This window comes from Exiguobacterium abrahamii, assembly GCF_015645365.1.
Taxonomy (GTDB): Bacteria; Bacillota; Bacilli; order Exiguobacteriales; family Exiguobacteriaceae; genus Exiguobacterium_A; species Exiguobacterium_A abrahamii.
In genome coordinates, this window is sequence record NZ_JADOYC010000001.1 from 1,149,648 (window position 1) to 1,255,601 (window position 105,954).

Sequence of the window (105,954 nt, forward strand, 5' to 3'; positions counted from 1 at the left end):
AGCGCTGTTCTTCGAAAAATTTGCGGAAGTCTGTTTCACGCGTTACAAAGACAAGGTCAAGTACTGGATGACGTTCAATGAGATTAACAACAAGATGGATGTCAGCAATCCATTATTCCTCTGGACGAATTCCGGTGTCCTCCTTGACCCGGAAGAGAACGCGATGGAAGTCATGTATCAAACGGGTCACCACGAGTTGCTCGCGAGTGCCCTTGCCGTCGCGAAAGGGAAAGCGATCAACCCGGACTTCGAGATTGGAGCGATGGTCTCACACGTACCGATCTATCCGTACTCGTCACATCCGGAAGATATTCTGCTCGCTGAAACATCGATGCGTCAGCGCTACTTCTTCCCGGACGTCCAAGTCCGCGGCTACTACCCGTCTTATGCGTTAAATGAGTTCAAACGGGAAGGGTATGATATTCCGATCCTAGACGGTGACGAAGAGATCTTGCGAAACGGAACAGTCGACTATCTCGGATTCAGTTACTACATGTCGACGACCGTCAAACATGATGCCGTCGTCAATAACACAGGTAACATCGTCAACGGTGGTCTCGCGAATGGTGTCGAGAACCCATACATCCAGTCGAGCGACTGGGGCTGGGCGATTGATCCGGTTGGTCTGCGCTATGCGATGAATCGTCTGTACGACCGCTATCAGATTCCGTTGTTCATCGTCGAGAACGGTTTCGGTGCAATTGATACGATCGAGGATGGTCAGATTCATGATACAGCGCGGATCGATTACTTGCGTGCGCATATCGAAGCGTTCAAAGCAGCTGTACTCGAAGATGGCGTCGAGTTGATTGGCTACACGCCGTGGGGCGTCATCGACATCGTCTCCTTTACGACAGGTGAGATGAAAAAACGCTACGGCATGATCTATGTCGACCGGGATAACGAAGGCAACGGATCGATGGAACGGATGAAAAAAGACTCGTTCGATTGGTACCGTCACGTTATCGAGACGAATGGTGCTGCGTTATACGGTTCAGAGACGGCAAAATGATGAAGTAAGGGGCAACGGAAAAAATCCGTTGCCTCTTTTTTTAAAGAATTAGAATAAGAAAGAAGTGGGGTATGGCACACTAAGGAAAAAAACGGGGGACCGGTAAATGATCAAAAAACGCTATGCCGATCGACATGACTGGCGTCGCATCACACAACGACACTATGTTCATGAACAGGTAGACAACGAAGTGTTCAAAGGACATGTGACACTTCTTCAACTGATTGAAGTCGCTTCACCGTTAGATGTCCGTTATGGTGACGAAATAGTTCGAATCGCTGACGCAGGTTACGTTTGGGTACAACAATTCCCAAGCGATGCCCACCATGCCGTGACCTCGATGTTTGACGCCACAGGTCAGTTAGTACAAACCTATATCGATATCTGTCTTTGTACCGGAGTGGAGGACGGACGAGTCTACTGGGAGGATCTGTTTCTCGATCTGATTGTTTTGCCATCGGGACAAGTTTTGTTAATCGACACGGACGAACTAGAAGCAGCACTGGAGCAAGGGATTATCTCAGAAGCGGAATATGCGCTCGCTTGGGTGGAAGCCAAACAACTGCAGAAACAATTACAAGATGGATCTTTTCAGCTCGTCGCACACGCAGAAGTAATAAAAGAACGGTTAGAATTGCAACTTAAACAGGGAACACCGCGTTGACGGGGTTCCCTGTTTTTTAGGCATGTCGTTCTTCGTTAATCTCGTTCGTTGCGAAATACTGTTGCTTGCGCGGGAGGAGAACCAATCCGAGAAAACAGCTCGTCACGATCACGAGGAGACCGGCAAATAGAATCGTACTGAAACGAATCGACCAGATATCACCGAGCAGACCGATGCCGACGATTGCTAGAATCTGTAGCAGACTGACACCGACTCCGTAAAGACTCGTAAAGCGTCCCATTAAGTGGAGTGGGATATTCGTCTGTTGGAACGTTAGGAAACCGGTCCCTGCAAATGCGTGGAAACAACCGAGTAATAAGAAACCGATACAGACGATTGAAAACGAATTCGCACTCGCATACAGCATGTAACCGACAGCGACGAACACATAGCCAATCGTCAGCATCATCCGAACGGAGAGTGTTTTAGCGTAGCGGGCGACGACCCAGCTGCCGGCGACGGAACCGATCCCAGTCAGACTCATCAGTAAACCATAATCGGTTTCCGATAAGCCGATGCTCCGCTGTAAAAAGACGACTTCTTGCGTATCAAGTGCAAGTGTCGCGATCATCATCAGCATCGCGAGGATGTATAATCCGGTCACGTAGCGTGCGCTTTTGCTGAACTGATAGACAAGCCGCCAATCGGATATAATGTCTTGCAGCCGCATCCCTCGTTCGACCGAAGCGGTAAAACGCGGCAAGCGCATCAGCAGGACAGCTGATCCGAGAAACGAGACAGCGTTGAGCCAAATGGCAACGTCGGCAGAAGCAACATAGAGCAATCCTCCAGCGAGAGCCGGACCGATCAAAAAGGCACCAGACGTGATCAGACTACGATAGGCATTAAACGACGTCCGATCGTTTTGCGGAACAAGCGTCGTGATGTAGGTCAACGTTGCCGGTTCAACGACCGCTTTGATGATGGCTAAGGCGATCAAGTCGATGTAAAGCAATGATAATGGTAGAAAAGGCATGATCCCGATTAAGAAAGCACGCAACAAATCAGTCTGAATCAACAGTCGACGTAAGTCGGATCGGTCGACCCAACTTCCTGCGAACGACTTGATGACGAGAGAGACGACCGGACTGATGATCCACAGCGCAGCAACGGCTGACGCTGAGCCGGTCAAGCGATAGATATATACGTTGATCGCAACAAGATAAATGAAGTCACCAAACTGTGAAATACCGAGCGCACTTAAGAGCGTTCGTTCCCGAGAAGACATGATAACACCCTTTCTTACATCATTTTCCAATAGTATACCAGAAAATTCTGATAACGTTTTCGTATATCTCTATACTTTTTGTAGAAGAGTGGGTATACTTGGAAAAAATCAAAGAAAGAAGGGTTCGATCATGTTAACGACCATCGATTTATATCAAGCTTTGCCTGTACTTGAAACGGAACGACTCCGTTTGCGACCGGTTCGCACGGAAGATGCAGCAGATATCTATGCCTATACGAAAGATGAAGAGACAGCAAGATATGTCAGCTGGCATGCGCATAAAAGCCTCACGGATTCTGAACAATTCGTCGAACACATCCTTCGACAATACGAACTAGGGAATCCGGCACCATGGGCAATCGAAGACAAAACGAGCGGTCGGGTCATCGGGACGATTGATTTCATCAAAGTCTCGTTTGAGCAACAGCAAGCAGAACTCGGTTATGCACTGTCGCGCGAGTATTGGGGAAAGGGTTTGATGCCGGAAGCAGCAGCGCGTCTTGTGCAGTACGGCTTTGAGACACTCGGACTCGAGCGCATTCAAGCCCGTTGTTTTGTTGCGAATGATGGGTCCGCTCGTGTCATGGAAAAGGTCGGTATGACGTTTGAAGGAATTTCGCGGAGTGCTTTATACGTTAAAGAGCGTTTCTGGGACTTAAAAATTTATGCGATCACGCGTAGCGATTACGAAGGGAAGTAAGCGATGGGTTCACGACTGATGCATGCCTACATCGGACAACGGTTGATTACGTTACTTCCGAAACTAGAACCTGCTCGATTTCTTCTTGGTGCGGTCGCTCCTGATGCGCGCTATGACGAGAAGGAGCAAGCCCACTATTATACGGGTGAATTAGCGAACGGGACACGAACAATTGACTACGAAGCGTTTTGGAGAGACTCGGCGTCTTGGGATTCATCTTTTCGAAGTGGCTACTACGTCCATCTGATAGCGGACGATATTTGGTTACGCGGTTTTTACATGAGTTGGTTACGGCAAGCGATCATGGCTGACGCCTCGATTGGTTCAAGGTATCATGATGACTTCAGGCGGTACAATACACGTATTGCTCCGTTCGTGAACTGGAATGAACAAGCGATCAATGGGGCGCTTCATGAAGTGAGTGTGCAGTCGAGGTGGAAAGCACTTCCGAAATTTGTTAGCGAGGTAGAAGAGGACCGACGAACCGTTCTGCCACAAGAATATGATATCTTGTTGCCGCATCAATTGGACGGATACATCGAAACAGCGATTGAACGGTCCATCCATCACCTAGGTGAAAAAGGGCTAAAGATTAATCCAGCCAAAGAATCATCTCCGAATCATTGAAATGATCCATTTGACGGTTCCGAATAATATGTAGCAGCATCCGTTCAGCAGACCAATCCACATCAGGTTAATCAGACTTTCTAAACCTTCAAACCAATCCATGACTGGTGTGACGAATAAAGCGAATACAAAAAGTACCGTGACGGTCCAACTGACGGTTGGAATCAGGAAGAGAATTGTTAAGCCAGCGACTATAGCTGGTACGATTCGTTTATAGATAAGATAGATCGCTGCCATGTTCAACGATAAAATATAGATTACAAACGCAATTAAAAATAATTGCGACATAAAATCACCTCCGAATAACAATAAGACGAAGAACGCATCCATTTAGATTAGGATGCGTTTTTCTATGTTTATTGTAAGATGTCTTGAAAATAATCGTATGCATACGGTTGAACAAAAAGAAAATCGTTTTTTTTAATTTTAATTCAAAGCAAAATACTCGGAATAAGTTTAAATGTATGCTATATTGGTAATAAGAAAAGTAAGGAAGTAAGGAATACAAGAAAAACACAGAAAGAAGGAAGTTCGTGATGGAGCTATCAAAGTTAACGTCAAAAGGACAAATCACCATCCCTAAAAAAATTCGGCAAGCTTTGCAAGTGGAGGAAGGAGATCGCGTGGCATTCATTGAGGAGGACGGGTTTGTCATCATGGCGAAAGCGGATTTGAAACAGCTGCATGACCTTCAAGATATATTGAGTGATGAGGCATTCAAGACACTCATCCACAAAGCGAATCATCATTTGTAAAATCAAAAAAGGAGGAAATAACAGATGGATATGCGCGAAGTAGATTTACCAGGAATCGGACGGAAGTTCGAAGGCATCACGACACGAGGAGATAAGGTGGTCGTCATCGTCCATGACGACGGACGACGCGAGATGCATCACTATGATGACGACGATTTTGATGAGAGCATCTCGAGCGTGACGTTTAATGATGCAGAAGCCCGTCAGATGGCAGGAATTCTCGGAGGATTATCCTATAAGCCGAAGGATCTTGAGAAAATCGAACTCGCGTTTGATGATCTCGTCATCGAGTGGTTCAAAGTCGGTCAGGATTCAAAGGTCAACAATCGAACGATCGGTGAACTCGATGTCCGTAACCATTACGATATTTCAATCATTGCGGTGCTCAAGCATGACCGTTCAAAATCGCTCAATCCAGGACCGGATACACGCCTTGAAGCCGGTGATACGATCGTCTTATCTGGAGAACGTCAAAACATCCGTCACATCACGAAAGCATTATTCTCAATCGAAGGAGGCGGATAATATATGGATCATCTCATATTTGAAGTCGGTACCGCGCTTATCTTAGTGGCGATCGCGGCAGTGCTCGCGAACAGACTCAATTTCTCGATCATCCCGTTTCTAATCATTCTCGGGATGATTGTTGGACCGCACGCTCCGACAATCGGGATACTAGACTTCAAGTTCATTGAAAGTGCTGAGTTCATCAGCTTCCTCGGACGAATCGGCGTCCTGTTCCTCTTATTCTATCTCGGACTCGAGTTCTCGGTCGGTAAGTTGATCCGGTCCGGAAAATCAATTGTCACGAGTGGAACGATTTATTTATCGATTAACTTCACCGGTGGTCTCTTATACGGATTCATCGCCGGATTCCCACTCTATGAAGTACTCGTCATCGCCGGGATCATCACGATTTCCTCGAGTGCGATCGTGGCAAAAGTCCTCGTTGATCTCCGCCGGACCGGTAATACGGAGACGGAATTGATTCTTGGAATCATCATGTTCGAGGACATTTTCCTCGCCGTCTACTTGTCTGTCTTATCGGGATTGCTTCTCGGCGGTGGAACGACGTTACTCGCGTCTCTTACCTCGATCTTGATCGCCCTCGGCTATATGTTGTTATTCTTCATCGTTGCCCGGAAGGCAACACCGCTTTTGAATAAGATGCTGAAGATCGCCTCGGACGAAGTCTTCATCATCGTTGTCTTTGCTGCCTTGTTCTTCATCGCCGGATTCTCGGAAACGATTCATGTTGCAGAAGCGATCGGGGCGTTGTTACTCGGTCTCGTCTTCTCGGAAACCGATCAAGGAGAGCGGATCGAACATCTCGTCGTCCCATTTCGTGATTTCTTCGGTGCGATCTTCTTCTTCAGTTTCGGATTAAGCATCGATCCGACAATGTTACTTGACGCCGTCTGGCTCGCACTCGGTGCCGTCGTCATCACGATTATCGGGAACTACGTGGCCGGTATGATTGCGGGGCGTAAAGCAGGCTTGTCACACAAAGCATCCTCGAACATCGGCTTGACGATCGTCTCACGCGGGGAGTTCTCGATCATCGTCGCGAATCTCGGAATCGCCGGTGGATTGATGGATATCTTGTCACCATTCTCTGCCTTGTATGTCTTGATTCTCGCCATTCTTGGACCGTTGATGACGAAGGAATCGAAACGAATTTACAACGTCATGAATAAAATCTTTAAGTGGACGGAACCAAAAGCGAAAAAGACGAAGAAAAATGCCTAATCTGATGTAAACGAACAACCGGTTCGCTTTCCCGAACCGGTTGTTGTTATTTAAGTCAAGACTTCATACGTTGCCATCAGGAATTGTCCCGAATGGCGACTTGCTGTCAAACGAAGATTGGTCTCATTCGTCCCTTCTGGAAACAGCGGGATGCCTGTTCCGAGGATGACAGGGGCGATTGCCAGTTCAATCGAGCGGATGCGTTTTAAGCGCAACGCTTCTTGAATCAATTCGCCACCACCGATCAGCCAAACGTTACCTTCAATCGTTGGCGAAATTCGGTCGAGCAGTTGATCGAGCGGCTCATCCGTATAAGTGACTGTCTCAGACGTTTGTTGCGTCCGGCTATAGACATAACTCGGAATATCTGCGTAAGGGTACGTCTCGCTGAGTTGCAGGACTTCATCATATGTTTTTCGTCCCATGATGACGGCACCGACTTGATCATAGAACGCTTGGTAACCATTATCCCCGTCTCCGGTAACGGCAAATAACCAGTCAAGTGAACCATCGAGTCTAGCGATTTTTCCATCAAGACTGCAAGCGATATAAAGAACGGTCGTAGGTTGTGACATCCATATCTCCTCCTTTTGCATCGTGTGACTTCATCTTAGCGTATAATGACGACAAAAGATGTCGTCATTTAAGGAGGAATTATATGAATACGAGACAATGGCGTTTAATACGCTTGTTAAACCGGGGCGGACACTTCTCTGCACGGATGCTTGCGGAAGAATGTCAGGTGTCGATCCGGACGATTCAACGAGACATGACGGTACTTGAAGCAAATGGCTATCCAATCTATAGCGAACCTGGCGTAGCAGGGGGGTACCGGATGTTGCCACATCGGAACATGCCGCCACTCGTTTTGACGGATGAAGAGACGATTGTCTTCTTCATCCTTTTGGAATGGATTAGTCAGATTCCTGATTTTCCATTCGGAACGATTCGTCAAGAAGTCGCTGAACGCTATGCGCACGAGTTACCGAAAATGACGGAGCAACAGATTGTAAAATGGAAAGACCGCTTTCGCTTTCAAGCGGTCGATACACCACCGTCGCCGCAAAATCCTGCGCTACTCGACTTGTTAGAGAGCGGACGGATGGGGAATATCCTCTATGAGACGACAAAAGGACGACGCATGATCGTCGTAGATCCGATTGGTTTATCGTTCGAACAGAATCGCTGGTACTTCTATGGACAGACGAATCGAGGGTATCGCCAGTTCCGTGTTGATCGGATTAAAGACGTAACGCTTCGTGAGTTGCCAGCAACCGAGTTAACCTTTTCAGATTTGGAACAAGACATGACACGTGTACCGATGACGACGGTGAAATTGGAAGTATCAGCATTAGGCGAACGGTTGCTAGAGGGAATTTTACCAATTCAGTCGGAACGCACATGGTTGGTTCCGGAAACCGAATTGCCGTATCTCGGACGCCAATTGATGCGACTGGGTCCAGAGGAGAGGTGCGAGTGCTTGAACCACTCGAACTTAGGGAGCAGTTGATTCGGCAAGCAACAGAAATGATTGCTGTGCTACGATCCGATAAGGCGCTCGGACAGGATTGATTAAAAAACTATGTTAGGATATAGGTAGAAAGAAACAATAGAGGAAGGGGTCTTCCATGGAAACACTATCATTGATTTTATTGATGCTTGCGCTCATCTTATTGACGCAAGTCATCGGACATTACATCCGTTTCATCCCAACGGCTTTGATTCAAATCATTGCCGGAACCGTCGCTGCTCTCCTGATGAGTGGCTTGACGATTGAGGTCGAATCCGAATGGTTCCTCCTCTTGTTCATCGCACCGTTACTTTATAACGATAGTTCTCATTTTCCACGAGAAGATTTATGGCGGATGCGGACAGCAATCTTTGGGAACGCAATCATCCTCGTCTTGTTGACGACGATTGTCGGAGGATACTTCATCAACTGGTTGATTCCAGTCATTCCAGTCGCTGCTGCGTTTGCTTTGGCTGCGATTTTATCGCCGACGGATCCGATTGCCGTCAACGGGATCGCGAAACGTGTCCAGATCCCAGAACAGATTCTGACACTCGTTCGCGGAGAATCGTTGATTAATGACGCATCGGGACTCGTTGCCTTCAGTTATGCGGTCGCTGCTGTCGTCACAGGATATTTCTCGCTTCAAAGTGCGACGACTGAGTTTTTCTATATGTTCATCGTCGGAGCATTGATCGGATTGACGATCTCACTCGCGATGAACTTTCTCAAGGTTCGTTTGCGTCGCGCCGGTATTGAAGACGTCGTCTTTTATGCCTTGCTGCAAATTTTGACGCCGTTCATCATCTTCTTCATCGCCGAAGAAGGGTTTCACGCGTCAGGCGTCATCGCCGTCGTCACGGGTGGTATCTTGCATGCCTTGATCAAAGAACGAACAGAAACGTTCTTTGCGCAAGAGCAGACGTTGACAGATAACATCTGGACGATGATTGCGTATACGCTAAACGGGATCATTTTCTTATTGCTTGGTTTGACGTTGCCAGAAGCGACACGCGAGATTTTCGCAGATGACGCGATCAACAACTGGCGTCTTATGTTATATGTCATCGAGATCGGTTCATTCATTCTCGCGATCCGTCTCGTCTGGACGATGTTCTTCAACTGGTTTGATCATCGGTTTTTCAAAAAAGAAGACCGGGAACACCGTCGACCGTCCTTTAAGCAAGATTTGATTACGACACTGGTCGGTGTTCGCGGAACGATCACGATGGTCGGTGTCTTGTCATTACCATTTCTGACGGAGTCCGGTGAAGCCTTCCCGGAACGCTCGTTGATCATCTTCCTTGCAGCGGGTGTCATCATCTATACGCTCGTTCTTGCGACGATTCTCTTACCGGTCTTGAACCGGGGCGAAGCGGCGACACCGATTGCACTCGACTTGAACGCTCAAAAACAACGAATGATTCGCCGGGCGATCTCAGAAATCAAACAAGTGACGGACGAAGACAATGCAGTTGTTGCTTTTGATCTTCTTAATGAGTATCATGTCATGCTTCGGTTATTGCGAGCACAGGAGAAAAGTCAGGAAGAACTAAACCAGTTCAATGACCAATTAAAAGCCTTACGTCTTGAAGCCGTTCAGTGGGAGAAGGAAGAATCAAAACGCTTCGTTGCTGAACATAAGGTGCCGGATCTGCTGAAGAAGGACGTTTTCCGCTCAATCGAAAACCGTCGTAAGGCGATCGGGAAGGATTCGCGCTTCCAGATCGTCCAACCGATTCGTAAACTTTGGTGGAAACGGAAACGATCGAATATGTCATCTGACGCGTTGATTCAAATGACGCAAGTCGAGCATGAACTATATGAAAAGGTGATGGGCACAGTCATCGAACGTCTCGAGAATTGCCGCACGTCTTATCCGCCAGACGTCGTTCAAAGCGTGCTGGAGTTCTATAAACGACTTCGCTTCAAACATACGCGGTGGTCGTCACCAATCGGTGGCAAGGACGTCGATCAACAAAAAGAAGAACTTTGCTTGAAAGCAATCGAAGTTCAGCGTCTTGAAATCGCCAATATGTCGAAAGAAGGCGATCTCTCGAACGAAGAGGAGAAGGAATTACGCCGCTTCATTCACTACATCGAGAGTGTCGTTCTCTACGAATACGTCGAATAACAACGAGACTGTTCGTTTGTCACATATTTAAAAGGAGCACGTTTTCTCTGAACAAGAGAATCGCGCTCCTTTTGTGCTTCTTGATTTAAATCATGTATAGCGTCTTTTGGACTGCGTAGCGTTGATGGGCGTGAAATAGATGTTTGATTGCATCAGCCGGGTCGATCCATCGTAAGGCATGATCATCCTCAATCGGATCTTGTACTTTCTGCTTAGCATCGCAACGATAGAACTGCCCTTCATTCAAATAATATGTCGTTTCATTTTGTGAATAGAAATGTTGATTGGCTCGTCCGATGAAATCACCGATTTCGATGTCCATCCCCGTTTCTTCTAGAACCTCTCTTGTAAGACAGTCTTCATGCGTCTCATAGGTCTCGATACCGCCACCTGGAAGAAACAACTTACCGTCCCTTTTTTGAATGACGGCGATTTTACCTGTTTGAGAGTCGCGCATGATCGCATAAACAGCAGGTCTCGTGATGTAGTGTTGGTTCTGTTCTCTCTGCCCGAATGTGATGACATCCATTGTTTAATCACTCCTTTTCGTATAATCATTTGAATTCAATCATACCTTACAAAATAGTTGTAAGCATCAGCCGTACAAAAACCCCTCATTTCGATTTAGAAATGAGGGGTGACCTATGAGGAAAGATCGTTTGTTCCAAACGAAATGTTTAATCGATTAACCGAGCGACAAGTATTTGACTTCGAGATAATCTTCGATGCCGTAGACGCCACCTTCACGGCCAAGACCACTCTCTTTATAGCCACCAAATGGAGCTTGTGCAGCAGATGGTGCGCCATCGTTCAGACCGACAATCCCGTATTCGAGTCGTTTCCCGAGCATCAATGCTTCATCGATGCGTTCAGAGAACGCGTAAGCTGCCAGTCCGTAAGGTGTATTGTTCGCCCGTTCGATGACTTCATCAAGCGTCTCAAAGACAGAGATCGGTGCGAGCGGACCGAACGTCTCTTCCTGCATGCAGAGCATATCTTCAGTGACATTCGCAAGCACGGTTGGAGTGACGAAGTAGCCGACAGATTCGTCAATCGTACCACCAGTCAAGATCGTTGCTCCTTTTGCGACAGCGTCATCGATGTGTGCTTTGACTTTTGCGACGGCTTTTGCATTGATCAATGGACCAACTGTCGAGTCAGCGTCCATCCCGTTACCGACTTGCAGTTGTTTGACGGCAGCTGTGAATTTTTCCGTGAATGCGTCAAGAACAGATGCTTGCACGTAGAAGCGGTTCGTCGCGACACACGCTTGTCCACCGTTCCGGAATTTCGAGCGCATCGCGCCTTCAACGGCTTTATCGAGGTCTGCGTTTTCCGTGACGATGAAGGGTGCGTGACCACCGAGTTCAAGTGACAATTTTTTCATCGTATCGGCTGCTTGACGCATGATCAGTTTCCCGACGGCTGTTGAACCTGTGAACGTGATCTTCCGGACACGGGAATCGGCTTGCCAGACGCCACTGATTGTTGCTGCGTCACCTGTTAGGACGTTGATGACTCCTTTAGGGATACCAGCTTCTTCTGCGAGTTCAACGAGGCGAAGTGCCGTAAACGGTGTTTCTTCCGATGGTTTAAGGACAATCGTACAACCCGCTGCAAGAGCGGGAGCAAGTTTGCGTGTAATCATCGCTGCCGGGAAGTTCCATGGTGTGATCGCTGCGACGACACCGACTGGTTCTTTTTCGACGAAGAGTCGTTTTCCTGGAACAGAAGCCGGAATCGTTTCACCGTAAATCCGGCGTGCTTCTTCAGCGTACCAACGGACGTATTGATTGCCGTAATCGACTTCACCGAGTGCTTCGACGTACGGTTTCCCTTGTTCTGTTGTCATGATCCGGGCGAGTTCCTCACGGTGTTCATTGATCAAGCGATACCAGGCGTCGACTAAATTCGCACGTGTGTCTGCAGTTTCGTTTGACCACTTGACGAATGCTTCGCTCGCTGCGTCAACGGAACGTTGTGCGTCTTCCGCTGAACTTGCCGGAACATGTCCGAGCAATGCTTTCGTTGCTGGGTCGTAGACCGGAATCGTTTCTGTTGTGTCATACCATTCACCATTAATTAAGTTCTTTTCAATCATCTTGTTGCACCTCCGTGAATTTCATTACGTCCTTCATTAAACACCTTAAGACGAATAAGCGGAAGTTCCGCTTTGGATGGACCGTCATAACGAAACGGAATGACTCAGAAAAGTAGTTAATCGACTGAACAATCGGGAATAGTTAAAATAAATGGGAATGAAAACGTCGAAATTGATAAAGGGGTCGAAAGTCATGAAACGGAACTGGATCATTGGCGGTGTGACGCTGAGCGTACTGCTAAGTGGATGTGGGGAAAAAGAAGTCGTTGATAAAAAGTCGGACAAACCACGCGAGACACAGCAAAAAAGACAAGCTTCGCAACAAGCATACATAGAAAAGACAATCCAGCGTGCGAATCGTTACGCTGCCCAGTACGATTATGACCGGGCGATCAAGGTGTTAAAACCCGTGCGCACAAAAGAGACGAAACAGAAAACGGAAGAATATGAACAGAAAAAGCAGGCGCTCCTGCCTGTGAAAAAACCTGTGCCGCATCTCTTCTTCCATTCATTGATTGCTGATCCAAAACAAGCATTTGACGGCGACCGGAAGGAAGCGGGGTACGATGATTACATGGTGACGCAACAGGAATTCGAACGGATTTTAGATGCGTTGTATAAAAACGATTACGTACTCGTCCGACCAACAGACTTAGCAAAAGAGATGAACGGGAAGATCGTTGAAACACCTGTCCGTTTACCAAAAGGAAAACATCCGCTCGTGCTCTCGCAAGATGATGTCAATTATTACGAATACATGAAAGGCGATGGATTTGCGAAGAATTTAAAAGTGAAGGACGGCAAAATCGTCAACGCGATGGTTGGAAAGCCGGATGGTGCCTATGATCTCGTACCAATCGTCGATGCATTCGTCCAGTCGCATCCTGACTTTTCCTATAAAGGAGCAAAAGGGTTGCTCGGTATCACAGGTTATAACGGGGTGCTCGGGTATCGTTCCTCCTACAATCAATATGGACACAATAAACAGGTCGAAACGGCACGAAAACAAGCGAAACAGACCGCCATCGCATTAAAAGAAGACGGCTGGCAGTTCGCGAGTCATACGTACGGACATATTTGGGTCGGAAAAGAATCAGTCGCGACGATCCGCGCGGATCTTAAACGCTACAAACAGGACGTTGCCCCGCTGATCGGAAAAACGACGCAACTGATTTATCCATATGGCAGTGATGTCGGGGATTGGCATGAGTATTCGGGTGAGAAATATCGTTTGCTCATCGATAGCGGTTTCCGTTATTTCTTCAATGTTGATGCGAGTCAACATGCGTGGAAACAAGTTGGACCCGACTACTTCCGCCAAGCTCGAATTAACGTTGATGGGATTCGTTTACGTCAAGCCGTTGCTGGAAAGACTAGTGTCCTCGATCCATTCTTTGATGCGAAAGAAGTCTTTGATCCAGCGCGACCCGAACGGAAGTGAGTGATTGAAAACTAGTTAATTCATTGATTAAAGCAATTAAAAAGGTAGTGGCTGCGTCCCGTCCTGATCCGTAAAGTGATAGATCTTCGCGAGATCGGCGACGAAGACGGCTTGTCCAGAATAACGACTAACATCGTCATCCGCTATCAGCGCTGTAACGGCGCGTCCGATATAGGTCGTCGATTCAGTCGCAGCACTCGCGAATCCAGCATCAACGACCCGTTCTGTCCGCATGAAACCGGGGCAGAGCGCGATGACAGAAATGGTCGTCTGAGCTAACTCCTGCGCCATGACGTGTGTCATTCGATTAATCGTTTGCATCGCCAAATCATAATAAAGATTTCCAGCCACCTGATCTGGAGTGAATGACGTCAAATTGATGACGAGCGCAGCTGGACTCTGTTGCAACAAGGGCATCGCAGCCCGAATCGTCCACAAATACGCTTTTGGTCCGGCAGACATCATCGCGTCCCAATGTTCCGGTGGTCGCTCCCAAAACCGTCGTCCAGTTCCAGACGGCAAGTGGCTTTCCGAACCACCGAACACACAATTGACGAGGAGATCGATTCGACCATGTTGGTGCTGAATCTGCTGAATCAGACGGTCGATGTCCATTTGATTCGTATGGTCACAAACGACGGGAATGCCAAGTCCGCCGCGTGCTGTGACACCAGCAGCTGTCTCTTCGATCGTCTCTCTACGGTTGTCCGTTGTCTGTTCATTCGTACTCCGTCCCGTGACGTAGACGATCGTTCCAGCGTCACCCAAGGCATAAGCGATGCCACGTCCGGCACCACGCGAGGCGCCAGCGACGAGTGCAATCCGTTTTGACATGATGAAACTCCTTTCAGATACGAGAAGACGGATGGGCAGATGCGCATCCGTCTTCTTCTGTCTTTAAAAACCTTTAATCGTCATCCCACCATCGACATAAAGCGTTTGCCCGGTCACGTAACGGGCTGCAGCAGACGATAAGAAGACAGCTGGTCCAACCAGTTCTTCTAATTCACCGACCCGACCGAGCGGTGTCACATCAACGATCTCTTGCAGGTATGTAGGATCTTTCAGTAATGGTTCCGTTAATGGTGTCTTAAAATACCACGGTCCGATCGCATTGACACGAATGTTTCGTGGTCCCCATTCAAGCGCCAGTACTTTCGTCATCTGAATCATTGCCGCTTTCGTCGTCGCATACACGACGCCGGTCCGTAAGGCGACGTGACCAGCAACCGAGGCGATGTTCAGAATGCTTCCACCTGTCTCCTGCATCCGTTTCCCAATTTCTTGAGCGAAGAAGAAGGCGGATTTCAAATTCGTCTGTTGAATCGTTTCCCACTCGTCTTCTGTTACATCAAGTGCCTTCGAGCGAATGTTCATTCCAGCGTTGTTGACGAGCCCATCAATCTGCGGTACTTGTTCGTAGGCACGAGCTACCGTCTCGACGACTTGTTTTCGGTCAGTGATGTCGCACGGGAAGATGTAAGCCGTTCGACCGAGTCGTTCGATTTCTTGTGCCGTCTCCTTCAAATCCCGTTCCGTCCGGGCGACGAGAATGATGTTAGCACCGGCTTCAGCCATCCCGATGGCGAGCGCGCGTCCGATGCCTCGTCCAGCTCCAGTGATAAGAAACGTCTGATCGGTTAACGAAAAACTTGGAAGATACATAATGTCACGTCCTTTTATTGAGAGTCACCACTTACTCTAATGAAAAATTGACTGAAAAGAAAGAAAAATCACTCCGAGGTAGAATGGAGATGGTAAAATATTGAAAAGGAGGGATAGGATGAAGCGTGGGTTAATTGTGACATTATGTATAGCACTCGTAAGCCTTGCTGCGATTCAATTGGTCGGTACGGAAGTTTACCGTTATTTCTTTTATGAACCGGCAACCTATCAAGCACGATTTATAACTGATGGAGAAGGAGAAGAGAAAGGAAAACCGACTAAACAAAAGATCGAGATGCGAAGCGGAGGATTTGCAGATAAGGATGCATTAGGTGTTGCTACCTTTTACGGTGTCGTCAGTCTTGTCATACTACTGATTGTCATCTTCAGTGTACGTTACTTCTTGAAGCGTTTACGAAAACGACGCAGACGAGAGGCTGTAATCGACGATTTAATGGACCCGCCGCCGGTGTTTTCCCCAAATCGTTCGATCCGACAAACACTTGTTGGTGAAGAATCAGAGTCAGAGATTCGCCGTCTGTTACAAACGTTCGATCGGCAACTGACACGACAAAAACGCCGCCGCTCCGAAGAGACGGTCGGCGAATGGTTACAGCGGATTGATGTCACGCTCGATCCATCAATCTATCTTCTCGTCCGGTACGGTGAGACACCGGACTCGGCGATTTCACAAAATCAGGTCGATGATCTAAGACATGAACTACAAGTGCACCTTCAGCGCGACTGACCGAGTAAATCAAGCAGGATCGCATGATGGGAGGCGTCTCGTGAGACGAGTGACAATTCGCGGACGACATCAAACCCGTCGACCGGTAACGTCTTGATTTCAGGTGACAGTCCATCTTGGAAAATCTCCGGCAATAGAGCGATACCAAGTCCTGCACGGATGAAACCGAGGACGCTCGATCCGAATTCCATCTCGTTTTCTGCTTGATAGACGGCACCTCGCTCGATGAACGCGTCCTTTAGGATGTTCGTCGAATCGCAATCGATCGGAAGCGATAAGAAAGAGGCGTCACGAATTTGCTCAAACGCCACAGACGTACAGCCTATAAATCGTTCGTCGTCTTGATGCACATAAAGCAAAAAGTTCTCCGTATACAAATGCGCCGTATGATACGGATGGACATGGTGACGATCGTCGAGTAAGACAGCATCGTATCGCCGTTCTTCAAGACCTTGCATCAAATCAATCGTCGTATGCGCCGTCTTTAATTTGAGATCCGGAGCCGTCGCTTGACGCGAGACGTGACGCGGGAGATACGTCATCGCGACGCTTGGCCATGATCCGAGCGTCAACGTCGTCCGTTCGTCGATCGTACCGATCCGCCGTTTCATCTGATCGATCCGGTCAAGCAGTTCGCGACTCTCTTCAAAGACGATTTCGCCAGCTGTCGTCAACGTGACACCATGTGCCGAACGGTGTAACAGCGAGACGTCGAGTGCACTCTCAAGACTTTTGATTTGTTTACTTAACGCCGGTTGCGTCATATGCAGTACTTCGCTTGCTTTCGTCAGGCTGCCGGTCTCAGCGGTGACGAGGAATGCTTCCATCCATTCGGTCTTCATTGGTTCACGCTCTTTTCATACAGGTTGTTTAGAACGTACGCCATTTGAACGCATCTGACAATCATTTTGCATTTTTATATTCTTAGTTTGGAATATTCTAAATTGGGAATATATAAAATAAAGAGGTGAACGGATATGAACGAACGGATACCAGTACGATTCTCAGCTCTCGGGGACGCGACACGGATTCAACTCATCGAAGCGTTACGGAATGGTCCTCGCTCCGTCAATGAGTTAGCTGAACAACTACAATTACGCCAACCGCAAACCTCGAAGCATTTAAAGCTGTTGCTTGACGCGGAACTAATCACTGTCGAACGGCAGGCGAATCGTCGCTTGTATAGCCTTCGCCCAGAAGCGTTTCGAGAGCTCGTCATGTGGAGCAACTCGCTTGCACAAATGGAAGCCCGCATGCATCGTCTAGACGCACATTTGAAGCAGATTCAGTCGAACGTGAAGGGAGACGGGACGAATGAAAAAGGAATTGAAGACTTCGATTGAGGGAAAGACGCTACGAATGGAATGGACGTGCGAGGCGCCACGAGATAGCGTCTTTGCCGCATTCACGGAAAAAGAGCAGCTTGAAGCGTGGTGGGGACCGGAAGGCTGGGAGACGACGATCAAGACGTTTGAGTTTCAACCGGGTGGTGTATGGCATTATTGTATGCGCTGTGTTGATCCGGCGCAAGGTGACTTTTACGGCATGGAGTCGTGGGGAAAAGCGATTTTCAGACACATCGATGCTCCGAACACGTATAGTCATGCCGATTATTTCTCGGACGCGTCAGGGGCGATCTCAGAACATTTACCAGGAAGCGAGAATGTCACGACATTCCTCGACCACTGGGAGACGACGTTAATTGTCTTCGAGTCGACCTATGAGACAGAAGCAGCCGTGCAAGAAGTACTCGGTATGGGGATGAAAGAAGGTTTCACGTCACAATTGTATCGCCTAGATCACCTATTGACGAAACAGTAAGAAGGAGTCGATGTTTTGGTGCGGAAGATCGGTTTAGCTTTATGTCTCCTATTCTTAGTAGGTTGCGGAAAGTATACGATGGAAGATGCGAAGAATAACGGTGACATCATCGTCCAGAATGGTGTTACGAACAGCGACCGATTCGAGTCTTTTTTGAAGAAGTCGAAGCAAGGAAAATCAGATCAGATTCGCATCACAGCGTTTACGACTGAAGGTGACCCGGTGTTGTATGATGTCAAGTATGATGGCAAGACGTATCAGTATTCGTCTGATTCATCACGTGATCAGTTCGGTTCAACAGACGACGATCGTAAAAACGAAGTCTGTCAGCAACTCGACAAAACGATCGTGAAGCAAGAGATAATCTATACGTTACGTAAATGCGCTGAAGGGGCGGATCATGAGCTCTTACGATTGCCAAAACAATAATCAAAAAGGATCGTGTCCCGTCGAATCAATCAGCGGGCACGATCCTTTTCATTCGCTGTCGAGCCGACGTAAGGCTTCGCGCCAACTGGAGAAGCGTTCAATCAACAATGTCAGTGAAGGTGCTTGGTGCGCGCGCGCCCACTTGGCATATTGCTGACTCGTCAGTAGCAGTCCATGTGTGGCTGCAGCTTGTTGAAGAGCGTCTAAGCAGTCTTGGTCAGTGAAGAAACCGTTCGAGGTGAGGTCGAAGTGTGCCAAGGCATTTTTCCAGGTGCCGAACCGGCGAATGATCGTATTCGCACTCAGCATTTCTGGGTGTAGATCCCGCAATTCTGTGTAGGAGCGAATCGTCATGTTCGTTCCTTTTTGTGCGACATAAAAAGCAACGCTTTCTTCGATCGACCACCGCTTCGTTCGCTTGACTGCAGCGGGACGGTTCAACGTCATGCGTTCTTTCGTCGATAAATGGGAAGCCTTGACGATTCCAGCTCGTTCTAACAGGTGTGCCCACGAACCGAATCGGGCGTTGATTTCTTCAAGCGAAGGGTAAGGAAGTTGAGCTGCTAACTTTTGATAATGGGTAGCTTTCATAGGTGAATGGTGCATTTGATGAAGACCTTGAATCAAGCGGATGATCTTCTCATCCGTTGCTAAGGTAGAAGTGGAAGTCGGATGTTGACGCATGCAAGATATCTCCCTTTTGAATGGTTGGTTCAATTAAAAGCAAGTGTAGCATGGGCGTTTGCGAGAATATACTAACAATATCGTAAGGTAAGAAAATAGCGCATTTCTATCCGAGAAATACAGGAGAATTAGAGACGAAACACGAATACAATATTATAGAAGAAAAGAGGGGGAACTGATCAATGACAGAAACACAGACGATTGATACGATGGAGGATATTTTAAAGATGCTCGACGCGCGATTGCGTGAACCAGAACCGTTTTGGGACAAGTTTTATGAAGATCGGTCGAAACCGGTTCCGTTTTTTAAGAACATTCCGGACGAGAACTTAGTTCGTTACGTCGAAGAGGGCTGGCTCTCGCCTGGTGACGCGTTAGATCTCGGAACAGGACCGGGTCGAAATGCGATTTATCTCGCAACACACGGTTTCTCGGTGACGGGACTGGATTTTTCAGCAACCGCGTTAGACTGGGCAACGGAACAAGCTCAACAGAGTGGGGCACATGTTGCGTTTCGAAAGCAAGATTTTCTAGAGACGACCGAACAGAATACATATGATTTCATTTACGATTCCGGCTGTTTTCATCATATGGCGCCACATCGACGTGTGACTTATGTGACGCGACTGAAGGAGATGTTGCGCCCAGGAGGATATTTCGGATTGACGTGTTTTGTTGCGGGCGGTCCGCTTGGCGGGGCGACGTTGACGGACTGGGAGGTCTATCAAGAAAATAGTCTCCAAGGTGGACTCGGATACACGAAAGAGCGATTACTCTCCATCTTCGATGCATTCGACGTCATCGAACTAACGGAAATGAAACCCGTCGACAATCCGGAGGAATTATTTGGTCATGCTGGACTGTGGACTGGTCTGTTTCGATTAAAGGATTGATTCGTCCGACATCCGAGACGCGAACCAGCCTACAAAGTAGTGGACATCTTCTAGCGAAACGATTTGGTCTGTATCGTAAGCGGCGAACAACGTTAAAAAGCGCGGTTCGTCAGGGAAATAATGAAACAGGATCGAGCGGAGTGTCTCTAGGTCATGCACGAAGCTTTGATCGTCTTCTAAGAGGAAATGATAGGCACTCCGAACGATCCGCTTCACGATTGAATCCGAATCAAGCAAGGTGACTTGCCCTTTCTCTAGACGTGATAGATCAGACCTCAACTGCTCGGATAGCCCACTGTTTAACGCGAAGCCAAGAGCGCGTGTCGGACGAAGGGATGGAAATCGACTTTGGAGATTTTCGCCTGCCAAAAACAAGTTGACGGATTTCAACCAGACGCCCCAACGAAGTGCTTCGTCATCCCGTATGACGTCGCCAAGCAGACCGATGTCATAATCGATTTTGGTGACGAATGGATAGTCCTTCAACCAGTCTTCCGTGCGTTCATCTAACCGCATGTGTTCTTCTTCCGTCAACGGTTCTGTCAAAATCAGTGTAAAATCGAGATCGGATTCAAAGGGACGCGCCGTTCCTTTGGCGACGCTACCATACAAGTACACGCCATGAAACGCAGATAAGGTTTGTACATAGGCGACGACGTCCTGAATCACGGCACGATAACGGACAGGAATCGCTTCAGCGGAAGTTGGATTATGGATGTAGCCATTTTTCGTGCCCAATGTCGTTGGATACTGCATCTGTTTTCCTCCTCATCCTTCAGGGATGGATTGATAGCGATACCACTTCTTGTTTCGCTGCACATATATAAACATCGTATCATCTTTTTCTTGATAGATGACCGTACCGCTCTTAAGATGAGTTGCCATGCCGTCCTTGAGCGTCTTTTCGGATGCTATTTTTTGAACACGTGGACCAGGAGTCAAGGAAAGATCGGAGTCGGTTACGACCTGATCTAGTCGATACACGCGATCGTTCAAGCGGATGACGTCTTGAGCTTGTTTAATGGCTTCCGCCGCGATGAGGTCCGTCGTTGTCATCGTCGTCTCCTCTAAGCATCCACTGAGACAAAGAATGACCAATACGGTAGTAGTTAACACTTTTTTCATGAAAACACCTCTTTCTCTGGTTATATATCGTAATTTACGATATATTCGGATTATACGATATAAGGGGGAGTAATATGATTTCAGCTGATTTTGCAAAAATTTATTATCAACTACATCCACGGTTCGAAGAAAACCTGTCTCACCAAAGCGTGCGTATTTTGCAATACATTCAATTTGCGGTGAATCCGACGATCAAGCAGATTGCCGAGGCATTTCGCCTCTCACATAATACGACGTCCGAGCACGTCAAAAAGTTGGAGAGATTAGGCTATATCGAAAAAAAACGGAATCCAGAAGACCAACGCCAAGTGACGATTGGTTTGACAGACTTAGGAGATACAATCGTTCGTCGTCATACGGAACTCGATCCCAAGCGGTTAAATCAAGTCCTTGCTACGATGTCAAAAACAGACCAACAGGCGATTGAACAGGCGTTTCGATTGTTGCGGGAGGCGGCAGATGACTGCTTTTCTCGTTAAGGTGCTATCGAGCGCACTGGTCATCGGTCTCGTCACGGAAGTCGCCCGGCGTTCACCGTCACTGGGGGGCGTGTTGTCTGCATTGCCCGTCGTCAGTCTGATCAGCTTTGCCTGGCTCGTTAAACAGGGAAGCGAACGGGCAGAACTGAGTACATTCTTAAAGAGTGTGTTACTCGGATTACCAGCGACGTTCTTATTGCTTGCCGTCTTATATGGATTGATCCGCTTAGGTATTCCTATTTTTTACAGTATACTCGGTGCAACAAGTCTTTTCATCGTTTGTTGGTATATCCAACGTTACCTACAACAGTGGTGGCAAACCTAAAAAAGGAGACAAAGTAATGATAATCCTTCAAACAAAGCGATTGACGATTCATCCATGTACAGCGAAGGATCTACCGCGTTTACAACAACAGCACTACGATAACGGACCGGAAGTTCAGCATCATTTGATGTCAGTAGCGTCAGATCCTTCGCTGCTATACTGGGGCAGCTGGCTTGTCATGACAAAGGATGGTCAAGTAATCGGGGATATCGGATTCAAGGAGAAGCCGGACATACGACAAGCGGTCGAAATCGGTTATGGTCTGTTACCAGCGTATCTCAATCAAGGGTTTGCGACGGAAGCAGTTCAAGCATTGATTGAATGGGCGTTTGAACAAACGGAAGTGACAGGGGTACTTGCGAAGACGGAGTCGACGAATCAAGCATCAATCCGAGTACTCGAAAAAGCGGGATTGATTCAGGTCGGGAGAGTCGATCGGTATATCATGTGGGAGCGTATGAAGAAGGTGTAAAGTAAACTTGACAGTTAGTGTGTTATTTACATATAGTGGGACTACGAGGTGAAATCATGAAAAATAAGGTCAAAGAGATGCGCGAAGAACGAGGTTGGTCGCAAGGCGAACTGGCAAAACGATTGAACGTGTCGCGTCAGACGGTCATTTCCATCGAAAAAGAGCGGTATAATCCGTCACTCGACCTCGCGTTTTCACTAGCTGATCTGTTTGAACGGCGAATTGAAGAGATCTTTATACCGAATCGAGTGAATGAGGAGGGAACAGAATGAAGCGAGTCAATGTGTTACTAGACATTATTTTAATTGGAGTAGGTCTGTACTTAACGATGACAGATCCGGCGGCTAAAACACTCGGAATCATCCTCGTTTTAGCTGGCGTCACGTCACGTATCACAGGAGCGGTTTTCTCGCCAACGGAACCGTATGATGAGCGTCAAGGAACGGTTAAAATCCGTAGTGGACATATCGCTTATCTCGTAAGTATCGGATATCTTTTCTTGATCTTGCTACTCGTCAATCTGTCGATCATTCAAGATATTCAATTTGCTCTGTTACTAGCATTAGGAGGACAAATCCTGTTCTTTCCAATCGTATTAATATTTATCAATCGACGGATTTGATGAATACAAAAAAGGAATGTGTCTGACACATCCCTTTACTCCATTCGTCATCATGAATTCTGACGAATGGTTTCATTCAATTTATGACGGTACGATGTTTGCCAAGACTGCTCGTCCTTCACTAACTCATCACAAAACGCAGCAACATCCTCTCCAGTGAAATCTGTCACTGGTTTTTGCTCGAAGGCGGCTTGTTCCATCAACTCGAGGACGACGGTCAGTACACGATGACTACTTTGCCAACTCGTTAGTCCACCCGTGACATTTAAATAGCGTTGAATCGCTTGATAAGCCTCATAGTAGCGAGGAGGAAGAGATTTAGCCCGCTTCTCCATCGACCGCCATTCTCGTTTAGCTTCCATACTACCGGTGATCCGCTCGAATATTCTCATCATCTCGTACTCCCTTCTTGTTTTAACTGCTGCAGTTCTTGCATTTTGTCAGATACGAACGCCCATTTTTCCCAAAAGATACGTAAACGATCGTGTCCTGCTTCGTTTAGCGTATAAAATTTTCGAGGAGGTCCCATTGTTGATGCTTTTTTTTCGATATGAACGAGTTGCTGCTTTTCTAAGCGCATCGTGATTGTATAGACTGTACCTTCCACGACATCTGAGAATCCGAGTTGACGTAACTGTTGAGTGATTTCATAACCATAAGTTTCACCGCGGCTAATGATCTCAAGTACACATCCTTCAAGTATACCTTTGAGCAATTCTGTGATATTTTCCAAATTATTCACCTCGATACTTAATAAATCAGCTACTTAGTATTAATGACTACCACTATATAGTAACACAAAGTACTGATTTGGACAATATAAAAACCGCCTTATTATGGGCGGTTGAATCGAAATTAAGAAATCGCAAACGTATCCCGTAATTCGATGATTGTTCCTTCGGGTGCTTTTAATTTGCTGAGATGACCATCGACGACGAAGTAGATGTTTCCGCCGTGTTTCGGTAGGAAAGACATCCCGAGTCGTTCGAGGCGTGCTACTTCTTCTTGCAAGTCGTCAACGTAGAGAGCGAAATGGACAGGACCCGCTGCTTGTTTCGTATAATCGGTGAACGATTGACCTGATTTCGGTGTTTGCAACTCGATATAGAAGTCACCAAGACGCAACCAGCTGTTAAAGGCGCGGTCGTGAAAACTAGGTGACTCTTGAACGAGTGAGAATCCAAGTTGTTCATAAAAATGTTTAGAAGCAGCATAGTCCGTCGTCTGAATGCAGATGTGATGAATTTGTTTCATAATAAACCTCTTCTCTTTCATTCTTCAAAATAGAAATCGACCCTTATCAGTATAAAGGAGCAGGTCTGAAATTGAAAAATGATTAATTCAGGACCGGTAAGGGAAACTGTATCTAACTTACTGAAGTATCAAGAGGAGGAACGATAGTGGCAGAGTATAAAAAAGACAGTATTAGTTTAAAAGGAGCCATTGGTCTTGGAACTGGTGTCATGATCAGTGCCGGGATATTTGCCTTGCTCGGACAGGTCGCAGAACTCTCAGGATCTTGGTTACCGTATATTTTCATTATTGGCGGTATCGTGACTGGATTTAGTTCTTATTCTTATATCAAATTGAGCAATGCTTTTCCATCAGCTGGAGGAATCGGCATGTTTCTTGTCAAAGCATACGGTAAGGGAACGATTGCTGCCGCTGCAGCCCTGCTGATGGCAATCTCAATGATCATCAATCAGAGTCTCGTGGCGCGCACGTTCGGTACCTACTTGTTACAACTCGTACCAGGAGAACAGGCTAGTTACTGGATTCCAACACTCGGTGTCGTCTTATTGATTGGTGCATTCATCGTCAACATCTCTGGGAATTCGTTTATCCAAACATTTTCGTTAATCACTTCAGCGCTTAAGATCGGAGCTCTCGTTCTGTTCGGCATTTTGATTTTATCGATTGGTGGATTTGAGCTGGATAGTCCGAACACTACGTCGGATGGGTCGATTACGAATTATGTCGCGGCTGTCGCACTAACGATTCTCTCGTTTAAAGGGTTTACGACCATCACGAACAGCGGCTCGGAAATTAAACACCCGAAACGAAACGTCGGCGTAGCCATCATGTTGTCCATCCTGATTAGTTTGATCGTCTATCTCTTGTTAGCCTTTTCCGTCTTATCGACATTATCGCTTGATCAAATCATTCAAGCGAAAGACTATGTGTTAGCTGAAGCAGCCCGCCCGTTACTTGGAAATAAAGGCGTCTGGTTCACGGTATCCATCGCGCTCCTTGCGACGATTTCTGGCATCATTGCGAGCGTCTTTGCCGTCTCAAGGATGCTTGCGATGTTGACGGACATGCATATGATTCCGCATCGTCATTTCGGGATGCCGGGATCCGTGCAAAAACATACGTTAGTCTATACAATCGTCCTAGCGATGTTGCTAACTGTCTTTTTCGATCTATCTCGGATTGCGTCGATGGGAGCAATTCTGTACTTGGTCATGGATATCATCATTCATGTCGGCGTCTTAAAACATCTTCGTAAGCAGTTGCATGTTCGCGTTTGGGTGGTCACATTGGCGATTTTGTTTGACGCCATCGTGTTGCTGGCATTTCTGTATCTCAAGGGAAAGACGGATCCGCTCGTACTGATCGTCTCCCTCGTCAGTATCATCTTGATTTTCATTGGTGAATATTATTTTATTCGTCATACGAAACAAACGGATCAATCCGCGTAAGCGTTAAGTAAAAGGAGTTTTCAATGAATGACGAACAAATGAAAAAATTATGCCTAGACTTTCGAATTGGTATGTATCGGCAGGATCTTTCACCACTCTCAGGAGGACTGATGCACGAGATGTTCCGTTTTTCGACGGATACAGGACACTTCGTCGTAAAACGTCTAAATCAACAAATCATGAAGCGGAAGACGGCTCGAGCTAACTTCATTCAATCCGAAAATGTGGCGTCTGCCGCTGCAAAGTTGCTACCTGCGTTGCCGGCACTTCGTCTAGATGGACCATTGTATGCAGTGGGAGAATCATGCTGTCTCTTGTTCCCGTGGATCGACGGACAAACTTTAAAAACGCAGGACTTATGTCCGATGCATGCAGAAGCCATTGGTAACGTACTAGGTACGTTACATCGAGCGGCGATCGAAACGACGCCGTCGATTCCTTCCGCTTCATCTGAGTATGTTCCGATTGATTGGAATTGTTTTCTTCAACAAGGACAAATGCAGAATAAGCGTTGGGCGAGACAGTTGGGGGAACTGGTGCAGCAACTACGAGCAATCGAAGAGGATGTATGCCGCTCGATGAAGACGTTAGGGAATGACTGTGTCATCAGTCATCGTGACCTCGATCCGAAGAATGTCATTTGGACAACAACCGGACCGGTCGTTATCGACTGGGAGTCTGCCGGACCGATTCATCCGATGCTCGATCTTTTTGAGACCGCCTGTTATTGGTCAAGCCGGGTGGACGGCACGTACGATGCAGAACGTTTTTCTTCGTTCTTAAACGGATATGCAACGACGAATCAAGTACTCGATGTCGATTGGTACAGTGTCATCGACCGCAGTGTCCATAGCAAGCTTGATTGGTTAGTCTTCAATCTCGATCGTTCACTGGACAAGACGGATTCGTCCGAAGCAGAACAGAGACTTGGAACAGAGCAAGCCATTCAGACGCTTGCGGAGTTAAGACGGCATGATCGGGAAAAATGGTACGACTGGCTTCAAACGATAGTATGAAAAAGAGGCTGACTCAAAAAAAGAATGACGCGTCTTTTCACGCCCTTTCCTCAGGCGAGACACAAGTCCGTTTTCCTGCTTTATTTAAGCAGGAAAACGGACTTGTTTGTCTCTGACAGCGCATAAATGCGCTTATTCCTGTAGGAGTGGCGTGTGACGCGTCATTCTTTTTTTACGAGATAAGGGTGGCAGATCATGAATCTGCCACCCTTATCTTTGGAGAGACTGACTTTTGAGTCAGCCCCTTTTTCTTGGAGCACATCACGCTTGTTGGGGTGAATTACCAGGCTCGATTTGTCCGCCAGGAAAATTCCAAACGTTTTCTCCTCGCGCTACATACTGTCGTACCAGCAATACGTGTCCGTTTACTAATATAATTGCTTGTGAAATCATGATTTTACTGTAAAGGATTGAATCAACTGTTCAATCGTCTCTTGCGGTGTTCGGAGTGGAACGTATCCGAGTTGTTTGATTCGTTCGTTTGCGAAAGTAGCGCGTTCCGCCGAACGATTCGGTGTTCGGTATGGCGTGCCGCTCGCATGGATCAACTTCAACCGAAAATCCGTCTCAGGTAGATTCGCATCGATCGCATTGAAGATGTCCCCATTATGCGCATTTTTTGCGGCGATGACGATCATCTCGACTAGATTATCCGTATGGACCCACGGAACGACATCGTCCGGATGCACCCAGGTAATCACATCCGCCTCTTTCATCCGCTCGACTTGACGATCCCCCCAGTAGGACTGCTTCTCGGCACAAATTGATCCTGGACGTAAGATGATTAAATCGGAATCGGGTGTATTTTCCTGTAACAGGCGTTCGGATTCCTGCTTTGTATGGATGTAGACGTGCTCGGACGATAGGAGCGGTGACGTTTCCGTAAAATGTCCACTCACGACTTCTCCGTACACGGAAGTCGTCGAGATGTGAACGATGCGCTTGACACGAGCTTTTGTCGCAGCATCCGCGAGATGTTGTACACCAGTGACATTTGCTTCCTGTGCTAAATCGGGATCATCTCCGAGATAGGCAGCACAGTGAATCAACAGATCGACGCCTTGAAGTGCTGTAAGAAGCGAATCCGGATCACCGAGCTCACCGATGACTGCGTGGACATCTTTGAAAGCGTATTGATCCGCTTGTTCCTTAGAGCGATACAAACCGCGCACTTCACGCGCTTCTTCAAGAAAACGTCGCGCAACACGAGAGCCAAGCGTTCCGGTCATTCCTGTAACTAAAATCGTACTCTCTTTCAGATTCATGGATGCTTACCCCTTTGACTCTGTCTTTTCAGCGAAACATTTGTCACAAATGAAACGTCCTTCGCTTTTTAGGTATGCTTTGACTTCCGTCATCCCGCGATGTTTCGGATAGCGCATCTGGATGTAGACTTTTTCATTTCCTTCAATCGTTTTGCCGCAATGCATACATGTCGGTTCTTTACCGAACATCCTAACGCCCCCTATAAATTAATATCTTCTATCTTATCGTAAAGGAAAAACCAGGGTGTTGGAAGAATAAAGTAAAAAAGGAATCTAAAGGAGGGTGTCTATGATCTTCATTGCTATTTTTCTCGCCGTTGGTGGAGTCGTCTGGTTCATTTCAGCGCAGAGTCAGTCGAAACATCGCTCGCTCGACGATCAGGAGTATACACTGAACCAACATGATGTCCATCAGCAACAAAATCATCGTGATTTTTGAAGGCATGTAAAGGAGCATCCAGTCCATTGACTGAATGCTCCTTTTTAGCGATTGCGTACATGAAGAAAATATTTTGCGTTGCTCCAGATCAAGGCGAAAATCAATAAGCTGATCGCGAAGATCTGAGACTGACCGGTCTCATACGAATACACGACCAATACGACGATAATCCCCATCAATAGGAGTTGCAAAGAAGACTGTGAACGGATGAGTCCCTCTAACATGACGTGTCGCTCGCCGTCATCTGAGGCAGCGAACAGCTTTTTGATATAGTTTGTTTCCGAGTACTTCGGGAACTGACGGTCCGGATATATATGATGCATGAGATTAAGATAAAAAACAGAGGCAAGACTACTGATGATAAAAAAGAGTCCGCTCAGTATCAAATGAAGTCCGAACTGGTTTTCAATGATGCTAAACGATGCGAGCCCGATGCTGAGAAGAGTAGAAACCTGAACCATCATCATGCCGTCTGCATAGGATCGATTCACTTGATCATCGATTGCGTCCTCTTCGTCGGAAGAAACAGAGTGTTGAGTCAATTGACGAATTTGTATATAGCGTACGATGTAACTGAGAGTCAAGATCGTCAAGATAACCAAAAGACCAGTGAATATGTAATCAAGATAGAGCGATCGTTCAAACTGTGACAAATTGGTATTTTTGAGGACAAACATGACGAAATAACTGCTAATGAAACCGAGTAAAGCTGCGATAATGACCTTGCCTGCTTCCTTGTTCATGTTAATTCCTCCTCATCGAAATAAAAGATGTCTTCTAGCGGTGTATCAAACACACGAGAAATTTTGACGGCGATCAGTAGCGACGGCATGAATTCTTCGCGTTCGATTAAGCTGATCGTCTGGCGCGAAATGTTCGCGCGCCGTGCCAGTTCAGACTGATTCCATCCGTGACGGGCACGTAATTCTTTTAAACGGGATTTCATATAGGGATTCACCTCCTATATAATGTAACTTATCATGGTCTTTTTGACAACGATATTAGTCAAATAAGACAATATAATAGTCATTTATTCGTAAAATAATCATATCGTTGGCATAAACTGTATACTGGAATAAGTTGAAAGGAGATGTGAAATTCGTCGATGAAATCTCAGTCACCTGTAAATAACGTTATTTATCACGATGAGAATATTACGCACCAGATTGCTTCGATTCTCCAAATGGAAGAGACATTGCTCAAACAAAAAATTGCGTATCTCCAGGATGTCACAGACCCCGGTACCACTTCTGAATACGAACAAGGGCGTCAGCAGCTATCAGGTAAGCTCGATACGTTGAGACGTTCCGTAAAAATGGATCTCGTCTCGCGCGATGTCGTCACACTTCGAACGAGAGCACGTTTTGAACAATCACTCAGAGCAACAAGTGTGACAGAAGAGGAAGCTAGTCTTATTCAAGACTATCTCCGAATTGAGGCGACGATGCTGACAAAGTCGGGAGAGCCGGTTTCGGATCTCTATGCTGTTTTATTTGACGCGGATGAATCCACTCGAAAACAAGCGCTCTTATCGATTGAGGAAGCGTTCCGCATGAAGGAATTCGTCATTCAACCGTTGTTTTCACGACTCGTTGAGTTACGACAAGCGCGTGCCACTGCAAGTGGTAAGATCGGATTCGAGGAACTAGCTTTTGTAGAACTCGGACGCGTCGATTATACGAGTCAAGATGTCGATCATTACGCCACCATCATTCAATCCGACTTTCTACCGGTCAAACGGCATTTTCAGCGCGAGCAACAAGCGTTTCTCGGAAAAGCAACCTTGCATCCGTGGGACGTCCGGCAATCGGCGTATACGAACATTGCTCATCACATAAACGGTTCGGATAAGTTATTCCTAGACAAGATACAAGCGATCCTTGAGAATGTTCATCCACATTTTGCAGACGTATTACTAAAGATGCGCCAAGCGGACCATATCGATATCGGTGTCCGTGCAAACAAAGCAGGCGGCGGGTTTTGTGAATATTTACCGGTCGAACAACAATCGTTTTTGTTCATGAATCGTATGCAGACATTTGATGATCTCGTCATCTTCATGCACGAGATCGGGCATGCCATCCATCATGATGCGATGAAAGAAACGTACGACGGACTACAACCAATTCCGCTTGAAGTAGGGGAGTTCGCTGCCATGTCGCTCGAGTTGTTGACGATGAACGAATGGCATCAGGTGATTCCGAATAAAAAAGACGTTGCCCGGGCGAAACTCGAACAGATTCGTTCCATTGTCGAGTTCTTACCCGAGACGATCATCGTCGATCGTTTTCAATCATGGCTCTATGCTCACCCGGGTCATGATCCGACAGAACGACATGCCTATTATGCCGATCTCCGAGAATCATACGATACGGACGTCATCGATTGGTCGGAAACACCCGATTGGAAAGGTCACGCATGGATGAGTGTCATCCATCTCTTTGAGACACCTTTTTATTACATCGAGTACGCGATTGCTCAAATCGCCGCTCTCCAGGTTTATCACCGTTTCACGAAAGACCCTGACCAAACGCTGAAAGATTTCATCGCAGCTTTAGCGCTTAGTCAAACCCATTCGATCCAAGCCGTCTATGCGAGAGCGGGTGTATCCTTCTTACCAAGTGATGCGGAAATGAAAGAGTTGATGGCGTTCCTAGAAGGTCAAATTGAAATTTGGACAAATCAGTTAGAAAAGACATATTAAAAACAACACGCTTTGATCAGAAATAGCAGATGTACAAAACGATAGGAGGACTGACATGAATATCCGTAAAAACATCGTCTATGCGACATTATTTAATGAAACAGGCGATCAATTATTGATGGTTGAAAATCGTGGCGATCACGGAGACTACTATACATTGCCAGGTGGAACGGTCGAGCGCGACGAAACGTTACATACGGCAATCACGCGTGAAGTTCTGGAAGAGACAGGATTTACAATCATACCAAGTGACATCGTCCATCTGGCAGAAGCATTCTTCCCGCAAGCGGGGGAACATTGTCTCTTTTTCTTCTTTGCGGGAGAAATCACTTCCGGTCAATTAAAGACGAATGTTCCAGAAGAGATTTCCGGACTCGTCTGGATGGATCGTGAAGAAGCGTTCAAACACCTCAATTTACCGGAAGCATCAAAAGAATCGCTCTTTGCTGGTCGAACGGTACCGTATGATTTTGCAGGAGAGATCATCCACGCGTAAGGAAGTGTCGCTTGACGTACTAACGTGACGGATTTTCGGGTACAACACTACAGGAGCATTACCCGAAACTTGTAGAAAGTCAGGTGAACACACGGTATGTCGATTCTTACGTTTCACGAAGTCAGCTATCAACACATCTTACACGAAATAACAGGTGAGTTCCGCGAAGGTGTCATTACAACGCTCGTCGGACCAAGTGGTGCCGGGAAATCGACGACATTGAAACACATCAATGGACTGATTTCTCCCGATCGCGGCGAAATTTGTTTTCGAGGCGAACCACTTGAGCAGATGAATCTGCTCGATGTCCGCAAACGGATCGGGATGGCGTTCCAAAGCGCGCCGATGATTCCAGGTACCGTCTACGATAATATCAATTTACCGAAATCGATCTTCGGTGAATCGTTATCGCGCGAAGAAGCGGAACGTTTGCTACAACAAGTTGACCTATCGGTCGAACTTGAGCGACCGGTCAAAGATTTGTCGGGTGGTGAACGGAGCCGACTCGGAATCGCGCGGACACTCGTCAATCGACCGGACGTCCTGTTGCTCGACGAAATCACGGCAAGTCTCGATTACCGGATGGTACAGGAGATTGAGAAGCTGATTCTTGATTTACAGCAGGAGTTACAGACGACAATCATTTGGATTACGCATGACTTAGAGCAAGCCAAGCGGGTCAGTGACGACGTCTGGTTTTTAAAAGACGGTCGATTGATCGAGTCTGGTGCATTCAAGGAACTCGTTTCAAGTGGTCAAGCAGAGACGCAAGCATTTTTGAAGGGGGAATCGGTATGAGTTACCTCCAACTGGCGACTTCGCTCATCTTCATTTTGATCCCCCTCGTCTTAGCGCGGACGTTACGGCTTGGTCTAGAGAAGGACATCCTCATCGCAACCGTTCGATCGATTGTCCAACTCTTAATCATCGGTTACATTTTGACGTTCGTCTTTGAAAGCGGCAGTCCAATTTTCATGTTACTGATGATTCTGTTGATGATCGGTGCAGCGACACTGAACGTCATCCGTAAAGGGGACGGGATTCCCGGAATCCAGTGGATCATCTTGTTCACACTGATTGCGGTCGAAGCATTGACGATGGGCATTTTGCTCGGGTTACGAATCATTCCGTTCGAAGCCCAGCAAGTCATTCCAATCAGCGGGATGGTCATCGGAAACTGTATGATCTTGTCCTTATTGTTCCTCAATAAGTTCAAGGACGAGGTCGAACGAAGCGACGAGGTCATCGAACTGATTCTTTCACTCGGTGGAGATGCGAAGACAGCGATTGATACGAGCTTAAAAGGCGCAATCCGGACAAGTATGATTCCAACGATCGAAGCGCAAAAAACGATGGGGCTCGTCCAACTGCCAGGGATGATGAGTGGGTTGATCATCGGTGGCGCGGATCCAATGGAAGCGGTTCTTTATCAACTATTGATTCTATTCCTGATCTTGACGACGGCGGCGATGGCATCGGTCCTCGTTGGTTTTCTATCCTACCGTCGACTATTCAATGAAAAAGCACAATTCATCGGTTTGACCTATAAGAAAAAAGACACGTAAGGAGCACATTATGCAGACTTATCCGATTACAGAAGCTGACCTGCAACTGGTCGAACTAGCAACTGAAACGATTCAAAGCCGTTACGTTGACGATAAACATCACGTCGCAGCTGCGTTGCGGACAAAAGATGGCGCAATAAAAACGGGTGTCCATGTCGAAGCCTATGTCGGACGGGTGACGGTGTGCGCGGAAGCCATCACGATCGGTTCCGCCATCACGGATGGATTGACGAATTTTGAGACGATCGTCGCCGTCCGACATCCCTATTCGGATGAGGCGAATCGAACGATCCGCGTCGTCAGTCCGTGCGGCATGTGTCGCGAATTGATTTCCGACTATGCACCGGACGCATTTGTCCTCTTAACGATCGACGATCAGTTGACGAAAGTCCGGATTGCGGATTTGATTCCATTAAAATATGTTCGACAATAACCAGTAACTCCTCGTCGTTTAGATGAGGAGTTTTTGCATTTACTTCTAAATCATCCTTATTATGGTTATGATAAAGACGGAATAACTAAGGAGGGATATGCGTGTCAGCTTTATTAGAAGTCGAACGGTTATCAAAAACCTACATACGTGGAACGGAGACAATCCATGCATTGAAGCAAGTCAGCTTTACGTTAGAGGAAGGAGGATTCATCGCCATCATGGGCACGAGTGGCTCCGGGAAAAGTACACTGTTGAATATCCTGGGAGCGCTTGACGCACCAACCGGCGGAACGTTGACCTTAAAGGAAAAACGGCAACGCGACATCTTCACTGAGCCTGCTGCGACGTTATACCGACAACAGCACATCGGGTTCATCTTTCAATCGTTTCATCTGCTCGATGATTTGACAGTTCAGGAGAACATCGCTTTACCATTGATGCTGAAGGGGATGGATGATAAAACGATCAACCAAGAGGTAGACACTTGGCTCAAACGAGTCGGACTGACGAAGTGGAACAATCATCGACCGCAAGAGCTGTCGGGTGGACAACAACAACGTGTCGCGATCGCACGTGCCTTGATCAGTCGACCACCGATCATCTTAGCGGATGAGCCGACGGGGAACCTCGATTTCAAGACATCTGCTGAAATCATGCAGTTGCTTCAAGAACTCAATCGCGAACAACAAACGAGTATCCTGCTCGTGACCCATGATGCGACCGTAGCTGCTCATGCGAAACGTGTACTGTATTTCCATGACGGACAGATCGTTGCCGATCAGCTGTCGACCGGAGACGTGGCGCCGATCTTAGAGACATACGAGCAGTTCGTGGGGGCTGTATGAAACGACAACATCTCTTCCGTCTTTCCCACCGACTGTACCGTAAAAGTCCGATGATTTTAGTGACCTCAATCGGAAGCGTCATGATTTCGATTGGTCTTGTCTTAACGATGGTCATTTTTTTTACTACATAATCAAGCCGCTATCGAGACAGATCGTGTACAAAGATATGGTCAAGTCGATCTGACGGTCAAATTTACACCTGAAGACGAGCGGACGGATCAGTCCATGTTGGAGCAACTTAAAAAGGATCACGATGTCTTGGGCGCAGAGTCGATCTTACAGACGACAGCGCGCGTCGCTGGTCAAGCGATGGCCGACGTCGAGACGATAGGAGTTCATTCGGACGCCCTGACGAAAAGTCGGTATCATTTCACGAACGAATTGAAACAGGGAGAAGCGATCGTGTCAGCTCGACTCGCGACGTCGCTTGATCGTAGTGTCGGGCAAACGCTTCGCGTCGGAGAAGCGACGTATCGAATCCGTGAGATTTTACCAAATTCAAAAACACCGGGAGTCTCGCACGATCAAGTCTTGCTTTCGTATGCTGATCTGAAAAAGTATCATCCGATTGAAACGAAAGCCGTCTTGCTCAATCTAAAAAAAGAGGCGGATCTCGTCCACTATGCCGATACACTCGTCAAAGCGAATCCGAAGCTCCGGATTGAACTTTCGGAAGGGCAAGCGCTCTCACCGGCGCTGAACGGCTACATCGGAATCTTGTCAGTATTGATCCTTGTCGTGTCCGGCTTCATCTTGATGGCGAATTTCGACTTGTATTTACGTAAACATGCCGTCCAATTTGCCATCATGCGGACGCTTGGGGCGACGACACGGCAACTGTTTCAGCTGTTCTTCGTTCAATCTGGATTGATTGTCTTAGCGGGCACGATGCTTACGATTCTAGGCAGTATTTGCTTCCCGTTACTCGGTCAACTCGTATGGCCGACAGAGGGTAAAATGATTGTCTCCCTCATGATTGAACAGGGAGCGTTCTTGATGCTCGTCACGTTCGGTAGTGCCTTGTTAATTCTGCTGTTGCTCGCGAGTACGGCTTACCGAAAACGAGATGTGTTACCACTCCACGTCTTACGAGATAATCTAAAAACGGCAGCACGACCGACCCGACGAAAACGTCTCGTCCTGTTCAGTAGTGGATTGACTGTCAGTTTGGTTTTATTCGCTGAAGTGATTGCCAGTACGGGTGGGTCACGGGCGATCGCCTGGCTCGGTGCGACCGTCGCCTTTTTACTGACGATGTATCTTGCGACGCCACTCATCTTGAAGGGAGTGCTCCATCGAGCGGAACCGATTGTTCGTCGGTTAGCGGGACCGACGAGTTTCGTCGCCTTCCGGGGCGTGTTGCCGCAACTTCGGAAAAATGCCTGGTTGATGCTGATCGTTCAAGTCTTAATGATCATCGTCGTCATCGGATCGACGTTCCTTGAGACGGTGCAACAAAACGAGCGGAAGTACATCATCAGCCAATATAAGACAGAAGTCGTCTTAAAGAGTCGTTTAGATGAAGGATCGCAAGGAGACCCGCTGCAATTGATTCGACAAATTGAAACGGACCTACCTGGCGCAAGAGCGACCTTCCTGTCGTCTCGCAATTCCTTCGAATACCAGTCACCTCAAGAAGATATCTCGATCGAATACGAAGTGACGGATTATCGTCGTCTTGACGTTTTAAAGGGAGAACAGACGAGTGACAAAGAAGGAATCATCGTCTCACGTACCTTCGCTAAAAAACACAGTCTTCAAAAAGGCGATATGTTGCCGCTCGGGCGATGGGACGGGGAACAAGAACGAAGCGTTTCGATCGGTCAATTCCGAATCGTTGGAATCGAAAAGAAGATATCACCAGATGTCCTCGTGGATTGGCGGAACGAGCAGTTGCGGCAACCAAACGATCAAATCTTAAATGTCTTTATCGACGTCCCGTCCGAGTTAAAGAAAGCTCAAGTGACCACAACATTATCAGAGATCACGCAAAGTTATCCGACCTTGCAAGTGAATCGACTATCTGACGCGCTTCGCGATGCGGAGCAACAAACGACGGAACGCTGGTTCGTCTTCTTAATTGCGCTCGTCGTCATGAGTGGATCCGTCTGGTTCGGACTGGCGAACGCCTTACTCAGTTTCGTGAGTGGAAAACGAGGCGAGTATGCCTTGCTGCGAACGATTGCGTTGACACGAAACAAGCTCCGTCAGCTGACACTCATTCAAATGCTCTTATTCATTGCGAGTGGCATCACCTTTGGACTGATCAGTGGTCTTGGTGCGACATTCTTTGTGACACGGATTGATGATGCGGGATCATTTTACTTCAACGTACCGACGATTGCCGGAACCAGTGCCGGTTTGATAGTGCTTGTCATAGGCATCGCTTGGTTCGTCACCCGACGAAAGCAGGAAAACCTCGTTCACGAATTGAAACAGTAAGTAAGGGCAAGTGAACCGGGGGGGTCGAAATGCGAAAAACGATCGGGGCGATTCTATTACTCGTAGTAATTAGCGGTGTCGGTTGGTGGATGATCGCAGGTGAACGGGATGCGACCTATGAGCAGATTGTTGAAGTGCAAGTCGTTCGACACGTGACGAAGCAGTTCGGACGTGATGATATCGCATCGGTCAAACCGTACTTCGTAGCGTCGGAATCATCGAAATCACGACGTCATCAGATTGCCGTTCAGCTGAAGTCGGCACCGACGGGAGAATACCGGATGTATCGTGTACTTCAAAATAAAGTCGAGTACATCGGTCGATCACGGACGGTTCGATCAGATTAAAAAGATACGTCACATCAGTTGGGGGATTTAAATGAAAACGAAAGCCGAACGCATCGCGTTCATTCAAGAAGAAAAGCGTCAACTCGTCAAACCACGTTTGTACAGCTCGTTGCTGTACGGCGTCAGTATCTTATTAGTCGTCGCCAATCGCGACGTGTACTGGCCATTGTTCTTTTTACTTGTAGCACTAGTGTGGATTGCGCGGATTCACTCGCAAGAAGTCGAACGTGATATGGCATTAACGGTAGAACCACAGATGAAGAAAATCATTCAATGGCAGTATGTGACTGATTTTTTGTTCGTGATCTTAATGGGATTATTTTTCCCACTGATCATTGTATTCGACTTGCCATTCTTCCTCAGTTTTGCCGTCTATGTCGTCCTTGCGATTGTTTTGCTCGTATCCGATATGCTACTTGAACGAAACGGAAAACGTCTCGATGCTGAGCATCCAACGAAGAAAGAACTGCGGACGTATCCGAAGTCGTGGAAAAAGATCTAATCCGTGGAGCCGGTCGATGAACCGGCTCCTTTTTGAGCATTCCGGTCGCTTCCGCGTGCGAGACTGCCGTATGATGAAGGGGCACATGAACAAGGAGGTCCTCGTATGCTTGCAATCATCATTGGATTCATCATCGGTCTGCTCGTACCGGTTCAAACGAGTGTCAATACACGATTACGGGGTGTCGTCGGTTCACCGTTCCTCGCTTCGCTGATTTCCTTTTCGATCGGCTCACTCTTCCTACTGCTTCTCGTCTTGCTCGTCGATGGGGATTTTACAGGTCTCTCAGCTACCGCCGATGAACCGTTCTGGATTTGGGGTGGGGGACTGCTCGGCGTCATCTATTTGACCGGAAACATCTTGCTGTTTCCGCGACTCGGAGGCGTCCAAACGGTCATCATGCCGATTTTCGGTCAGGTCATCATGGGACTGTTGATCGATCATTTCGGATTGTTTGAGTCAACGGTCACCTCACTCTCACTGACACGAGTCATCGGCGCAGTGCTTGTGTTACTCGGTGTCGTTGGAACGGTCGCCCTCGGTGATTATTTCGCACGCCGTCGTAAACATCAGGTGGCATCAACAGAAAACTCGTTGTTTGTCTGGCGTCTGCTCGGAATTCTAACGGGTATGATGAGTGCTGCCCAGACAGCGATCAATGGTCATCTCGGTAGTGTTCTCGGGTCAGCCGTCAAAGGCGCCTTGATTTCATTCGTCATCGGGACGCTCACCTTGTTATTGCTGAATCTGATCCTCCGAACGAAGTGGCAGATCGATCGTTCGCAATCCTTACCTGCCTGGATCTGGATCGGGGGATTGATCGGTGCACTGTTCGTTGCCGGTAATGCCTTCATCGTTCCGCTCGTCGGTACAGGACTCGCTGTCGTGATCGTGACGATCGGTCTTCTGACCGGCAGTCTATTGATTGACCGTTTCGGCTGGTTCGGTGCAAAAAAACAACCCGTGACAGGTGTGCAAATCGTCAGCTTGCTCATCATGCTTGGTGGTATCGTATTGATTCGGCTGTAAATCAAAGACATCTGCAATCCGTCGGTTGCAGATGTCTATTTTTATGCTGTTAAATGGAAATATGAGGTAAAATGAAAGGATGATAAGGAGGAATAAGATGAGACGTATCATACAACATACATACGGAGAGGCTAACGTGCTTCAACAAGATGAATGTTTGGATCCAGTACTTAACCCTGGAGAGGTCTTGATTCGAGTTGCTTGGGCGGGTGTGAATTTTGCTGATATAAAACAACGCCGAGGAGGAAAAGCAACGGGTACGTTTCCGTTCGTACTTGGTTTAGACGTAACCGGCATTGTAATAGCTTCTAACCCAAATTCGGCATTTCAAGTAGGCGATCGTGTCATGGCATTTGCAAAAACCGGATCATATGCCGAAATCGTTCGAGCGGACGAGCGACTCATATATCGAGTCCCACTATCGATCTCGTTGCGGGAAGCAATCTTATTTACTACAGTAGGAATTCTGAGCGAGATGTTACTGACTGAAATTGGTCAAGTGAAGCCGACCGACACAATCATTATTCATAGTGCAGCAGGTGGAGTAGGCACTGCATTGATTCAGCTTGCGTTACATAGGGGTGTGAAGCAACTCATCGCAACAGTAGGAAATCGTGAGAAAATAAAATACGTACAATCGTTTGGTGTGGAACATGTATTCACATATGATGATTTTGCCGAAAACGTTCTTTTGTTGACGAATGGGAAGGGAGCGGATGTCATTTTTGATTCTGTCGCAGATCACGTAACGCGAAAAAGTCTTGATTGTCTCGCTAATTACGGGACACTCGTACAATTTGGTAACAGTAGCGGATCAGCAGGTGAACTCTCGACGACTGATGTCCATGCCAGTTGCCGGACGATTCGTGGATTTAGCCTTGGAACGACGCGTCAATTGGATCCAAATCGGATTAAACGGGCTGCATCCCATATCCTGCTTCTACTCGAAAATAAGAAATTGAAGATGCCGATGATTCACGAGTTTCAACTATCAGATGTGCAAGAGGCACATCAGTTGATGGAATCCCGACAGTATCAAGGGAAAATAGTTCTACGAATCGGAGGAGATGAGTGTGGATCATAAAGAAATTGAACAGCGATTACGAAACGATCATGAGTTACAAGAGATGCTAGCGTTGGTAGCGACACTCCACTTGCCTGATTGGTGGATCTGTGCCGGTGTCTTACGTTCGAAAATTTGGAACGTCGAACGACAGGCGACATCGGACATCGATATCGTCTATTTCGATCCTACTGATCTTTCGGAAGCCACGGAAAAACGTCATGAAGAACAGTTACGCAAAGTATTGGATTTGCCGTGGTCTGTTAAAAATCAAACACGAATGCATCTCGTCAATGGATTACCACCTTATCAGTCCGCAACGGATGCGATTTCACAGTTTCCTGAGACCGTCACAGCAATCGGCGTGACGAGACGACCAGATTTTGAACTTTACCTTCCATACGGGGCAAGTGACTTTACGGATCGGATCATTCGACCGACGCCACCGTTTCAAGTCGGCACCGCTCGTCATTCGATTTTTCAGCGACGAGTAATTGAAAAAGGATGGCAAGACGACCCGGGTCTACAAGTATGTACATGAAACAAGAAGGAGCGTATGTGATGAAACGAATCAGTTATAAAAAAACGATACCGCTTCTACTAGTAGGACTCCTCTGTATCAGCGGGTGCGCACCGGAAAAGAATGTCGAGGTGAAAGAAAAGATTCACGTTGATGGTACGAGTTTGTTCGACAGTGGCTCTTATCCGACTGCTGTAGAGACGGCCGAGCATCAGTTTAAATATGACTTGAGTGACAAGTCCACCTATACGTTAAAGCAAGACGATTTCCGAGTGGACGCTAAATTCGGTGACTATAATTTACTGCTAGCAAGCGTCATCGAGGGACGATACGATTCGCTGATGATTTATGAAAAGAAGTCGAACTGGATGTTGAGCAGTTCGATGGATCTCATTCGGGATCAATCCACGAAAGGCGAGTCGATCGAAGGGAGCCTAGCGTGGGAAGGAAACAAGAAAAAAATGACGACGAAACTTGTCACGAATCGTCATTACACGGTGATTGAGACACGACTGAAAAGTGAGCAGATTCCGGTACGATTTGGAAAACGGGTACGTACCATCAACGGATTGAAGGTACACGTTCAAAAGCAAGGGAAACAGCTCAATCTTGCCTACCAAAACGGAACAGACGTGATGTGGATCGTCAGTGATCGACCGGAAGAGACAACCATGCGGTTGATTCAGAAATCACCAGACAGTCCGATTGACTTGCTTCTAACCGAGTAGACAATTGACCAGACCGAATAGACAAAGAGGCTGATTTAAAAAAAGAATGACGTGTCTTTTCACGCCCTTTCCTCAGGCGAGACACAAGCCAGCCTACCTGCCTTATTCAAGCAGGTAAGCGGGTCTTATTTGTCTCTGACAGCGCAACAATGCACTTTTTCCTGTAGGAGTGGCGTGAAACGCGTCATTCTTTATTTACGCGATAAGGGGGCAGATCATCATTCTGCCCCCTTATCTTTATGGAAACCGACTTTTGAGTCAACTCCCCCTATACTTACGAACGATAAACGGACTTGAGGTAATCCGCAATGCGTTGCCAAGCCTGAAGTGCCGCGTCTATATCACCGTGGTGTGTGAAGGCATGAGCTTGACCAGCGAATTCCTGGTGCTCAACAGCAACACCTGCCGCCTGAAGGCGTTTCGCATACTGCCGCGCCTCCTGCGCCAGCGAGTCGTGCTCCGCCGTCAGGACGAGCGTCTGTGGTAACGCATCAAGTTGAGCTGCATAGAGTGGCGAAGCGAGGTGATGATACGCGTCTTCCGCACGAGCGATGTACATCGCATTGAACTGCCGTGCCTGTTCAGCGGGAATCGCTTCCTCGAAGAATGGTTTATCCGCGGGATCTGTTGCGAGATCAAGCGGAGGATAATCAAGGATTTGAGCGATGAGCGGAACAGGATTTGTCTGCTCAGCGTTCCATAACGATACGGCAGTCGCAAGATTGCCACCGGCACTATGCCCTCCGATTGCGATGCGTGAAGCATCGAGGCGTAACGTATCAGCGTGTTGGAAAATCCACTGAACGACCTCATAGGCGACGTGGACCGGAACAGGAAATGGATGTTCCGGCGCTAACGGATACTCAATATTCAGAACATGACAGTTGGCGGTCTCAGCGAGAAACAGATTCCATGGTTCATCCATCTCTGGCGTTCCGGTGATGAAGCCACCACCATGGAAACTGATGAATCCAGGTAGCGGTTCTACTGCATCAAGCGGTGAGTGGCACAACACTCGGATATCTCCGACTGAAGTCGGCACGTGTAGCGTAGTCGTGGTCGCTTGCGGTGGATGAGGAGGTGTGACTTGAGGACGTTCCTCATCCGAGCGGATTTGTTTGGCAAGGTCAATCATCTCTTGGCGATTCATCGAATTCCTCCTTTAGGTCTATCTTCATCATACCGAACGGATTGGTGAATTTCTCTTCTGGATTTGTTTTCTCTAGTTGCAGGAAAAAGCAGCCAGAGTTTGATACACTTTTGAAAGAAACTAGAAATCGAAAGGATGGAATAGATGCCAACACTTTACATTACGCGTCATGGCGAGACGGAATGGAACCTCGAAAAACGAATGCAAGGCTGGGAAGACTCTCCCTTGACAGCAAAGGGCAGACAGAATGCGCGGGACCTTGGTCACCGCTTACGTGAAGTTCATCTGGATCATCTCTACATCAGTCCGATTGGTCGCGTCCGAGAAACAGTTCGAATGATGGAACTCGATCCAGCGATTCCGGTCACCATCGACGATCGATTGCGTGAAATGCACATGGGAGCCTGGGAAGGGCGGACGGCGGCGGAAATTGAAGTCGCACACCCGCTTGCTCATGCTGCGTTTTGGCAAACGCCGCATACGTACATACCAGAGAGTGGAGAATCCTTTGACGCGGTCCGGGAGCGCATTCTATCGTTTTTGGAACGACTGGCAGATCATGAAGAAGACGAAAACATCTTAATCGTCACCCACGGCATCTTCCTTAACATCTTGCTGACATATCTTCAACGAAAGCCGTTCGCGACATTATGGGATCCGCCGTTCATTCATGGAACGAGTTTGACGATCGTTGAATACAGGGATGGGGAAGCCGTGATTCGATTAGAAGCTGACATGTCGCATGTCATAGCGGACTAAAAAACGGCGGACTTTTTCTCGGTCCGCCGTTCTCCTTATCGTGATTTCGTCAAATAAATCAAAATTGCGCCTTCTTGTTTTCTGACCTTTAGGTGAGGAGAGGATAACGTGTCAATCGAGCGACCGATGATCGATTCTCCTGTCGTATAGCGTTTGAGGAGTAAGGGGTAGAACGAAACATTCGTCTGTTTTTGATCATTGAATTGACCGCTATCAGTCTGGACATTTTGAGGTAAGGTATAGACCGTTTTCGTCTCAGGAATACCATTCTTCGCATCAAGCGAATAGGTGAAGGCATGCGAATCCTTGAGCAGGTTCAAATCATACGTCAACTGGAACGGTGTGCGATCATATGTACCGGCAGGAATCGATTTGTCGATCAGCACCTCTGGTGGTTCTGTATCGTCAAATTGGACCGCTTTGAGTTGGAGCGGGCGATCGAGTGTACCAGTTAAGAAAAATGTCCGCTGTTGCTGCGACTCGTCCTTCTCGGTAGAGGGTGTAATCGAAAAGGAAGACTTCTTAATCTTGACGGTTTCTTTTGGAAGGACGGTTGCTTCCGTTGCACAACCAGCAAGCAAGAAGGGAAGGGTGAATAAAAGCGCGTATTTCATGACGTGATCCTCTTTTCCATAGTCATAATGAATCGAGATGAAATTGAAATATTCAAAAAATTAGAAATGTTACCTAGATTATACCAACAATGTTCTTGCTAAATAAAGGAGGAAATCATGAAAGGCAAATGGTTATTAGCAACCGTCCTGCTCGTCGGTTGTGCCTCGACAAGTGAAGAGGCCGAATCGACGGCAAAATCGTTATACGTCGCACCGAACGGCAGTGATAAAAATACCGGCACGTTGAAGCATCCGTTTAAAACGATTCGACAGGCGACACAAAAAGCGACTGCCGGTACGACGGTCTACTTGCGAAAAGGAACGTATCACGAGAAGCTGAACGTTAGACAGAACGGAACGAAAGAACGCCCGATCACCTTTCGAAACTATCAAGACGAGCAGGTCACGTTAAGCGGAAAAAACATCAAAGATCGGGACGCAACCTTACCGATCATACAGATTAAGGATCGAAAATATGTGACAATCGAAGGACTGACGATCGAAGCCGTTCAGTCGAAACGAACGGACGCGACACCGATTGGCATTTTGGTCACGGGATCAGGATCCTACATCACGTTGAAGAACAATACGGTTCGCGACATCAAGACGCTCGCGAAAGATGGGAATGCACACGGCATCGCCGTTTACGGAACGGGAGCGATTCGTCACCTGACGATTTCCGGCAACCGAGTCGAGCAAAATCGTCTCGGTTTCAGCGAAGCCCTCGTCTTAAACGGAAACGTCAAACATTTCCGGGTGACGAAGAACGTCGTACGGGATAACGACAACATCGGCATTGATTTGATCGGACACGAAGGGATTGCTCAGTCTAAAAAGGACGACTACGTCCGTGAGGGCGTCGTGTCGGAAAATCGTGTCTACCGGACGTCGAGCTACGGCAATCCTGCTTACGGGAAGGAATACAGCGCAGCCGGTATCTATGTCGATGGTGGGAAGAATTTGACGATTGAGAAGAATCTCGTCGAAGCGAGTGATATCGGGATTGAAGTGACGAGTGAACATGCCGGACGGTACGCAGAAGATATCATCGTCCGCCAGAATGAGGTACGGCAAAATGTCTACACCGGAATTGCGATTGGTGGGTATGACACGAAGCGGGGCGGTACAAAACGTGTCCGGATCGAGCAAAATCAGCTGATCGGCAATGATACGAAAGGACTCGAGGGTGGTCAATTGCTCGTCCAGCATGATGTCCATGACAACAAAATCATCGGGAACACATTCGATGGTTCGTTAAGTGTCGCCCATTACTTCAAGACGAGTTCTGGTAATCAGTTTGAAAAAAATACGTTCAAGCATACAAAACGTTTCATGTGGCGCGACGCCTCCTATAAAACGGAACGAAGCTTTCTGAAAGCGGTCCGGAAGGTGGAAGGAAGATGAAGTTATCGGAACGACTCCTCGCTTACTGGATTCGGATTCCGAGACGCTGGCGGCTTGCAGCGTTGACCGCCTTAATGTTAACGATTTGGACAGTGGAAGGCGTTCGGTTTTTAACCAGTCCGGCGTTACGACTGCCGACCGTTACCGATGCAATCATCTGCCTCGTTCCGGCGATTCTATTGTTTGTGTTATGGAAAACAAAGCGTTCAAAATAACACCTGAATTAATCGATAATAACAAGGAATTCATTTAATCGTCCTCGAAATAGGGAGGGAACTTCAATTAGTAAGGAGGAAGAAAGATGACGAAACTAACGATTCAAGCTGTGATTGACCGTCCGGTCGAGACCGTGTGGGAGATCTGGAATGCACCGGAAGACATCAAACGCTGGAACGCAGCGTCTGACGATTGGCATACGACGGCGTCAACGAATGATTTGACGGTCGGTGGTCAATTCACGAATCGAATGGAAGCAAAAGACGGTAGCATGGGATTTGATTTCACGGGTACATATGAAGCAATCGTTCCTTACGAACGCATTGCGTATGTCCTCGAAGATGGTCGCCAGGTGACGATCGACTTCTCTCGGAACGGGCAACAGACCGAAGTCGTCGAATCGTTTGATGCCGAAACAATCAACCCGCCTGAGATGCAACAAGCGGGTTGGCAGGCGATCCTTGATCGGTTCAAGGCGTATGCTGAGTCGAAGTAAGAACATGTGCCGTTTCACCGATGCATTAGTAGTCCTGTGTGATTACTAAGCGACGTGGAACGGCATTAATTAATTGTTATTCAAAAAACCTTAGGATGAACGATTCCTTTTCGTGTAGTTTGAATGAACTACACCTAATTTGTAAGAAAAAGTAAAAGTAGGGACAAAAGTGAGTTATGGAGCAGATGAAAATTCGTCACCAATTTTACTGACCTTACGTGCCATTACATCGTGTTCTTCTTCTCCAAGTACTTCCGAGAATTTTTCATGTAGAGAATCCCATGCTTTTTGAATTTGAAGTACGAGTTGTTCTCCGGATTCTGTTAAATAAGCGAATGAATTTCTTCCGGACTGTTCAATACGGAGTAGCCCCTTCTGCTCAAGTTTAGGAACGAAGCGCGCAATGGTTGAAGGCGCAGTATGAAGTAGCTCGGCAATCTCTTTTTGAGACATACCTGGCGTTTCAGCAAGTGCTAAAAGGATGAAGCCATAGGTAGGCGCAACTCCTGTCTCGCGAAACGCCTCTTCCGCAATTTTATCTAAGATGCGATCTAGTTTTTTTACCGAGAAAAATAAACAGCTATTTAATGATTGGCTTAAAGATTTTGACATGTAAATCCACCGCTTTCATATTTATAACAAACTATATGCATCAACATAACACGAAATACGAAAAAATAAAAAAACAAAACAGTTGCATGTACACGCAATTGAATGTAATATAATTTTCGAACGTACTAATCTTACGATTCATTAAAAAAAGGAGACGATATAAATGAATGAAATCTTATGGCCGGCAGGGTATCTTCCAGGAAAAACGGATAACTTTGCTTCGAACGAAACAATTGTGTCAAACCTTACAGCGGAGCAAGTATGGGCTAACTTACAGGATACAAGCGTGTGGGAATCGTATTATGAGAATGTAGCGGATATTCGCTTTTTAGATGCTAGTCCCGGATCACACTTAGAGTTAGGAAGTCGCTTCCGCTTCACGACGTTTGGCTTTCCGATTGAAGCAGAAGTAGTGGAATGTGTTCTTCCTACAGAGACGACTCCAGGTCGCTTGGCTTGGCACGGATGGGAAGAAGGGTCTGAAGCAGAAGATATGCTACATGTGCATCATGCGTGGCTCATCGAAAATCTTTCGGAAGGTCGTGTGCGTGTGTTGACACAAGAAACGCAAAATGGTGCGGCTGCAAAAGCGATGGCAATCGAAAAACCAAATCCAATGATCAATGGACATCAAGAATGGATTGATGGTCTGATTCGTACAAGCCAGGAGCAACATCAAGTAGGAGAAGCGAAATGACGATTGGTTGGATCGGATTAGGACATATGGGAGCGCCGATGGCACAGCGTCTATTAAATCGTGGACATGATGTGATCGTCTATAATCGAACAAAAAGCAAAGCGGATAATTTCACCAATCAAGGTGCGACAGTTGTAGATAATCCGGCTGATCTCGTCCAAAAAAGTGACATCATATTTGTGATGGTGTCAGATGAAAAGGCGATTCAATCTATTTTATACGGTGAGCATGGGATTTTTTCTACTGATATTCAAGATAAAACGTTTATTAACTTGAGTACGATTTCGCCAACAGAAACTATCGATATAGCAAACAAGATGATAGAGAAAGGGGCAACATATTTAGAATCTCCTGTCTCTGGATCGGTAGGCGCCGCTGTGAACGGACAATTGGTTTTACTACTAGGTGGAGATGCTCAAGTCATTGACGCTTCAGTAGATTACTTGAACATTCTCGGGAAAGAGCTCATCCATTTTGGTGATCTGGGAACGGGAAGTGCTGCGAAATTAACAATCAACTTGTTGCTAGGGATCATGGGGTCTGCCTTAGCAGAAACCATTTTGCTAGGAGAATCGTTTGGATTACCTCAAGATAAAGTATTATCTATGATCTCTGCTTCAGGCATGAACTCACCACTTTATCAGGGGAAAAAAGAAATGTATCGATCTGAAGAGTTTCCTAGTGCATTTCCACTTTATTTAATGGAGAAAGATTTGGGGTTAATTCGGGACGAAATGTTGAGTCGATTCGGAAGTGTGAGTCCACTTGCTGAAGAAGTGCACAAACAGTATGCACAGGCTAAACAATCGGGTTATGCCGATATGGACATGGCTGCTATTTATAAGTATTTAAAAAACAAATAAAGCAAACCTTTATCAAAAGAAGGCTTAATTTTAAAAATCCTCATTTCGATTTCGAAATGAGGATTTTTGATTACCCTGCTAGTTCTAGCATTTGGACGAACGCGACGTCCGGATCCGTCGTCTCGAATCGGTTCAACCAATCCTTGAAGTCACCTTCGTACAAAATACGACCTTGATGAAGGAAGATGACATGGGCATCGGTATGCAATAGATCGTGTAATTGATGCGTCGAGAAGAGGCACGTTTGACCGTTTGCTGTCATCTGCTCAAAGCGTCGCATGATATGAAGCCGTGTAGCCGGGTCGACCCCGCTCGTCGGCTCGTCAAAGATGTAGAGCGAACGTGGTACTGTCGTCAACAGGGTGACGAACAACCATTTCTTTTCGCCAGCGGACATCTTACCGATTTTCATTTCCCACAGATGAGCGAATAAATCGAGCTCTCGTGGCTGTTTCAGATGACGCGTATACGTCTCTTGCTTGCGATATGCTTTCAAACGAGCGAGCCGACCGACGAAGACGGCGACATCCTTGCCCTTTAGTTCATCCGAGTAATAGATGAATTGCGTCAAATAGAGTATGTCCGAGATATCAGGTAAGTCCAGTTTTCCGGACGTGATCGGTAAGGCACCAGTCATGCAATCAAACAGTGTCGTTTTCCCGGCACCGTTCATCCCGATCAAGACGTTCAGTTTCCCGGGAATGAGCGAAAAGGAGACATCGTGTAACAGATCAGGTGATTTCGGATAGTTGAAGCGTACGTGTTGAACGTGCATCTGAATCCTCCTATCGGGTCAGTAATGACATGAGATTAAAGCGTTTGACAGAGAATAGACCAAGTAAAAGATAAACGACGAGTACGACGGTCAAGATAAGTAACGATGCTCCCGTAACGTGCTCAGAGACGGCGAGACCAAGTGTTTTCATGACATAAAAAGGATTCAAGTAACTGTACCAGCGATCCGGTTGGCTATTCGCGAACAAGAACAGGGGATACATGACGATGTTGATTAATGTCGACATACTCGAAATCTTTGCTGGAAGCATTGTCAAGGCAATGCTTGCAAAAGCAAGCGGGATGCTGAGCAACAAGACGAGATAAGCGAGTAACAACGTCAAAGGTGAGAAGAAGCCGAATACGAGCATCAGGATCGTCGTAAAGACCGTCAAACTAACGGCTGCAAACACGAGCTGAACGAGTACGAGTGCGAGAATACAACCAATCTTACTACCGGAAATCATGATATACGTCTTCATCAAACCATGCTCCCGCATCCGGGCAAGTTGGAGTCCGATACTGTTCACGTAAATCGAGAGCAAGATATAGCCCCAAAAGAGCGCGAGGAACGAGAGGAAACTGTTCTCGGTGAAGTCGAGGCGTGATCCGAAGACAAAGGCGAGAATCAACGGGAAAATCAACGACCAAAAGACCGGAATCTTATCCGTCAGCATGATTTTTAAGTAGAGTATGAAGTAGCTAGGAATCGAATACATATGTGCCTCCCGTTCACAAAAATTGGTCAAAATATGAGCCTGTATGTTTTGATACGAAAGAAAATGGAGAAAAGTTCCTGATGAAGTAAGTTGTTAATAAAAGTAAGAATACCAGAAACGTACAAATATTGTAAACTGAAGCAAAGAACAGGAGGTGTCACGATGGACTATCTATTAACTTCAGGTGGGGTACAAAATCCATCGATTCACAACGCGTTACGCGAGATGCTCAGAAAACCGATTGAGGAATGCAATGCCATCGCGATCACAACAGCTTCCTACGCATTAGGCAGAGGAACGGATCTCGCTGTCAACTTCATTCAAGGAAAAGATGAGGCACCGATGGTTGATTTAGGATGGAAGTCAGTCGGTCTGTTGGAATTATCAGCGGTCTCGGTAATTGATCCAGCAATTTGGCAACCAGCGGTCGAACAAGCGGATGTCATTCTCGTTAATGGTGGTGATCCACTCTTTCTATATCACTGGTTCGTCGAATCGGGTTTTGATCGCATGTTACCAAATTTGACAGGGGTCTATGTCGGGATGAGCGCCGGTAGCATGGTGCTGACGCCACGAATCGGAACGGATTTCGTTGGGTGGAAAAAGACGCCGGAGCAATCGGACGCAACATTAGGTCTCGTTGATTTTTCAATCTTCCCGCATCTCGATCATCCGCAGTTACCAGATAATCACTTACAAGCTGCCGAATCATGGGCTGAGACATTGACGAATCCAGCTTACGCGATCGACGACGCGACAGCGATCCGTGTCATCGGTTCGAACGTAGACGTGATTTCTGAAGGAACGTGGGTCCAGTTGCGATGAGGACACTCTATTTCATTCGCCATTGCGAATCGATCAAAACAGGCAGTGATCGAGGGCGGGGATTAACGGATGCAGGTCAAGAACAAGCACAGGAACTAGTGGCGTTCTTTAAAGAGATACCGATTGACGCCATCTACTCGAGTCCGATGCGACGGGCGATAGACTCCGTTCGCCCACTTGCTGAGCAACGAGGTTTGCCGATCTACGAGGCAGCGTTTCAGGAACGGTGTTTTCAGGAAACAGACGAACGTTTATCACCTAAACGGCTAGAAGAACTGTTGAAGCGATCATTCCAAAATGACGATTACGCGCAAAAAGGTGGAGAGTCGAATCAAATAGCACGCAATCGTGCTCTAGTAGCCATCGATCAGCTACGTAAAACCCACCCGCACCACCGATTGGTCGTCGCGACGCATGGTCTCGTGTTGGCATTAGTGCTCGAACACTACACTGGACGATCGGCAAATGAGTGGCTGGGCGCGATGGGGAGTCCAGCAATCCATCAACTGACGTTCGATGCAGGCGGGAAAACGTCTCATGAACAACTCTTGTAAAATGATTAAATCTGCCCGCTGAAGATGAAACCGAGAAAGAGCAGTAGTAACACACCAAGCGGAACGGCACAGGCGAGACTAACGTATTTGAGAATTCCCGGTTCGCGTCGTTTGATCGCGACGATCCCGAGTCCGATTCCAAAAAGATAAATGACAAGTCCGATTGGGATCGTAAGCATCGAGTTCGGTCCGAACGCCCAGTTGAGCGGTGGGAAAATCATATAGGCGATGAGCAGACCGAGCAAACTAAAGAAGATAGAAGCTTTAGCGTATGTCATATGAGAACTCCTTTTAATTAAGTATGTAAACAAGAATTCGGATTTAAAATGATAACTCCTGCTTCATCCAGTAAATTTCCTGTTTGGCATTTGTATGAACGGGAACTATATCTAAAAGATAGTATCTTTTAGATATAGGAGGGACCGATGCCAAAAGAAAACATGACCCGTTATGCGATTCTCGGACTTCTTGCAAGCGGATGTACGTCTGGTTATGAGATGAAACACACGATCGATACGAGCTTGAATCACTTTTGGAAAATCAGCTTCGGACAAGTCTATCCGACGCTGAAACGGTTAGAAGCGGAAGGATTGATTGTTGAAGAGGTCACGGATGGGGAACGGAAACAATTCGCCCTGACGGAAAACGGGCATGCGGAGCTTGCGCGATGGGTCGCTGAACCGTCCGTCGAACTGCCGGTGCAACGGAACGACCTGTTGTTGAAGTTGTACTTCGCTCGACATGCTTCAAAAGAGGTCACCTTGCAGAAAATTCAGGAGCACGCGCGATTGCTCGAAGAACGGTTTGAGACGTATCAAGCAATCGATGCGATGATTCGTTCTTATCCGGACTCGAATGATGCCGTCTATTGGTTATTGACGCTTGATTATGGTATTCGGAAGACACGGGCGTTACTCGATTGGTGTGACGCTTCCCTTGAGACCCTTGAAGGAGGAAATTGACATGAAACGGATCATTGCGACTCCGAACAAAGACGTCGTCGTGTTCATCATCGGTTTACGAATCAATCGCTTACGTTCCGTCCGGCAATGGTTGCCGACGGTCCAGGCGATGGGACCGATGCTACAAGAGTGTTATGCAAACGATGTCGGTCTGATTTCGCATGAGTCACTTGTCGGTTGGCGTTCCGTGACGTTGATTCAATATTGGCGTTCGACGGAAGAATTGATGGCATATGCCCACGGTTCCCGTCATTTGACGGCGTGGAAACGATTCAATCAGAAGGCACGGACATCAGAAGCGGTCGGGATCTTCCATGAGACGTTCGAAGTCAGCAACTATGAGTCGATGTATGTCAATCTTCCAACACGAGGTCTAGCGAAAGCACTCGGGGAGTCGGCGATCAAGCCGCATCAAGAACAAGCAAAAGGGCGCTTAGCCGAGCGGCAATCACAAGAGACGATCTAAATAGACAAAAGACGGGTGCCGAGGCATCCGTCTTTTTATGTCGCGACGGGTTCGAGCATCTCCCCGCAGTTTTGGCAAATATGATCGAGCGTTTTCGTACACGGTTCGCAAAACGTACAAGCATGCGAGCACTGATAGACCGTCGTTTCAATCGTTTCTTGACACCGGACACAGGTTGATTCCATATGTATCACCTCCTGTAATTAGTATAAGAAAAGCATTTTGATGAGCACAGTAGGAGAACATAGTGAAAGGCTATATTTCCCTTTGATTCCATGTTAATTTGAAGAAAGTGGATTTAATTCGAAGGGGAGATGAAAAATGGACCAAATTGATCAACAGATTGTCCGGATTCTGCAAGACGATGCCCGTATCCCGTGGTCGGAACTCGGACGACAGATCGGGTTATCGGCACCTGCCGTCATCGAACGGGTCCGAAAAATGGAGGACTCAGGAATCATCGAAGGATTCCGCGCTGTCATAAATCCGGAAGCACTCGCGCAAGGGTTACTCGCCGTCGTCATGTTCGAAGAGACACGCTGCGCAGGCTTAATTGAATTTTGCAAAGGACATCCAGAAGTCGTCGAGTGTCACCGGCTGACCGGTAGCTATAACTTCATGGTCAAGTTGCAAACGGCGTCCGTTGCAACACTAGAACATTTTCTTGATGACGCATCGGTCTACGGGAAACCGTCGACCTGGATTCGACTCTCGACACCGGTGCCGTTCACGGGATATACGATATGACGGAAGCGACACGTGTACGGATCGAACAACTGACGGGGGATATCGAGCACGTCGAAAAGCTTGGTGAGCAAGGAGGAACTTCGATTGTGTACCGGATTGAAGCAAAGAAAGGGAGTTACTTACTAAAGACTGCTACGGAAGCGAGATACCAAGAATGGCTCGCAGAAGAAGCAATTGTCTTAGAAGAATGGATGCAACGAGAACCAGGGTTCCTACCTGAGTACGTTGGTTTTTTTAAGACGGAACAGCAAAGCCATCTCTTGATGCAGTGGCGAGACGGGATGACGTTGACGACAGCCTTAAGACAGGCGGCAAGCGAGCAACGGATTCAGCTGTGGCAAGCGTTCGGAACGTATCTTTTCCAGTTTCATCAACGCACGACAGGGGGAACGTCACAGGAGTGGTTAACGGAACGACTTATGACAGCAGAACGTTATGTCGCATCTGCTTGGACGTCCGGTACGTTGGATTTACTGAAACGATTAAAGTCCTCCTGTCCGGATCCGATAACTGCCAGTTGGATTCATGGAGACTGTACGACGGACAATCTGTTGGTCGCGACGGACGGAACACTTTCGTTCATTGATGTCGGGGCGATGAGACCGGGTGATCGGCGGTATGACATCGCTCTTGCGATCAGACCAATCATCGATGATCCGCGAGCCCTTGATGCCTTTTACGAAGGCTACCGTTTCGAGCGACTGACTAAACGAGAATTTGATTATTATGAACACGGACTGTATTCCTTTTTCTAAAAAGTCGTTGCAAAGGAGAAAAAAGATGAACCTTATGCTAATCGGAGGCGGTCAACTGGTTGCTCCGTCTCATCAATTCATCAATCGACATGTTTTTCAACTGACGAAACACGCGCCACATATCGTCTTCCTGCCGACAGCAAGTCGGGATGAATCGTTATACCAACACCAATTTCGAGATACATATGAAGCACTTGGCGCGATCGTCTCGGTCGTCACGCTGTTTGACGACAAACAATCCATGGCAACGCAACGACGATTAATAGAACGTGCCGATATTCTTTATGTCGGGGGTGGCAATTATCCGTTACTCGTTCAGACGCTTGCTCTAAAAGGCATGGATCTATTGCTTGAACAAGCCGTTAAGCGTGGAACATGGTACGTCGGTGTCAGTGCTGGAGCGATCTATGCGATGGAATACGGGATCCGTGCGAGTGAGGACGGAACGGACTATTGCCTGGATACGGGGCGAGGCTGGCTGAGCGGTTGTCTTTGTCCGCACTTGAACCAGGAAAAACGGGCAACCCGTTTTCAGGAACATCTGCCTCAAATGGATCACGCGATCGGATTACCTGATGATACGGCGTATATTCTTTCTGGGACAAATCACTATCGATTAGGAGAAGGACACGCGTTGTATGGACATTAGATTAAGTGAACGTTAGCGTCTCGAACTCTAGGAGTGTCATCTTCTTCGATAGTCGTTTCGGATTCGGTAAGTGACAGATGAATTCAAGACTATTGCCATCCGGATCATTGAAATGCAATTTGGCATGGGCGTATTCCGTATGTGTCATCACGAAGGGCTCATCTGGTCCAAATCCAAATGCAGCGCGTGGTTCGATTTGACGCTCGCGCAGCCAACCCGGAGCATTCCGTAAAAAGTCGATATCGACAGTTAAAGCGATGTGTCGGATGGAAGGATGATACGGTGTGTTCGCGTGCTCGCTAAGCCAAAGTCCAATCCAGCTTTTTCCGGGTTCAATCCATAAGAATGCGATTCGATCGTCAACGGTATGATCAAAGGTCAATCCGAGTGATTCGTAAAATACAATCGATCGATGTAAATCAGTTACCGGTAGATGCGCTTCATATAGTGAGAACGTCATCGAACGAGTTCTCCTGTAGCACGATGTTCGAGCACGCTAGACATGTGTTCGGTCGCCCATTGTTTCATCATCAGGACGAGTGGACGAAGGGTCTCACCGAGTGAGGTAAGCGAATATTCGACCCGAGGTGGCACTTCTGCGTATGTCACACGTTGGATCAGCCCATCGTACTCGAGTTCTCGTAATTGTAAGGTCAAGATACGCGGACTAATGGATTCGGAGGTCTTCAATAGTTCTGAAAAGCGAAGCGGACCGTCAAGCAATTGATAGATCAGGATGGCTTTCCATTTTCCACCGATCACTTCAACCGTCGCTGCCGTCGCGCAAGAATAGGTATTCAGAAAGACACAACTGTCTTCGATTTGCATGTGGATCGTCTCCTTTAGTTACATGATTGATAGTATGTCACTTCAAAGTGCGTACTTGTCGCTTGTTAGGAAGCGACATACACTTCAGATGTCACTATCATACGAAATGAGGCTAGAACATGTTAACTAAAACGACTACCGATTTACGAAAACAACAGATTCTCGAGGCATTCGCCTTCCGTCACGCGACAAAACGATTTGCGGACAAACAGATTCCGGAAGATGATTTTGCCTTCATTCTCGAAACGGGGCGTCTTTCACCGTCATCGTTTGGCTACGAACCGTGGCGCTTTCTCGTCATTCAAGATGAGTCACTTCGTGCGCGTCTTGCACCGTTTGCGTGGGGCGCTGCCGGACAACTTGAGACAGCGAGCCACTTCGTCATCCTCTTGGCTCGAAATGAACAGGACATGCATTTTGATGCGCCTTACATCAACCATATGATGCAGGACGTGATCGGATTAACGCCTGAAGCACAGAAAGGTCGGCATTCATTTTATCGTCAATTCCAAGAATCCGACTTCAATCTGTTGGCATCAGAGCGGACCATGCGGGATTGGTCGGCAAAACAAACGTACATTGCGCTCGGCAACATGATGACGAGTGCGGCACAAATCGGGATTGATTCGTGTCCAATCGAAGGATTCGACCAACAAGCCATCGAACAGCTGTTACGTGAAGAAGGACATTTGACAGACAATCTGAATGTCGCGGTCATGGCAGCATTCGGTTATCGAAATGCAGCACCGGCGCACCCGCAAACGCGTCAAGCCATCACTGATCTCGTTGATTGGGTCTAATATTCAAGCTATTTTAAAAACTATGTGATTCATCCCATCTGAGCCGAAATTTTTCTTCGGCTCAGTTTTTTATTTACTAGGCATCATGGTCATATAAATAATCATCAAAATAGTTGACGAACAAAAATCGGGATGGTATATTTATCTCGAATTAAAGATATATGAATTGAAGATACAAAAGAGGTGAACGAAATGACACGACCGAATCCGAACTTGAAAGCATTAACGGTCATGGTGCGCGCAGTCGATGCGTTACATGAAGTCATCAAGAAGGATGTTGCGCAATGGGGGTTGAACCCAACGGATTTTTCGGTTCTTGAGTTGCTGTTTCACAGAGGCAGGCAACCGATTCAATTGATCGGGAAAAAAGTTTTGATTACGAGCAGTAGCATCACCTATGTCATCGATAAGCTCGAAAAGAAGAATTACGTTGTCCGCAAAGCGTGTCCAGAGGATCGGCGTGTGACATTTGCGGAACTGACACCTGAAGGGCAACAATTGATGGAAACGATTTTTCCGAAGCACGAGCAAGCGATCAATCAAGTATTTCAAGGAATAGCCCCGTCAGACCTCGAAGCATTCATCGAGACAGCTAAAACGATCGGCTATCAAGCAAAAAAACAATAAAAAATTTTTAGACTGATATCTCGAATTCGAGATAATAACTATTAAAGGAGCGATTTTTCATGAATGAACTAAAAGGAATCCACCACGTGACAGCGATTACGAGCAGTGCCGAGAAAAACTATGACTTCTTTACGAACGTCTTAGGAATGCGATTGGTCAAGAAGACCGTCAATCAAGATGACATTCAAACGTACCATTTATTCTTCGCCGATGATAAAGGATCTGCCGGCACGGATATGACGTTCTTTGATTTCCCTGGTATTCAAAAAGGGTCACACGGAACGAATGAAATCTTTAAGACAGCGTTCCGTGTTCCGACGGATGCCGCACTCGAATACTGGATTAAACGCTTTGACAAATACGACGTCAAGCACCGTGGTATCAAAGAACAATTCGGCAAGCAGACGCTCTCGTTCGTCGATTTCGATGAGCAACAATACATGTTGATCTCTGACGAGCATAATCAAGGTGTCGCTTCCGGCACACCGTGGCAAAACGGTCCGGTACCCCTCGAGTTCGCGATCACGGGACTCGGTCCAATTCACATCCGGATCGCGGAATTCGACAATTTAAAAGCGGTACTCGAACAAGCGATGTTGATGCGCGAAGTCGATCAAGCGGGTTCCCTACACTTGTTCGAGATGGGTGAAGGCGGAAACGGTGCCCAAGTCATCGTTGAACATAACATCGTTCTACCAAGCGGACGTCAAGGATTCGGAACGGTGCACCACGTCGCCTTCCGCGTTGAAGATACGGCTGCCTTACAGGAATGGATCGAGCGGATGCAACAGCTACGCTTCAACACGTCCGGTTACGTCGATCGCTTCTTCTTCGAGTCCCTTTATGCCCGTGTCGCGCGTGGTGTCTTGTTCGAATGGGCAACGGATGGTCCTGGTTTCATGGGGGACGAGCCATACGAAACGGTCGGAGAGAAATTGTCATTACCACCATTCCTCGAGCCACAACGAGCACAAATCGAACAAATGGTCCGTCCGATCGATACGGTCCGAAGTACGCGCAAGATCGAAAAAGAATACCTTTAAGAGAACATTACGATAATGTAACTAACCGCATCTAAACAAGAGGAGGAAATGAAAATGGAGAAATTAAACATTGGTATCGTCTTAGGATCCACACGTGAAGGACGTCTCAGCCCACAAGTCGGGAACTGGGTCAAACAACTCGCCGATCAACGAGGGGATGCGAACTATACGATTCTTGATATCGCCGACTACAAATTACCGCTCCTAGGTGAAAAGGACGGGGATGCGTCAGGTGCTGCTGATTGGTCGAAGGATGTCGCGGCGCAAGACGGATTCGTCTTCATCGTCCAGGAATACAACCACTCGATTGCAGCGTCACTCAAGAACGCGCTCGATTATCTACGAGTCGAATGGAACAATAAAGCGGCAGGGATCGTCTCTTATGGTTCTGTCGGTGGGGCGCGGGCAGCAGAACACTTGCGCGGCATCCTCGGTGAATTATTGATTGCCGATGTCCGTGTGCATCCGGCGTTATCCTTGTTCACGGATTTCGAGAACGGATCGGTCTTAAAGGCGGCAGCCGTTCAAGAAACATCGGTCAACCAAATGCTCGATCAAGTCATTCCGTGGGCAACGGCGTTAAAAACGATTCGCTAATTCGTGATTGATCAGAAAACCCCCTCATTTGAGCGAAATGAGGGGGTTTTCTATCGTTGTCATGTACAACACGACGTGACGCGGCGCAGATCCTTTTCTTGAATGTAAAGCGTGTGTTGGCGGACTTTATAAGGAATGTCAGCCGCTTGAAGACGTTCTAGATAGTGCCCCGTTGGAGCGACCGTCCATTTAACATACGACGTCGCAGCATCCGGTGAGGCGAGACAGATGAGTAGCAAAAGCGGAAGTATCCATTTTCGAAGTTGCAAGCGTATACCTTCTCCATTATTTCAAATACTGTATTAATGATTTTATTGTTTATTTCAAAAACTGAAAATCACGACTCACGTCAACAAAAAATAACTGACCATCAAGCCGACTAACAGACCACTATAGATAAATCGATAGACGGGTGAACGATGGGTTTCTTTGTTTCGTTTAACTTGATAGACGATGAAATAGGTCACACTGGTCACCATGACGAGGATCGCGAGTGTACTGAGTAAAGTAGACATCAGCATTCCTCCTTATCGTAAGATTTTAGTTAATGCTTTTCCTTTTGCCAGTTCATCGACGAGTTTATCGAGAATGCGAATGTTACGAATGTGCGGATCCGTTAGGTTTTCCACACGAATCCCGCAGATGACACCAGTAACTAAAAAGCGACGTTCGTTCAGGGCGGGTGCGTTCTCGAAAAAGGCTGCGACGTTTTGGGTTTGTATGGCTTGTTCAAGAGTGGATTGCGTGTGTCCGGTCAACCAGAACAGCACGTCATCGAGCTCCTCTTGTGTCCGTTGCTTGCGCTCGACTTTTTGACGGTACACCTGATACAGCTGCTGCATTGGCATTTGAAATACTTTTTCGTAACTCATCTGAATCGCCTCCTTTCATGGTAACATATGGGAAAAGGTCTTGTGTCACGGATTTCAATTCGGTTTGGAGGTGCAGGATGAAATGAGATATCGAATCATTGGAATGACTTTTTTGACGTGCCTAGTCCTATTTTTAGGCGTCATGGGTGTAAAACTATAGTATCAAGCTTTGATCGATCCACCGATTGATCAATCGACAGGAAACTGGGTACATATTCCGGGCAAGATCTTACCGACTAAAAAAGTCATCTATGTGAAAGAAGAGCACATCATCAATCAACCGAATTCTTCCAAAAGCGGGCACGAAGGATATCGGAAGGAACCTAAAAAGAAAAAACCGATTGAGCTTGGGAAAGGTTTCTTGACAGATGCGATCAATCAAATCGCACGTGTGACTCCTTGGATTGTCGCTTTAGTGATCATCTTCTATCTGTATCGTCGACAACGATTCAACCGCATGAAGTGGTCATTCCGATCTCGTTATCCAACAAAACGATCTCCTGCATCGCTTCCGCCAACGCCTGAAGCCGAGTCCTCGTCAGAAGACAGTATGCTTGATTCAAAAATTCGTGAAGCGGTGCGCGCGTTCAATCAATCACTTGCTCCAGTGCAACAACGGCGGACATATGAGACGCTGACGGAGTGGTTTACACGCTTAGAGGTCACGGTCCCGCATGAGATCTATCAACTCGTTCGGTATGCCGACGTGGCAGAGCAGACACTCGATCCCTCTCGAAGGACTGTTTTTCTTGAACAGCTTGAGCAAAATCAGACACGGCTTGTGTAATCAGCCGTGTCTTTTTTGGTGTCCGCGATACTTATTAAGAGCAAGCATGTTCAACAAGAACAAGGCTGCTCCATAAAGGAATAGTCCGAGCCAGTACGGCCAGATGCTTGACCACCCGTTGCCGTAGACGAGAACCTCTTTGATCGCACTCGCTCCGTAGAAAATCGGGGTGATATATCCGATGTTACCAAGTCCGTACGGAATCAGATCGAGCGGAATCAAACCCGAGAAAAAGATCTGCGGAATGATCGTAAAGGGAATCAACTGGACGACCTGGAGCTCAGACTGCGCAAAAATCGAAATCGTTGCCCCGAACAAGACCGCGACGACGGCAAGTCCAAGCATCGTCAGGAAGACCCAGATGATCGAACCTTCAGACGGTAAGTCAAGAACGGTCGTCGCGTACAGGACGACAAGAATCGCCTGGATGGAGGCGAAGACGCTATAACCGAGCGTATAGCCGAAGATGACGTCGGTTTGGCGAATCGGTGTCATCATCAACCGCTCGAGCGTGCCGCCACTGCGTTCTTTGACGAGTGCCATTGCTGATAAGATAAAGACGAAGAAGAATGAGAACAGCGATAAAAAGACGAAGCCAAGCGCATCAAAGGTTGATTGATCAACATCTCCGTACAGATAGTTCGTCTCGAGTTGCATCGTCGGTTGCAGTGACGCAAGTCCAGCTTGAATCTCGCGTAGTGCTTTGGAACTTTTCGTCGATGGTTCTCGGAGACTTAAGGACAGCTGATTGTCGCTCATCTCTAAGACAACGTCGACCGTTTCATAGTCCTTGAGATAGGCGTCCGCATCGCTGCCGTTATACGTTTTAAGCGACAGGTCCTGCTTTTCGATCGCTTGTGAGACCGGAGCCGGTACATCCTGGTCAATGGCGACGACAGGCGTGTAGTCATCGTTTCCAAGTAGGAAATAGATCAAGGTGAAGATTAATAACGGAGCAAGCAAAATCAGTCCGACGCTTCGTTTATCGTTCAACGTTTGACGGATGACCCGTCGTGCGAGTTGCCACATCACGTCACGTCCTTTCCAGCGAGCAGGAATAGTTCCTCGACCTGACCGTTTTCAGTCTGTGCGAGCAAACGGTCGAGCGGATCGTAGGCGATAATCCGACCGTTATAGATCAATGCTGCCCGGTCACATTCATTGATTTCATCCATGACGTGGGTCGAGACGACGATCGTCGTACCTTGCGCACGAATCGCTTGGAATTGATTCCAAATCTGGCGGCGTAACACGGGATCAATCCCGACGGTCGGCTCATCCAGGAATAAGACGGTCGGACGATGTAAGATTGAGATGGCGAGGGACAATCGTTTCTTCATCCCCCCGGAATAATGGCGAACGAGCTTTTTTTGATCATTCGTTAAATCGACGAGTGTCAAGACCTCCTCGATGCGTTTTGCTAAATCCTGATGGGACATGTTGTATAAGGAACCGAAAAATTGTAGGTTCGCAAGCCCCGATAAATCCTCATATAAAGCATCGTTTTGTGGCATGAAACCGATCTGCGATAACATCTTGAAGCTTGGCATCGAAGTGTCACCAATCTGAATTGTCCCCGTGTCTGCCTGAATCGCACCAATCATCAAACGAATCAGTGTCGTCTTACCAGAACCTGACGGACCGAGCAAGCCACAAATCTCGCCGGACGGAATTAAAAGATCAATTTGTTGGAGGACGGTCTGCTGATGAAACGATTTCGATACACCGTGTAGTCGTAAATCCATCCTATTTCCCTCCTTTTATAAAATAATTATTGAACAACGTGTTGATTAATTTCATTATAAAAGGGATAGAAATTGGGAGCAATGACCAGTTGACGTCCATCTGTCGCTTAAGCGACACATTCCGACAAACTGTTGAAGAAAGAGGCGATTTCAATGAAAAAACAGGATTTACGCGTTATCCGGACTGACCGGAGGATACGCGAGACGTTCCTTCAGCTGATCGACGAAGTTGGTTTTGATGCTGTGACAATCAAGTTGTTGACGGATCGGGCGGAAGTCAACCGCGGGACGTTCTACCATCATTACGCGGATAAATACGAACTACTCGAGCGGATGACGAATGAGATTTTTGAAAAGATTGAAGCGACGTTTGAACGTGAGATCCCCTTTGTCCTGATCAACCAAAAGGAGGACTCACCGTACCGACGCATCATTCCGTTTCTAACGTTTCTTTATGAACACCGGACGCTGATGCGGATCCTACTCAGTCCGACGAGTGACGGGATGTTTCGGAACCGGGTCCGTGATTACATGCAACAGATCCTGTTCTCGGGACTACCGGAACAAGGAGAACGGCTCGTTCCAGAAAATTATCTCATCGCCTATCTCTCAGCCGCTCATCTCGGTGTCATCGAATCCTGGTTGCGCCATCCAAACGAGACATCACCGGAAGAAATTGCCCGGATCATCTTTACGATTTCGATGGAAGGTCCGTTTCGAGCAGCGGGGTTCCGACGATGAGTATTGAGCAAGTCTTAGAAAAAGTCGTCGCGTGTTTGCAGCATGAACAGATTCAGTTTGGGATCGGTGGTTCATTATTGTTACACCATCATGGACTGCCTGTCACTGCTCGCGACATTGATCTCGTCGTCGCGTCAGCGGACGCTGAACGAGCAGTCCTATTGTTATCTGAGATGGGAACTGTCCTTGAACAAGACGAGACGTCACTTTACGCGACGGAAGTGTTTCAGGAATTCATCATCGAAGGAATCGATCTCGATCTAATGAGCGGACTTCAGGTTCGTCATGACGAGGGCGTGTTCGTCTATCCGTTTGATGAACAATCAATCGATTCAGCTGGACGTCCGTTCATGGCACTCGTCGATTGGTACGTCATCTATCAACTGATTCCAGGGCGGGAACAAAAGGTCACGATGATTGAAGACGTATTTACAAAACAGGAAGTGGACTGTAAGCGTCTCGAACAGCTGAGAATCCTCGTTCTTCCGCAAGTCGTAAGAAATCGGATAGATCAATGGCTGAATTGACCTATAAGTCGCGTAATAAGACGACTTCGTTCGTTGCTGATAAGTAAGCGTGGTTCGAGTCAAGCAAACCACAAAGAACGTAGTGGTCAAGCACCCGGTCGAAGACATAATACGGTTTCAATGTCAGGTAAGGCATGAGTGCGTGACGTATGACTTCTTCCGAAACGCTATCAGGCAATCCTTGTGTCGAATCATGATAGAGGTCAATAAATGCTTTGTTATCAACGATTAGGCTGACTTCAAAAGTATCTTCCATCAGAAGAATCGTCAAACGACGTTTGTAAGCGAGATTTATGTCGTCACGAGTCCGGCGTACTACTACGTTAATGAATGGAAAATCCCGATGGATTTCTTGAATCGTCCACGCTCCGGACTCCTCAGGATATTCCGCAGCGATGAGATCTACAGCAATCGACTGACAGGTTTCCAACATCTCTTCAGTCAACGGTCGGTAATCCGGATGTGGCGTTTGAGCTTCGGCATCGAGTGCCGTGACGGTGTCTCGCCGCTTAATCAATTTGCGCGTATAGGAGAACGTGGACGGTTTGTCCCATGTCACGACTTCGTTTACTGTGACAGCTGAAGTGTCTGGATCATCCAAAGGATACGTTTGCAAACCGTTCTCAGAAACAAAGATTTCTTCAATCGCATATGCTAGTTTGCGTTGGTGTTCGTTAGGAACTGAAAAACTCCGGAACTGTTGCGAGATGATGGGAGCCATTTGTTCAAGGGATAATGTGAACGATTCAGTCGAATACTTGTTACTCAGCGCGGGGGTTCCATAGACACTGAAAGAATCGAGCGCTCCTTCATTCGTTAGTTCAAGCGATATGAACAGACCAGGGGAGAGGCGAATTCCGTGATGACAGCTGACATACTGATACAGGGAATCTTGATGCGTAAGGAACATGAACTGCTTCTCGAACGTCATTCCTAATTCTTGCTCAAGCCAAGCAATCCGTATGTCTGGATCACGTAAATCCTCTGGAAGAGAATGAATCGTGACAGCGCCATTTTTGTGGATCGCAGTCGTTCGTTTTGTAGCCGTATCGACTTGGATCTCTATCGTACCGTCTGGATAACTCTCATCTTCAGACCAAGGGCCGTGATTGATGGGGAACCAACACGTCTCAAGCGAATATTGCGTTTCACCATGAATTTTTTCACGGCGATAGAAGGTTTCATGTAAGACATAATCGTTCAGTTGATATTTGTCTTGGATATGGGAGATTAAATCTTTCGTTAATGGATGCAACTCGTTCACTCCTTTTCTTGTACGTCTTCCGTATCGTCATCTAAAGTCGGAATGACGAGGTGTGGTAAGGTTTGGAATAGGCAATCGGATGTCTCGAAAAACGGTTGATTTGAAACAACATTCACGACATCTGCATCGTAGCTGAACGCAAAGACAGACATGTTTTCCTGCATGGAGACGATGACCGTTTTTTCTGGTCGTTCGGAGTAGTAGTGCGTTCGGTATTCAATCCGGAAGACATTTGGTTTGGTCGACCAGATGACAAGATCATTCCAACTCGCGTGGGAATGTAAGTAAGAATACAGGTGTTGAAAATCGGTAACATGCTTCAGTTCAGCGACGATGAAACCACTGCTCAAGAAATGAACTTTCAAATGATGAAGATTCATCGTCTGGATTCGTAAAGATGCTAAAAGCTGACGTGTAGTCTTGTTCGATGACGAAGCGCAAATTATCAGGGTCTGAAAAATCATTTGGAATCAATTGAAGATCATCATCGTAATAATAAGGCATGTACTCAAATGTTAATTGCAACATATTCACCTCTGTTTCGTACGTTCAGTGTAACGTGAATCTCTTCATAATGAAGGGGAATTGAAAATTATTACATAATTGTAAGGGTTCAAAATATAGTGAATGCATTATTATAGTAGAATAAATATAAGAGAACCATTGAAATATAGGAGGAAAAAAAGTGTCAGATTTTAATCTAGCTATGAACGTGTTATTCGGAAGTGTCCATATCATCCTCATGGCGATGGCTGTTCCATCGATCATCTACGCGCTTTATCTATTACGAAAAATCGCTAATAAATGATTGCAGGGATTTATTGGTAAGAACAAGAAGATAGTTAAAGTACCTACGCATTATTTAAAGGAGGCGATGACATGTCATTTTGGACATGGTTTGCAATCTTATTTGTGTTAGCGGTCAGTGTCTACGCATCTTCTCAACCGAAACGTTCGAAGCAATAACAAAGGCGTAACTCCCATTGTGATATGCTCTCTCAAAAATAGACAGTTGAAACAATCAATACTATCTACTTTTTGAAGAGAGTTTTTTTAGAGTTACGTCTAGATTTTAGATGGAGCAAAAACTACGTATTAATTTGAAGTTACAATAACATCAAAATACATTCGAGTTGATCGTCATCTACCAGTTTGCGAACGTTCTTCTATCTACTCTCGACATGCAAGAGAGAATACTATCCTTAGAAATTTACTTCAATCTTTTACATGATATGAATTCAGAATATTAAGAAAGTAATAATCGTATTTTCTTATTAATTGAAAGGAGATCGATTAAGTCATGCTGAAAAAGATAGTCTTACACATACTATTGGTTATTGTTTTGATATGTATTATTAAAGAATCAACTTCATATGCATACAATTATTATCAAAAAAAATCTCTTGATGCTTCTTCAGGACAATACTTTAGACTTGCAAGCGAGATACTTCCTAGTCTACTAAAACCACGATACGCGCCTAAGGATACAAAGGGGAAAAGTGAAAAAATGAATTCTGTAGATCCGAAAGTATACTTATTTAAGGAAGATGTGAAAGCGGCGAAATTAAAAAAATCAAAGTTAGAAAAAATCATAAATGACGTCGTCGAGAATATTAAAAACATGAAATATTATTTCTTTATAATAGCTCTCATTATTATTTTTTTATACGGACTTCGATCATGGAAAAAGCGTAACGTCCTATTTAATAAAAACCCTTATCTAAGTCAATCTAGATCAGAAGAAACGACGATGATAAATCATAATGTGACTAACTTTTATGAAGGTGAAGAGACTTTACTAAATAATGCCATACGAGAAGCTGTCAAACGTTTAAATCAAACACTCCCGCTGAATTTGAAAAGACTGAGTTCAGAAACGTTTCATGAATGGTGTAAACGAATTGAACTTGGAGCTAATCCAAATATGTATTATGTAGCTCGTTATGATGAGAAAAATAGTTACACGTTGAATTTACAAGAGAAAAATCAATTTTTAAACGATATCACATACTTTATGAGTCACAAAATATGACTAGTAATTGTTACATTTTAGGAGTGAGATCATTAAAGTATCATCTAAAGGATGCGGTGGTACAATACTTACGACATGATTTGCACTCATATTTGTGTTAGCGCACAATATCCTCTCATCTTCGCAATCGAAACATTCGAAGAAATAACAAAGGCGCGACTTCCATTGTGGAAGCGCGCCTTTTTGTTTGTTCAGTTTTGCGTATCGAGCCAAGCGATCGCGTCCGTCAAGTCGTCGGCAATATAGTCGACGTTTGCTTGTTCCACCCGGTCAGCGTAATCACGAATGGAGCTCTCTCCGGCACCGGTTCGAACTAAGATTTTGATACACCCGGCGTGCGCAGCTGCCACCATATCACTCCAGCGGTCCCCGATGACGACACATTGATCGAGTCGGAGATCGTGTTTTGCTTGTGCTTGCCTTAATAATTCAGGTGATGGTTTGCGACAGGTGCAACAATCTTCCGCGGCATGCGGACAAATCAGCGTATCATCAAAGCCAAAGCTCTGTAATTCTGTCCGAAAATCCTCTTCACGCGCCAATCCTTTTGAGATACCAGGTTGATTCGTAAACGCAATCAGTAAAATCCCTTGATTACGTAAGCGTTCGATTAGCGAAGAAACGTATGGAAATAGCGCAAACGTTCCAGGGTAGTGGACGGTAGCATCGCCGCCAATCGTTCCGTCTCGGTCAAGAAATATTGCCTGAATAGAATTCATGTGTACAACTCCTTTGATTACGAAGCATCTTTTAGTTCTTGATACGGTTGCACACGTGCGGCCAGTTGAGCTGGGATGAAGGCGGCGATGACACCGAACAAAATCGGTAAGGCGAGCGATACGCCAATCAATAACGGTTCATTCCACGGTACGAGATCGTACAAAACATAAATCGTCGAATAGGCAACGATCAGTCCAATGATTCCGGAAATCAGACCGACAAGGAAGCCTTCAAGGACGATCAATTGACGGATCGCGCCGTTCGTCCAGCCGAGTGCTTTTAAGACGGCAAGTGAGGCACGGCGATCGGTGACGTTTTGCCACATGATCTCTCCCGTCGTCAAAACGGCAATCGTGATTGCAACACCCATCGTCACGTAATGCATCGGACCGACTTGCAGAGCGACGAATTGTCCGAGCCACGATGTATAAAGCACTCCTTGTAAATGGAACGTCACGAATAAGAAGAACGTCAGCAAAGCCGTTGGAAGAGCGATTGAGAGAACGGATAAACTATTACGTTTCCATTTTCCGATCAGTTCTTTTAGCGCAAGTGTCATCGTCGAACGAAGCTTCAGTCCGATGCGAGCGGCTTTCGCGTATTCACCGGTCTTGATCGCTTCGTAAGGTGAGATCCGGCGAATCGTCCAGGCCGACCAAGCGGCACCAGCGAGGTAGATGACGAGACTGAACAGCGCAATCCAGAGGAGGCTCCAGCCGTTCATCGCTTCATTACGGACATATGAGAAGATGCCTTCGACGATTAAGGCGACCGTCGAGACGAATCCAGCGAGAATCGCCGCCTCGATCAAAACGATTTTGTAGAGATCCTTCGTCCGCCATCCGAGTGCGAGTAAAACAGCGAATTCTTTCCGGCGGGCTAACATCGAGACATAGCTCGTCGCAAGGACATAGACGATCGCGACCGCGAGCATTGCGAAGATGACGCCTGAGAACCCAACACTCGTCTCGCGGAAGATTGTCATCGCAGCACCGATGTGGATCCACGGTTGTTCGATCCAGCCAAGCGTCTTACCGTCATCGACAACCTTCGTGACGACGGGTTGAGGAGAGGAACCCTTAGTAATTGTGACCATTAATCCAGTTTTCTGTTCGATTTGCTTTTTCACGTCTTGGAGTAGTTGCTCCGATGCTTCACTGACGGTCGAAGCGCCTTTGATTTTAAGGCGAACCGAAGAAATGGCTTGTTCACCATTGACTGCTCGCGCGCTGTCAATCGTCGTCAGGATGTTTGGAGAACTCGTCAACAGTCCGACGGGATTACCAGACGTATCAATCGATTTCGCTGGGTTGACAGGTTCCCCCTTCGCATCTAAAACAAGATCGGCAGACGAGGGACGATAGGTTTCCATTGGTAACTCGTTCAGCGGGTCTTTTGAGACCTTGATGTTTTTCGGATCGTACAGACCAACGACTTTAAATTGTAAAAATGGAAAGCGGACATTAGATGAGCCTGGTTCTGGTTTTTTAACCTTTTGTCCCATCGATGTGAGGGAGCGAAATCCTTTATCTGAAATAAGTTCCTTCTCAATACCGATTCCTGAAATTCGTGTCGACGTCGCGGATACTTCGAAAGCGTTGCTCCATCGGCTTGTAAATGGACTAAGCGTTGATTGGAATTGAAGAGGGCCAGATTGATACACCAATTGTCCTCCTTCTGCATATTCAGAATCCGTTTGTAAGCTGTTCGTTTTTTCAACCATCGTTCGCAGATAGGTTTCTTCTACTTTAGCGGTTGGGATGGAAAGGTGTTGAATACTCTTAGCGGGATAAGAGGCAAGAGGAGAATTGATAATAGACCGTTTTGGTTGTGTTTTGATGACCTTATCAATTAGTTTTTGCTGGTCTTGTTCGGTTTGATAAGGAGCATCGAGACGTTCGATATCATAGTCGTAACTTCCCTTATTAAAAGAGTTCGGATTCACTAAGACCGGGATGATATTTTGATTATTAGCAGCATCTGATTCGTGATGATCGGACGAATTGAAGTATCGGGATTTGTTCGTCGTACGCACACTCTTGTCCAGACCGACCAACCGTGCTTCTTCTTTTGGATCAATACCGACGATCAAGACTGGATTTCTAGCGACAGCCGTTGAAAAACCATCAATTTGTTCAGAAATGAATGAAGCGTTCTCAGGAACTTGAACTTTTGTTCCTTGAGCAAGATGAAGCACAGTTTTTGATTGTCGCTCTTTCTTGAAGCCGTTTTGAATATAAGTGGTTTCTGTAAAACGATAGATTCCTGGTGTGGAAGGAATTTTAATCGCTTTTTCAAAGGAAACATTAGACATGACATACCCCATGACAGCGACCGGGGCTGCGATATCAACCTCATTCATTTGTTTGATTTGTTGATATTGTTTAAACGAAATCCCACCGTTAATCCCATTAAGATAATTCGGTTCGAGTAACTTACTCGACTCCGTCGTCATCTGACTGCCTTTCGGTCGAACGACGATATCATACGCGGACGACCATTTTTTTTGTAACGTCTGTTCGACCGTACCCTGACTTGAATCGGTCAAGTTGAACATCAGACTGAGTCCAGCGCTGATGATGAGCGCACCGACGAGCGTCAAAATGAATTTTCCACGTTGCCGGCGCCACTGGTTTAAGACAAAACGAAACATAATCCTTCCTCCCGTGAAGAGAGAGGGACAACGTCTGTTGCCCCTCGCTACAAAATAAAATATTAAGCTGCATCTTTGAGTTCTTGATACGGTTGAACACTTGCTGCCAGTTGTGCTGGAATGATCGCCGCGATAATACCGAACAGAATTGGTAAGGCGAGCGATACACCAATCAACAACGGCTCATTCCACGGAACAAGATCGTATAGTGTATAAATTGTCGTGTAAGCGATTAACAGTCCGATGATACCGGAAAAGAGTCCGATTAAGAAACCTTCAAGGACGATCAACTGACGAATCGCTCCGTTCGTCCAGCCGAGTGCTTTTAAGACGGCAAGTGAAGCGCGGCGATCGGTGACGTTTTGCCACATGATCTCTCCCGTCGTCAAAATAGCGATCGTGATCGCAACACCCATCGTCACGTAATGCATCGGACCGACTTGCAGGGCAACGAATTGACCGAGCCACGATGTATAGAGAACACCTTGTAAATGGAACGTCACGAATAAGAAGAACGTCAGCAGTGCCGTTGGGAGAGCGATTGAGAGGACGGATAGGCTATTGCGCTTCCATTTCCCGATCAGTTCCTTTAGTGCGAGTGTCACCGTCGAACGTAGTTTCAGTCCGACGCGAGCGGCTTTCACGTATTCACCGGTCTTGATTGCTTCGTACGGTGAGATGCGGCGAATCGTCCATGCTGACCAGGTCGCGCCAGCCAGGTAAATGACGAGACTGAATAGCGCGATCCAGAGGAGACTCCAGCCGTTCATCGCTTCGCTCCGAACGATTGAGAAGATTCCTTCGACGATCAAGGCGATTGTAGAAACAAATCCGGCGAGGATCGCCGCCTCGATCAAGACGATTTTATAGAGATCCTTCGTCCGCCAGCCGAGTGCGAGTAAAACAGCGAATTCTTTTCGGCGCGCGAGCATCGAAACATAACTCGTCGCGAGGACATAGACGATGGCGACGGCAAGCATCGCGAAGATGACGCCTGAGAAACCGACACTCGTCTCGCGGAAGATCGTTATCGCGGCACCGATATGGATCCACGGTTGTTCGATCCAACCGAGCGTCTTATCGTCATCGACGACCTTCGTGACGACGGGTTGAGGAGAGGAACCTTTGGTGATCGTAGCGATAAGACCAGTCTCTTGTTCGATTTCCGACTTGATACGTTGTAAGGTTTTATCTGACTGTTCACCGACAGTAGAAGCTCCTTTTACTTTTAACCGGATCGATGAAATCGATTGATCGCCAATCACCTTTTGAACACTATCGATTGTTGTGAGCACGTTTGGAGAGTTCGTCAACAAACCAACGGGATTCCCGGTCGTGTTGATCGATTGGGCAGGATTGACCGGTTCGTTTTTTGAGTCAAGTACGATACTCGCAGCGGATGGTCGATAGGTCTCCATCGGTAATTCATTCAATGGATCTTTGGAGACATTGATCTTGTTCGGATCATACAAACCGACGACATTGAACGTCAGATAAGGATTCATTGACTTAAAAGCAGATCCATCCGATTTTTTCATTTTTATTTCATAAGAATCTACCGTCCGGAAGCCATGTTTCGGAAGATAAGAGGACGATAATATCGTGTTTTTGAATGCAGTAGGTGCTGTATGCACTTCATAAGCATTCTCCCACCGTGTAGGGAACGGACTTTTCACTGTTTGATAAGTCAAAGAGCCTGTCTGGGCGACGAGTTGAGCGTCAGTATTTGCTTCTGCTTGCGGAAGTACCTTAGTTTTTTGACCGAGTAGGGAATCAAAAAAAGCGCTCTCGACTTTAGAGGCATTAACTTTAATGTCTTGGATGATCTTCCGTTTTTCTTGATCGAGAGGTTGAGGGGCGTTCGATTTAGCTAGTCGTTGATAGAATGTGTCGCGTGCTTGTTTCGTTTTCAGATCGACGTTAACTTGTTCTAACTTAAATTGACTATATCCCGTATTGAAGGATTTTGGGTTAATCAATACCGGAATATCAAATTGGTTGGAACTCTCCTTGCTGGCTGAGGGAACATCCTCCTGGTTGAAGTAACGAAACTTCTTCTGATTCAGGATGCTCTTATCCAAACCGACGAGTTGCGCTTCCGCCTCCGGATCGATTCCGACGATGAGACTATAGGTAAAGGGTTGTACGGATGAAAAATCTTGCGGATTTTGAAGATGGATCAATCGCGTGTTCGGAGGAACGAGCGGCTCTTCCATAGTTGAAAAGTAGGCACCATCCTGTGCGATGAGTTCTTTCGAAAATCCACCAGCACCATAATGTGAATTAGTCAATCGATAAATACCAGGCTTTTTCGGAAAGTGGATTTGATTTGGAATCGAGATGCCGATATTGGCGTACCCCATGACAGCCACCGGGGCTGCGATATCAATCGCATCCATTTGTTTGATTTGTTGGTATTGTTCAAAGGAAATCCCACCGTTAATCCCATTGAGATAATTCGGTTCGAGTAACTTACTCGACTCTGTCGACATCTGACTGCCTTTCGGTCGCACGACGATATCATACGCAGACGACCATTTCTTTTGTAACGTCTGTTCGACCGTTCCCTGACTGGAGTCCGTCAAGTTGAACATCAAACTGAGCCCGGCGCTGATGATCAGCGCTCCGACAAGCGTCAGGATGAATTTCCCGCGCTGCCGGCGCCATTGATTTAAGACAAAACGCAACATCGTCATTCCTCCTTTTATGGGGTAAAGGCTACGAAAAATGGATGAGACTGTTCATCTAAGATATGTAAGATTCGTTCGCTGAAGTTCGACCACGTTACACGTCGTAACACCTCCTCGAGCGGGAAAAAACCGACTGCTAAACTCTCACTGCTCGTCTGCGGTTGACCACCAATCGCTTTTGCAAGCCAACAGGTCGCACAGACATTCGCCTCGAGGTTTTGATAGATGCCGCAAAATTTCACGATTTCAATCTCAATTCCAGACTCTTCTTTGACTTCGCGAATGATACCGTCAGCTGCACTTTCCCCAGGCTCGACGATGCCGCCCGGAAACTCCCAGCCACGATCTGGTCCTTGGATTAAAAGAATCTCGTTTTGGTCATTCAAGACGACCGCTCCTGCTGATAACGAATAAATCGATGTCGGTAACATAGACTTCCTCCTGTGAAGAGAGGGACAACGTCTGTTGCCCCTCCGCCAAATATTAAGATGCATCTTTCAGTTCTTGATACGGTTGAACACGAGCGGCCAGTTGTGCTGGGATGAACGCCGCGATGACACCGAACAGAATCGGTAAGGCGAGCGATACGCCAATCAACAACGGTTCATTCCATGGAACAAGATCGTATAGAACGTAAATCGTCGTGTAGGCGACAATCAGTCCAATGACTCCGGAAATGAGACCGACCAAGAAGCCTTCAAGGACGATCAATTGACGGATTGCACCGTTCGTCCAGCCGAGTGCTTTTAAGACGGCGAGAGATGCACGGCGATCGGTGACGTTTTGCCACATGATCTCTCCCGTCGTTAAAATGGCGATCGTAATCGCAACCCCCATCGTCACGTAATGCATCGGACCGACTTGCAGGGCAACGAATTGACCGAGCCACGATGTATAGAGGACACCTTGTAAATGGAATGTCACGAACAGGAAGAAGGTTAAGAGAGCTGTAGGTAAAGCAATCGAGAGGACGGACAGGCTATTGCGCTTCCATTTCCCGATCAGTTCCTTTAGTGCGAGTGTCACCGTCGAACGAAGCTTCAGTCCGACGCGAGCTGCTTTTGCATATTCTCCGGTCTTGATCGCTTCATACGGTGAGATCCGGCGAATCGTCCACGCCGACCATGTCGCGCCAGCCAGGTAGATGACGAGACTGAATAGCGCAATCCAAAGGAGGCTCCAGCCGTTCATCGCTTCGTTCCGAACAAGTGAGAAGATCCCTTCGACAATTAAGGCAACCGTAGAGACGAATCCAGCGAGGATCGCTGCCTCGATCAAGACGATTTTGTAGAGATCCTTCGTCCGCCAGCCGAGTGCCAGTAAAACAGCGAATTCTTTTCGGCGCGCGAGCATCGAAACATAACTCGTCGCGAGGACATAGACGATGGCGACGGCGAGCATCGCAAAGATGACACCGGAGAACCCGACACTCGTCTCGCGGAAGATCGTCATCGCAGCACCGATATGAACCCATGGTTGTTCGATCCAACCGAGTGTTTTGCCCTGTTCGACGACTTTCGTGACGACCGGTTGTGGGGAAGAACCCTTAGTGATTGTAGCGATGAGTCCGGTTTCTCGCTCGATTTGCTGCTTCACGTCTTGGAGTAATTGTTCTGACTCTTCACTGACGGTCGAAGCCCCTTTGATTTTTAGACGAATCGACGAAATCGATTTTTCACCATATGTCTCTTTTGCAACATCAAGTGTTGTTAGAATATGCGGTGAGTTTGTAAGTAGTCCGACCGGGTTTCCAGACGATTGAATTTTTCGAGCAGGATTAATCGGTTGTTGTTTTTCGTCAAGAACTAAATCAGCCGTTGATGGTCTGTAAGTCTCCATCGGTAACTGATTTAACGGATCTTTTGAGACTTGAATGTTGTCAGCATCATATTGTCCAATGATGTTCATCGAAAAATAAGGTACGACGTAAGGGAGCATTCCCGGATCTTTCGAGTTAAGTTTTTTGCCCGTTGATTGAATCGAGCGATAACCGAATGTAGGGACATTAGTTTCAGAAAAACTCCAATTATTTAATTTTGTTGGAGCTGTTTCAACGGCATACGCATTGGACCAGCGTGTAGGAAAGGGACTTTTAGTAGTCTTGTATTTTAGTGGGCTCGTTTTAAAGAATAGACCCGTCACATTGGAGCCAGAAGCGTCACGATTCATGAATCGTGTCGTTTTTCCATTCAATGAATTTAGAAAAATACGTTGCATGTCCATGACGGAGACTGTTTCCGTCTGTAGAACTTTTGCTGGGTAGTCATTTAAAGATGAATTAAACGACGTTTTGTGCAGGTCTTCTTTTGCAAGACGATTGACAAACGATTGTTGTTCTTTGTCAGTCGAGAAGGGTACCTTTAATTTTTCGACTTTAAATGAAAAATTACCACGGCTCACGGCATCGGGATCGATGATGACTGGAATGGAATGGAATGAGCCATCACTTCCTCCTTTAATATATTTATCCGTTTCTTTAAAATATCGTGAATTTTTATCTTTGAGAATACTCTTATCCAGTCCGACAAGTTTAGCTTCTGCATCTGGATCGATTGCAACGAGCAGTGTCAGGTGATTCATCGTAAGGTTCGAAAAATCTTTAATTGATTTTGTGGAGAATGTTCTCTTCTCTGGAACAGGAATTTTGAATCCTTGGGCGATATGATAAGACTGATCATAAAGGCGCTCTCTTTTGATACCCGAGTCATCGTATTCTTGCGTCGTTAACCGATATACGCCGTCATCTTTTGGAAAGTTCAACACTTTCGGAACGTTAACATTGATACTTGCATAGCCCATCACGGCGACCGGTGCCGCAATGGCAATGTCGTTCATTTTCTTGATGGTTTCGTATTGTTTGAAGGAAATCCCACCATCGATTCCATTCAAATAGTTCGGTTCCAGTAAATCATTCGACTCACTTGCAAGCTGACTGCCCTTCGGTCGGACGACGATGTCGTACGCAGACGACCATTTCTTTTGTAATGTTTGTTCGACCGTTCCCTGACTCGAATCGGTCAAGTTGAACATCAGACTGAGTCCAGCGCTGATGATGAGCGCACCGACGAGCGTCAGGATGAATTTCCCGCGCTGCCGGCGCCATTGATTGATGACGAAACGAAGCATATGTAGTCTCCTTTGCTTGTTATTGGGAGATTTGCGTCTTTAAATAACGCGCAAGATCTTGTTCGAAATGGTGAATCGCTTGTGCATCGAGTGCTTCTACTTCTGCTTGCGCTGCGTAGCGGGTGACGAAGTAAGGAGAGAGTGGCGTCACCAGATGAATGCGCTCCGTCCAGTCTGTCAACGACTCATGACTTCGCCGCTTGAGGGCACGTGGTAATCGTTGGTTAAAATCAAACAGCATCAGGCGCAGTGATTCGATAGGAGGAGTAGGCATCGACTGAGTTGTTGTAGACGAAGTTTTATTCTTGAAAGAAAGATTTGATTGATCTTCCATAGTCTCCGTAATGTCTAAAGTATGTTTTCCTGTGAGTCGCTTTCGTTTTTTGATTACAAAATAAATGATGAAACTTCCGACAAGAAGCAACAAGAGAAGGATGATCGAAAAACTAGAGCCTGCCTTTTCTTCTGCTGATTCCAAAAAGCCTGGCGACTTGGTAGCATTGGCTTTTCCACGTGCGGTTCCATCTATTTTTTCCGTTTTCCCAGTACTTCCACCTAATATTTCACCTTCAGAATCTTCGTCAATTATGCCATCGTCTTGGCAATTATATTTTGAAAATAGCAGATTTGATAATGTATCCTTTCCACATCCCCGCACGATCGTCGTCTCCTGTTCCGAGAAGTCCGCATTCCGAAACGCTTCATACGCGGATTGTGTCGATACCGATAGCAACAGAAAAACGACAATCGAGCCGATGAAGCTCGTGATTAATTTGGCACGAAACGTGTGCAACGCGAGACACCTCCCTATATACAGTACTTAGACACTTTGCACCGTGCGCTTCCGGCGGTCTTCGACGATTCGTCCATCCTGCATGAAGAGAATCCGGTCAGCACGTTCGGCGAGTTCTAGGTCGTGTGTGACAAATAAAACGCCACATTTGGCTTCACGATGCAGCTCTAGTAACAACTCGAAGATTGCGTCACCGGTCACGGAATCGAGATTACCGGTCGGCTCGTCCGCGAGAATCCATTGCGGATGGTGAAGCAGGGCACGGGCGATCGCGACCCGTTGTTGTTGTCCACCGGATAATTGAGCAGGTAAAGCCTTCCGTTTATCGTCGAGTCCAACCCGTTCGAGCAACTCGAGAATCCGCTCATCTTGATTGAAAGAGGTCTTTTGCTTTAACAAGGCGACCTTTAAGTTCTCGGACACCGTCAGTGCCGGTAATAAGTGAAACTGCTGGAAGATGAAGCCGATCTCGTGCGAGCGGAATTGCGATAACCGTTTGTTCTTCCAAGACGTGATGTCCTGCCCGTCATAGAGTATCTGCCCGGACGTCGGGCGATCGAGTGAACCAAGGAGACTCAGGAACGTTGATTTTCCAGAACCGGATGGACCGACGAGTGCCGTCACCTCACTTTGCGAAAACTGACCATTTAGTTGATGCAAGACATCGGTCCGGACACCGCTTCGTTCGAATGTATGCGAAATATCTTGAAAGGTAATATCCATATGACCACTCCTTTTACATAATTTGGTTATGTTCAGTGTATTATTTTTAGAAAATTTTGTCTATTGCGTTTTTATTTTTGACCAAACCACTTTTTTACATTTGTTCATAGTTGGTTCATAACTTCTCCCTATGATCGGATTAATACCAATCAAGGGAGGCATTTAACATGAAACGAACACGCAAGAAATGGTTATGGATCAGTGGAGGGGTTATCCTGGTACTCCTGTTAATCGGTTCCACGCTCTTTTTAGGACGAGGAGAGGCACAAGGAACGAAGGAGGTCGTCGAGTCAAAGACACTAAAAACATTCTTCTACTTCTCGGGCACGCTTGAAGCGAAAGATCGACAGACGGTCATCAGTGATCGTGATGTCCGTGTCACCGACGTTCGATTTGAAGAAGGAGATACCGTTAAGTCGGGTCAAACGATCGTCAGCGTCGAAGGAGGAGAAGATTTCAAGGCACCTCGCTCCGGACAACTCGTTCGTCTTGACGTCACGGAAGGCGAAGTTTATGCCCCGAATACTGTCCTCTTCGTTGTTGCAGACAACAAAGAGTTGATTGCTCGTCTGAAAATTGATGAACAAGATATCGAACGGATTGAAGTTGAAGATACGATTGAATTACAGACGGATGCATCTGATAAAACCATCAAAGGGAAGGTCGAATCGATTAGTCCGGAAGCTGTGACGGAAAATGGAAGTACGTATTTCAATGCAAAGGTATCGGTACCGAGCGCGTCAAACTGGTTATCCGGCATGACGGTCGAGGGACGTTTACCATATCAACTCGCACAAGATGTACCTGTCTTATCGCTCGATGTCATTTCGTATTCGAAGTCGGATCGTCCGTATGTATATGTGAAAAAAGACGGGGAAACGACTCGTCAATACATCGAGACGGGGGTGACGGACGGACAGGATATTGAAATCAAGGACGGATTGTCCGCCGGAGACGAAGTCTTCCTGCCGAGTGAAGACGGTGGTTCCGGTCTTCTTCCGACTCCACCAGGAGGTGCGTCCTGATGCCAGTCGTTGACTTGCAAGAAATCCAAAAAACTTACGGCGAAGGAACCAATCGTCACATCGTCCTCGATCGAGTATCGCTGACGATCGAGGCTGGTGAATATGTGACGATCCTCGGACCTTCGGGTTCAGGAAAATCAACGCTGATGAACATCATCGGTTGCCTCGATGTCGCTTCAAGCGGCGTCTATCGCTTGCAGGAGCAGCTCGTCCACGATCTATCCGAGGATCAGCTAGCGACGATTCGCAACGAAGAGATTGGCTTCATCTTTCAACAGTTCCAGTTGCTACCGCGCATGAGCGTCTTACAAAACGTCGAATTACCGCTCATCTATGCCGGCGTCTCGCGCAAAGAGCGCCGCGCACGATCGCTTGAACTCTTGGAACGTGTCGGATTGACAGATAAAGCCGATGCCTTACCGAGTCAACTGTCCGGTGGTCAACAACAACGAGTTGCAATTGCCCGGGCGCTCGTGACGCGACCGACGATCTTACTCGCCGATGAGCCGACCGGAGCGCTCGATCAAAAGACAGGGAAACAAATCATGGAGTTGTTCGAGAGCCTCTCAGAGGAAGGGAAGACGATCATCATGATCACACACGATGTCAATATTGCTAAGCAAGCCCGTCGGATCATCCGGATCGAAGATGGTCAGGTGACGGAGGTGACGACATGATTCGCGAAACGTTACGGATGGCATGGTCGAATATCTGGCATCATAAGATGCGGTCGTTCTTGACGACGCTTGGTGTCATCATCGGTGTCGCATCGATCATCGCCTTGATTTCGATCGTCAACGGCGCAACGGCCTCAATCAATGAAGAGGTCGCCTCGTTCGGTGCCAATAAATTAACGGTCCAAACGACAGAGACGCCGTTGAAAGAAGGATTATCACCTGCACAACTGGAAGAATTAAACACGATTAAAGGAACACGCGGTGTCTCACCGACCGTCTCGACGGTAAGGGACATCCGTGTCGAAAATCACTCACTCGACCAGGTGACGATCGAAGGACGAAATCACATCTATTACCGGGAATCTGAAGATGTCCCGCAAGGACGTGGCATCGTCATCAGTGATGTGAAACAACAGACGCATGTCGCCGTCGTCAGTCCATCCGTCGCCCGAACACTCTATCCGGGTCAGGTCGCGATTGGTAAGACGATCAAGCTCGATGGACTCAATTACCGGATCGTTGGTGTCAGTGACGCGGATGGCGATCAAATCGTCATTCCTTATACGACGGCCCTGCGGACGCTTGGGGTGACAGCCGTTAAGCAAGTCGATATCTTCAAGACGGACGCAGCTGACGTCGCGACCGTCAAACGGGATGTCACGGCAAAGCTGTACCAGTTCTATAACGGACGCGACGATACGTATGACGTCGTCAGCTTGGATGAAGCCCTCGATTCGATTGACCAAATCAATACGATGCTCTCGCTCTTGTTGACGGGTATTGCGTCGATTTCCTTGATCGTCGGTGGGATCGGCATCATGAACATGATGCTCGTCTCGGTCACGGAACGAACAACGGAGATTGGCTTACGAAAAGCACTCGGTGCGAAACCACGTACGATCCGCCTTCAGTTCCTCTTAGAATCGATTCTACTGTCCTTGATGGGTGGAGTGATCGGCATTCTTGTCGGAGCGATGCTCGCATTTGGCGTCAGTCTGATGATCAGTACACCGTTCACACTCTCCGTGAGCACGATTCTGCTTGCCGCCGGATTCTCGATCGGTGTCGGTGTCTTGTTCGGTTATATGCCAGCGCGAAAGGCATCTCGTTTGAATCCGATCGAAGCCTTACGAAATGTTTAAGTGAAGGAGGAGGACGATGGTAACGATTTTGATTGCCGAAGATGACCGGAATGTCCGTCTACTATTAGGCGAGACACTCCGGTCCGCCGGCTTTACGGTGATTGAATCGAGAGACGGGAAAGACGCACTCGATCAACTGGATCAACAACACGTCGATCTCGTCGTAACGGATGTGATGATGCCGCACGTTTCAGGAATCGAACTGGTTGAGCTGCTGCGTGAATCAGGATACGAACAACCTGTCTTGATGTTGACGGTGCTGGATTCCTTTCAGGATAAGGAAGCCGGGTTCACGACCGGTGCTGATGATTATATGGTCAAGCCGGTTGATTTGGACGAACTGTTACTGCGGATCCGAGCGCTGTTACGACGGTCAAAGATCGTAGCAGCGCAAGAATTAATCGTGGGCGCCCTTCAACTACGGATGACGGACGCGACGGTCGTAACGCCTCATGGTGAGATACCGTTACCACAAAAGGAGTTTCAACTGCTCTATCGCTTGCTCGCACATCCGAAGCAGATTTTTACGCGTCAGCAGTTGATGGACGAAATTTGGGGATATGATGTCGAGAGCGACAGTCGGACGGTCGATGTCCACATCAAGCGGTTGCGTGACAAGTTCAGCGCCTATGATGATTTTACGATCGAGACGGTCTGGGGACTCGGTTATAAGGGAGTGATCCAGTGAAACGCTTCGTCCGCTCAATCTCTGGTCGTTTTTTCGTCATCCTCTTCGGTTTATTGTTACTACCACTGCTGTTGCCGTTCATCATGACGGTCTGGTTCCAGTTCCAAGAAGTCGATCAAGACCTAAATAATCAATTGCAACAACGAACGGATCAGATTGAACGATTGATGCAAGACCAAAACCTGTCGTTCGCTGAGGCAAGTCAGTATCTGGATCAGTTTTTGATTCAAACAACACAATACACGTCGCTCAATCAAGTACAATCATTATCGTCGTCAGAACGTGACCAGTTACAGCAAAAAGGAGAAATTACGATCGATGGGGCGTGGCTCGAACCGTCGCAATACATTCGCCAAACGGAGACAGGATATCTCGTCTCGACACCGATTGCCGGACAACGCATCCTTGACGGATTACGAACGTCAGCTGGAATCGGTATCGTCATCACGATCGGCGTCGCCTTCATCCTGACCTGGCTTGCCGTCACGCTTGTGACACGACGGATTCGTAGCATCAGTGAAGCGGCGATTGAAGTGACGAACGGGAACTATGATGTCTCGATCAAGGAAGGTGGAAATGATGAGGTCGCACTCCTCGTTGAAAACTTCAACCACATGACCGAAGCACTACGCCGAAACGACCATCTCGCAAAAGATCTCGTCGCCTCGATCTCGCATGAGCTGAAGACACCGATTGCTTCGATTCAAGGATTTTCTAGGTTGTTACTGACAGAAGAAAACTCGGATAAACGGCAGCAGTACTTGACGATCATGGAGCAAGAGAGCACCCGTCTATCACGCTTGACGTCGAATCTCGTCCGCTTATCGCGGCTTGATCATCAGACGATCATCGAGCGGAAACGGTATCGCCTTGATGAACAACTTCGGACATGTCTTTTACTACTGGAACGACAGTGGACGGAGAAATCACTTCGACTGAAGCTTGATTTACCAGAAGTGTCCGTTGAGTGGGAAGAGGAACTGATGCAGCACGTCTGGCTCAATCTGCTTGAGAACGCGATTCGGTTTTCGCCAGAGTCGGGAGTCTTAGAAGTGACCTTAAGTGAAGGAAAGAACATGCGTGTCACGATCCGCGATGAAGGACCAGGAATCGCAGAACAGGACTTACCGTACGTGTTCGATCGCTTTTATCAAGGCGAACAGTCACGAGCGAATGAAGGACATGGTCTTGGATTATCGATCGTTAAACGAATCATTGATTTACATGATGGTGAGTTAACGATTAGGAATCAGTCGGAGCAAGGCGCAATCGTGACCGTTACGTTAATGGCGAACGAGACGCATGAATGATGATAGACAAAAAGGAGCGCAGACCTACACGATGTTATCGTGAAGTGTAGCGCTCCTTTTCATTTGCGTAAGTCATCAATGTGGATTCAGCATAATTGTCTAGCTGGATATGCATCCTTCGTAATTGTTTGTGTAGTATCCTTCTTTCCAAAGGTTCACCTGCGTCTTGATTAGGTGTAAAGGCATAATCACTAAAGATTTTAGCACCGTCCTTGAGCCAGTTCGCACGATACAAGTCGTGTGCTTCACTTCTTGATAAGAAGATACCATCCTCGATTTCGACATCATCGTCTACTCCGAACTGAAAGCCGCAACAAGAACAAAGTTCGAATGAAGCGTCACCATTTTCGTAATATGCATCGTCGTCCATTTGGTCATATCCACAGACGGGACATGTGTGTTTCATGAAAGCACCTCATTGTTCAAGAATCTTTTGATACTTGTATCCTTTTAAGATATCTGTTTGATTCGTATAGGTCCAGTCAGCAATGGACTGATCTGGATGCAACTCAAAATAATGATTGAGGATTTCACGCCCTAACATGTAGTTACCCCAGCGAGGAATCTCTTTTTTTCGTTACCTACAACGAAGTCGAGTTGTGATACTTCGTGGCTGTTGACGAGATGCACGACATGTTTCTTTGTTGCTTCATCCATATCGACATTCCAAGGAATGGAAACGTCTTTGACGATTCGCTCGGCAAAGGCATCTGCCTTTCCTTCGACAATGACGGCATTAAGAGTCGTATTGAAACTAAAATCGGGTGTATCCATGAGGACTAAGTGATGATATTCATGTGCTGTTCAATTAATCCTCTTTCGCCATATGATCAATGATGATTGGATCACTGTAGGACAAAATGTAAAAATCCTGTTCATGCGTCCTGATAGCGAATAAGTGCAAGTCTCCCCGTTCCGTATAAATTTCCTTCGTTTTCATATACTTCGCAGCGAACTCTCCCAAGATCGATTCTTTTGACTTCACGACCGGGTACGGATTTAGGAGTCTGTCGTCGATGATGCCATGCTCTTGCAACGTTCCTAGGAAAACGGCGTACTTTTCGAAACGCATCAAAAAGTAATCGCGCGAAGGATCGTCAATCAAAAGCTTGAATGTTTCGTCAGCGCCATAAAAATAGAAATCAATCGCGTAATGGTCGTTCGCCTTTAATGACATTGTATCCAGTTCGAGATCGTATTCTTCAGTCGTCAGTAGAAAATCAAGATCAATTATTTTCAAAGAAACTACTCCTTTATCCTAATCATCGAACTTAGCGAATCAAACATTATTTTATCGAGGATTTATCGATGAACCACTTCTCCCCATGTTCCGCGATGAAACGGTATTCCGCGCGGTAATGTGTATCGTGACCCTCTTCTTTCATCTTGATGAAGGCAGCATCATCGTTCGCAGCTCTTTGATCAATCAACAGATAGAGGGCTTCGACGCGTAACAATAACATGGATAGGAGTTCGGAACGCGGTCCTTCATAGCCATACGCATCAAGGAACCGACTCACTCGCTTGGCGAAACGTGTGTCATCTTGCTCTGTTGAATAAGCAAGAACGGATCCGTCAGGTGCTTGTCGTCTGCTGCTAAGCGGAACGAACGTATAGAGCGCATAGACGATATCCCAAGCACGTGGACCGGGTGCTGCGAGGTCAAAGTCAATCACGCCACTCAGTTTTTGGTCCTGAAAAATCGTATTGTAGACGGCAAAATCGTTGTGACAGATGACTTCGTGCGGAGTCGGGGTATTGAGCAACGGTGCCCAGTCCGGTGAGACGTCGAAGTCGACTGTTGCGTCATGATACTGGCGCATCAGATGCGCAACATCGTCTAATACGTCATCATGCCACATGTATGCTTTTAGGGGATAATCGGCCGTTTCACCAGGGAGGAAGGTCAGGATCTCTCGATTTTGTTCATCGATACCGACGAAACGGGGAACACCGGATAGGCGTTTAGCTTCTAAGTGGCATAATAACCGTTGGACGTTGTTGCTGTTCTCCTTTTGTGAGCGATAGACATGCTCACCTTTTTGATAGACAGCGGAGACATTTCCACCAGTCAGTCGTTGTTCTTCAGACATGAGTGTTCCTTCTTTCTTTTGTAATCGGTTACATATTAGCCGGTTTTTTTTCATGCGTTTATGAAGAAGCGGGTGCTTTACGCACGATTGCCATGTTCTTCAATCAATCGACCGCATCGAAGAGCGCATCAAGTGTCGGATTCGTGACATGATCGAGGAATGTGTCAACGTCTTCCGTCGAACGAAGACGAACGATTTTGTCCGCTTCACTTGTAACTGGCGGCTCGATTCGTTGCCGCTGATAGATGTCGTAGTACGACGAGTCGCCACGAATTTCTCGTCCATCGCGTTTGGAGTGAGTCAGTCGGTCTGCAATTGTCACTTCGGGTAAATCGAACCAGACGAGGATCGAGCGGAACGTCGAACGGGAGAATGGATCTACTAATTGTTTCCGACCAATCCGCGAGGTGTTGGCATTACATAAGATGATCGTCTCGACGGAAGACGTGATTGCCTGTTCGATCAACCATCCCGTCAAGTCATGTTTAATCTGATTCGGTCCTTCTGTTGGAACGAGGTCCGAATAATGTTCGAGCAAAAAGCGTGCTTGAAGATCCTGATCGATGACAAGGCTTGATGAGAGACGTTGAGCAAGCTGTCGTGCGAACGTCGTTTTCCCGGCATGGGTCGGTCCAATTGTCAACAGGACGGTCCTCATGACGTCAGTTGTTCTTCCGGTAAGCGATCGGCGAGAATCTGCGCGAGCCAATCTTCTTTCGTTCCGAAGCAAGGGGTCGTCCGTCCGATATGATAAAACGTACTGGCCAATGGTCCGGTGAAGTAGGTCGCATCCGGCATGCATAAGTAAATCGGACGATTCGTCGCGAGCGCAATCCCGAGTTCGACGTGACTACTTTTTCCTGCCGGTAACACGAGGACGAAGGCGTCCGCTTGTTGCACGGCTTCGAATTCAGCAAGACCAATCTTTCGTAATGCTTCAGGATCCTCTGCCCGATCATTCATCGTCCAGTCATATGTTAAATCGTGTCCACGCAAGCGGAGTTCATCTCGGAGCCAGCGGACGGTCAACGTGTGATCAAAGCGAGAAGCGATATAAAGGTTCATGTATGGATTCCTTTCTCAAGTAAAAGTTGTTCGATAGCCTGAACGAGCGCGTAGGCTCCGTCAGACGTATTCGATAAGACGGTGACGATTGTTTCCGATTGTGGATAATAGGCGGAATGAAAGCTGACACCCGGGTCGTAACCCATGATGTGCCACTTCTCGTGCGAGGCATCGAGTCGTTTCAGCCAGACGCCGTAACCATAAGACGCAACATCGTTGACTTTGACGTGGGGATGAAACAGTTGCGAGGTCATCGATTCAGACAGCAACTGATGCGTCAGAAGACTTCGCCAGAAACGTTCCATGTCTGATGCTGTGAGGAAGGCGCCGCCATCAGGTCCGCCAATGATCGGTAACGCATAGTGATTCGTTCGCCATGTTCCGTCTTCATTCTCGATGTGCCCGATGGCTGTATCTGCCGGTAGCGAGTCGAGTCGGAAGTAACCAGACTGTGTCATTTGCGCACGAGCGAATAATTCGTTCGTCACGTAATCCGCGAAGGGTTGTTTCGTCAATTGTTCGATCACGAGACCGAGCAGGACGTATCCCGCATTGTTGTAATGAAACCGTTCGCCTGCAGTGAACAGTCTTTTTTGGTCCTGAAACAACGGTAAAAAATCGATGGGACGACGCAAACGATACATAGGGAAATCTTGAAAAACCTCCTCGAAATCGGTCATCGTCGCTTCGTCAAAATAATCACCGATGCCTGACGTATGGGTTAACAGATGATGTACGGTCACACCGTCTAGATCGATTCCTATGTCCGGTAGAATCGGCGCGACGTGTTCGTCGAGTGCTACCTTTCCTTCCTCGACTAACCGTAAGATGGCGACCGCAGTGAAGAGTTTCGCACCAGAAGCAATTCCGAAGCGTGTCGTTTCTGTATTCGATACGCGGTAGCCCCGATGCGCGAATCCGTCAGCATGGCTAAAGATTTGTTCACCTTGCTGGTGGATGGAGACCGCCCCTTCGAGATGCGTAAGCTCCGGTAAAGCAATGAGTTTCTTGTACACGTTGATCATCCTCTCTGATTCCCATCCTATCGAATTCATTCATGCAAGAAAAGGGAATTATAAGAAAAATTTGAAAAAAATGAAACTTTTTAATCGTGTCGCGTATCTAATAGGGGAGTGATTGCAAAAAGGAGGATGCCGATGTGTTTCGAAAGTCAGGTGCAGCATTATCCGACGCTGCTTTTGAAGCAGCTTTATTCGCAGAAGAAGACTATGTGTACCGTATTTCCTTCATTTATCTGAAAGAGGAGGCGGCAGCGCTTGAGAATGTCCAAGAGGTCGCGTACCGGGCATGGCGTGGGCGAAAGAGTTTACGGGAAGCTTCGTATTTTAAGACGTGGTTGACGCGCATCACGATGAATTGCGCTTTCCAGCAACATCGAGCGTCGTTTCAGCCGCTCGCGATCGAACCGAGTCAAACGACGTCGTTTGAAGAGCGTCTCGTCGATCGCTTGTACTTGGACGATTTACTGGATGTCCTCGAGCCGACCGAGCGATCAATCGTCTACTTCCGGTATGAAGAAGATTTGTCATTGCAAGAGATTGCGCAAACCTTCAATGTGCCACTGAATACGATCAAAAGTACGTTGTACCGCGCACTCGAGAAAGTACGACGACAAAAGGGGATGAGTCTATGAATCACGAGCCAAAATTCTTGAGCGACGTACCGTCATCCGTCAGGCAACGAACAATTCAGGGCATCCGTAAAGCAAAACGGCGCCGGCGCTCGGTACAAGCTGTTTGCCTTGCTGCCGGTCTGACGATCATCGGTTTCAGCTCTTTACATGAGACCGTTCCCGAACAATCGTCGCAATCGATGGTGGTCGGCATGTATTATGATGAACAGTTATACACGGTAGCCAAAAAAATCACGGATACAGACTGGCAACAGCTGAAAGGGAAGCGACTTGGCGTCACGGATGATGTCTTGACCGATACGAAACTGGAACAAGACACATCTGATTTTGCGTCGAACCTTGATGCGTTTACCGTCTATCAAATCAAGGATGATCCGGTAACTGAGCACGTGCTGGTCGTCGGTGAGGAAGAGGGTCGAGAACGGGTGATGATTCTGTCGCCCACACGATAAGGGGGGAGAGAAAGATGAATATCCGGTCCTGGATAACTAGCGATTTACCGCAATTGGTCGGTTTAATGGCGCAGCTCGGGTATCCGGCAAGCGAGCATGTGTTACGCGAACGATTTTCACGGGTCACCCGTCATCCGGATTATGACTTGCTTGTGTTAGAAGACGACGATATGCTTCTCGGCTGCGTCGGTCTGTTTCAGGCGCAAGCGTTCGAGCATGATACGACCTATGTCCGAATCGTCGCGTTCGTCGTCAACGCGAAACATCGTCGGCAGGGAATTGGACGCCGTTTGATCCGAGCAGCGGAAGACTGGGCGCATGCAAGAGGAGCAACTGCCGTTTTACTGAACAGTGGTAATCGACCAGAACGCGAAGCAGCCCATCACTTTTATCAATCGATGGGCTACAGCGTGACGAGCACGAGTTATTCGAAATCACTCGCTTCATCGTGATTTACGGAAACCATGGAAAGCACGAAATCCTTGTTGTTCATAAAAAGAAGCAGATTGACGAGTTGCCAGGAGATCGATCCGTGTCGGATAGGTAAGTTGCAAGTGATCGAGTAACTGTTGTCCGTACCCACGCTTGCGTGCGTTTCGGCTGACGAGGAGCTCACAGACGAACGTCGTCACTGAACCGTCCGTTAAAGCGCGGACATAGGCAAGGATTTCTCCTTCAGATTCAAGGACGAAAGCGGCATTTGCATTCATCCACGCGTTGCGAGTCCGCTCTTGATCAGCGACGAGATCCTGCCATCCTTCTAATCCGTTCAATCGATGAATCTGCTCAAAATCGTCAGGTTGGAAACGGCGAATCTGTTCCGTCATGGCTGGTTCTCCTTTCGTATCAAGTCTTGGAGTGGGGAAGGTAACTGGCACCAGTCCGAAAATTGCGTGTCAGTCAATGGAACATCGCCTGTGTGCTTCCAAATCGCCTGCATGCCGAGGGCGCGTGCCGGTAAGATGTCGTGGTCGTAATTGTCGCCAACATAAAGGACTTCGTCCGGGCGAACACCTAAACGATCCGTTAAGCGAAGGAAAAATATCGGATCCGGTTTACGGACGCCTTCTTGTTCCGAGATCCCGATCTGCGTAAAGAAGGGAGACAGTCCGATTGCGTCACAGACGGCACGTTGGAACGTCGTCCGACCGTTCGATAGTAAGCCGATGGGTAGCCCAGGCGGTAATTGCGCAAAAAAGGTGTCGACTCCCGGAAAGCTCCGTGCGAAGATCGGATAACGCGTCACGTAGTCCTGTAGCAGTACTTCAACAGAAAGCGACAATTCGAAGCGACGAATCATTTCCGTATAGACGACGTCCTTCCAGACGCGTCCTTCTTGATCAAGCGCCAAGAACGTCGTGATGTAGTCGTCGATAGGAACATGCGCAACTTCACGAAAACGTTGATGCTGATCCCGAAGGAAATAGGGAAGAGAACCGGACCGGTCATGTAACGTCTCGTCTAAATCAAACAATAGGGCACGAATCAAGGTAAACACCATCTTTCAAAGTATAGAGGAGTGATTTTAGTGGAACGATGTATTCAACAACACGGAAAACAAGTGACGTATTATGACGACGGTTCGACAGGTCGACCGTTGTTACTCCTACCCTCGCTCGGTGGGACGTATCAAGACTGGGCGGACATTCTGACGAAACTGACACCGGACTACCGCGTCGTCAGCTTTCATCCACACGAATGGTCGGACGATTACATCGACGGGACGACCGGCATCTTACGGCAAATCAATCAGTTTCTTAAAGCGACGAAGATTGCGACTCCGGTCACACTCGTCGGTCATTCCTACGGTGGTCTTGTCGCGCAAGCTTTTGCTCTACATCATCCAGAACGTGTCGCCGGTCTCGTTCTCGTGGATGCGACGTCAGTTGATTTAGCAGAACTCGATCAGCTGGATACACCGATGCTCGACCGGGAAGGGGATGACGCCGTCTGGATCGATCGGTTCGAAGAACTATCAAAAGCAACTGATTTACGTGACCGCTTCCCGGACGGGGATGACCGTACGGATTGGAACCCAGCGTATTACCGGTCGATGCATGCGATCATCTCGCAGTGGAAAAGTGATGCGAAAGATCTTCAACCACGCATGCGCAATCTCGGTGTTCCGTTGACCGTTCTTGGACGGGACAAAGCGCAGTCGATCGAAACGATGATGGCTGCTGGTTTTCCAAAAGACGAACTGGAGCGGATGGAAGAAAAATGGCAGGAATTGATTCAGCGACAGGCGAATCTATCCGATCAGGCGAACGTGACGTTCGTTCCGGGAACATCACACCTGATGCATCGCGATCGTCCGGACGTCATCGTAGACGCGATATTGACACTACATCAATTTAAGGAGTTTACCGTATGACACGTATGTATGTACTACATGGTTTAATGGGAACGGCAGCAACACACTTTGCACCACAGCTATCCGCTTTAGCGGATGATTTTACGTTCATTCCGATTGATCTGCCTGGTCACGGAATGACGACGGAACCGGCAACGGAAGATTACTTATCACAAGCAACACGTGCCATCCGCGAACGGATGGCACAGGAAGGTCCAGGATGGATCCTCGGGTTGTCGCTCGGCGCAACGCTTGCGATGCAACTGGCACTCGACCCACCGGACGAACTCGAAGGGGTATGTATCACGGGTTTTTCACCGTTCATTCCTAAGGCGATGGAACCGCTGATGCGCAAGCAACGAGAGTTCTTTCTCGACCTCGAACAGCAGGCACCGGAAATTGCCGACCAGTTCGAACAGTTGCATGGTCCTGCCTGGAAAACGACGGCGCGGGCAGTCCTCGATTTGATGACGTTCCGTTTCCCGGCACTGACGGAAACGATGCTGCAGTCGATCACCTTACCGGTCGTCATCCTAAATGGAACGAATGAAACATACGAAGTCGACGCAACCGCGTTCGTTGCGGAACATGTGCCAAACGTCATCGTCTTACCGGTCGAGGGAGCCGGGCATACAGCGAATCTCGATCAACCGGAACGCTTCAACACCTTATTGCTTCAAGCGCATCAATCCATGCTGACGACTTAAGCGATCATTCATTTTTTCTTGATACATCTGCTCATCTGCCTCATGCAGGACGTCGTCGACACGGCGTCCTGTTGTCGTATGTACGGCGCCGATTGCGAGCCCGATTTCGTGTGTCGCGAACGTCGAGCGGACGTGTTCGACGAATCCCTCGAACAGCTCAATCGACGGACTCTCATCGATCAAGACGAATTCATCACCACCGATCCGGTAGCCATGGTCTGTCAAGCGGCGGATGCAAAGTCCTGTTTGTTCAAGCAAGGCATCACCGACCGCGTGACCGAACCGGTCGTTGAGCTCTTTTAGTTCATTCAAGTCAAGTAGAATCACCCCATACGCCGTTTTCTCTTGATCGAGTGTGTGGACAGTCTCGTTGAAGGCATGGCGATTCCCTAGACCAGTCAAGGCATCGATCCGGTATTGATCGAGCAATGCCTGTTGTGATTTCAACTGTTCGTCAATGTTACGGATCACCCCTTGGATGGCGACGATCTGCCCATTTTCGCAAATGGGTGTCGCATATTCTTCAAACCAGACGTACGTTCCGTCATTCGTCCGCCAGCGTTGCCGAAACGGCTGATCGTAATCACAATCGCCCGAAATCTTCGACATCAAGACTTCGATGTCTTCCGGATGAATCCGCGCGAAACACTCGTCCGGATCCATGTAGCTGGCTGCTGCCACGCCTTTTCCCATATGGTCATCGAGTGACGGACTGATATAACGAAATCGATATTCCGGCTGCACTTCGAACACGTAGAAGATATCTTTACACAATGCGATCGTATCCGGCTGTTGCTGGTGAAATAACCGGAAACTGATCAACATGATAAGACCACCTACAATCAATCCCAATACAAATATGACGTCCACCTCCTCTACTCATCGACCATCATATCATAATTGGGTTTTATTACCTATAATTTACAAAAAACACTCTACTTCAATCGTAGAGTGTTTTTTGATTAATCAAGCTCAATGCAGACACGAAATCCTCGGCTCGCATAATAGGAATCCGCTCCGTTGTGATAGATGAACGTCGTTTCATAACGACGATCTCCGTATAGGGCACCGCCTTTTTGACGGATCAGGTCTGGCGTCTTAAGCCAGCTGGAGGTTTTTTCGTCAAACGAAAACTGCGTCTGTAGTTCTTGATACTGTTCTAGTGTTAGGAGGTGCACCTCTAGCGCCTCAATCATCGACTCGACACTTGCGGCAGGCGCATTTTTCTTTCGACCAAGTCGAGCGGATTCGTCCAAACAGACACTTCGACGACCAGACGGACTCTCTTTGGCAGTATCGACGATGACGAGTCGTCCATTAAGAGCTACGACATTCGGCTCTCCGCCTGTCTGTTCCATCCAAGCGAGGGCTGCTTGTTTCGAAGACGTCAGTCGTGACTCCACCTCGTCATACGAAAGACCCTCGTGGCGATCAGAAGTAGCTTCAAAACGATCACGAAACATCGTGAGTTGCTCATCCATCGGTAAAACCTCACTTTCTTAGTTCGTTTTTTCCATTATTCAATGAATCCGTTTCCAGTGCAATCGTTTAGTGACTGAATAAGTCAATCTGAAGACAATTGACAAATGAAATCGGACTGCCTACACTAATTGTACATATCCGGTTTCTGTTGCGATCGCGCGTACAGGAACGACATTTAGGAGAGGAGCCCAACCGTATGCGCTGGATCAGTTATGCGGCTGTTGTGACGATTCTTTCGTTCTTAGCGTTCACAGCATATTCGTTCTTGACGACGATCGACTTTGAGATCGTCTATCAATTCGGAACGTTTGCGATGACGTTATCCTATTTTATCTTTGGTTTACCGATGTTGTGGATCGTCCGTCATTATCCATTGACCCTTCGTTTACTCATCTACGTGACGACGAGTAGTGTCGTCCTGTTTCTTTTCATTGGTTTGTATGAAGCGTGGCATGATGCATCGCTGTCTCCGCTCCCACCAACCGGAAGCATGATTCAGTTCACGGCTCTTGCCTGTCTATTATTCGTTTTACCGTATGAGATCGTCTATCGTAAAAATTTCGTTTCCATTCAACCACGTGTTTCTTGACAGTATTCTTGTTCCTCAAGAATGCTGTTTTTTTTATTTCCTTTTATTTAGAAGGAATTCCCAATAAATTCTTGAATAGTACGTTATCACGAATATATGGAGGGCTTACATATGGAAGGAACATTTCAATGCAAACAGATGGGAAAATCATTTTCGGGAGACGGTGTCGAGACACATGCGTTACAAGACATCGAAGTGACGCTTGAAGCAGGTGACTTCATCTCAATCATCGGTCCATCAGGTTCTGGAAAGTCGACGTTACTCAGTTTGATCGGAACACTCGATCGTCCGACGAGCGGGGAGTTGCATTACGACGGAAAACCAATCAATAAATTAAACAGCAAAGAACTATCCGACTTCCGGTTCGAGAACATCGGCTTCATCTTCCAACAGTTTCATCTGATTCCAACGCTGACGGCGCTTGAGAATGTCATGGCGCCTCTGTTCGGTCGAAAAGTACCATATGATAAAAAAGAACGCGCCGAGCAGTTACTCGCGCAAGTCGGTCTTGCTGATAAAGCAGGCAGTTTGCCGTCGCAACTTTCCGGTGGACAACAACAACGGGTCGCCGTTGCCCGAGCACTTGTTCATGAACCGAAATGGTTGCTTGCCGATGAGCCGACAGGGAACCTCGATACGGATACGGGAGAAATCATCTTCAATCTCTTACGGTCATTAAACGAAGAAAAAGGCTGCGGCGTCTTGTTCGTCACCCACGATCCGGCACTCGCCGAACGGGCGAACCGAACGATCGAGATGCGAGATGGCGTCATCATCGAAGATCGTCTCGTGCGTGTCTGAGCCTCGTTTTTGAACTCCGTTCCTCCACCCTTTACACTGAAAGGGTAGAGGAGGAATGCGTGATGCGACTAGGAATACTGGATCAAGTACCGTTACATGAGGGCGATACGGTCGAAGCGACGATGGAAGCGACGGAACGACTCGTCTTAGAAGCCGAGCGACTCGGTTACGAACGGTACTGGTTCGCCGAACATCATAATACGAACGGTTTGCTCAGTGCGGCACCGGAGTTGTTCATCGCCCGAATGGGTGCGAAGACGTCAAAAATCAAGCTTGGTTCAGGTGGCGTGTTGTTGCCGCAGTATCATCCGCTGAAAGTCGCCGAGAGCTTTGCGACGCTCGATGCGTTTTATCCGGGGCGGATCGAACTCGGGATCGGTAATTCGCCGGGCGGGAGCGAACGGACACGACTTGCGTTGACGGATGGAGAAGAAAACCGGGCAGCGGAGTTTAGTCGACTCGTCGATGAAACGGCGGGCTTCTTAACAGACAGTCTATCGAATCGACACCCGTACCGGATCGTCAAGACGACACCACGTGACAGGAAACCGTCACCGATTTCGATCCTGGGTCTGTCACCACGTAGCGCGCGGATTGCAGCAGAACAAGACCGTGGTCTCGTGTTTGGTCACTTCATCAATCCGGATCGTTGGGAAGAGACGCTCTCGACATATCGCGAGGCAGGCGGGAAGAACGTCATCGCCTGTGTTTTCGTCATTTGTGCTCCGACACAAGAAGAAGCAGAACGTCTCGCTCGAACACAGGATGCCTGGATTCAAGGCGTCCGACTCGGGAATTCGATCGTTCCGTCATTTACGACGACAGAAGCAAAGGTCTGGAATGACGTGCAAATAGAACGGATCCGCCAAGATCGCCGGCGAGCAATTGTTGGAACACCGGATGTCGTTGAGCGTGAGCTAGAGGTATTAGCAACGCGTTATCAAACGGATCAATTTTTACTGATCAACAATGCCTTTGATCAAGAAAAACGATTACAGTCGTACCAGCTCATCGCGGAACGACTACTCTAAACAGAACAGGACCCCTCGTTAGCTGTTTGGCTAATGAGGGGTCCTGTTAATAAATTCTACATTCAATTAACGTTGAGCCGTTGGACGAATCAGGATCTCGTTAATCGCGACATCTTCTGGTTCGTTGACGGCGTAAGCGATGGCACGCGCAATCGCGCTCGCATCGATCGCTTTCAAGTCACCAATCCCTTGTTTGATTTCTTCATCCGAGATATGGTCCTTCAGTTCTGTATCGACCGCTCCCGGTGAGATGATTGTTGCACGGATGTGATTGTCGACCGATTCTTCCTTGCGGAGACCTTCCGTGATCGCGCGAACGGCGAATTTCGTACCGCTATAGACAGCGCTCGACGGCATGACTTCGTGACCTGCGACGGACGAGATGTTGATGACATGTCCGCTTTTTTGTTCGCGCATGTACGGCAAGACGGCTCCGATTCCGTGGAGAACACCTTTAATGTTGACGTCGACCATCGTATTCCATTCATCCTGTTGATTCTTATGGAGATGTGATAGTGGCATCAATCCAGCGTTATTGACGATGACATCAACTGAGCCGAACTTTTCTTTCGCAAGCTTAGCAAGCGCATCGACTTGCTCGCGATCAGTCACGTCCGTCACTTGATAGACGGCTTGACCACCTTCTGCTTCAACGGCTTTGACGAGTTCTTGCAAACGATCTTCCCGGCGTGCAGCAAGAACGAGTTTTGCACCTTGTTTTGCAAGTTCTTTAGCGGTTGCTTCCCCAATCCCGCTTGATGCTCCTGTAATGATGACGACTTTATCCTGAATCATCTGAACTCCTCCTTTTGAATAACGTACTCCTTGAGAGGTATTGCCGCTTTTATGGATTTGAAAACATTGTGTAGGAGGTTGCCTTGTGAAACAACAGACGTTTATTGGTATAGTGCTGATTAGTTTAGGGTTACTCTTCTCGCTGGATCCTTTCCGCCATCAACCGCCAGCACCTGACGTGACGATTGAACATCGTGAACTAATGGTGTACTTAGGAACCTATACGTGGTCGGGAGTCTTTTTAGGAGAGACAGCTGATGCAAAGATCGGACCAGTTGAGCAAGTATAAGATAAACAAGGTGAACGCGTTGTACCGGATGAACAGATGTCGATTCTTTTTCGAAATGGTCCGCATCCAAAAACTGTTGTCGTTGAGTTATGGTCCGTTGCAAATGGAAAAAAGCTTAAAACGTTTCAGGATGTAGAAAATATCACTTTACCAACGACCCGTGGAAAATATGTTTATCAGATTAGAGCAGGGTGGGAAGAAGGAAACGATTATTTTGCCATTCCGATCGAAGTAGAATGATCATTTTCAAAAAACGTGTTGACGAAGTATACGGGAAATGATAAATGGATTAAAGTGTTGATCTCTTTTTAGTTGAAAGAGATCTTTTTTCGTTAAATATAGTAAATAATCCACTTGTTACGTTAATTATAGTCTGAATAATCAGAATATATGAACATTTTAACAAAAGTGTATTTAAATGTTTCGGGTTCGAATGAACGGGAATAAAAGCACCATACACATAATAGTTCATGTGTTGAATCACCTAGATGAAAGAAGTTAACAATCGTAAAGGAGAGGTGCAGATGAATGGGTTCAATCGATTCTTACTCGTCATCATAGGCATACTCGGACTCGTCAGTGTCGGGCTGCTTGTGCTCGGTGTGTATGATGTTCCACGGCTCAGTTCATTGATTGAGCAGTGGCAGGATCAGCAATGGTATAGCTATACCGTTCTATCCATCGGAGGATTTTTAGCATTCGTATTCGTCATTCTATTATTCACAGGATTATTCAGCCGCTCAAAAGGTCAACGTCTGTTGATTCAAACGGGTGACGGAACGATCACGATTTCGAAGGAAACGATCGAACGGACGGCACTGGAGTCAATTCGTGGGATTGGTGGCGTACGGACACCGCGTGTCCATGCCGACATCCATTCGAAAAAAGAGACGGTTGCTTTAAAAGTCGACTGCTCGGTCTTCGGACAAGAGGGACTGCCGACGATCGCAAAGGATATTCAAGAACGCGCTAAACAAGCCGTCGAATCCTTACTCGAGTTACCAGTTACGAGTACGAAGGTCACGATCAGTGACACGAAAACAAAAACATCGGAACGTGTCGTCTAAGAGAGGAGAGGGAACATGAAGACAAGGGAAGCACTTTACCCGTATCGGTTCCGACTGATCGGAGGACTTGTCGGTCTAATCCTCGCCATCTTATTCTTGACGATTGGCTTTGGTCCGACGATCCTCATCGTTGCCTTCGCAGCGATCGGATTCTTGATTGGGAAGTGGCGCGATGGTGCGCTCGATATCGAAGGGTGGATTCAGTTCTTTCAACGGGACTGATTCATATATATCTAACTACACATTCAAAAGGAGAGATTTCAAATGGCAAACGAAGTAAACACAACAACTGAAAACGAAGTGGTACGCGAGAATAAATTGACGTTCGAAGATCAAGTCATCAAAAAAATCGCAGGGATCGCGTCGAATGAAGTGACAGGCATCTTGTCAATGAGTGGTGGATTCATGAGTGGACTGACGGATCGTCTCCGGAGTTCAGAAGACATCACGAAAGGAATCGGAGCGGAAGTCGGCGAACGCCAAGTCGCACTCGATTTGAAAGTCATCGTCGAATACGGTAAAAACATTCCGTCGATCTTCCAAGAGACGGTCGCTAAAATCAAAAAATCAATCAGTGACATGACAGGACTTGAAGTCGTCGAGGTCAACATGCACGTCGAGGACGTCATGACACGCGCTGAATTTGAAGCGAAAAATAAATCGAACAACGAACAAGAAGAAAAGAGCCGCGAACTGCAATAAGGAAGTCCAAAGATCCGACGAACTCGTCGGGTCTTTTTTCATGGAATCGACACGACGTTTGACTAAACTAGAGCCTTTTTCGGGAATAGATTAGTATCACGAAAAACGAAAGGATGATTCATGATGCGACTAACAGGTAAAACGATCATTGTCACGGGAGCTGGCTCAGGAATGGGTGAAGCCATGGCCAAATTGTTTGCACAAGAAGGCGCACGGATCGTCGCAGCCGACATTCGATTGGAAACCGTTGAACGGGTCGTCTCTGACATCAAGGAAGCGGGTGGAGAAGCGATTGCTGTTGTAAGTGATATTGCGAAACCAAACGCAGGAACAGAACTCGTCCAACATGCGCTTGAGGCTTACGGCAAACTGGACGTTCTCGTCAACAATGCTGGGATCATGGACGGAATGGAGGGAGTGGAAGACATCTCCGATGAACGCTGGGATCACGTTCTCGCCGTCAATACGACGGGAACGATGCGTCTGATGCGCGAAGCGGTCAAGCATTTCAAGGAAGTAAAAGGTGGTGTCATTTTGAATAACATCTCGATCGGTGGTCTGAACGGTGCCCGGGCAGGAGCAGCCTATACCGCTTCCAAACATGCCGTCATTGGTTTGACGAAGAATACCGCCTTTTTTTACGCCGGAGAGGGAATCCGCTGTAACGGCATCGCTCCTGGAGCCGTCGAGACGAACATCGGACAATCAATGACGAACCTGAATGAATTCGGGATGGGCCGCGCGATGCTTGGCATGGGACTCAATCCACGTGCCGGTCAGCCGGATGAGATCGCAAAGTTGGCATTGTTCCTCGTGTCTGACGAGGCGAGCTTTATTAACGGGGCGATCGTCGTAGCCGATGGTGGATGGAGTGCGTATTAAAAATCGCATCTTATGTACTAGATTACAGTTTAAAATGGCAGGAACCTGTCGATATAAGGGATAATATGACAATAGGAGCATTATGACCTTGAGTTTGAATCCAAGGAGGAATCGGCATGTCGATGCAGGAACAAGCAGCACACGTCACCGACACACAAGTCATTCGAGCAATCGAGCAAAATCTGGCAATCATTCGCTTCGACGATCGACGGAAAGTCGCATATGTCAACGAGTTGTTTGCCCGGACGATGGGGTATGAAGTGGAAGAGCTAATCGGTAAATACCACCGTGACCTTTGCTTTCCAGCGTACGTCAATAGTCCAGATTACGAGTTGTTTTGGCGCAAATTGATGCAAGGCATCACCTATCAGGACAAGATTGAACGCCGGGCTGCCGATGGGCAACAAAAATGGCTCGAAGCGACGTATATGCCGATCTATTCGGATGACGGGCGCCGGGTCGTCGGTGTCTCGAAAATTGCATCGGATATTACGATTCGCCAACAGGACGTCTTACGGATGGCAGCTGAACTCAACGAGACATCCGCGTTCTTGACGGTCAAATCGGAGAGTGGTCGTCAGGACGGTCTGAACGTGCTGGCGACCGTCCAACAAGTCGAGGCGGAGTCTGTCGAGAACTTGTCGAGCCTTGTTGCCTTACGAAAAGATGCGAACTCGATCACCGACATCGTCAAGACGATCCGTGATATCGCCGCGCAGACGAATCTGCTCGCCTTGAATGCGGCGATCGAGGCGGCACGTGCTGGTGAACATGGGCGCGGGTTCGATGTCGTCGCGACCGAAGTCCGAAACCTGTCGAACAAAGTGTCGCACTCAATCGGGGAGATTAAGAACAACATTGAAGGGATCGTTGAGCGGATTGAAGATGTTTCGCACAGCATCGAGCGCATTTCGTCTAAGGTCAAGGACAGTACGGGTCAACTCGAGCATACGGTCAGTGAGTTCGATCAATTGGCTGATTCAGCGAAACAACTCGAGCGTCAGGCAAAACAATTCGTCGACGTCTTATAAGAAATACACCGCTACCGAATCACACGAGCTGTCCGCTTGTAGTTGATTCGGTATTTTTTTTGATGGCGAATTCAATATAGAGAAATAGAAAAGACGCTTGTTAAATCGGAATCATTACGATATGATGTAAAACGTAATTATTCCGAATTAAAGGTGGAGAACAATGTCTACATATAAAACTGCGAGCCTTATCGGTAGTGTCTTCCTCGGTTTGACACTTGCCGGTTGTGCTGCTTCTGATACGCCACAAGAGCAAAACCATTTGACGTTCGTCTATAACTTTGCGACACAATCGCTTGATCCACATCGCGATAGCAGTTATGTTCCGCTTCGCGCAGGGGTGACGGAGACGCTCGTCCGTCTTGATGACGAACGATTGACGGTCAAGCCGTGGCTTGCGAAAAAATGGTCCTACGAAGGAAAGCGAACATGGCGGATCGTCTTACAGGAAGACGTGACGTTCCATAATGGGAAACAACTTGATGCGGCAGCCGTCAAATCGTCTCTCGAACGCTCAATCGACGAAAATCCCGGTGTCAAGAATGCCTTGAACATCGAGACGATTAAAACGGACGGACCGGATCTGCTCATTCAAACGAAGACGACATATCCAGAGTTCATCTCGGAACTCGTAAATCCGAACACAGCAATCATCGACACGAAGGCGAGCGGGGTGACGAAGGAACCGATGGGAACCGGTCCGTTCCAAGTCGAGCGGTTTGCTCCAGGAACAAAAGTCGAGTTAAAACGTTTTAAGTCCTATTGGCAAGAACAAGCGAAACTTGATTCCGTTGATTTTGTCTTCAACGAAGATGCTGGCGCACGGACGAACGCTTTGCGTGCCGGACAGGCGGACATCGTCTATCGACCGGAAATCGAGAGTGTCAAGCAGTTGAAGTCTGAAGGATTGACAGTCCAAGCGACGGATACGTTCCGTGTCCATCAGTTGACAATGAATGTCGCGAACGGTCCGATGCAATCGCTTGAAGTCCGACAGGCAATGGATGCTTTAATCAATCGAAAGCAACTCGTCGATTACGTCCTCCAAGGATATGCGGTGCCAGCGCGTGGTCCGTTCCTATCGTCATTCCCATTTGCTCCGGATTACCCGCAACAAGAGCAGAAGACGCCTGAGGAATGGCTCAAACAAGCCGGTTATACCAAACAAAACGGACGGATGCAAAAGGACGGTCATCCTTTAAAACTGACGTTATTGACGTATGCGGCTCGACCAGACCTGCCGTTGATCGCTCAAGTCATTCAAGATGACGCGAAAAAGATTGGTTTCGCGATCACGATTAAACAGATCGATGTCCCGGAAGAATACATGGCAAGTAACCGGGACTGGGATATCGCGACGTACAGCAATCTGACAGCTCCGCGTGGGGATGCTGGATATTATTTGAACGCGACCTATCATCCGAACGGGGGACTGAACTTCAGTCGTGTCGCGGATCCGAAGTTGACGAAACAGATCGAGACGTTGAATGAAACGATTCAGATCGAGGAGCGTTCACGGCTTGCGGAGCAAATCGCGCGATATGTCGACGAGAAACGCTACAATAGCTTCTTGCTCCATCCTTCAACACTCGTCGCTTATGACAGCAAACGCGTCAAAGGATGGAAAACGGAAAAGAGTGAATACTACATGATCACGAACACGTTGCAGGTGACCGATTGATGCGTTCGATCGTCAAACGACTGCTATCGCTGAGTCTATTCACTCTACTCATCACGTTCAGTTGTTTTGTCTTGTTACGGTTACTGCCGGGTGATCCGGTCTTGACGTTATTGAATATCGATGAATTATCAGCAACGCCCGAACAAATCGAGGCCGCGCGCCGTGAATTAGGATACGATCAGCCGTTGCTCGTCCAGTACGTCCGTTGGCTGCAAGACATACTCACCTTACGTCTCGGAAACTCGTTACAGACGGGGCGACCGGTCATCGAGATGTTGTTAGAGAGTTATCTCGTGACAGCGGAACTGGCACTTGGTGGGATTTTGGTTGCCTTATTGATCGCCTTACCCCTAGGAATCGGTAGCGCCTTGACGACGCGCCGAAGCGTCGTCCGTCTCGCGCACCTTGTCAGCATGAGCGGAGCAGCCGTGCCCGGTTTTTGGATCGGTCTGTTGCTCGTCGACCTGTTTGCCGTCCGTCTCGGATGGTTACCTGTGATGGGACGGGAAGGGATGACGTCACTCGTCCTCCCGGCTCTATCGCTCGGCTTTCCACTTGCGAGCGTTTATATTCCATTGATTCGACTGAATCTACGCCGTGAACTGAATCAACCGTACATCGAGTTGGCACGGATGCGTGGGATATCCGAGCGGACGATCCTTTGGCGTTATGCGTTACGCGGCAGTTTGCCACCGGTCCTGTCCGTGTTCGGTCTGACGCTCGGCAGTCTTGCCGGGGGTGTCGTCGTCCTCGAAGTTCTGTTCGCGTATCCAGGTGTCGGAAAATTAATGGTCGATGCGATTCTACAACGCGATTACCCACTAATCCAAGGCTACATCTTGCTGACGACAGGCATCATTCTTGTCTTGCATCAAGGTATCCGGTCGTTAAACTGGGCGTTACGACCAGATTGGCAGAAAGGAACAACGAGATGAAAAAAACATGGCTCATTTTCGGAGGATGTATACTGATATTTATTTCATATACCGTATATGTTAATCCGTTTAATACAAACGTAGCGAAAAGACTTGAGCCTGCTTCATTCGAACATTGGCTCGGAACAGACGGTTTAGGACGAGATTTCGCAGCTCGTCTTTTTTTAGCTGGTTTGGTATCCTTAGGTTTCAGTCTACTTACGGTGTTGCTCACAGCCTGCATCGGTACCTGTCTTGGTTGTCTAGCCGGTTTTTATGATGGACGTCTCAAGCGCTTGATTCATCGATTAGAAGATGGTCTCGTGATTTTCCCGGACACGGTTCTAGCACTCGTCATCGCTGGATTATTTGGTGCCAGTCCTCAAAGTTTGATCTTTGCGATTTTACTCATCAAATGGATTTCCTACGCGCGATTAAGTGAGACACTTGTGACCGAGACGATGCAAAAGCCATACATCAGCATGGCACGCATCAACGGGTTAACAAATAGAATGATCTTACGACGCCACATCCTTCCGACTATCATCCGGCAAGTTGTCGTGTTAATGAGTTTGGATGTCGGCAAAGTCATCTTATTCTTATCGGCGTTCTCTTATATCGGGCTTGGTGTTCAAGCACCACTGCCAGAGTGGGGAGCGATGTTGAACGAAGGACGTCCTTATTTCAGTTCAGCATCCCGGCTCATGCTTTTGCCAGGTGCGTGCATCGTCTTGACCGTCGTCGCGACGATGGGATGGACGCGGTGGATGAAGAAAAAAGGAGGACACGTAAATGATTCAGATTCGGAGCTTACACGTTCGGGCGAAACACATCCTTCTGCATGACGTGAATCTATCGCTACCAGGTCATCAATTCATCTGTCTCGTCGGAGCGAGCGGGAGCGGTAAGACGCTCTTGCTGAAACGATTACTGGATCGATTGCCGGACGGGATGTCGTCAAGCGGAGAAGTCATCTCGGACGAACCGCTTCGGCGTGGTCTTGATATCGGTTACATACCTCAGCAGTATACCGATGCATTTCTTCCGTTTTTGACGATGCGTCAGATGTTACGAGATACATATCGCGCACATGGACGCAAGATCGATCATCCTTACATCGATGACGTCTTGCGAACGCTTGGGTTGGACCCGACCTGGTTGGATCGTTATCCAGCAGAGTTGAGCGGTGGACAATTGCAACGGTTTGCAATCCTGTTTGCTGTCGCCTTAAAACCACGGTTGATTTTAGCGGATGAATTAACGACGGCACTCGATCCCGTCTTGACACGTCGTTTACTCGACTGGTTGACCGAGTACCAACACCGGTACGGGGCAACGATTGTGTTCGTCACCCACGAATTAGGACCTGCCTTACATTATGGTCAGCAACTCGTCTTGATGCAGGATGGACGAATCATCGAGACGGGAACACCACAGATGATCAAGCAAAGTCGTCATCCGTTTACGCTTGCTTTGATGCAGGCACATCGTACGTCACTGGAAGAAAGGAAGAGTTCATGTCACCAGTCTTATCCGTAACAGATCTTACTTATCAGATAAAGGATCAGTCCCTCTTGTCGAATATCTCGTTTCACGTTAGGAAAAAGGCGTCGATTGGCATCATCGGGGAAAGTGGGAGTGGCAAGACGACACTTGGACGATTGATCCTCGGTCTGCTTAAACCTACACATGGTTTGATTTCCTTACATGGAAAGGCATTTCCGAGTGGGCAACGAAACGAGCGACGAGCTATTCAAGCCGTCTTTCAACATCCTCTCGCTTCCTTTAATCCAGAATGGACGGTGCGGGAATCGATTCTTGAACCGTTTCGTCAGCATCGTCCGATCTTGCGGCATTTTCCAGCGACGTCAGAAGAGGATCTTATGACTGCCCTCGCACTTGCGGTCGGGGTCGAGGAACAGTTATTCGATCGATTGCCCCATCAATTGAGTGGTGGACAAATTCAGCGTGCCGCGATTGCCCGCGCGATTTCGATTGAACCCGATATCATCGTGATGGATGAGCCGACGACCGGGCTTGATGTTGTCTCTCGCGCACAGATCATCGAGCTACTAAAACGCCTGCAGCAGACACTCGGTGTCAGTTTTGTATTGATCTCGCATGATATCGACTTCATCCGGCGTCTCTGTTCAAAAACACTCGTCTTACGTGACGGTCGTGTTGTTGATTTGATTGATCGATTGGAATCAGGTGGTGCGTATACTCAACGATTCGTCGAGGCCGGAACATGGTGAACGCACAACCGACGCACAAAACGTACTGGTTACTCGCGTATCCGCTGATTCTCTCAAGTATTGCGACACCCTTGCTCGGTGTGACCGACACCGTCGTCATCGGTCAATCCGGTGATCCGCGGGCAATCGGCGGTATCGCCGTCGGAGCCGTCTTCTTCAATACGATCTACTGGTTGTTCGGTTTCTTAAAAGTCAGTACGACAGGATTCAGCGCCCAAGCCATCGGGGCGAATGACGGGCACGCCTTACGGACGTCCCTTTACCGACCGTTGTTTCTAGCAGCTTGTATCGGTCTACTTATCCTGTTGTTCCGACAGCCGCTCGAGCAAATCGGACTGTACTTACTGGCGCCACCCGCTGACTTGCTCGGTGCGGTCAAAACGTATATCTCATACCGAATGATTGGCGCACCGTTCGTGTTGATGGGGTATGCGTTACTCGGTTGGTTGATTGGCACCGGTCAGGTCAAGCACGCCTTGTTCGTCCAATTGTTCAGTACAGGAATCAATGTCGTTCTCGATATCGGTTTCGTCTACGGATTGAATGCCGGAGTTGCTGGAATTGCGGTTGCGACCGTCATCGCGGAGATCAGCATCGTCGTCTGTAGTCTGTACCTAATCCGTGGTCATTTGGCGATGACGCGTGATGAATGGCGTGCCTTGACGGCGTGGCACGCGTACCGTCAATTCTTTCAAGTCAATCGTGACTTGTTCATTCGTACGATTTTCCTTCTACTCGTCACCGGCTGGTTCACACGTGCTGGTGGACAGTTCGGACCGGATGTCCTCGCAGCCAACGCGATTCTGCTGCAAATCCAGTATTTGATTTCGTACTGGTTCGGTGGACTCGGTCATGCGTCAACCGTTCTGGTCGGTCGGGCGAGAGGGAATCAGGATCAGGCAGGATACCGGACGAGTGTCCGTTTGGCACGGACGTTCGGATTCTACTCGGTCGTCTTCTGGTCACTAGTGCTTCTCTTCCTTGAGACACCGCTCCTTCAGTTGTTCACTTCAGAAGAGGCCATCCTAAACGCAGCGCGCGATTATTACTTCTGGATCATCATCCTACCGCTTCTCGCCGGTTGGGCGATGATTTATGAAGGCATCTTTGCCGGGCGGGTTGAAGCAACACCCGTCCGAAATTCGATGATTCAAGCAGGCATTGGTTTTGCGGTCGTCCTCCTGCTGACACCGGCTTTTGGAAATCAGGGTGTCTGGGCAGCGTTTTTGACGTTCTTCTTGATTCGCTCCGTCTCGTTGATTCTCGTAGAAGCAAGACGATGAAAAACCCGCTGTTTCCCTCGTGCGTAAAGGGAACAGCGGGTTATTTGTCGTCGATCGCTAAGGGACGGACGAAAAGGGCGTTCAAGTGATGGACGAGCACATGACGCAGACGTTCTTTGGGTAATCGTTCCGGTCGAAACAGAGCATGAAAGGCTAACCCGTCAACGAGTGCTGCGAGGCGTTCACTCTCAAGTGCAATGTCTAAACCCGCTCGGAGTGTACCGTCCGGGATCCGTGTCAACAGTACCTGGACCATATGGTAGATATCATCCGGATTTTCTGTCGCATGCGACGTATACGCGGACATCATGAATTGAAACCAGACCTGCATCTCGAGCTGATGCTCGGGTGCATAAGGCAAGACTTCAAGTAAGACGTCACATAACGTTTCTTCCGGAGTTCCTCCTTTCTCGAAAATGGTTGTGATGCGTCCCTGGACCCGCTCTTGGACGAGGTCCATCGAGAAGCGGAGCAACTCGTCCTGGGTCGTGAAGTAATACCTTAAGGCACCCAGCGAGAGTCCCGCTTCCTTGGCGATCGTCCGGACACTGGCTTGTTCAATACCGACTTGAGAAATCGTGCGCCACGTCGCTTCCGCGATGAGGCGTTTGCGTTCTTCGTGATTGACTTGTTTTGGCATACTTCCAGTATATCATCTTTTTTAGCACGAATGTATTAAAAAGACTAGTCAAACTATGAAAGAGGTGTTATCTTTATGATACAGTCGTATTAAAAAAGGAGAGGATTGATATGCAACTCGTCGCGTGGGCAATTGTCTGTTGTGAGATTTTATTTTGGGTATTCATCGTCGCCGGACTAATCGTGCGTTATGGATTCAGGCGCGAAAGACTCGGTTTTCGATTGATGGCGATGTCG

Annotated in this window: 143 protein-coding genes (2 of these 143 running past the window's edge); 86 read left to right on the plus strand and 57 right to left on the minus strand. The window is 47.5% G+C overall.

What is annotated here, in order from left to right; all coding sequences use genetic code 11:
• Positions 1-1,012 carry the 3' portion of a 6-phospho-beta-glucosidase BglA gene (gene bglA / locus ITJ88_RS05715; RefSeq protein WP_195864905.1) on the plus strand. It extends 446 nt beyond the left edge of the window, so 1,012 of the gene's 1,458 nt are visible here — the last part of the coding sequence; its start codon lies off the left edge, out of view; the stop codon is at positions 1,010-1,012.
• Between the two features lie 106 nt (positions 1,013-1,118).
• Positions 1,119-1,676: a ribonuclease FAU-1 family protein gene (locus ITJ88_RS05720; RefSeq protein WP_195864906.1), complete on the plus strand. Its 558-nt coding sequence runs from the start codon at positions 1,119-1,121 to the stop codon at positions 1,674-1,676.
• Positions 1,677-1,692: 16 nt separating this feature from the next.
• On the opposite strand, the gene ITJ88_RS05725 is transcribed toward ITJ88_RS05720, so the two are convergent.
• Positions 1,693-2,904 (minus strand): MFS transporter, encoded by a 1,212-nt coding sequence (locus ITJ88_RS05725; RefSeq protein WP_195864907.1) that lies wholly within the window; start codon positions 2,902-2,904, stop codon positions 1,693-1,695.
• Between the two features lie 130 nt (positions 2,905-3,034).
• Here ITJ88_RS05725 and ITJ88_RS05730 point away from each other — a divergent pair, with 130 nt between their 5' ends.
• Together ITJ88_RS05730 and ITJ88_RS05735 are read left to right on the plus strand one after the other, a co-directional pair.
• Positions 3,035-3,604 carry a GNAT family N-acetyltransferase gene (locus tag ITJ88_RS05730; RefSeq protein ID WP_195864908.1) on the plus strand — a complete coding sequence of 190 codons (570 nt, stop codon included), beginning with the start codon at positions 3,035-3,037 and terminating at the stop codon, positions 3,602-3,604.
• Positions 3,605-3,607: 3 nt separating this feature from the next.
• Positions 3,608-4,231 carry a zinc dependent phospholipase C family protein gene (locus tag ITJ88_RS05735; RefSeq protein WP_195864909.1) on the plus strand — a complete coding sequence of 208 codons (624 nt, stop codon included), beginning with the start codon at positions 3,608-3,610 and terminating at the stop codon, positions 4,229-4,231.
• On the opposite strand, the gene ITJ88_RS05740 is transcribed toward ITJ88_RS05735, so the two are convergent.
• Complete coding sequence (locus tag ITJ88_RS05740) at positions 4,214-4,519, minus strand: hypothetical protein (RefSeq protein ID WP_195864910.1); 306 nt, start codon at positions 4,517-4,519, stop codon at positions 4,214-4,216. The genes ITJ88_RS05735 and ITJ88_RS05740 overlap by 18 nt on opposite strands.
• A 248-nt stretch (positions 4,520-4,767) precedes the next feature.
• Here ITJ88_RS05740 and ITJ88_RS05745 point away from each other — a divergent pair, with 248 nt between their 5' ends.
• Genes ITJ88_RS05745 through ITJ88_RS05755 form a run of 3 tightly spaced genes read left to right on the plus strand, consistent with a single transcriptional unit; the run spans position 4,768 to position 6,735 of the window.
• Entirely contained in the window at positions 4,768-4,986 is a 219-nt protein-coding gene (locus ITJ88_RS05745) for an AbrB/MazE/SpoVT family DNA-binding domain-containing protein (protein WP_058264909.1), read from the plus strand.
• 24 nt (positions 4,987-5,010) lie between these two features.
• A complete protein-coding gene (locus ITJ88_RS05750; RefSeq protein ID WP_029341865.1) occupies positions 5,011-5,511 on the plus strand; it encodes a cation:proton antiporter regulatory subunit in 501 nt (166 codons plus the stop codon).
• A gap of 3 nt (positions 5,512-5,514) precedes the next feature.
• Positions 5,515-6,735, plus strand: coding sequence for a cation:proton antiporter (locus ITJ88_RS05755; RefSeq protein WP_195864911.1), 1,221 nt, complete (start codon positions 5,515-5,517; stop codon positions 6,733-6,735).
• 50 nt (positions 6,736-6,785) lie between these two features.
• Here ITJ88_RS05755 and ITJ88_RS05760 read toward each other — a convergent pair whose 3' ends face one another.
• Entirely contained in the window at positions 6,786-7,310 is a 525-nt protein-coding gene (locus ITJ88_RS05760) for a dihydrofolate reductase family protein (RefSeq protein WP_195864912.1), read from the minus strand.
• An 83-nt stretch (positions 7,311-7,393) separates the two neighbouring features.
• On the opposite strand from ITJ88_RS05760, the gene ITJ88_RS05765 reads away from it, so the two are divergent.
• Entirely contained in the window at positions 7,394-8,245 is an 852-nt protein-coding gene (locus ITJ88_RS05765; protein ID WP_230088535.1) for a helix-turn-helix transcriptional regulator, read from the plus strand.
• 118 nt (positions 8,246-8,363) lie between these two features.
• Positions 8,364-10,379, plus strand: coding sequence for a Na+/H+ antiporter (locus tag ITJ88_RS05770; protein WP_195864913.1), 2,016 nt, complete (start codon positions 8,364-8,366; stop codon positions 10,377-10,379).
• An 85-nt stretch (positions 10,380-10,464) separates the two neighbouring features.
• On the opposite strand, the gene ITJ88_RS05775 is transcribed toward ITJ88_RS05770, so the two are convergent.
• A complete protein-coding gene (locus ITJ88_RS05775; RefSeq protein WP_195864914.1) occupies positions 10,465-10,908 on the minus strand; it encodes an NUDIX hydrolase in 444 nt (147 codons plus the stop codon).
• A gap of 156 nt (positions 10,909-11,064) precedes the next feature.
• Entirely contained in the window at positions 11,065-12,480 is a 1,416-nt protein-coding gene (locus ITJ88_RS05780) for an NAD-dependent succinate-semialdehyde dehydrogenase (RefSeq protein ID WP_195864915.1), read from the minus strand.
• 193 nt (positions 12,481-12,673) lie between these two features.
• Between ITJ88_RS05780 and ITJ88_RS05785 the strand changes: the two genes are divergently transcribed.
• Positions 12,674-13,921 (plus strand): polysaccharide deacetylase family protein, encoded by a 1,248-nt coding sequence (locus tag ITJ88_RS05785; RefSeq protein ID WP_195864916.1) that lies wholly within the window; start codon positions 12,674-12,676, stop codon positions 13,919-13,921.
• Positions 13,922-13,957: 36 nt separating this feature from the next.
• Here ITJ88_RS05785 and ITJ88_RS05790 read toward each other — a convergent pair whose 3' ends face one another.
• Together ITJ88_RS05790 and ITJ88_RS05795 are read right to left on the minus strand one after the other, a co-directional pair.
• Positions 13,958-14,755 (minus strand): SDR family NAD(P)-dependent oxidoreductase, encoded by a 798-nt coding sequence (locus ITJ88_RS05790; protein ID WP_195864917.1) that lies wholly within the window; start codon positions 14,753-14,755, stop codon positions 13,958-13,960.
• Between the two features lie 63 nt (positions 14,756-14,818).
• Positions 14,819-15,586, minus strand: coding sequence for an SDR family NAD(P)-dependent oxidoreductase (locus tag ITJ88_RS05795; protein WP_195864918.1), 768 nt, complete (start codon positions 15,584-15,586; stop codon positions 14,819-14,821).
• Positions 15,587-15,704: 118 nt separating this feature from the next.
• Between ITJ88_RS05795 and ITJ88_RS05800 the strand changes: the two genes are divergently transcribed.
• Entirely contained in the window at positions 15,705-16,334 is a 630-nt protein-coding gene (locus ITJ88_RS05800; protein WP_195864919.1) for a hypothetical protein, read from the plus strand.
• Here the strand turns inward: ITJ88_RS05800 and ITJ88_RS05805 are convergent.
• Positions 16,322-17,176, minus strand: coding sequence for a LysR family transcriptional regulator (locus ITJ88_RS05805; RefSeq protein ID WP_195864920.1), 855 nt, complete (start codon positions 17,174-17,176; stop codon positions 16,322-16,324). The genes ITJ88_RS05800 and ITJ88_RS05805 overlap by 13 nt on opposite strands.
• Positions 17,177-17,311: 135 nt before the next feature.
• On the opposite strand from ITJ88_RS05805, the gene ITJ88_RS05810 reads away from it, so the two are divergent.
• Genes ITJ88_RS05810 through ITJ88_RS05820 form a run of 3 tightly spaced genes read left to right on the plus strand, consistent with a single transcriptional unit; the run spans position 17,312 to position 18,584 of the window.
• Positions 17,312-17,677, plus strand: coding sequence for an ArsR/SmtB family transcription factor (locus tag ITJ88_RS05810; protein ID WP_195864921.1), 366 nt, complete (start codon positions 17,312-17,314; stop codon positions 17,675-17,677).
• Positions 17,649-18,155, plus strand: a complete 507-nt coding sequence (locus ITJ88_RS05815) for an SRPBCC family protein (RefSeq protein WP_195864922.1) — start codon at positions 17,649-17,651, stop codon at positions 18,153-18,155. The genes ITJ88_RS05810 and ITJ88_RS05815 overlap by 29 nt, the downstream gene beginning before the upstream one ends.
• A gap of 18 nt (positions 18,156-18,173) precedes the next feature.
• Positions 18,174-18,584, plus strand: a complete 411-nt coding sequence (locus tag ITJ88_RS05820; protein ID WP_195864923.1) for a DUF4362 domain-containing protein — start codon at positions 18,174-18,176, stop codon at positions 18,582-18,584.
• Positions 18,585-18,632: 48 nt separating this feature from the next.
• Here ITJ88_RS05820 and ITJ88_RS05825 read toward each other — a convergent pair whose 3' ends face one another.
• Entirely contained in the window at positions 18,633-19,268 is a 636-nt protein-coding gene (locus ITJ88_RS05825) for a homing endonuclease associated repeat-containing protein (RefSeq protein ID WP_195864924.1), read from the minus strand.
• 182 nt (positions 19,269-19,450) lie between these two features.
• Between ITJ88_RS05825 and ITJ88_RS05830 the strand changes: the two genes are divergently transcribed.
• Positions 19,451-20,161: a class I SAM-dependent methyltransferase gene (locus ITJ88_RS05830; protein WP_195864925.1), complete on the plus strand. Its 711-nt coding sequence runs from the start codon at positions 19,451-19,453 to the stop codon at positions 20,159-20,161.
• On the opposite strand, the gene ITJ88_RS05835 is transcribed toward ITJ88_RS05830, so the two are convergent.
• Complete coding sequence (locus ITJ88_RS05835) at positions 20,150-20,917, minus strand: nucleotidyltransferase domain-containing protein (RefSeq protein ID WP_195864926.1); 768 nt, start codon at positions 20,915-20,917, stop codon at positions 20,150-20,152. The two genes, ITJ88_RS05830 and ITJ88_RS05835, sit on opposite strands and share 12 nt — an antisense overlap.
• 12 nt (positions 20,918-20,929) lie before the next feature.
• On the minus strand, positions 20,930-21,286 hold the full coding sequence (locus tag ITJ88_RS05840; RefSeq protein ID WP_195864927.1) for a hypothetical protein: 357 nt from the start codon (positions 21,284-21,286) through the stop codon (positions 20,930-20,932).
• 74 nt (positions 21,287-21,360) lie between these two features.
• Between ITJ88_RS05840 and ITJ88_RS05845 the strand changes: the two genes are divergently transcribed.
• The 5 genes from ITJ88_RS05845 to ITJ88_RS05865 are packed head-to-tail and all read left to right on the plus strand — an operon-like array spanning position 21,361 to position 23,184.
• A complete protein-coding gene (locus ITJ88_RS05845) occupies positions 21,361-21,765 on the plus strand; it encodes a MarR family winged helix-turn-helix transcriptional regulator (protein WP_195864928.1) in 405 nt (134 codons plus the stop codon).
• Positions 21,746-22,090, plus strand: coding sequence for a DUF3147 family protein (locus ITJ88_RS05850; RefSeq protein WP_195864929.1), 345 nt, complete (start codon positions 21,746-21,748; stop codon positions 22,088-22,090). Before ITJ88_RS05845 ends, ITJ88_RS05850 begins: the two co-directional genes overlap by 20 nt.
• Before the next feature lie 16 nt (positions 22,091-22,106).
• Positions 22,107-22,562 carry a GNAT family N-acetyltransferase gene (locus ITJ88_RS05855; protein WP_230088536.1) on the plus strand — a complete coding sequence of 152 codons (456 nt, stop codon included), beginning with the start codon at positions 22,107-22,109 and terminating at the stop codon, positions 22,560-22,562.
• 56 nt (positions 22,563-22,618) lie between these two features.
• Positions 22,619-22,834, plus strand: coding sequence for a helix-turn-helix transcriptional regulator (locus tag ITJ88_RS05860; RefSeq protein ID WP_195864930.1), 216 nt, complete (start codon positions 22,619-22,621; stop codon positions 22,832-22,834).
• Positions 22,831-23,184 carry a hypothetical protein gene (locus ITJ88_RS05865; RefSeq protein ID WP_195864931.1) on the plus strand — a complete coding sequence of 118 codons (354 nt, stop codon included), beginning with the start codon at positions 22,831-22,833 and terminating at the stop codon, positions 23,182-23,184. The genes ITJ88_RS05860 and ITJ88_RS05865 overlap by 4 nt, the downstream gene beginning before the upstream one ends.
• A gap of 50 nt (positions 23,185-23,234) precedes the next feature.
• Here the strand turns inward: ITJ88_RS05865 and ITJ88_RS05870 are convergent, their stop codons facing one another.
• From ITJ88_RS05870 to ITJ88_RS05880, 3 genes are all read right to left on the minus strand, one after another.
• The gene (locus ITJ88_RS05870; protein ID WP_326933877.1) at positions 23,235-23,579 is read right to left on the minus strand and encodes a DUF1048 domain-containing protein; all 345 of its coding nucleotides are present in this window, start codon (positions 23,577-23,579) and stop codon (positions 23,235-23,237) included.
• Positions 23,576-23,917: a PadR family transcriptional regulator gene (locus ITJ88_RS05875; protein WP_023468462.1), complete on the minus strand. Its 342-nt coding sequence runs from the start codon at positions 23,915-23,917 to the stop codon at positions 23,576-23,578. The genes ITJ88_RS05870 and ITJ88_RS05875 overlap by 4 nt, the downstream gene beginning before the upstream one ends.
• 122 nt (positions 23,918-24,039) lie before the next feature.
• Entirely contained in the window at positions 24,040-24,438 is a 399-nt protein-coding gene (locus ITJ88_RS05880) for a VOC family protein (protein ID WP_195864932.1), read from the minus strand.
• A 146-nt stretch (positions 24,439-24,584) separates the two neighbouring features.
• Between ITJ88_RS05880 and ITJ88_RS05885 the strand changes: the two genes are divergently transcribed.
• Positions 24,585-25,886, plus strand: a complete 1,302-nt coding sequence (locus tag ITJ88_RS05885; protein WP_195864933.1) for an APC family permease — start codon at positions 24,585-24,587, stop codon at positions 25,884-25,886.
• A 71-nt stretch (positions 25,887-25,957) separates the two neighbouring features.
• Positions 25,958-26,902 carry an aminoglycoside phosphotransferase family protein gene (locus tag ITJ88_RS05890; protein WP_195864934.1) on the plus strand — a complete coding sequence of 315 codons (945 nt, stop codon included), beginning with the start codon at positions 25,958-25,960 and terminating at the stop codon, positions 26,900-26,902.
• 261 nt (positions 26,903-27,163) lie between these two features.
• Here ITJ88_RS05890 and ITJ88_RS05895 read toward each other — a convergent pair whose 3' ends face one another.
• The 3 genes from ITJ88_RS05895 to ITJ88_RS05905 are packed head-to-tail and all read right to left on the minus strand — an operon-like array spanning position 27,164 to position 28,356.
• The gene (locus ITJ88_RS05895; protein ID WP_195864935.1) at positions 27,164-27,295 is read right to left on the minus strand and encodes an NUDIX hydrolase; all 132 of its coding nucleotides are present in this window, start codon (positions 27,293-27,295) and stop codon (positions 27,164-27,166) included.
• Positions 27,292-28,167: an NAD-dependent epimerase/dehydratase family protein gene (locus tag ITJ88_RS05900; RefSeq protein WP_195864936.1), complete on the minus strand. Its 876-nt coding sequence runs from the start codon at positions 28,165-28,167 to the stop codon at positions 27,292-27,294. The genes ITJ88_RS05895 and ITJ88_RS05900 overlap by 4 nt, the downstream gene beginning before the upstream one ends.
• Before the next feature lie 6 nt (positions 28,168-28,173).
• The gene (locus ITJ88_RS05905) at positions 28,174-28,356 is read right to left on the minus strand and encodes a Fe3+ hydroxamate ABC transporter substrate-binding protein (protein ID WP_195864937.1); all 183 of its coding nucleotides are present in this window, start codon (positions 28,354-28,356) and stop codon (positions 28,174-28,176) included.
• Between the two features lie 100 nt (positions 28,357-28,456).
• Between ITJ88_RS05905 and ITJ88_RS05910 the strand changes: the two genes are divergently transcribed.
• The gene (locus ITJ88_RS05910; RefSeq protein ID WP_195864938.1) at positions 28,457-28,606 is read left to right on the plus strand and encodes a hypothetical protein; all 150 of its coding nucleotides are present in this window, start codon (positions 28,457-28,459) and stop codon (positions 28,604-28,606) included.
• 44 nt (positions 28,607-28,650) lie between these two features.
• Here the strand turns inward: ITJ88_RS05910 and ITJ88_RS05915 are convergent, their stop codons facing one another.
• Both ITJ88_RS05915 and ITJ88_RS05920 read right to left on the minus strand, forming a co-directional pair.
• Entirely contained in the window at positions 28,651-29,349 is a 699-nt protein-coding gene (locus tag ITJ88_RS05915; RefSeq protein ID WP_195864939.1) for a DUF3169 family protein, read from the minus strand.
• Positions 29,346-29,552, minus strand: coding sequence for a helix-turn-helix transcriptional regulator (locus tag ITJ88_RS05920; protein WP_023468455.1), 207 nt, complete (start codon positions 29,550-29,552; stop codon positions 29,346-29,348). Before ITJ88_RS05920 ends, ITJ88_RS05915 begins: the two co-directional genes overlap by 4 nt.
• A gap of 159 nt (positions 29,553-29,711) precedes the next feature.
• Between ITJ88_RS05920 and ITJ88_RS05925 the strand changes: the two genes are divergently transcribed.
• The 14 genes from ITJ88_RS05925 to ITJ88_RS05985 all read left to right on the plus strand — a co-directional run bounded on the left by ITJ88_RS05925 (position 29,712) and on the right by ITJ88_RS05985 (position 41,280).
• A complete protein-coding gene (locus ITJ88_RS05925) occupies positions 29,712-31,310 on the plus strand; it encodes a M3 family metallopeptidase (protein ID WP_195864940.1) in 1,599 nt (532 codons plus the stop codon).
• A 55-nt stretch (positions 31,311-31,365) separates the two neighbouring features.
• Entirely contained in the window at positions 31,366-31,806 is a 441-nt protein-coding gene (locus tag ITJ88_RS05930; RefSeq protein WP_195864941.1) for an NUDIX domain-containing protein, read from the plus strand.
• A 96-nt stretch (positions 31,807-31,902) separates the two neighbouring features.
• The gene (locus tag ITJ88_RS05935) at positions 31,903-32,604 is read left to right on the plus strand and encodes an ABC transporter ATP-binding protein (RefSeq protein WP_195864942.1); all 702 of its coding nucleotides are present in this window, start codon (positions 31,903-31,905) and stop codon (positions 32,602-32,604) included.
• Positions 32,601-33,371, plus strand: coding sequence for an ABC transporter permease (locus ITJ88_RS05940; protein ID WP_149427472.1), 771 nt, complete (start codon positions 32,601-32,603; stop codon positions 33,369-33,371). Before ITJ88_RS05935 ends, ITJ88_RS05940 begins: the two co-directional genes overlap by 4 nt.
• A gap of 10 nt (positions 33,372-33,381) precedes the next feature.
• Entirely contained in the window at positions 33,382-33,804 is a 423-nt protein-coding gene (locus ITJ88_RS05945; RefSeq protein ID WP_195864943.1) for a cytidine deaminase, read from the plus strand.
• A gap of 95 nt (positions 33,805-33,899) precedes the next feature.
• Positions 33,900-34,649: an ABC transporter ATP-binding protein gene (locus tag ITJ88_RS05950; protein ID WP_082487087.1), complete on the plus strand. Its 750-nt coding sequence runs from the start codon at positions 33,900-33,902 to the stop codon at positions 34,647-34,649.
• Positions 34,646-34,780, plus strand: a complete 135-nt coding sequence (locus ITJ88_RS16380; RefSeq protein WP_255524864.1) for a hypothetical protein — start codon at positions 34,646-34,648, stop codon at positions 34,778-34,780. Before ITJ88_RS05950 ends, ITJ88_RS16380 begins: the two co-directional genes overlap by 4 nt.
• A gap of 94 nt (positions 34,781-34,874) precedes the next feature.
• The gene (locus ITJ88_RS05955; protein WP_195864944.1) at positions 34,875-37,091 is read left to right on the plus strand and encodes an FtsX-like permease family protein; all 2,217 of its coding nucleotides are present in this window, start codon (positions 34,875-34,877) and stop codon (positions 37,089-37,091) included.
• A 29-nt stretch (positions 37,092-37,120) separates the two neighbouring features.
• Positions 37,121-37,438, plus strand: coding sequence for a hypothetical protein (locus ITJ88_RS05960; protein WP_195864945.1), 318 nt, complete (start codon positions 37,121-37,123; stop codon positions 37,436-37,438).
• A 31-nt stretch (positions 37,439-37,469) separates the two neighbouring features.
• Positions 37,470-37,940: a hypothetical protein gene (locus tag ITJ88_RS05965; protein WP_149427462.1), complete on the plus strand. Its 471-nt coding sequence runs from the start codon at positions 37,470-37,472 to the stop codon at positions 37,938-37,940.
• Between the two features lie 105 nt (positions 37,941-38,045).
• A complete protein-coding gene (locus ITJ88_RS05970; RefSeq protein ID WP_195864946.1) occupies positions 38,046-38,969 on the plus strand; it encodes a DMT family transporter in 924 nt (307 codons plus the stop codon).
• Positions 38,970-39,066: 97 nt separating this feature from the next.
• Entirely contained in the window at positions 39,067-40,053 is a 987-nt protein-coding gene (locus ITJ88_RS05975) for a quinone oxidoreductase family protein (RefSeq protein WP_195864947.1), read from the plus strand.
• The gene (locus ITJ88_RS05980) at positions 40,043-40,573 is read left to right on the plus strand and encodes a nucleotidyltransferase family protein (protein WP_370567765.1); all 531 of its coding nucleotides are present in this window, start codon (positions 40,043-40,045) and stop codon (positions 40,571-40,573) included. The genes ITJ88_RS05975 and ITJ88_RS05980 overlap by 11 nt, the downstream gene beginning before the upstream one ends.
• Before the next feature lie 20 nt (positions 40,574-40,593).
• Positions 40,594-41,280 (plus strand): hypothetical protein, encoded by a 687-nt coding sequence (locus ITJ88_RS05985; protein WP_195864949.1) that lies wholly within the window; start codon positions 40,594-40,596, stop codon positions 41,278-41,280.
• A 274-nt stretch (positions 41,281-41,554) separates the two neighbouring features.
• Here the strand turns inward: ITJ88_RS05985 and ITJ88_RS05990 are convergent, their stop codons facing one another.
• A complete protein-coding gene (locus ITJ88_RS05990; protein ID WP_195864950.1) occupies positions 41,555-42,430 on the minus strand; it encodes an alpha/beta hydrolase in 876 nt (291 codons plus the stop codon).
• A 144-nt stretch (positions 42,431-42,574) separates the two neighbouring features.
• On the opposite strand from ITJ88_RS05990, the gene ITJ88_RS05995 reads away from it, so the two are divergent.
• Positions 42,575-43,189, plus strand: coding sequence for a histidine phosphatase family protein (locus ITJ88_RS05995; protein WP_195864951.1), 615 nt, complete (start codon positions 42,575-42,577; stop codon positions 43,187-43,189).
• A gap of 35 nt (positions 43,190-43,224) precedes the next feature.
• Here the strand turns inward: ITJ88_RS05995 and ITJ88_RS06000 are convergent, their stop codons facing one another.
• Complete coding sequence (locus ITJ88_RS06000) at positions 43,225-43,803, minus strand: hypothetical protein (protein ID WP_195864952.1); 579 nt, start codon at positions 43,801-43,803, stop codon at positions 43,225-43,227.
• 117 nt (positions 43,804-43,920) lie between these two features.
• On the opposite strand from ITJ88_RS06000, the gene ITJ88_RS06005 reads away from it, so the two are divergent.
• The 3 genes from ITJ88_RS06005 (at position 43,921) to ITJ88_RS06015 (ending at position 45,919) form a co-directional block, all read left to right on the plus strand.
• On the plus strand, positions 43,921-45,207 hold the full coding sequence (locus ITJ88_RS06005) for a right-handed parallel beta-helix repeat-containing protein (RefSeq protein ID WP_195864953.1): 1,287 nt from the start codon (positions 43,921-43,923) through the stop codon (positions 45,205-45,207).
• On the plus strand, positions 45,204-45,422 hold the full coding sequence (locus tag ITJ88_RS06010) for a hypothetical protein (RefSeq protein WP_058264948.1): 219 nt from the start codon (positions 45,204-45,206) through the stop codon (positions 45,420-45,422). Before ITJ88_RS06005 ends, ITJ88_RS06010 begins: the two co-directional genes overlap by 4 nt.
• A gap of 86 nt (positions 45,423-45,508) precedes the next feature.
• The gene (locus ITJ88_RS06015; RefSeq protein ID WP_195864954.1) at positions 45,509-45,919 is read left to right on the plus strand and encodes an SRPBCC family protein; all 411 of its coding nucleotides are present in this window, start codon (positions 45,509-45,511) and stop codon (positions 45,917-45,919) included.
• 174 nt (positions 45,920-46,093) lie between these two features.
• Here the strand turns inward: ITJ88_RS06015 and ITJ88_RS06020 are convergent, their stop codons facing one another.
• The gene (locus tag ITJ88_RS06020) at positions 46,094-46,531 is read right to left on the minus strand and encodes a MarR family winged helix-turn-helix transcriptional regulator (RefSeq protein ID WP_195864955.1); all 438 of its coding nucleotides are present in this window, start codon (positions 46,529-46,531) and stop codon (positions 46,094-46,096) included.
• A gap of 163 nt (positions 46,532-46,694) precedes the next feature.
• Here ITJ88_RS06020 and ITJ88_RS06025 point away from each other — a divergent pair, with 163 nt between their 5' ends.
• Both ITJ88_RS06025 and ITJ88_RS06030 read left to right on the plus strand, forming a co-directional pair.
• Positions 46,695-47,228 carry an SRPBCC family protein gene (locus ITJ88_RS06025; protein WP_195864956.1) on the plus strand — a complete coding sequence of 178 codons (534 nt, stop codon included), beginning with the start codon at positions 46,695-46,697 and terminating at the stop codon, positions 47,226-47,228.
• Entirely contained in the window at positions 47,225-48,091 is an 867-nt protein-coding gene (locus tag ITJ88_RS06030; RefSeq protein WP_195864957.1) for an NAD(P)-dependent oxidoreductase, read from the plus strand. Before ITJ88_RS06025 ends, ITJ88_RS06030 begins: the two co-directional genes overlap by 4 nt.
• Positions 48,092-48,161: 70 nt before the next feature.
• On the opposite strand, the gene ITJ88_RS06035 is transcribed toward ITJ88_RS06030, so the two are convergent.
• Together ITJ88_RS06035 and ITJ88_RS06040 are read right to left on the minus strand one after the other, a co-directional pair.
• Positions 48,162-48,866 (minus strand): AAA family ATPase, encoded by a 705-nt coding sequence (locus tag ITJ88_RS06035; protein ID WP_195864958.1) that lies wholly within the window; start codon positions 48,864-48,866, stop codon positions 48,162-48,164.
• A 10-nt stretch (positions 48,867-48,876) separates the two neighbouring features.
• Complete coding sequence (locus ITJ88_RS06040) at positions 48,877-49,584, minus strand: hypothetical protein (protein ID WP_195864959.1); 708 nt, start codon at positions 49,582-49,584, stop codon at positions 48,877-48,879.
• A 162-nt stretch (positions 49,585-49,746) separates the two neighbouring features.
• On the opposite strand from ITJ88_RS06040, the gene ITJ88_RS06045 reads away from it, so the two are divergent.
• On the plus strand, positions 49,747-50,409 hold the full coding sequence (locus ITJ88_RS06045; RefSeq protein ID WP_195864960.1) for a Type 1 glutamine amidotransferase-like domain-containing protein: 663 nt from the start codon (positions 49,747-49,749) through the stop codon (positions 50,407-50,409).
• A complete protein-coding gene (locus ITJ88_RS06050; RefSeq protein ID WP_195864961.1) occupies positions 50,406-50,963 on the plus strand; it encodes a histidine phosphatase family protein in 558 nt (185 codons plus the stop codon). The genes ITJ88_RS06045 and ITJ88_RS06050 overlap by 4 nt, the downstream gene beginning before the upstream one ends.
• 5 nt (positions 50,964-50,968) lie before the next feature.
• Here ITJ88_RS06050 and ITJ88_RS06055 read toward each other — a convergent pair whose 3' ends face one another.
• The gene (locus ITJ88_RS06055) at positions 50,969-51,241 is read right to left on the minus strand and encodes a hypothetical protein (RefSeq protein WP_195864962.1); all 273 of its coding nucleotides are present in this window, start codon (positions 51,239-51,241) and stop codon (positions 50,969-50,971) included.
• 147 nt (positions 51,242-51,388) lie between these two features.
• Between ITJ88_RS06055 and ITJ88_RS06060 the strand changes: the two genes are divergently transcribed.
• Both ITJ88_RS06060 and ITJ88_RS06065 read left to right on the plus strand, forming a co-directional pair.
• Positions 51,389-51,925, plus strand: a complete 537-nt coding sequence (locus ITJ88_RS06060) for a PadR family transcriptional regulator (protein ID WP_195864963.1) — start codon at positions 51,389-51,391, stop codon at positions 51,923-51,925.
• Position 51,926: 1 nt separating this feature from the next.
• The gene (locus ITJ88_RS06065) at positions 51,927-52,391 is read left to right on the plus strand and encodes a DUF4188 domain-containing protein (protein WP_047394648.1); all 465 of its coding nucleotides are present in this window, start codon (positions 51,927-51,929) and stop codon (positions 52,389-52,391) included.
• A gap of 35 nt (positions 52,392-52,426) precedes the next feature.
• Here the strand turns inward: ITJ88_RS06065 and ITJ88_RS06070 are convergent, their stop codons facing one another.
• Positions 52,427-52,576 carry a DUF1272 domain-containing protein gene (locus ITJ88_RS06070; RefSeq protein WP_195864964.1) on the minus strand — a complete coding sequence of 50 codons (150 nt, stop codon included), beginning with the start codon at positions 52,574-52,576 and terminating at the stop codon, positions 52,427-52,429.
• A gap of 136 nt (positions 52,577-52,712) precedes the next feature.
• Here ITJ88_RS06070 and ITJ88_RS06075 point away from each other — a divergent pair, with 136 nt between their 5' ends.
• Genes ITJ88_RS06075 through ITJ88_RS06085 form a run of 3 tightly spaced genes read left to right on the plus strand, consistent with a single transcriptional unit; the run spans position 52,713 to position 54,542 of the window.
• The gene (locus ITJ88_RS06075; RefSeq protein ID WP_195864965.1) at positions 52,713-53,138 is read left to right on the plus strand and encodes an Lrp/AsnC family transcriptional regulator; all 426 of its coding nucleotides are present in this window, start codon (positions 52,713-52,715) and stop codon (positions 53,136-53,138) included.
• On the plus strand, positions 53,135-53,893 hold the full coding sequence (locus ITJ88_RS06080; RefSeq protein WP_195864966.1) for an aminoglycoside phosphotransferase family protein: 759 nt from the start codon (positions 53,135-53,137) through the stop codon (positions 53,891-53,893). Before ITJ88_RS06075 ends, ITJ88_RS06080 begins: the two co-directional genes overlap by 4 nt.
• A gap of 25 nt (positions 53,894-53,918) precedes the next feature.
• A complete protein-coding gene (locus ITJ88_RS06085) occupies positions 53,919-54,542 on the plus strand; it encodes a Type 1 glutamine amidotransferase-like domain-containing protein (protein ID WP_195864967.1) in 624 nt (207 codons plus the stop codon).
• 1 nt (position 54,543) lies between these two features.
• Here the strand turns inward: ITJ88_RS06085 and ITJ88_RS06090 are convergent, their stop codons facing one another.
• Entirely contained in the window at positions 54,544-55,002 is a 459-nt protein-coding gene (locus tag ITJ88_RS06090) for a VOC family protein (protein ID WP_195864968.1), read from the minus strand.
• On the minus strand, positions 54,999-55,370 hold the full coding sequence (locus tag ITJ88_RS06095; RefSeq protein WP_195864969.1) for a winged helix-turn-helix transcriptional regulator: 372 nt from the start codon (positions 55,368-55,370) through the stop codon (positions 54,999-55,001). The genes ITJ88_RS06090 and ITJ88_RS06095 overlap by 4 nt, the downstream gene beginning before the upstream one ends.
• A 119-nt stretch (positions 55,371-55,489) precedes the next feature.
• Between ITJ88_RS06095 and ITJ88_RS06100 the strand changes: the two genes are divergently transcribed.
• The 4 genes from ITJ88_RS06100 to ITJ88_RS06115 all read left to right on the plus strand — a co-directional run bounded on the left by ITJ88_RS06100 (position 55,490) and on the right by ITJ88_RS06115 (position 58,437).
• On the plus strand, positions 55,490-56,170 hold the full coding sequence (locus ITJ88_RS06100; protein ID WP_195864970.1) for an NAD(P)H-dependent oxidoreductase: 681 nt from the start codon (positions 55,490-55,492) through the stop codon (positions 56,168-56,170).
• A gap of 192 nt (positions 56,171-56,362) precedes the next feature.
• Positions 56,363-56,797: a MarR family winged helix-turn-helix transcriptional regulator gene (locus ITJ88_RS06105; RefSeq protein ID WP_195864971.1), complete on the plus strand. Its 435-nt coding sequence runs from the start codon at positions 56,363-56,365 to the stop codon at positions 56,795-56,797.
• Positions 56,798-56,856: 59 nt separating this feature from the next.
• Complete coding sequence (locus ITJ88_RS06110; RefSeq protein WP_195864972.1) at positions 56,857-57,840, plus strand: ring-cleaving dioxygenase; 984 nt, start codon at positions 56,857-56,859, stop codon at positions 57,838-57,840.
• A 54-nt stretch (positions 57,841-57,894) separates the two neighbouring features.
• Positions 57,895-58,437: an NADPH-dependent FMN reductase gene (locus ITJ88_RS06115; RefSeq protein WP_029341801.1), complete on the plus strand. Its 543-nt coding sequence runs from the start codon at positions 57,895-57,897 to the stop codon at positions 58,435-58,437.
• Between the two features lie 59 nt (positions 58,438-58,496).
• On the opposite strand, the gene ITJ88_RS06120 is transcribed toward ITJ88_RS06115, so the two are convergent.
• From ITJ88_RS06120 to ITJ88_RS06130, 3 genes are all read right to left on the minus strand, one after another.
• Positions 58,497-58,706: a hypothetical protein gene (locus tag ITJ88_RS06120; protein ID WP_195864973.1), complete on the minus strand. Its 210-nt coding sequence runs from the start codon at positions 58,704-58,706 to the stop codon at positions 58,497-58,499.
• 75 nt (positions 58,707-58,781) lie between these two features.
• Complete coding sequence (locus ITJ88_RS06125) at positions 58,782-58,952, minus strand: hypothetical protein (protein ID WP_195864974.1); 171 nt, start codon at positions 58,950-58,952, stop codon at positions 58,782-58,784.
• 12 nt (positions 58,953-58,964) lie between these two features.
• On the minus strand, positions 58,965-59,309 hold the full coding sequence (locus ITJ88_RS06130; RefSeq protein WP_195864975.1) for a DUF2200 domain-containing protein: 345 nt from the start codon (positions 59,307-59,309) through the stop codon (positions 58,965-58,967).
• 169 nt (positions 59,310-59,478) lie between these two features.
• On the opposite strand from ITJ88_RS06130, the gene ITJ88_RS06135 reads away from it, so the two are divergent.
• Positions 59,479-60,096 carry a hypothetical protein gene (locus ITJ88_RS06135; protein WP_195864976.1) on the plus strand — a complete coding sequence of 206 codons (618 nt, stop codon included), beginning with the start codon at positions 59,479-59,481 and terminating at the stop codon, positions 60,094-60,096.
• Here ITJ88_RS06135 and ITJ88_RS06140 read toward each other — a convergent pair whose 3' ends face one another.
• Entirely contained in the window at positions 60,097-61,125 is a 1,029-nt protein-coding gene (locus ITJ88_RS06140) for an ABC transporter permease (RefSeq protein WP_195864977.1), read from the minus strand. It abuts the gene before it with no gap.
• Positions 61,125-61,841: an ABC transporter ATP-binding protein gene (locus tag ITJ88_RS06145; RefSeq protein WP_195864978.1), complete on the minus strand. Its 717-nt coding sequence runs from the start codon at positions 61,839-61,841 to the stop codon at positions 61,125-61,127. The genes ITJ88_RS06140 and ITJ88_RS06145 overlap by 1 nt, the downstream gene beginning before the upstream one ends.
• 153 nt (positions 61,842-61,994) lie before the next feature.
• On the opposite strand from ITJ88_RS06145, the gene ITJ88_RS06150 reads away from it, so the two are divergent.
• Positions 61,995-62,582 carry a TetR/AcrR family transcriptional regulator gene (locus tag ITJ88_RS06150; protein ID WP_195864979.1) on the plus strand — a complete coding sequence of 196 codons (588 nt, stop codon included), beginning with the start codon at positions 61,995-61,997 and terminating at the stop codon, positions 62,580-62,582.
• Positions 62,579-63,109 carry a nucleotidyltransferase family protein gene (locus ITJ88_RS06155; RefSeq protein ID WP_195864980.1) on the plus strand — a complete coding sequence of 177 codons (531 nt, stop codon included), beginning with the start codon at positions 62,579-62,581 and terminating at the stop codon, positions 63,107-63,109. The genes ITJ88_RS06150 and ITJ88_RS06155 overlap by 4 nt, the downstream gene beginning before the upstream one ends.
• Before the next feature lies 1 nt (position 63,110).
• On the opposite strand, the gene ITJ88_RS06160 is transcribed toward ITJ88_RS06155, so the two are convergent.
• From ITJ88_RS06160 to ITJ88_RS06170, 3 genes are read right to left on the minus strand one after another with little or no spacing between them, the layout of a single operon-like run.
• Positions 63,111-64,364, minus strand: coding sequence for a hypothetical protein (locus tag ITJ88_RS06160; RefSeq protein ID WP_195864981.1), 1,254 nt, complete (start codon positions 64,362-64,364; stop codon positions 63,111-63,113).
• A 5-nt stretch (positions 64,365-64,369) separates the two neighbouring features.
• A complete protein-coding gene (locus ITJ88_RS06165; RefSeq protein WP_195864982.1) occupies positions 64,370-64,723 on the minus strand; it encodes a hypothetical protein in 354 nt (117 codons plus the stop codon).
• Positions 64,698-64,901, minus strand: coding sequence for a hypothetical protein (locus tag ITJ88_RS06170; protein WP_195864983.1), 204 nt, complete (start codon positions 64,899-64,901; stop codon positions 64,698-64,700). The genes ITJ88_RS06165 and ITJ88_RS06170 overlap by 26 nt, the downstream gene beginning before the upstream one ends.
• A gap of 157 nt (positions 64,902-65,058) precedes the next feature.
• Between ITJ88_RS06170 and ITJ88_RS16385 the strand changes: the two genes are divergently transcribed.
• Both ITJ88_RS16385 and ITJ88_RS06175 read left to right on the plus strand, forming a co-directional pair.
• Positions 65,059-65,181, plus strand: coding sequence for a hypothetical protein (locus ITJ88_RS16385; RefSeq protein WP_255359375.1), 123 nt, complete (start codon positions 65,059-65,061; stop codon positions 65,179-65,181).
• A 492-nt stretch (positions 65,182-65,673) separates the two neighbouring features.
• Positions 65,674-66,405: a hypothetical protein gene (locus ITJ88_RS06175; RefSeq protein WP_195864984.1), complete on the plus strand. Its 732-nt coding sequence runs from the start codon at positions 65,674-65,676 to the stop codon at positions 66,403-66,405.
• A 191-nt stretch (positions 66,406-66,596) separates the two neighbouring features.
• Here ITJ88_RS06175 and ITJ88_RS06180 read toward each other — a convergent pair whose 3' ends face one another.
• The 7 genes from ITJ88_RS06180 to ITJ88_RS06210 form a co-directional block, all read right to left on the minus strand.
• Positions 66,597-67,124, minus strand: a complete 528-nt coding sequence (locus ITJ88_RS06180; RefSeq protein WP_195864985.1) for an HAD-IIIA family hydrolase — start codon at positions 67,122-67,124, stop codon at positions 66,597-66,599.
• Positions 67,125-67,141: 17 nt separating this feature from the next.
• Positions 67,142-69,778 carry an ABC transporter permease gene (locus ITJ88_RS06185; RefSeq protein ID WP_195864986.1) on the minus strand — a complete coding sequence of 879 codons (2,637 nt, stop codon included), beginning with the start codon at positions 69,776-69,778 and terminating at the stop codon, positions 67,142-67,144.
• A gap of 62 nt (positions 69,779-69,840) precedes the next feature.
• The gene (locus ITJ88_RS06190; RefSeq protein WP_195864987.1) at positions 69,841-72,468 is read right to left on the minus strand and encodes an ABC transporter permease; all 2,628 of its coding nucleotides are present in this window, start codon (positions 72,466-72,468) and stop codon (positions 69,841-69,843) included.
• Between the two features lie 14 nt (positions 72,469-72,482).
• Positions 72,483-72,899 carry an NUDIX hydrolase gene (locus ITJ88_RS06195; RefSeq protein WP_055968256.1) on the minus strand — a complete coding sequence of 139 codons (417 nt, stop codon included), beginning with the start codon at positions 72,897-72,899 and terminating at the stop codon, positions 72,483-72,485.
• A 52-nt stretch (positions 72,900-72,951) separates the two neighbouring features.
• The gene (locus ITJ88_RS06200; protein ID WP_195864988.1) at positions 72,952-75,594 is read right to left on the minus strand and encodes an ABC transporter permease; all 2,643 of its coding nucleotides are present in this window, start codon (positions 75,592-75,594) and stop codon (positions 72,952-72,954) included.
• Between the two features lie 19 nt (positions 75,595-75,613).
• Positions 75,614-76,387, minus strand: a complete 774-nt coding sequence (locus ITJ88_RS06205; RefSeq protein WP_195864989.1) for a hypothetical protein — start codon at positions 76,385-76,387, stop codon at positions 75,614-75,616.
• A 27-nt stretch (positions 76,388-76,414) separates the two neighbouring features.
• Positions 76,415-77,110, minus strand: coding sequence for an ABC transporter ATP-binding protein (locus tag ITJ88_RS06210; protein WP_195864990.1), 696 nt, complete (start codon positions 77,108-77,110; stop codon positions 76,415-76,417).
• Between the two features lie 167 nt (positions 77,111-77,277).
• Between ITJ88_RS06210 and ITJ88_RS06215 the strand changes: the two genes are divergently transcribed.
• The 5 genes from ITJ88_RS06215 to ITJ88_RS06235 are packed head-to-tail and all read left to right on the plus strand — an operon-like array spanning position 77,278 to position 81,952.
• Positions 77,278-78,135: an efflux RND transporter periplasmic adaptor subunit gene (locus ITJ88_RS06215; RefSeq protein WP_195864991.1), complete on the plus strand. Its 858-nt coding sequence runs from the start codon at positions 77,278-77,280 to the stop codon at positions 78,133-78,135.
• A complete protein-coding gene (locus ITJ88_RS06220; RefSeq protein WP_058713134.1) occupies positions 78,135-78,812 on the plus strand; it encodes an ABC transporter ATP-binding protein in 678 nt (225 codons plus the stop codon). Before ITJ88_RS06215 ends, ITJ88_RS06220 begins: the two co-directional genes overlap by 1 nt.
• Positions 78,809-79,954 carry an ABC transporter permease gene (locus tag ITJ88_RS06225; RefSeq protein ID WP_023468397.1) on the plus strand — a complete coding sequence of 382 codons (1,146 nt, stop codon included), beginning with the start codon at positions 78,809-78,811 and terminating at the stop codon, positions 79,952-79,954. Before ITJ88_RS06220 ends, ITJ88_RS06225 begins: the two co-directional genes overlap by 4 nt.
• A 16-nt stretch (positions 79,955-79,970) precedes the next feature.
• Complete coding sequence (locus ITJ88_RS06230) at positions 79,971-80,642, plus strand: response regulator transcription factor (protein ID WP_023468396.1); 672 nt, start codon at positions 79,971-79,973, stop codon at positions 80,640-80,642.
• Positions 80,639-81,952 (plus strand): HAMP domain-containing sensor histidine kinase, encoded by a 1,314-nt coding sequence (locus tag ITJ88_RS06235; protein WP_195864992.1) that lies wholly within the window; start codon positions 80,639-80,641, stop codon positions 81,950-81,952. Before ITJ88_RS06230 ends, ITJ88_RS06235 begins: the two co-directional genes overlap by 4 nt.
• A 34-nt stretch (positions 81,953-81,986) precedes the next feature.
• Here ITJ88_RS06235 and ITJ88_RS06240 read toward each other — a convergent pair whose 3' ends face one another.
• The 8 genes from ITJ88_RS06240 to ITJ88_RS06275 all read right to left on the minus strand — a co-directional run bounded on the left by ITJ88_RS06240 (position 81,987) and on the right by ITJ88_RS06275 (position 86,126).
• Entirely contained in the window at positions 81,987-82,358 is a 372-nt protein-coding gene (locus ITJ88_RS06240; protein ID WP_195864993.1) for a hypothetical protein, read from the minus strand.
• A 9-nt stretch (positions 82,359-82,367) separates the two neighbouring features.
• The gene (locus ITJ88_RS06245; protein WP_195864994.1) at positions 82,368-82,496 is read right to left on the minus strand and encodes a hypothetical protein; all 129 of its coding nucleotides are present in this window, start codon (positions 82,494-82,496) and stop codon (positions 82,368-82,370) included.
• Positions 82,490-82,726, minus strand: a complete 237-nt coding sequence (locus ITJ88_RS06250) for a DUF2268 domain-containing putative Zn-dependent protease (RefSeq protein WP_195864995.1) — start codon at positions 82,724-82,726, stop codon at positions 82,490-82,492. The genes ITJ88_RS06245 and ITJ88_RS06250 overlap by 7 nt, the downstream gene beginning before the upstream one ends.
• A 34-nt stretch (positions 82,727-82,760) precedes the next feature.
• Complete coding sequence (locus ITJ88_RS06255; RefSeq protein WP_195864996.1) at positions 82,761-83,192, minus strand: hypothetical protein; 432 nt, start codon at positions 83,190-83,192, stop codon at positions 82,761-82,763.
• 46 nt (positions 83,193-83,238) lie between these two features.
• Positions 83,239-84,045: a phosphotransferase gene (locus ITJ88_RS06260; protein WP_195864997.1), complete on the minus strand. Its 807-nt coding sequence runs from the start codon at positions 84,043-84,045 to the stop codon at positions 83,239-83,241.
• A 103-nt stretch (positions 84,046-84,148) separates the two neighbouring features.
• Positions 84,149-84,688, minus strand: coding sequence for an AAA family ATPase (locus ITJ88_RS06265; RefSeq protein ID WP_195864998.1), 540 nt, complete (start codon positions 84,686-84,688; stop codon positions 84,149-84,151).
• An 11-nt stretch (positions 84,689-84,699) separates the two neighbouring features.
• Positions 84,700-85,110, minus strand: coding sequence for a group-specific protein (locus tag ITJ88_RS06270; RefSeq protein WP_195864999.1), 411 nt, complete (start codon positions 85,108-85,110; stop codon positions 84,700-84,702).
• The gene (locus ITJ88_RS06275) at positions 85,107-86,126 is read right to left on the minus strand and encodes a serine hydrolase domain-containing protein (protein ID WP_370567766.1); all 1,020 of its coding nucleotides are present in this window, start codon (positions 86,124-86,126) and stop codon (positions 85,107-85,109) included. The genes ITJ88_RS06270 and ITJ88_RS06275 overlap by 4 nt, the downstream gene beginning before the upstream one ends.
• Before the next feature lie 143 nt (positions 86,127-86,269).
• Here ITJ88_RS06275 and ITJ88_RS06280 point away from each other — a divergent pair, with 143 nt between their 5' ends.
• Genes ITJ88_RS06280 through ITJ88_RS06290 form a run of 3 tightly spaced genes read left to right on the plus strand, consistent with a single transcriptional unit; the run spans position 86,270 to position 87,668 of the window.
• Positions 86,270-86,764: a sigma-70 family RNA polymerase sigma factor gene (locus tag ITJ88_RS06280; protein ID WP_195865001.1), complete on the plus strand. Its 495-nt coding sequence runs from the start codon at positions 86,270-86,272 to the stop codon at positions 86,762-86,764.
• Positions 86,761-87,216, plus strand: coding sequence for a type 2 periplasmic-binding domain-containing protein (locus ITJ88_RS06285; RefSeq protein WP_195865002.1), 456 nt, complete (start codon positions 86,761-86,763; stop codon positions 87,214-87,216). The genes ITJ88_RS06280 and ITJ88_RS06285 overlap by 4 nt, the downstream gene beginning before the upstream one ends.
• A 14-nt stretch (positions 87,217-87,230) precedes the next feature.
• Complete coding sequence (locus ITJ88_RS06290; protein WP_195865003.1) at positions 87,231-87,668, plus strand: GNAT family N-acetyltransferase; 438 nt, start codon at positions 87,231-87,233, stop codon at positions 87,666-87,668.
• Here ITJ88_RS06290 and ITJ88_RS06295 read toward each other — a convergent pair.
• Both ITJ88_RS06295 and ITJ88_RS06300 read right to left on the minus strand, forming a co-directional pair.
• Positions 87,660-88,043 carry a GNAT family N-acetyltransferase gene (locus ITJ88_RS06295; protein WP_195865004.1) on the minus strand — a complete coding sequence of 128 codons (384 nt, stop codon included), beginning with the start codon at positions 88,041-88,043 and terminating at the stop codon, positions 87,660-87,662. The two genes, ITJ88_RS06290 and ITJ88_RS06295, sit on opposite strands and share 9 nt — an antisense overlap.
• Positions 88,040-88,705 (minus strand): HAD family hydrolase, encoded by a 666-nt coding sequence (locus ITJ88_RS06300; protein ID WP_195865005.1) that lies wholly within the window; start codon positions 88,703-88,705, stop codon positions 88,040-88,042. The genes ITJ88_RS06295 and ITJ88_RS06300 overlap by 4 nt, the downstream gene beginning before the upstream one ends.
• A gap of 39 nt (positions 88,706-88,744) precedes the next feature.
• Here ITJ88_RS06300 and ITJ88_RS06305 point away from each other — a divergent pair, with 39 nt between their 5' ends.
• Both ITJ88_RS06305 and ITJ88_RS06310 read left to right on the plus strand, forming a co-directional pair.
• Positions 88,745-89,590, plus strand: a complete 846-nt coding sequence (locus ITJ88_RS06305) for an alpha/beta fold hydrolase (protein WP_195865006.1) — start codon at positions 88,745-88,747, stop codon at positions 89,588-89,590.
• Complete coding sequence (locus tag ITJ88_RS06310) at positions 89,587-90,276, plus strand: alpha/beta fold hydrolase (RefSeq protein ID WP_195865007.1); 690 nt, start codon at positions 89,587-89,589, stop codon at positions 90,274-90,276. Before ITJ88_RS06305 ends, ITJ88_RS06310 begins: the two co-directional genes overlap by 4 nt.
• Here the strand turns inward: ITJ88_RS06310 and ITJ88_RS06315 are convergent.
• Both ITJ88_RS06315 and ITJ88_RS06320 read right to left on the minus strand, forming a co-directional pair.
• Positions 90,238-91,101, minus strand: a complete 864-nt coding sequence (locus ITJ88_RS06315) for a sensor domain-containing diguanylate cyclase (protein ID WP_195865008.1) — start codon at positions 91,099-91,101, stop codon at positions 90,238-90,240. The two genes, ITJ88_RS06310 and ITJ88_RS06315, sit on opposite strands and share 39 nt — an antisense overlap.
• A 137-nt stretch (positions 91,102-91,238) precedes the next feature.
• The gene (locus tag ITJ88_RS06320) at positions 91,239-91,757 is read right to left on the minus strand and encodes a DUF4256 domain-containing protein (RefSeq protein ID WP_195865009.1); all 519 of its coding nucleotides are present in this window, start codon (positions 91,755-91,757) and stop codon (positions 91,239-91,241) included.
• Positions 91,758-91,954: 197 nt separating this feature from the next.
• Here ITJ88_RS06320 and ITJ88_RS06325 point away from each other — a divergent pair, with 197 nt between their 5' ends.
• The 3 genes from ITJ88_RS06325 (at position 91,955) to ITJ88_RS06335 (ending at position 94,179) form a co-directional block, all read left to right on the plus strand.
• The gene (locus ITJ88_RS06325) at positions 91,955-92,347 is read left to right on the plus strand and encodes a hypothetical protein (protein ID WP_023468377.1); all 393 of its coding nucleotides are present in this window, start codon (positions 91,955-91,957) and stop codon (positions 92,345-92,347) included.
• Between the two features lie 111 nt (positions 92,348-92,458).
• Positions 92,459-93,148, plus strand: coding sequence for an ABC transporter ATP-binding protein (locus ITJ88_RS06330; protein WP_023468376.1), 690 nt, complete (start codon positions 92,459-92,461; stop codon positions 93,146-93,148).
• A gap of 62 nt (positions 93,149-93,210) precedes the next feature.
• On the plus strand, positions 93,211-94,179 hold the full coding sequence (locus tag ITJ88_RS06335; protein WP_195865010.1) for an LLM class flavin-dependent oxidoreductase: 969 nt from the start codon (positions 93,211-93,213) through the stop codon (positions 94,177-94,179).
• Positions 94,180-94,245: 66 nt separating this feature from the next.
• On the opposite strand, the gene ITJ88_RS06340 is transcribed toward ITJ88_RS06335, so the two are convergent.
• A complete protein-coding gene (locus ITJ88_RS06340; protein WP_195865011.1) occupies positions 94,246-94,974 on the minus strand; it encodes an SDR family oxidoreductase in 729 nt (242 codons plus the stop codon).
• Between the two features lie 85 nt (positions 94,975-95,059).
• Between ITJ88_RS06340 and ITJ88_RS06345 the strand changes: the two genes are divergently transcribed.
• The 13 genes from ITJ88_RS06345 (at position 95,060) to ITJ88_RS06405 (ending at position 105,078) form a co-directional block, all read left to right on the plus strand.
• Positions 95,060-95,263 (plus strand): hypothetical protein, encoded by a 204-nt coding sequence (locus ITJ88_RS06345; protein ID WP_195865012.1) that lies wholly within the window; start codon positions 95,060-95,062, stop codon positions 95,261-95,263.
• A gap of 36 nt (positions 95,264-95,299) precedes the next feature.
• On the plus strand, positions 95,300-95,503 hold the full coding sequence (locus tag ITJ88_RS06350; RefSeq protein ID WP_195865013.1) for a hypothetical protein: 204 nt from the start codon (positions 95,300-95,302) through the stop codon (positions 95,501-95,503).
• 284 nt (positions 95,504-95,787) lie between these two features.
• On the plus strand, positions 95,788-96,330 hold the full coding sequence (gene amaP / locus ITJ88_RS06355) for an alkaline shock response membrane anchor protein AmaP (protein ID WP_023468372.1): 543 nt from the start codon (positions 95,788-95,790) through the stop codon (positions 96,328-96,330).
• 15 nt (positions 96,331-96,345) lie between these two features.
• Complete coding sequence (locus ITJ88_RS06360; RefSeq protein WP_035397250.1) at positions 96,346-96,552, plus strand: DUF2273 domain-containing protein; 207 nt, start codon at positions 96,346-96,348, stop codon at positions 96,550-96,552.
• Positions 96,553-96,594: 42 nt separating this feature from the next.
• Positions 96,595-97,032: an Asp23/Gls24 family envelope stress response protein gene (locus tag ITJ88_RS06365; protein WP_023468370.1), complete on the plus strand. Its 438-nt coding sequence runs from the start codon at positions 96,595-96,597 to the stop codon at positions 97,030-97,032.
• Between the two features lie 123 nt (positions 97,033-97,155).
• On the plus strand, positions 97,156-97,914 hold the full coding sequence (locus ITJ88_RS06370) for an SDR family oxidoreductase (protein ID WP_195865519.1): 759 nt from the start codon (positions 97,156-97,158) through the stop codon (positions 97,912-97,914).
• A 116-nt stretch (positions 97,915-98,030) separates the two neighbouring features.
• Entirely contained in the window at positions 98,031-98,945 is a 915-nt protein-coding gene (locus ITJ88_RS06375; protein WP_023468367.1) for a methyl-accepting chemotaxis protein, read from the plus strand.
• Positions 98,946-99,108: 163 nt separating this feature from the next.
• Positions 99,109-100,626 (plus strand): nickel ABC transporter substrate-binding protein, encoded by a 1,518-nt coding sequence (gene nikA / locus ITJ88_RS06380; protein WP_195865014.1) that lies wholly within the window; start codon positions 99,109-99,111, stop codon positions 100,624-100,626.
• Complete coding sequence (locus tag ITJ88_RS06385; RefSeq protein WP_195865015.1) at positions 100,626-101,561, plus strand: ABC transporter permease; 936 nt, start codon at positions 100,626-100,628, stop codon at positions 101,559-101,561. Before nikA ends, ITJ88_RS06385 begins: the two co-directional genes overlap by 1 nt.
• Positions 101,562-101,734: 173 nt before the next feature.
• Positions 101,735-102,385: an ABC transporter permease gene (locus tag ITJ88_RS06390; RefSeq protein ID WP_195865016.1), complete on the plus strand. Its 651-nt coding sequence runs from the start codon at positions 101,735-101,737 to the stop codon at positions 102,383-102,385.
• Entirely contained in the window at positions 102,333-103,079 is a 747-nt protein-coding gene (locus ITJ88_RS06395) for an ATP-binding cassette domain-containing protein (protein WP_195865017.1), read from the plus strand. Before ITJ88_RS06390 ends, ITJ88_RS06395 begins: the two co-directional genes overlap by 53 nt.
• Positions 103,058-103,795, plus strand: coding sequence for an ABC transporter ATP-binding protein (locus ITJ88_RS06400; protein ID WP_195865018.1), 738 nt, complete (start codon positions 103,058-103,060; stop codon positions 103,793-103,795). Before ITJ88_RS06395 ends, ITJ88_RS06400 begins: the two co-directional genes overlap by 22 nt.
• Positions 103,789-105,078 (plus strand): MATE family efflux transporter, encoded by a 1,290-nt coding sequence (locus ITJ88_RS06405; protein ID WP_195865019.1) that lies wholly within the window; start codon positions 103,789-103,791, stop codon positions 105,076-105,078. The genes ITJ88_RS06400 and ITJ88_RS06405 overlap by 7 nt, the downstream gene beginning before the upstream one ends.
• A 40-nt stretch (positions 105,079-105,118) precedes the next feature.
• Here the strand turns inward: ITJ88_RS06405 and ITJ88_RS06410 are convergent, their stop codons facing one another.
• The gene (locus ITJ88_RS06410) at positions 105,119-105,718 is read right to left on the minus strand and encodes a TetR/AcrR family transcriptional regulator (protein ID WP_195865020.1); all 600 of its coding nucleotides are present in this window, start codon (positions 105,716-105,718) and stop codon (positions 105,119-105,121) included.
• A gap of 110 nt (positions 105,719-105,828) precedes the next feature.
• Between ITJ88_RS06410 and ITJ88_RS06415 the strand changes: the two genes are divergently transcribed.
• A protein-coding gene (locus ITJ88_RS06415; RefSeq protein WP_195865021.1) for a hypothetical protein crosses the window boundary here: on the plus strand, positions 105,829-105,954 show its 5' portion. 402 nt of this gene lie beyond the right edge of the window; only the first 126 of its 528 coding nucleotides appear in the window; its start codon is at positions 105,829-105,831; the stop codon falls past the right edge of the window.

What these genes read in the sequence shown, in the direction of transcription:
- ITJ88_RS05720 (WP_195864906.1), top strand. Translation starts at nt 1,119, where the DNA reads ATGATCAAAAAACGCTATGCCGATCGACATGACTGGCGTCGCATCACA.
- ITJ88_RS05725 (WP_195864907.1), bottom strand. Translation starts at nt 2,904, where the DNA reads ATGTCTTCTCGGGAACGAACGCTCTTAAGTGCGCTCGGTATTTCACAG.
- ITJ88_RS05730 (WP_195864908.1), top strand. Translation starts at nt 3,035, where the DNA reads ATGTTAACGACCATCGATTTATATCAAGCTTTGCCTGTACTTGAAACG.
- ITJ88_RS05735 (WP_195864909.1), top strand. Translation starts at nt 3,608, where the DNA reads ATGGGTTCACGACTGATGCATGCCTACATCGGACAACGGTTGATTACG.
- ITJ88_RS05740 (WP_195864910.1), bottom strand. Translation starts at nt 4,519, where the DNA reads ATGTCGCAATTATTTTTAATTGCGTTTGTAATCTATATTTTATCGTTG.
- ITJ88_RS05745 (WP_058264909.1), top strand. Translation starts at nt 4,768, where the DNA reads ATGGAGCTATCAAAGTTAACGTCAAAAGGACAAATCACCATCCCTAAA.
- ITJ88_RS05750 (WP_029341865.1), top strand. Translation starts at nt 5,011, where the DNA reads ATGGATATGCGCGAAGTAGATTTACCAGGAATCGGACGGAAGTTCGAA.
- ITJ88_RS05755 (WP_195864911.1), top strand. Translation starts at nt 5,515, where the DNA reads ATGGATCATCTCATATTTGAAGTCGGTACCGCGCTTATCTTAGTGGCG.
- ITJ88_RS05760 (WP_195864912.1), bottom strand. Translation starts at nt 7,310, where the DNA reads ATGTCACAACCTACGACCGTTCTTTATATCGCTTGCAGTCTTGATGGA.
- ITJ88_RS05765 (WP_230088535.1), top strand. Translation starts at nt 7,394, where the DNA reads ATGAATACGAGACAATGGCGTTTAATACGCTTGTTAAACCGGGGCGGA.
- ITJ88_RS05770 (WP_195864913.1), top strand. Translation starts at nt 8,364, where the DNA reads ATGGAAACACTATCATTGATTTTATTGATGCTTGCGCTCATCTTATTG.
- ITJ88_RS05775 (WP_195864914.1), bottom strand. Translation starts at nt 10,908, where the DNA reads ATGGATGTCATCACATTCGGGCAGAGAGAACAGAACCAACACTACATC.
- ITJ88_RS05780 (WP_195864915.1), bottom strand. Translation starts at nt 12,480, where the DNA reads ATGATTGAAAAGAACTTAATTAATGGTGAATGGTATGACACAACAGAA.
- ITJ88_RS05785 (WP_195864916.1), top strand. Translation starts at nt 12,674, where the DNA reads ATGAAACGGAACTGGATCATTGGCGGTGTGACGCTGAGCGTACTGCTA.
- ITJ88_RS05790 (WP_195864917.1), bottom strand. Translation starts at nt 14,755, where the DNA reads ATGTCAAAACGGATTGCACTCGTCGCTGGCGCCTCGCGTGGTGCCGGA.
- ITJ88_RS05795 (WP_195864918.1), bottom strand. Translation starts at nt 15,586, where the DNA reads ATGTATCTTCCAAGTTTTTCGTTAACCGATCAGACGTTTCTTATCACT.
- ITJ88_RS05800 (WP_195864919.1), top strand. Translation starts at nt 15,705, where the DNA reads ATGAAGCGTGGGTTAATTGTGACATTATGTATAGCACTCGTAAGCCTT.
- ITJ88_RS05805 (WP_195864920.1), bottom strand. Translation starts at nt 17,176, where the DNA reads ATGAAGACCGAATGGATGGAAGCATTCCTCGTCACCGCTGAGACCGGC.
- ITJ88_RS05810 (WP_195864921.1), top strand. Translation starts at nt 17,312, where the DNA reads ATGAACGAACGGATACCAGTACGATTCTCAGCTCTCGGGGACGCGACA.
- ITJ88_RS05815 (WP_195864922.1), top strand. Translation starts at nt 17,649, where the DNA reads ATGAAAAAGGAATTGAAGACTTCGATTGAGGGAAAGACGCTACGAATG.
- ITJ88_RS05825 (WP_195864924.1), bottom strand. Translation starts at nt 19,268, where the DNA reads ATGCGTCAACATCCGACTTCCACTTCTACCTTAGCAACGGATGAGAAG.
- ITJ88_RS05830 (WP_195864925.1), top strand. Translation starts at nt 19,451, where the DNA reads ATGACAGAAACACAGACGATTGATACGATGGAGGATATTTTAAAGATG.
- ITJ88_RS05835 (WP_195864926.1), bottom strand. Translation starts at nt 20,917, where the DNA reads ATGCAGTATCCAACGACATTGGGCACGAAAAATGGCTACATCCATAAT.
- ITJ88_RS05840 (WP_195864927.1), bottom strand. Translation starts at nt 21,286, where the DNA reads ATGAAAAAAGTGTTAACTACTACCGTATTGGTCATTCTTTGTCTCAGT.
- ITJ88_RS05845 (WP_195864928.1), top strand. Translation starts at nt 21,361, where the DNA reads ATGATTTCAGCTGATTTTGCAAAAATTTATTATCAACTACATCCACGG.
- ITJ88_RS05850 (WP_195864929.1), top strand. Translation starts at nt 21,746, where the DNA reads ATGACTGCTTTTCTCGTTAAGGTGCTATCGAGCGCACTGGTCATCGGT.
- ITJ88_RS05855 (WP_230088536.1), top strand. Translation starts at nt 22,107, where the DNA reads ATGATAATCCTTCAAACAAAGCGATTGACGATTCATCCATGTACAGCG.
- ITJ88_RS05860 (WP_195864930.1), top strand. Translation starts at nt 22,619, where the DNA reads ATGAAAAATAAGGTCAAAGAGATGCGCGAAGAACGAGGTTGGTCGCAA.
- ITJ88_RS05865 (WP_195864931.1), top strand. Translation starts at nt 22,831, where the DNA reads ATGAAGCGAGTCAATGTGTTACTAGACATTATTTTAATTGGAGTAGGT.
- ITJ88_RS05870 (WP_326933877.1), bottom strand. Translation starts at nt 23,579, where the DNA reads ATGATGAGAATATTCGAGCGGATCACCGGTAGTATGGAAGCTAAACGA.
- ITJ88_RS05880 (WP_195864932.1), bottom strand. Translation starts at nt 24,438, where the DNA reads ATGAAACAAATTCATCACATCTGCATTCAGACGACGGACTATGCTGCT.
- ITJ88_RS05890 (WP_195864934.1), top strand. Translation starts at nt 25,958, where the DNA reads ATGTATCGGCAGGATCTTTCACCACTCTCAGGAGGACTGATGCACGAG.
- ITJ88_RS05895 (WP_195864935.1), bottom strand. Translation starts at nt 27,295, where the DNA reads ATGATTTCACAAGCAATTATATTAGTAAACGGACACGTATTGCTGGTA.
- ITJ88_RS05900 (WP_195864936.1), bottom strand. Translation starts at nt 28,167, where the DNA reads ATGAATCTGAAAGAGAGTACGATTTTAGTTACAGGAATGACCGGAACG.
- ITJ88_RS05905 (WP_195864937.1), bottom strand. Translation starts at nt 28,356, where the DNA reads ATGTTCGGTAAAGAACCGACATGTATGCATTGCGGCAAAACGATTGAA.
- ITJ88_RS05910 (WP_195864938.1), top strand. Translation starts at nt 28,457, where the DNA reads ATGATCTTCATTGCTATTTTTCTCGCCGTTGGTGGAGTCGTCTGGTTC.
- ITJ88_RS05915 (WP_195864939.1), bottom strand. Translation starts at nt 29,349, where the DNA reads ATGAACAAGGAAGCAGGCAAGGTCATTATCGCAGCTTTACTCGGTTTC.
- ITJ88_RS05920 (WP_023468455.1), bottom strand. Translation starts at nt 29,552, where the DNA reads ATGAAATCCCGTTTAAAAGAATTACGTGCCCGTCACGGATGGAATCAG.
- ITJ88_RS05925 (WP_195864940.1), top strand. Translation starts at nt 29,712, where the DNA reads ATGAAATCTCAGTCACCTGTAAATAACGTTATTTATCACGATGAGAAT.
- ITJ88_RS05930 (WP_195864941.1), top strand. Translation starts at nt 31,366, where the DNA reads ATGAATATCCGTAAAAACATCGTCTATGCGACATTATTTAATGAAACA.
- ITJ88_RS05935 (WP_195864942.1), top strand. Translation starts at nt 31,903, where the DNA reads ATGTCGATTCTTACGTTTCACGAAGTCAGCTATCAACACATCTTACAC.
- ITJ88_RS05940 (WP_149427472.1), top strand. Translation starts at nt 32,601, where the DNA reads ATGAGTTACCTCCAACTGGCGACTTCGCTCATCTTCATTTTGATCCCC.
- ITJ88_RS05945 (WP_195864943.1), top strand. Translation starts at nt 33,382, where the DNA reads ATGCAGACTTATCCGATTACAGAAGCTGACCTGCAACTGGTCGAACTA.
- ITJ88_RS16380 (WP_255524864.1), top strand. Translation starts at nt 34,646, where the DNA reads ATGAAACGACAACATCTCTTCCGTCTTTCCCACCGACTGTACCGTAAA.
- ITJ88_RS05955 (WP_195864944.1), top strand. Translation starts at nt 34,875, where the DNA reads ATGTTGGAGCAACTTAAAAAGGATCACGATGTCTTGGGCGCAGAGTCG.
- ITJ88_RS05960 (WP_195864945.1), top strand. Translation starts at nt 37,121, where the DNA reads ATGCGAAAAACGATCGGGGCGATTCTATTACTCGTAGTAATTAGCGGT.
- ITJ88_RS05965 (WP_149427462.1), top strand. Translation starts at nt 37,470, where the DNA reads ATGAAAACGAAAGCCGAACGCATCGCGTTCATTCAAGAAGAAAAGCGT.
- ITJ88_RS05970 (WP_195864946.1), top strand. Translation starts at nt 38,046, where the DNA reads ATGCTTGCAATCATCATTGGATTCATCATCGGTCTGCTCGTACCGGTT.
- ITJ88_RS05975 (WP_195864947.1), top strand. Translation starts at nt 39,067, where the DNA reads ATGAGACGTATCATACAACATACATACGGAGAGGCTAACGTGCTTCAA.
- ITJ88_RS05985 (WP_195864949.1), top strand. Translation starts at nt 40,594, where the DNA reads ATGAAACGAATCAGTTATAAAAAAACGATACCGCTTCTACTAGTAGGA.
- ITJ88_RS05990 (WP_195864950.1), bottom strand. Translation starts at nt 42,430, where the DNA reads ATGAATCGCCAAGAGATGATTGACCTTGCCAAACAAATCCGCTCGGAT.
- ITJ88_RS05995 (WP_195864951.1), top strand. Translation starts at nt 42,575, where the DNA reads ATGCCAACACTTTACATTACGCGTCATGGCGAGACGGAATGGAACCTC.
- ITJ88_RS06000 (WP_195864952.1), bottom strand. Translation starts at nt 43,803, where the DNA reads ATGAAATACGCGCTTTTATTCACCCTTCCCTTCTTGCTTGCTGGTTGT.
- ITJ88_RS06005 (WP_195864953.1), top strand. Translation starts at nt 43,921, where the DNA reads ATGAAAGGCAAATGGTTATTAGCAACCGTCCTGCTCGTCGGTTGTGCC.
- ITJ88_RS06010 (WP_058264948.1), top strand. Translation starts at nt 45,204, where the DNA reads ATGAAGTTATCGGAACGACTCCTCGCTTACTGGATTCGGATTCCGAGA.
- ITJ88_RS06015 (WP_195864954.1), top strand. Translation starts at nt 45,509, where the DNA reads ATGACGAAACTAACGATTCAAGCTGTGATTGACCGTCCGGTCGAGACC.
- ITJ88_RS06020 (WP_195864955.1), bottom strand. Translation starts at nt 46,531, where the DNA reads ATGTCAAAATCTTTAAGCCAATCATTAAATAGCTGTTTATTTTTCTCG.
- ITJ88_RS06025 (WP_195864956.1), top strand. Translation starts at nt 46,695, where the DNA reads ATGAATGAAATCTTATGGCCGGCAGGGTATCTTCCAGGAAAAACGGAT.
- ITJ88_RS06030 (WP_195864957.1), top strand. Translation starts at nt 47,225, where the DNA reads ATGACGATTGGTTGGATCGGATTAGGACATATGGGAGCGCCGATGGCA.
- ITJ88_RS06035 (WP_195864958.1), bottom strand. Translation starts at nt 48,866, where the DNA reads ATGCACGTTCAACACGTACGCTTCAACTATCCGAAATCACCTGATCTG.
- ITJ88_RS06040 (WP_195864959.1), bottom strand. Translation starts at nt 49,584, where the DNA reads ATGTATTCGATTCCTAGCTACTTCATACTCTACTTAAAAATCATGCTG.
- ITJ88_RS06045 (WP_195864960.1), top strand. Translation starts at nt 49,747, where the DNA reads ATGGACTATCTATTAACTTCAGGTGGGGTACAAAATCCATCGATTCAC.
- ITJ88_RS06050 (WP_195864961.1), top strand. Translation starts at nt 50,406, where the DNA reads ATGAGGACACTCTATTTCATTCGCCATTGCGAATCGATCAAAACAGGC.
- ITJ88_RS06055 (WP_195864962.1), bottom strand. Translation starts at nt 51,241, where the DNA reads ATGACATACGCTAAAGCTTCTATCTTCTTTAGTTTGCTCGGTCTGCTC.
- ITJ88_RS06060 (WP_195864963.1), top strand. Translation starts at nt 51,389, where the DNA reads ATGCCAAAAGAAAACATGACCCGTTATGCGATTCTCGGACTTCTTGCA.
- ITJ88_RS06065 (WP_047394648.1), top strand. Translation starts at nt 51,927, where the DNA reads ATGAAACGGATCATTGCGACTCCGAACAAAGACGTCGTCGTGTTCATC.
- ITJ88_RS06070 (WP_195864964.1), bottom strand. Translation starts at nt 52,576, where the DNA reads ATGGAATCAACCTGTGTCCGGTGTCAAGAAACGATTGAAACGACGGTC.
- ITJ88_RS06075 (WP_195864965.1), top strand. Translation starts at nt 52,713, where the DNA reads ATGGACCAAATTGATCAACAGATTGTCCGGATTCTGCAAGACGATGCC.
- ITJ88_RS06080 (WP_195864966.1), top strand. Translation starts at nt 53,135, where the DNA reads ATGACGGAAGCGACACGTGTACGGATCGAACAACTGACGGGGGATATC.
- ITJ88_RS06085 (WP_195864967.1), top strand. Translation starts at nt 53,919, where the DNA reads ATGAACCTTATGCTAATCGGAGGCGGTCAACTGGTTGCTCCGTCTCAT.
- ITJ88_RS06090 (WP_195864968.1), bottom strand. Translation starts at nt 55,002, where the DNA reads ATGACGTTCTCACTATATGAAGCGCATCTACCGGTAACTGATTTACAT.
- ITJ88_RS06095 (WP_195864969.1), bottom strand. Translation starts at nt 55,370, where the DNA reads ATGCAAATCGAAGACAGTTGTGTCTTTCTGAATACCTATTCTTGCGCG.
- ITJ88_RS06100 (WP_195864970.1), top strand. Translation starts at nt 55,490, where the DNA reads ATGTTAACTAAAACGACTACCGATTTACGAAAACAACAGATTCTCGAG.
- ITJ88_RS06105 (WP_195864971.1), top strand. Translation starts at nt 56,363, where the DNA reads ATGACACGACCGAATCCGAACTTGAAAGCATTAACGGTCATGGTGCGC.
- ITJ88_RS06110 (WP_195864972.1), top strand. Translation starts at nt 56,857, where the DNA reads ATGAATGAACTAAAAGGAATCCACCACGTGACAGCGATTACGAGCAGT.
- ITJ88_RS06115 (WP_029341801.1), top strand. Translation starts at nt 57,895, where the DNA reads ATGGAGAAATTAAACATTGGTATCGTCTTAGGATCCACACGTGAAGGA.
- ITJ88_RS06125 (WP_195864974.1), bottom strand. Translation starts at nt 58,952, where the DNA reads ATGTCTACTTTACTCAGTACACTCGCGATCCTCGTCATGGTGACCAGT.
- ITJ88_RS06130 (WP_195864975.1), bottom strand. Translation starts at nt 59,309, where the DNA reads ATGAGTTACGAAAAAGTATTTCAAATGCCAATGCAGCAGCTGTATCAG.
- ITJ88_RS06140 (WP_195864977.1), bottom strand. Translation starts at nt 61,125, where the DNA reads ATGTGGCAACTCGCACGACGGGTCATCCGTCAAACGTTGAACGATAAA.
- ITJ88_RS06145 (WP_195864978.1), bottom strand. Translation starts at nt 61,841, where the DNA reads ATGGATTTACGACTACACGGTGTATCGAAATCGTTTCATCAGCAGACC.
- ITJ88_RS06150 (WP_195864979.1), top strand. Translation starts at nt 61,995, where the DNA reads ATGAAAAAACAGGATTTACGCGTTATCCGGACTGACCGGAGGATACGC.
- ITJ88_RS06155 (WP_195864980.1), top strand. Translation starts at nt 62,579, where the DNA reads ATGAGTATTGAGCAAGTCTTAGAAAAAGTCGTCGCGTGTTTGCAGCAT.
- ITJ88_RS06170 (WP_195864983.1), bottom strand. Translation starts at nt 64,901, where the DNA reads ATGTTGCAATTAACATTTGAGTACATGCCTTATTATTACGATGATGAT.
- ITJ88_RS06175 (WP_195864984.1), top strand. Translation starts at nt 65,674, where the DNA reads ATGCTGAAAAAGATAGTCTTACACATACTATTGGTTATTGTTTTGATA.
- ITJ88_RS06180 (WP_195864985.1), bottom strand. Translation starts at nt 67,124, where the DNA reads ATGAATTCTATTCAGGCAATATTTCTTGACCGAGACGGAACGATTGGC.
- ITJ88_RS06185 (WP_195864986.1), bottom strand. Translation starts at nt 69,778, where the DNA reads ATGTTTCGTTTTGTCTTAAACCAGTGGCGCCGGCAACGTGGAAAATTC.
- ITJ88_RS06190 (WP_195864987.1), bottom strand. Translation starts at nt 72,468, where the DNA reads ATGTTGCGTTTTGTCTTAAATCAATGGCGCCGGCAGCGCGGGAAATTC.
- ITJ88_RS06195 (WP_055968256.1), bottom strand. Translation starts at nt 72,899, where the DNA reads ATGTTACCGACATCGATTTATTCGTTATCAGCAGGAGCGGTCGTCTTG.
- ITJ88_RS06200 (WP_195864988.1), bottom strand. Translation starts at nt 75,594, where the DNA reads ATGCTTCGTTTCGTCATCAATCAATGGCGCCGGCAGCGCGGGAAATTC.
- ITJ88_RS06210 (WP_195864990.1), bottom strand. Translation starts at nt 77,110, where the DNA reads ATGGATATTACCTTTCAAGATATTTCGCATACATTCGAACGAAGCGGT.
- ITJ88_RS06215 (WP_195864991.1), top strand. Translation starts at nt 77,278, where the DNA reads ATGAAACGAACACGCAAGAAATGGTTATGGATCAGTGGAGGGGTTATC.
- ITJ88_RS06220 (WP_058713134.1), top strand. Translation starts at nt 78,135, where the DNA reads ATGCCAGTCGTTGACTTGCAAGAAATCCAAAAAACTTACGGCGAAGGA.
- ITJ88_RS06225 (WP_023468397.1), top strand. Translation starts at nt 78,809, where the DNA reads ATGATTCGCGAAACGTTACGGATGGCATGGTCGAATATCTGGCATCAT.
- ITJ88_RS06230 (WP_023468396.1), top strand. Translation starts at nt 79,971, where the DNA reads ATGGTAACGATTTTGATTGCCGAAGATGACCGGAATGTCCGTCTACTA.
- ITJ88_RS06240 (WP_195864993.1), bottom strand. Translation starts at nt 82,358, where the DNA reads ATGAAACACACATGTCCCGTCTGTGGATATGACCAAATGGACGACGAT.
- ITJ88_RS06245 (WP_195864994.1), bottom strand. Translation starts at nt 82,496, where the DNA reads ATGTTAGGGCGTGAAATCCTCAATCATTATTTTGAGTTGCATCCAGAT.
- ITJ88_RS06250 (WP_195864995.1), bottom strand. Translation starts at nt 82,726, where the DNA reads ATGGATACACCCGATTTTAGTTTCAATACGACTCTTAATGCCGTCATT.
- ITJ88_RS06260 (WP_195864997.1), bottom strand. Translation starts at nt 84,045, where the DNA reads ATGTCTGAAGAACAACGACTGACTGGTGGAAATGTCTCCGCTGTCTAT.
- ITJ88_RS06270 (WP_195864999.1), bottom strand. Translation starts at nt 85,110, where the DNA reads ATGAACCTTTATATCGCTTCTCGCTTTGATCACACGTTGACCGTCCGC.
- ITJ88_RS06285 (WP_195865002.1), top strand. Translation starts at nt 86,761, where the DNA reads ATGAATCACGAGCCAAAATTCTTGAGCGACGTACCGTCATCCGTCAGG.
- ITJ88_RS06290 (WP_195865003.1), top strand. Translation starts at nt 87,231, where the DNA reads ATGAATATCCGGTCCTGGATAACTAGCGATTTACCGCAATTGGTCGGT.
- ITJ88_RS06295 (WP_195865004.1), bottom strand. Translation starts at nt 88,043, where the DNA reads ATGACGGAACAGATTCGCCGTTTCCAACCTGACGATTTTGAGCAGATT.
- ITJ88_RS06310 (WP_195865007.1), top strand. Translation starts at nt 89,587, where the DNA reads ATGACACGTATGTATGTACTACATGGTTTAATGGGAACGGCAGCAACA.
- ITJ88_RS06315 (WP_195865008.1), bottom strand. Translation starts at nt 91,101, where the DNA reads ATGTTGATCAGTTTCCGGTTATTTCACCAGCAACAGCCGGATACGATC.
- ITJ88_RS06320 (WP_195865009.1), bottom strand. Translation starts at nt 91,757, where the DNA reads ATGGATGAGCAACTCACGATGTTTCGTGATCGTTTTGAAGCTACTTCT.
- ITJ88_RS06325 (WP_023468377.1), top strand. Translation starts at nt 91,955, where the DNA reads ATGCGCTGGATCAGTTATGCGGCTGTTGTGACGATTCTTTCGTTCTTA.
- ITJ88_RS06330 (WP_023468376.1), top strand. Translation starts at nt 92,459, where the DNA reads ATGGAAGGAACATTTCAATGCAAACAGATGGGAAAATCATTTTCGGGA.
- ITJ88_RS06335 (WP_195865010.1), top strand. Translation starts at nt 93,211, where the DNA reads ATGCGACTAGGAATACTGGATCAAGTACCGTTACATGAGGGCGATACG.
- ITJ88_RS06340 (WP_195865011.1), bottom strand. Translation starts at nt 94,974, where the DNA reads ATGATTCAGGATAAAGTCGTCATCATTACAGGAGCATCAAGCGGGATT.
- ITJ88_RS06350 (WP_195865013.1), top strand. Translation starts at nt 95,300, where the DNA reads ATGTCGATTCTTTTTCGAAATGGTCCGCATCCAAAAACTGTTGTCGTT.
- amaP (WP_023468372.1), top strand. Translation starts at nt 95,788, where the DNA reads ATGAATGGGTTCAATCGATTCTTACTCGTCATCATAGGCATACTCGGA.
- ITJ88_RS06360 (WP_035397250.1), top strand. Translation starts at nt 96,346, where the DNA reads ATGAAGACAAGGGAAGCACTTTACCCGTATCGGTTCCGACTGATCGGA.
- ITJ88_RS06365 (WP_023468370.1), top strand. Translation starts at nt 96,595, where the DNA reads ATGGCAAACGAAGTAAACACAACAACTGAAAACGAAGTGGTACGCGAG.
- ITJ88_RS06370 (WP_195865519.1), top strand. Translation starts at nt 97,156, where the DNA reads ATGCGACTAACAGGTAAAACGATCATTGTCACGGGAGCTGGCTCAGGA.
- ITJ88_RS06375 (WP_023468367.1), top strand. Translation starts at nt 98,031, where the DNA reads ATGTCGATGCAGGAACAAGCAGCACACGTCACCGACACACAAGTCATT.
- nikA (WP_195865014.1), top strand. Translation starts at nt 99,109, where the DNA reads ATGTCTACATATAAAACTGCGAGCCTTATCGGTAGTGTCTTCCTCGGT.
- ITJ88_RS06385 (WP_195865015.1), top strand. Translation starts at nt 100,626, where the DNA reads ATGCGTTCGATCGTCAAACGACTGCTATCGCTGAGTCTATTCACTCTA.
- ITJ88_RS06395 (WP_195865017.1), top strand. Translation starts at nt 102,333, where the DNA reads ATGATTCAGATTCGGAGCTTACACGTTCGGGCGAAACACATCCTTCTG.
- ITJ88_RS06400 (WP_195865018.1), top strand. Translation starts at nt 103,058, where the DNA reads ATGTCACCAGTCTTATCCGTAACAGATCTTACTTATCAGATAAAGGAT.
- ITJ88_RS06405 (WP_195865019.1), top strand. Translation starts at nt 103,789, where the DNA reads ATGGTGAACGCACAACCGACGCACAAAACGTACTGGTTACTCGCGTAT.
- ITJ88_RS06410 (WP_195865020.1), bottom strand. Translation starts at nt 105,718, where the DNA reads ATGCCAAAACAAGTCAATCACGAAGAACGCAAACGCCTCATCGCGGAA.